Annotated in this window: 105 protein-coding genes, 1 tRNA gene and 3 riboswitches (1 of these 109 running past the window's edge); of the genes, 85 read left to right on the forward strand and 21 right to left on the reverse strand. The window is 64.2% G+C overall.

Features of this window, described 5'->3' with window-relative positions:
* Positions 1-351: 351 nt before the first annotated feature.
* From ACLB6G_RS09445 to ACLB6G_RS09475, 7 genes are all read left to right on the forward strand, one after another.
* Positions 352-428, forward strand: a tRNA-Met gene (locus ACLB6G_RS09445).
* Positions 429-657: 229 nt separating this feature from the next.
* Positions 658-770: riboswitch (SAM-I-IV-variant riboswitch) on the forward strand.
* A 3-nt stretch (positions 771-773) separates the two neighbouring features.
* Complete coding sequence (locus ACLB6G_RS09450; RefSeq protein WP_410355922.1) at positions 774-1049, forward strand: hypothetical protein; 276 nt, start codon at positions 774-776, stop codon at positions 1047-1049.
* Between the two features lie 11 nt (positions 1050-1060).
* A complete protein-coding gene (locus ACLB6G_RS09455; protein ID WP_410355923.1) occupies positions 1061-2092 on the forward strand; it encodes a bifunctional DNA primase/polymerase in 1032 nt (343 codons plus the stop codon).
* Positions 2082-3539: a primase-helicase family protein gene (locus ACLB6G_RS09460; RefSeq protein ID WP_410355924.1), complete on the forward strand. Its 1458-nt coding sequence runs from the start codon at positions 2082-2084 to the stop codon at positions 3537-3539. The genes ACLB6G_RS09455 and ACLB6G_RS09460 overlap by 11 nt, the downstream gene beginning before the upstream one ends.
* Positions 3540-5132: 1593 nt before the next feature.
* Positions 5133-8930 carry a hypothetical protein gene (locus ACLB6G_RS09465; RefSeq protein ID WP_410355925.1) on the forward strand — a complete coding sequence of 1266 codons (3798 nt, stop codon included), beginning with the start codon at positions 5133-5135 and terminating at the stop codon, positions 8928-8930.
* Positions 8931-9426: 496 nt separating this feature from the next.
* On the forward strand, positions 9427-10422 hold the full coding sequence (locus tag ACLB6G_RS09470) for an HIT domain-containing protein (RefSeq protein WP_410355926.1): 996 nt from the start codon (positions 9427-9429) through the stop codon (positions 10420-10422).
* Positions 10423-10435: 13 nt separating this feature from the next.
* Complete coding sequence (locus tag ACLB6G_RS09475; RefSeq protein WP_410356414.1) at positions 10436-12403, forward strand: DNA/RNA helicase domain-containing protein; 1968 nt, start codon at positions 10436-10438, stop codon at positions 12401-12403.
* An 8-nt stretch (positions 12404-12411) separates the two neighbouring features.
* Here ACLB6G_RS09475 and ACLB6G_RS09480 read toward each other — a convergent pair whose 3' ends face one another.
* On the reverse strand, positions 12412-13077 hold the full coding sequence (locus ACLB6G_RS09480; RefSeq protein WP_410355927.1) for a thermonuclease family protein: 666 nt from the start codon (positions 13075-13077) through the stop codon (positions 12412-12414).
* A 392-nt stretch (positions 13078-13469) separates the two neighbouring features.
* Positions 13470-13571: riboswitch (SAM-I-IV-variant riboswitch) on the forward strand.
* Between the two features lie 262 nt (positions 13572-13833).
* On the opposite strand from ACLB6G_RS09480, the gene metK reads away from it, so the two are divergent.
* Positions 13834-14973, forward strand: a complete 1140-nt coding sequence (gene metK, locus ACLB6G_RS09485) for a methionine adenosyltransferase (RefSeq protein ID WP_410355928.1) — start codon at positions 13834-13836, stop codon at positions 14971-14973.
* A 58-nt stretch (positions 14974-15031) separates the two neighbouring features.
* Positions 15032-16135 (forward strand): hypothetical protein, encoded by a 1104-nt coding sequence (locus tag ACLB6G_RS09490; protein WP_410355929.1) that lies wholly within the window; start codon positions 15032-15034, stop codon positions 16133-16135.
* Positions 16136-16149: 14 nt separating this feature from the next.
* Here the strand turns inward: ACLB6G_RS09490 and ACLB6G_RS09495 are convergent, their stop codons facing one another.
* Positions 16150-16734: a recombinase family protein gene (locus ACLB6G_RS09495; RefSeq protein WP_410355930.1), complete on the reverse strand. Its 585-nt coding sequence runs from the start codon at positions 16732-16734 to the stop codon at positions 16150-16152.
* Between the two features lie 432 nt (positions 16735-17166).
* Positions 17167-17970 (reverse strand): alpha/beta hydrolase, encoded by an 804-nt coding sequence (locus ACLB6G_RS09500; protein WP_410355931.1) that lies wholly within the window; start codon positions 17968-17970, stop codon positions 17167-17169.
* A 232-nt stretch (positions 17971-18202) separates the two neighbouring features.
* On the opposite strand from ACLB6G_RS09500, the gene ACLB6G_RS09505 reads away from it, so the two are divergent.
* The 17 genes from ACLB6G_RS09505 (at position 18203) to ACLB6G_RS09585 (ending at position 36219) form a co-directional block, all read left to right on the forward strand.
* Positions 18203-19966, forward strand: a complete 1764-nt coding sequence (locus ACLB6G_RS09505) for a class I adenylate-forming enzyme family protein (RefSeq protein ID WP_410355932.1) — start codon at positions 18203-18205, stop codon at positions 19964-19966.
* A 10-nt stretch (positions 19967-19976) separates the two neighbouring features.
* On the forward strand, positions 19977-20423 hold the full coding sequence (locus ACLB6G_RS09510; RefSeq protein ID WP_410355933.1) for a MaoC family dehydratase: 447 nt from the start codon (positions 19977-19979) through the stop codon (positions 20421-20423).
* 19 nt (positions 20424-20442) lie between these two features.
* Entirely contained in the window at positions 20443-20982 is a 540-nt protein-coding gene (locus ACLB6G_RS09515) for a MaoC family dehydratase (protein WP_410355934.1), read from the forward strand.
* A gap of 116 nt (positions 20983-21098) precedes the next feature.
* Positions 21099-21725, forward strand: coding sequence for a TetR family transcriptional regulator (locus tag ACLB6G_RS09520; protein ID WP_410355935.1), 627 nt, complete (start codon positions 21099-21101; stop codon positions 21723-21725).
* A 251-nt stretch (positions 21726-21976) separates the two neighbouring features.
* Positions 21977-23623, forward strand: a complete 1647-nt coding sequence (locus ACLB6G_RS09525) for a flavin-containing monooxygenase (protein WP_410355936.1) — start codon at positions 21977-21979, stop codon at positions 23621-23623.
* Entirely contained in the window at positions 23616-24386 is a 771-nt protein-coding gene (locus ACLB6G_RS09530) for an SDR family NAD(P)-dependent oxidoreductase (protein WP_410355937.1), read from the forward strand. Before ACLB6G_RS09525 ends, ACLB6G_RS09530 begins: the two co-directional genes overlap by 8 nt.
* Positions 24376-25275 (forward strand): 3-hydroxyacyl-CoA dehydrogenase family protein, encoded by a 900-nt coding sequence (locus tag ACLB6G_RS09535; RefSeq protein ID WP_410355938.1) that lies wholly within the window; start codon positions 24376-24378, stop codon positions 25273-25275. Before ACLB6G_RS09530 ends, ACLB6G_RS09535 begins: the two co-directional genes overlap by 11 nt.
* Positions 25272-26447 carry an acyl-CoA dehydrogenase family protein gene (locus ACLB6G_RS09540; RefSeq protein ID WP_410355939.1) on the forward strand — a complete coding sequence of 392 codons (1176 nt, stop codon included), beginning with the start codon at positions 25272-25274 and terminating at the stop codon, positions 26445-26447. The genes ACLB6G_RS09535 and ACLB6G_RS09540 overlap by 4 nt, the downstream gene beginning before the upstream one ends.
* A gap of 10 nt (positions 26448-26457) precedes the next feature.
* On the forward strand, positions 26458-28758 hold the full coding sequence (locus tag ACLB6G_RS09545) for a long-chain-fatty-acid--CoA ligase (RefSeq protein ID WP_410355940.1): 2301 nt from the start codon (positions 26458-26460) through the stop codon (positions 28756-28758).
* Complete coding sequence (locus ACLB6G_RS09550) at positions 28755-29540, forward strand: crotonase/enoyl-CoA hydratase family protein (RefSeq protein ID WP_410355941.1); 786 nt, start codon at positions 28755-28757, stop codon at positions 29538-29540. Before ACLB6G_RS09545 ends, ACLB6G_RS09550 begins: the two co-directional genes overlap by 4 nt.
* A 127-nt stretch (positions 29541-29667) precedes the next feature.
* Positions 29668-30867, forward strand: coding sequence for an ABC transporter substrate-binding protein (locus tag ACLB6G_RS09555; RefSeq protein WP_410355942.1), 1200 nt, complete (start codon positions 29668-29670; stop codon positions 30865-30867).
* 31 nt (positions 30868-30898) lie between these two features.
* Positions 30899-31765 carry a branched-chain amino acid ABC transporter permease gene (locus ACLB6G_RS09560; protein ID WP_410355943.1) on the forward strand — a complete coding sequence of 289 codons (867 nt, stop codon included), beginning with the start codon at positions 30899-30901 and terminating at the stop codon, positions 31763-31765.
* Positions 31762-32865 (forward strand): branched-chain amino acid ABC transporter permease, encoded by a 1104-nt coding sequence (locus ACLB6G_RS09565; RefSeq protein WP_410355944.1) that lies wholly within the window; start codon positions 31762-31764, stop codon positions 32863-32865. Before ACLB6G_RS09560 ends, ACLB6G_RS09565 begins: the two co-directional genes overlap by 4 nt.
* Positions 32862-33617 carry an ABC transporter ATP-binding protein gene (locus ACLB6G_RS09570; RefSeq protein WP_410355945.1) on the forward strand — a complete coding sequence of 252 codons (756 nt, stop codon included), beginning with the start codon at positions 32862-32864 and terminating at the stop codon, positions 33615-33617. Before ACLB6G_RS09565 ends, ACLB6G_RS09570 begins: the two co-directional genes overlap by 4 nt.
* Complete coding sequence (locus ACLB6G_RS09575; RefSeq protein WP_410355946.1) at positions 33614-34384, forward strand: ABC transporter ATP-binding protein; 771 nt, start codon at positions 33614-33616, stop codon at positions 34382-34384. Before ACLB6G_RS09570 ends, ACLB6G_RS09575 begins: the two co-directional genes overlap by 4 nt.
* Positions 34385-34471: 87 nt before the next feature.
* Positions 34472-35659 carry an acetyl-CoA C-acyltransferase gene (locus ACLB6G_RS09580; RefSeq protein WP_410355947.1) on the forward strand — a complete coding sequence of 396 codons (1188 nt, stop codon included), beginning with the start codon at positions 34472-34474 and terminating at the stop codon, positions 35657-35659.
* A gap of 236 nt (positions 35660-35895) precedes the next feature.
* The gene (locus ACLB6G_RS09585; RefSeq protein WP_410355948.1) at positions 35896-36219 is read left to right on the forward strand and encodes an enoyl-CoA hydratase/isomerase family protein; all 324 of its coding nucleotides are present in this window, start codon (positions 35896-35898) and stop codon (positions 36217-36219) included.
* Positions 36220-36441: 222 nt separating this feature from the next.
* On the opposite strand, the gene ACLB6G_RS09590 is transcribed toward ACLB6G_RS09585, so the two are convergent.
* Positions 36442-37707, reverse strand: a complete 1266-nt coding sequence (locus ACLB6G_RS09590; RefSeq protein WP_410355949.1) for a tyrosine-type recombinase/integrase — start codon at positions 37705-37707, stop codon at positions 36442-36444.
* 773 nt (positions 37708-38480) lie between these two features.
* Entirely contained in the window at positions 38481-39059 is a 579-nt protein-coding gene (locus ACLB6G_RS09595; RefSeq protein WP_410355950.1) for a tautomerase family protein, read from the reverse strand.
* Positions 39060-39134: 75 nt separating this feature from the next.
* Between ACLB6G_RS09595 and ACLB6G_RS09600 the strand changes: the two genes are divergently transcribed.
* The 13 genes from ACLB6G_RS09600 (at position 39135) to ACLB6G_RS09660 (ending at position 53039) form a co-directional block, all read left to right on the forward strand.
* The gene (locus tag ACLB6G_RS09600) at positions 39135-40025 is read left to right on the forward strand and encodes a GntR family transcriptional regulator (protein ID WP_410355951.1); all 891 of its coding nucleotides are present in this window, start codon (positions 39135-39137) and stop codon (positions 40023-40025) included.
* Between the two features lie 13 nt (positions 40026-40038).
* A complete protein-coding gene (locus ACLB6G_RS09605; RefSeq protein ID WP_410355952.1) occupies positions 40039-41271 on the forward strand; it encodes an ABC transporter substrate-binding protein in 1233 nt (410 codons plus the stop codon).
* 72 nt (positions 41272-41343) lie between these two features.
* A complete protein-coding gene (locus ACLB6G_RS09610) occupies positions 41344-42216 on the forward strand; it encodes a branched-chain amino acid ABC transporter permease (protein ID WP_410355953.1) in 873 nt (290 codons plus the stop codon).
* 3 nt (positions 42217-42219) lie between these two features.
* Positions 42220-43194: a branched-chain amino acid ABC transporter permease gene (locus tag ACLB6G_RS09615; protein WP_410355954.1), complete on the forward strand. Its 975-nt coding sequence runs from the start codon at positions 42220-42222 to the stop codon at positions 43192-43194.
* Positions 43187-43933: an ABC transporter ATP-binding protein gene (locus ACLB6G_RS09620; protein WP_410355955.1), complete on the forward strand. Its 747-nt coding sequence runs from the start codon at positions 43187-43189 to the stop codon at positions 43931-43933. Before ACLB6G_RS09615 ends, ACLB6G_RS09620 begins: the two co-directional genes overlap by 8 nt.
* Positions 43926-44630, forward strand: a complete 705-nt coding sequence (locus tag ACLB6G_RS09625) for an ABC transporter ATP-binding protein (RefSeq protein ID WP_410355956.1) — start codon at positions 43926-43928, stop codon at positions 44628-44630. The genes ACLB6G_RS09620 and ACLB6G_RS09625 overlap by 8 nt, the downstream gene beginning before the upstream one ends.
* 5 nt (positions 44631-44635) lie before the next feature.
* On the forward strand, positions 44636-45904 hold the full coding sequence (locus ACLB6G_RS09630) for a 3-isopropylmalate dehydratase large subunit (protein ID WP_410355957.1): 1269 nt from the start codon (positions 44636-44638) through the stop codon (positions 45902-45904).
* Positions 45901-46404 carry a LeuD/DmdB family oxidoreductase small subunit gene (locus ACLB6G_RS09635; protein ID WP_410355958.1) on the forward strand — a complete coding sequence of 168 codons (504 nt, stop codon included), beginning with the start codon at positions 45901-45903 and terminating at the stop codon, positions 46402-46404. Before ACLB6G_RS09630 ends, ACLB6G_RS09635 begins: the two co-directional genes overlap by 4 nt.
* Positions 46405-46406: 2 nt before the next feature.
* Complete coding sequence (locus tag ACLB6G_RS09640; RefSeq protein WP_410356415.1) at positions 46407-47276, forward strand: isocitrate lyase/PEP mutase family protein; 870 nt, start codon at positions 46407-46409, stop codon at positions 47274-47276.
* Positions 47273-48967: a hydantoinase B/oxoprolinase family protein gene (locus tag ACLB6G_RS09645; protein WP_410355959.1), complete on the forward strand. Its 1695-nt coding sequence runs from the start codon at positions 47273-47275 to the stop codon at positions 48965-48967. The genes ACLB6G_RS09640 and ACLB6G_RS09645 overlap by 4 nt, the downstream gene beginning before the upstream one ends.
* On the forward strand, positions 48964-51024 hold the full coding sequence (locus ACLB6G_RS09650) for a hydantoinase/oxoprolinase family protein (protein WP_410355960.1): 2061 nt from the start codon (positions 48964-48966) through the stop codon (positions 51022-51024). Before ACLB6G_RS09645 ends, ACLB6G_RS09650 begins: the two co-directional genes overlap by 4 nt.
* Positions 51017-51631, forward strand: a complete 615-nt coding sequence (locus ACLB6G_RS09655; protein ID WP_410355961.1) for a cysteine hydrolase family protein — start codon at positions 51017-51019, stop codon at positions 51629-51631. Before ACLB6G_RS09650 ends, ACLB6G_RS09655 begins: the two co-directional genes overlap by 8 nt.
* A gap of 1 nt (position 51632) precedes the next feature.
* Entirely contained in the window at positions 51633-53039 is a 1407-nt protein-coding gene (locus tag ACLB6G_RS09660; protein ID WP_410355962.1) for an FAD-dependent oxidoreductase, read from the forward strand.
* On the opposite strand, the gene ACLB6G_RS09665 is transcribed toward ACLB6G_RS09660, so the two are convergent.
* Positions 53036-54712 (reverse strand): sulfatase-like hydrolase/transferase, encoded by a 1677-nt coding sequence (locus tag ACLB6G_RS09665; protein WP_410355963.1) that lies wholly within the window; start codon positions 54710-54712, stop codon positions 53036-53038. The two genes, ACLB6G_RS09660 and ACLB6G_RS09665, sit on opposite strands and share 4 nt — an antisense overlap.
* A gap of 216 nt (positions 54713-54928) precedes the next feature.
* Between ACLB6G_RS09665 and purU the strand changes: the two genes are divergently transcribed.
* The 5 genes from purU (at position 54929) to ACLB6G_RS09690 (ending at position 60369) form a co-directional block, all read left to right on the forward strand.
* A complete protein-coding gene (gene purU, locus ACLB6G_RS09670) occupies positions 54929-55777 on the forward strand; it encodes a formyltetrahydrofolate deformylase (RefSeq protein WP_410355964.1) in 849 nt (282 codons plus the stop codon).
* Positions 55778-55831: 54 nt separating this feature from the next.
* A riboswitch (FMN riboswitch) is annotated at positions 55832-55962 on the forward strand.
* 81 nt (positions 55963-56043) lie between these two features.
* Positions 56044-56523: a 6,7-dimethyl-8-ribityllumazine synthase gene (locus ACLB6G_RS09675; RefSeq protein WP_410355965.1), complete on the forward strand. Its 480-nt coding sequence runs from the start codon at positions 56044-56046 to the stop codon at positions 56521-56523.
* A gap of 179 nt (positions 56524-56702) precedes the next feature.
* Entirely contained in the window at positions 56703-58220 is a 1518-nt protein-coding gene (locus ACLB6G_RS09680) for a glycerol-3-phosphate dehydrogenase (RefSeq protein WP_410355966.1), read from the forward strand.
* Positions 58221-58235: 15 nt separating this feature from the next.
* A complete protein-coding gene (locus ACLB6G_RS09685) occupies positions 58236-59168 on the forward strand; it encodes a TIM barrel protein (RefSeq protein ID WP_410355967.1) in 933 nt (310 codons plus the stop codon).
* A 43-nt stretch (positions 59169-59211) separates the two neighbouring features.
* Positions 59212-60369 carry an iron-containing alcohol dehydrogenase gene (locus tag ACLB6G_RS09690; protein WP_410355968.1) on the forward strand — a complete coding sequence of 386 codons (1158 nt, stop codon included), beginning with the start codon at positions 59212-59214 and terminating at the stop codon, positions 60367-60369.
* A gap of 23 nt (positions 60370-60392) precedes the next feature.
* Here ACLB6G_RS09690 and fsa read toward each other — a convergent pair whose 3' ends face one another.
* Complete coding sequence (gene fsa, locus ACLB6G_RS09695) at positions 60393-61046, reverse strand: fructose-6-phosphate aldolase (RefSeq protein WP_410355969.1); 654 nt, start codon at positions 61044-61046, stop codon at positions 60393-60395.
* A 194-nt stretch (positions 61047-61240) separates the two neighbouring features.
* Here fsa and ACLB6G_RS09700 point away from each other — a divergent pair, with 194 nt between their 5' ends.
* The 3 genes from ACLB6G_RS09700 to derI are packed head-to-tail and all read left to right on the forward strand — an operon-like array spanning position 61241 to position 63252.
* On the forward strand, positions 61241-62014 hold the full coding sequence (locus tag ACLB6G_RS09700) for a DeoR/GlpR family DNA-binding transcription regulator (protein ID WP_410355970.1): 774 nt from the start codon (positions 61241-61243) through the stop codon (positions 62012-62014).
* A complete protein-coding gene (locus tag ACLB6G_RS09705; protein ID WP_410355971.1) occupies positions 62011-62781 on the forward strand; it encodes a triose-phosphate isomerase in 771 nt (256 codons plus the stop codon). Before ACLB6G_RS09700 ends, ACLB6G_RS09705 begins: the two co-directional genes overlap by 4 nt.
* 15 nt (positions 62782-62796) lie before the next feature.
* On the forward strand, positions 62797-63252 hold the full coding sequence (derI, locus tag ACLB6G_RS09710) for a D-erythrulose-4-phosphate isomerase (RefSeq protein WP_410355972.1): 456 nt from the start codon (positions 62797-62799) through the stop codon (positions 63250-63252).
* Between the two features lie 78 nt (positions 63253-63330).
* Here the strand turns inward: derI and ACLB6G_RS09715 are convergent, their stop codons facing one another.
* The 6 genes from ACLB6G_RS09715 to ACLB6G_RS09740 are packed head-to-tail and all read right to left on the reverse strand — an operon-like array spanning position 63331 to position 67160.
* Positions 63331-64155 (reverse strand): IclR family transcriptional regulator, encoded by an 825-nt coding sequence (locus ACLB6G_RS09715; protein WP_410355973.1) that lies wholly within the window; start codon positions 64153-64155, stop codon positions 63331-63333.
* Between the two features lie 15 nt (positions 64156-64170).
* Positions 64171-65127 (reverse strand): PDR/VanB family oxidoreductase, encoded by a 957-nt coding sequence (locus tag ACLB6G_RS09720; RefSeq protein WP_410355974.1) that lies wholly within the window; start codon positions 65125-65127, stop codon positions 64171-64173.
* A 5-nt stretch (positions 65128-65132) separates the two neighbouring features.
* Complete coding sequence (locus tag ACLB6G_RS09725; RefSeq protein ID WP_410355975.1) at positions 65133-65543, reverse strand: RidA family protein; 411 nt, start codon at positions 65541-65543, stop codon at positions 65133-65135.
* A complete protein-coding gene (locus tag ACLB6G_RS09730; RefSeq protein WP_410355976.1) occupies positions 65543-66595 on the reverse strand; it encodes a Rieske 2Fe-2S domain-containing protein in 1053 nt (350 codons plus the stop codon). The genes ACLB6G_RS09725 and ACLB6G_RS09730 overlap by 1 nt, the downstream gene beginning before the upstream one ends.
* A gap of 17 nt (positions 66596-66612) precedes the next feature.
* A complete protein-coding gene (locus tag ACLB6G_RS09735) occupies positions 66613-66831 on the reverse strand; it encodes a recombinase-like helix-turn-helix domain-containing protein (RefSeq protein WP_410355977.1) in 219 nt (72 codons plus the stop codon).
* Between the two features lie 2 nt (positions 66832-66833).
* Entirely contained in the window at positions 66834-67160 is a 327-nt protein-coding gene (locus ACLB6G_RS09740) for a hypothetical protein (protein ID WP_410355978.1), read from the reverse strand.
* Positions 67161-67481: 321 nt separating this feature from the next.
* Here ACLB6G_RS09740 and ACLB6G_RS09745 point away from each other — a divergent pair, with 321 nt between their 5' ends.
* The 24 genes from ACLB6G_RS09745 (at position 67482) to ACLB6G_RS09860 (ending at position 92096) form a co-directional block, all read left to right on the forward strand.
* Positions 67482-68261 carry an ABC transporter ATP-binding protein gene (locus ACLB6G_RS09745; RefSeq protein ID WP_410355979.1) on the forward strand — a complete coding sequence of 260 codons (780 nt, stop codon included), beginning with the start codon at positions 67482-67484 and terminating at the stop codon, positions 68259-68261.
* A gap of 32 nt (positions 68262-68293) precedes the next feature.
* Complete coding sequence (locus ACLB6G_RS09750) at positions 68294-69268, forward strand: ABC transporter substrate-binding protein (RefSeq protein WP_410355980.1); 975 nt, start codon at positions 68294-68296, stop codon at positions 69266-69268.
* Between the two features lie 99 nt (positions 69269-69367).
* The gene (locus ACLB6G_RS09755; RefSeq protein ID WP_410355981.1) at positions 69368-70129 is read left to right on the forward strand and encodes an ABC transporter permease; all 762 of its coding nucleotides are present in this window, start codon (positions 69368-69370) and stop codon (positions 70127-70129) included.
* Positions 70130-70132: 3 nt separating this feature from the next.
* A complete protein-coding gene (locus tag ACLB6G_RS09760; protein ID WP_410355982.1) occupies positions 70133-71398 on the forward strand; it encodes an FAD-dependent oxidoreductase in 1266 nt (421 codons plus the stop codon).
* Entirely contained in the window at positions 71395-71940 is a 546-nt protein-coding gene (locus ACLB6G_RS09765) for a cupin domain-containing protein (protein ID WP_410355983.1), read from the forward strand. The genes ACLB6G_RS09760 and ACLB6G_RS09765 overlap by 4 nt, the downstream gene beginning before the upstream one ends.
* An 18-nt stretch (positions 71941-71958) precedes the next feature.
* Positions 71959-72708, forward strand: a complete 750-nt coding sequence (locus tag ACLB6G_RS09770) for an SDR family oxidoreductase (protein WP_410355984.1) — start codon at positions 71959-71961, stop codon at positions 72706-72708.
* A 17-nt stretch (positions 72709-72725) separates the two neighbouring features.
* Positions 72726-73550 (forward strand): alpha/beta fold hydrolase, encoded by an 825-nt coding sequence (locus ACLB6G_RS09775; protein ID WP_410355985.1) that lies wholly within the window; start codon positions 72726-72728, stop codon positions 73548-73550.
* Entirely contained in the window at positions 73547-74371 is an 825-nt protein-coding gene (locus ACLB6G_RS09780) for an IclR family transcriptional regulator (protein ID WP_410355986.1), read from the forward strand. The genes ACLB6G_RS09775 and ACLB6G_RS09780 overlap by 4 nt, the downstream gene beginning before the upstream one ends.
* On the forward strand, positions 74364-75281 hold the full coding sequence (locus tag ACLB6G_RS09785; protein ID WP_410355987.1) for a VOC family protein: 918 nt from the start codon (positions 74364-74366) through the stop codon (positions 75279-75281). The genes ACLB6G_RS09780 and ACLB6G_RS09785 overlap by 8 nt, the downstream gene beginning before the upstream one ends.
* Positions 75282-76073, forward strand: coding sequence for an SDR family oxidoreductase (locus tag ACLB6G_RS09790; RefSeq protein ID WP_410355988.1), 792 nt, complete (start codon positions 75282-75284; stop codon positions 76071-76073).
* A 10-nt stretch (positions 76074-76083) separates the two neighbouring features.
* Complete coding sequence (locus ACLB6G_RS09795; protein WP_410355989.1) at positions 76084-77757, forward strand: thiamine pyrophosphate-binding protein; 1674 nt, start codon at positions 76084-76086, stop codon at positions 77755-77757.
* Complete coding sequence (locus ACLB6G_RS09800) at positions 77757-78587, forward strand: aspartate dehydrogenase (protein ID WP_410355990.1); 831 nt, start codon at positions 77757-77759, stop codon at positions 78585-78587. Before ACLB6G_RS09795 ends, ACLB6G_RS09800 begins: the two co-directional genes overlap by 1 nt.
* A 10-nt stretch (positions 78588-78597) precedes the next feature.
* Complete coding sequence (locus ACLB6G_RS09805) at positions 78598-80097, forward strand: aldehyde dehydrogenase (RefSeq protein WP_410355991.1); 1500 nt, start codon at positions 78598-78600, stop codon at positions 80095-80097.
* A gap of 12 nt (positions 80098-80109) precedes the next feature.
* Positions 80110-81240, forward strand: coding sequence for an FAD-dependent monooxygenase (locus tag ACLB6G_RS09810; protein ID WP_410355992.1), 1131 nt, complete (start codon positions 80110-80112; stop codon positions 81238-81240).
* 176 nt (positions 81241-81416) lie between these two features.
* A complete protein-coding gene (gene rirA / locus ACLB6G_RS09815) occupies positions 81417-81860 on the forward strand; it encodes an iron-responsive transcriptional regulator RirA (protein ID WP_410355993.1) in 444 nt (147 codons plus the stop codon).
* Between the two features lie 137 nt (positions 81861-81997).
* Positions 81998-82993: a glucokinase gene (locus ACLB6G_RS09820; RefSeq protein ID WP_410355994.1), complete on the forward strand. Its 996-nt coding sequence runs from the start codon at positions 81998-82000 to the stop codon at positions 82991-82993.
* A 103-nt stretch (positions 82994-83096) separates the two neighbouring features.
* Positions 83097-84134, forward strand: coding sequence for a cupin domain-containing protein (locus ACLB6G_RS09825; protein WP_410355995.1), 1038 nt, complete (start codon positions 83097-83099; stop codon positions 84132-84134).
* Positions 84131-84838, forward strand: a complete 708-nt coding sequence (locus ACLB6G_RS09830; protein WP_410355996.1) for a fumarylacetoacetate hydrolase family protein — start codon at positions 84131-84133, stop codon at positions 84836-84838. The genes ACLB6G_RS09825 and ACLB6G_RS09830 overlap by 4 nt, the downstream gene beginning before the upstream one ends.
* Positions 84839-84988: 150 nt before the next feature.
* A complete protein-coding gene (locus ACLB6G_RS09835; RefSeq protein WP_410355997.1) occupies positions 84989-85957 on the forward strand; it encodes a TAXI family TRAP transporter solute-binding subunit in 969 nt (322 codons plus the stop codon).
* A 197-nt stretch (positions 85958-86154) separates the two neighbouring features.
* Positions 86155-88779, forward strand: coding sequence for a TRAP transporter permease (locus tag ACLB6G_RS09840; protein ID WP_410355998.1), 2625 nt, complete (start codon positions 86155-86157; stop codon positions 88777-88779).
* Positions 88780-88792: 13 nt separating this feature from the next.
* Positions 88793-89227 carry a universal stress protein gene (locus ACLB6G_RS09845; RefSeq protein WP_410355999.1) on the forward strand — a complete coding sequence of 145 codons (435 nt, stop codon included), beginning with the start codon at positions 88793-88795 and terminating at the stop codon, positions 89225-89227.
* 6 nt (positions 89228-89233) lie between these two features.
* Entirely contained in the window at positions 89234-90562 is a 1329-nt protein-coding gene (locus tag ACLB6G_RS09850) for an aspartate aminotransferase family protein (protein WP_410356000.1), read from the forward strand.
* Positions 90559-91347: a beta-keto acid cleavage family enzyme gene (locus ACLB6G_RS09855; protein WP_410356001.1), complete on the forward strand. Its 789-nt coding sequence runs from the start codon at positions 90559-90561 to the stop codon at positions 91345-91347. Before ACLB6G_RS09850 ends, ACLB6G_RS09855 begins: the two co-directional genes overlap by 4 nt.
* Before the next feature lie 68 nt (positions 91348-91415).
* A complete protein-coding gene (locus ACLB6G_RS09860) occupies positions 91416-92096 on the forward strand; it encodes a response regulator (RefSeq protein WP_410356002.1) in 681 nt (226 codons plus the stop codon).
* Positions 92097-92129: 33 nt separating this feature from the next.
* Here the strand turns inward: ACLB6G_RS09860 and ACLB6G_RS09865 are convergent, their stop codons facing one another.
* On the reverse strand, positions 92130-93083 hold the full coding sequence (locus ACLB6G_RS09865; protein WP_410356003.1) for a ChaN family lipoprotein: 954 nt from the start codon (positions 93081-93083) through the stop codon (positions 92130-92132).
* A gap of 144 nt (positions 93084-93227) precedes the next feature.
* Here ACLB6G_RS09865 and ACLB6G_RS09870 point away from each other — a divergent pair, with 144 nt between their 5' ends.
* Complete coding sequence (locus ACLB6G_RS09870) at positions 93228-94421, forward strand: pyridoxal phosphate-dependent aminotransferase (protein WP_410356004.1); 1194 nt, start codon at positions 93228-93230, stop codon at positions 94419-94421.
* A 3-nt stretch (positions 94422-94424) separates the two neighbouring features.
* On the opposite strand, the gene ACLB6G_RS09875 is transcribed toward ACLB6G_RS09870, so the two are convergent.
* Complete coding sequence (locus ACLB6G_RS09875; protein WP_410356005.1) at positions 94425-95243, reverse strand: alpha/beta hydrolase; 819 nt, start codon at positions 95241-95243, stop codon at positions 94425-94427.
* 192 nt (positions 95244-95435) lie between these two features.
* On the opposite strand from ACLB6G_RS09875, the gene ACLB6G_RS09880 reads away from it, so the two are divergent.
* From ACLB6G_RS09880 to ACLB6G_RS09905, 6 genes are read left to right on the forward strand one after another with little or no spacing between them, the layout of a single operon-like run.
* Positions 95436-95672 (forward strand): Lrp/AsnC ligand binding domain-containing protein, encoded by a 237-nt coding sequence (locus ACLB6G_RS09880; protein WP_410356006.1) that lies wholly within the window; start codon positions 95436-95438, stop codon positions 95670-95672.
* Positions 95673-95706: 34 nt separating this feature from the next.
* Positions 95707-96846 carry an ABC transporter substrate-binding protein gene (locus tag ACLB6G_RS09885; RefSeq protein WP_410356007.1) on the forward strand — a complete coding sequence of 380 codons (1140 nt, stop codon included), beginning with the start codon at positions 95707-95709 and terminating at the stop codon, positions 96844-96846.
* A gap of 58 nt (positions 96847-96904) precedes the next feature.
* Positions 96905-97825, forward strand: coding sequence for a branched-chain amino acid ABC transporter permease (locus tag ACLB6G_RS09890; RefSeq protein ID WP_410356416.1), 921 nt, complete (start codon positions 96905-96907; stop codon positions 97823-97825).
* On the forward strand, positions 97825-98805 hold the full coding sequence (locus ACLB6G_RS09895) for a branched-chain amino acid ABC transporter permease (RefSeq protein WP_410356008.1): 981 nt from the start codon (positions 97825-97827) through the stop codon (positions 98803-98805). Before ACLB6G_RS09890 ends, ACLB6G_RS09895 begins: the two co-directional genes overlap by 1 nt.
* The gene (locus ACLB6G_RS09900; RefSeq protein ID WP_410356009.1) at positions 98798-99547 is read left to right on the forward strand and encodes an ABC transporter ATP-binding protein; all 750 of its coding nucleotides are present in this window, start codon (positions 98798-98800) and stop codon (positions 99545-99547) included. Before ACLB6G_RS09895 ends, ACLB6G_RS09900 begins: the two co-directional genes overlap by 8 nt.
* Positions 99544-100233 (forward strand): ABC transporter ATP-binding protein, encoded by a 690-nt coding sequence (locus ACLB6G_RS09905; protein WP_410356010.1) that lies wholly within the window; start codon positions 99544-99546, stop codon positions 100231-100233. The genes ACLB6G_RS09900 and ACLB6G_RS09905 overlap by 4 nt, the downstream gene beginning before the upstream one ends.
* 9 nt (positions 100234-100242) lie before the next feature.
* Here ACLB6G_RS09905 and ACLB6G_RS09910 read toward each other — a convergent pair whose 3' ends face one another.
* Genes ACLB6G_RS09910 through puuE form a run of 4 tightly spaced genes read right to left on the reverse strand, consistent with a single transcriptional unit; the run spans position 100243 to position 103597 of the window.
* Positions 100243-100809 carry a nucleoside deaminase gene (locus ACLB6G_RS09910; RefSeq protein ID WP_410356417.1) on the reverse strand — a complete coding sequence of 189 codons (567 nt, stop codon included), beginning with the start codon at positions 100807-100809 and terminating at the stop codon, positions 100243-100245.
* Between the two features lie 30 nt (positions 100810-100839).
* Positions 100840-101343 (reverse strand): ureidoglycolate lyase, encoded by a 504-nt coding sequence (locus ACLB6G_RS09915; protein ID WP_410356011.1) that lies wholly within the window; start codon positions 101341-101343, stop codon positions 100840-100842.
* Positions 101340-102170, reverse strand: a complete 831-nt coding sequence (locus ACLB6G_RS09920; protein WP_410356012.1) for a bifunctional allantoicase/(S)-ureidoglycine aminohydrolase — start codon at positions 102168-102170, stop codon at positions 101340-101342. Before ACLB6G_RS09920 ends, ACLB6G_RS09915 begins: the two co-directional genes overlap by 4 nt.
* A gap of 5 nt (positions 102171-102175) precedes the next feature.
* Positions 102176-103597, reverse strand: a complete 1422-nt coding sequence (gene puuE, locus ACLB6G_RS09925; protein ID WP_410356013.1) for an allantoinase PuuE — start codon at positions 103595-103597, stop codon at positions 102176-102178.
* A 227-nt stretch (positions 103598-103824) separates the two neighbouring features.
* Here puuE and uraH point away from each other — a divergent pair, with 227 nt between their 5' ends.
* The 5 genes from uraH to ACLB6G_RS09950 all read left to right on the forward strand — a co-directional run bounded on the left by uraH (position 103825) and on the right by ACLB6G_RS09950 (position 109182).
* Positions 103825-104199: a hydroxyisourate hydrolase gene (uraH, locus tag ACLB6G_RS09930; protein WP_410356014.1), complete on the forward strand. Its 375-nt coding sequence runs from the start codon at positions 103825-103827 to the stop codon at positions 104197-104199.
* The gene (gene xdhA, locus ACLB6G_RS09935; RefSeq protein WP_410356015.1) at positions 104199-105668 is read left to right on the forward strand and encodes a xanthine dehydrogenase small subunit; all 1470 of its coding nucleotides are present in this window, start codon (positions 104199-104201) and stop codon (positions 105666-105668) included. Before uraH ends, xdhA begins: the two co-directional genes overlap by 1 nt.
* 7 nt (positions 105669-105675) lie before the next feature.
* Positions 105676-108027, forward strand: coding sequence for a xanthine dehydrogenase molybdopterin binding subunit (gene xdhB / locus ACLB6G_RS09940; protein ID WP_410356016.1), 2352 nt, complete (start codon positions 105676-105678; stop codon positions 108025-108027).
* Positions 108028-108036: 9 nt separating this feature from the next.
* Entirely contained in the window at positions 108037-108849 is an 813-nt protein-coding gene (gene xdhC, locus ACLB6G_RS09945; RefSeq protein ID WP_410356017.1) for a xanthine dehydrogenase accessory protein XdhC, read from the forward strand.
* A 117-nt stretch (positions 108850-108966) separates the two neighbouring features.
* Positions 108967-109182 (forward strand): dodecin, encoded by a 216-nt coding sequence (locus tag ACLB6G_RS09950; RefSeq protein ID WP_410356018.1) that lies wholly within the window; start codon positions 108967-108969, stop codon positions 109180-109182.
* A gap of 47 nt (positions 109183-109229) precedes the next feature.
* On the opposite strand, the gene ACLB6G_RS09955 is transcribed toward ACLB6G_RS09950, so the two are convergent.
* Positions 109230-109670, reverse strand: coding sequence for a glyoxalase superfamily protein (locus ACLB6G_RS09955; RefSeq protein ID WP_410356019.1), 441 nt, complete (start codon positions 109668-109670; stop codon positions 109230-109232).
* Positions 109671-109860: 190 nt separating this feature from the next.
* Positions 109861-110781, reverse strand: coding sequence for a LysR family transcriptional regulator (locus tag ACLB6G_RS09960; protein WP_410356020.1), 921 nt, complete (start codon positions 110779-110781; stop codon positions 109861-109863).
* A 154-nt stretch (positions 110782-110935) separates the two neighbouring features.
* Between ACLB6G_RS09960 and ACLB6G_RS09965 the strand changes: the two genes are divergently transcribed.
* Both ACLB6G_RS09965 and guaD read left to right on the forward strand, forming a co-directional pair.
* Complete coding sequence (locus ACLB6G_RS09965; RefSeq protein ID WP_410356021.1) at positions 110936-112159, forward strand: urate hydroxylase PuuD; 1224 nt, start codon at positions 110936-110938, stop codon at positions 112157-112159.
* A gap of 16 nt (positions 112160-112175) precedes the next feature.
* A protein-coding gene (gene guaD, locus ACLB6G_RS09970; RefSeq protein WP_410356022.1) for a guanine deaminase crosses the window boundary here: on the forward strand, positions 112176-113024 show its 5' portion. 465 nt of this gene lie beyond the right edge of the window; only the first 849 of its 1314 coding nucleotides appear in the window; the start codon lies at positions 112176-112178; its stop codon lies off the right edge, out of view.

Raw genomic sequence — 113024 nt, forward strand, 5'->3', positions numbered from 1 at the left:
GGTACTTCGTCTCAAGACGCGGGAGAGTAGGTCGCCGCCAGGTCTGCAAAACGCATGAAACATAATCTTCTCGACACTGCCAGCCCGGACAGCACGGCGCGCAGCCGTCCCCGGCCGCACGTTCAGCCGACCGAAAACCTTGACGCGGGCTGGAGCAGCCCCGCCCGCCCGCAAGGGGCCGAAGGCCCAAGAGGACGGGCAAACAGGAAAATCCGGGCTGATCGAACATTCGTCCGGTAAATGGTGACGCGGGCTGGAGCAGCCCCGCCCGCCCGCAAGGGGCCGAAGGCCCAAGAGGACGGGCAAACAGGAAAATCCGGGCTGATCGAACAATCGTCCGGTAAATGGTGACGCGGGGTGGAGCAGCCCGGTAGCTCGTCAGGCTCATAACCTGAAGGTCGCAGGTTCAAATCCTGCCCCCGCAACCAAACAACCATCTGAAATACAACCATAAAACATGCCCGCCTCATCGGCGGGCTTTTTGCGTTTCAAGCTCCGCGTCGTCACCGAGTCGTCACCAATAGGGGCAAAATCGGTACTCAACAAAGCTGGGGAAAACCTGGCTACATGCAGCGCGGCGTCTGTGCGAATTTGGGTATCCGTTTCGTTAAACGTCCCGATATCGCTTGAAATCGATCGTCGGATACTTCATCTTCTCCCATGCATCCAGAGGACGCACGGCTTCGCAAGAGGTCGGGCGGACACCAACCGGCTCACTCCAGCACGGTGGTCAAATGATGCGACCCGAAGCGGTAAACATAGGAGATCTTCCGATGTCTGGATTCATGCCTGCTCTTCCCGTTCGTCCTGATATGGTCGGGCGTCTCTCGTCGTCCCCCTTCATGCGCCGCAAGGCTGCGGCCAACTACATTGAAGATCAGTGGGGCATCCCGTGCTCGCCGGCCTGGTTGGCCAAACTGGCCGTTGTTGGTGGTGGGCCGCGCTTCCGCAAAGCCGGGCGCTTTCCGCTCTATGCCATCGAAGACCTCGACCATTGGGCGAGCACACGGCTCGGCCAACTGGTGTCGTCGACGTCTGAGCTGCAGTGAGGGGCGCGACGATGAAAAAGGAACTGCTTGAAATCGCGGATCTGCGCCGTCGGCTGCTGGTCAATGGCTATGAGCCGCTGCCCAACATCGACAAAAGGTGCATGACCAAGAGGTGGTCCAAGATCAACATCGACGAGGCTGCCATTGCCAGGTGGTCGCGCAAGCGTCGCTATCTTGCGACCGGCGTCCGTCTGGGCAAAGGTCTGGCCGCCATTGATCTCGATATCTCGGACGAGACTGCCATGGCGGCCGTGTCGAGGGCCATGGAGGAGAAGCTGCGCGAATTTGGCGTGGATACGGCCAACATGCCAATCCGCGGGACCGACGTAAGCTGCAAGCAGGCCTGGTTTGTTCAGACCACATCGCCATTTCGGCAGATTACGACCGGTTCCTGGGTGCGTCCCGACCAGGATGAAGACGCCCCTAAGATGGTCGTAGAGATCTTCGGTGGGCTTTCCGCACGGCAAATGGGTGCCTTTGGGCCCCATAGCGTTGATGGCTCAAACCAAGTTCAGTCCCGCTATACCTGGCCCACCGGAACGTCCTTGCTCACGGTGGCAAAGGCGGACCTTCCGGTTTTGACGGTGCAACAGTTCCGAGACCTCATCAACGTGGCGAACACGCAGATGGAGGCCCTGGGGTTTGTGCGTGCGTCTCGCCGAGCGCCAAAGCAAACGACCAACTCGCCTGGAGGGACGCAGCGTCGCGTCTATGACTTGACCGAAGACATGCGGTTCGATTGCAACGATGGGGGCACCTACACCCTGGCTGAGCTCAGGGGCATATGTTCATGGCCCCGCTTGCGTTGTTCTGCCACTTGGCTGGACGGGATCAAGCATCAAAACAGAGAACGTTGCCTGATTAGGCCGGATCATCGGGGCGGCGTCTCCATCTACGAAACCGCCGCGGGCGTGACGCATCACGAGGCATCTCTCAAGCCCGGATTATGGGGTCCCGGCAACATTGACCGGCTGAACGACATGCTGCGCCAGACTCAGAAGAAAGCGGCTCAGCACCGGAAGGAAAGTCGCCATGACCAGTAGAGACGAGGATCCATTTACCGAAGCCCTCCACGAGCTTCTCTGGAACCACGCATATGTCCCATCGGAGGATCGCATCTATCCCGTCTCGACGCGGGACGGCTCCGGAGCGATGTCGGTAAAAGCGGCCCGTCAGCTCTACATGCCAAGTTGCAAGGTCGTTGTGGGATCGAGGGGTGGCGAAAAAAAGTTCAATCCGGTTGACGCCTGGTTGTCCAGTCCGGACCGGATTGCTGTAAGTGGCGTCCGGTGCGCGCCTGGAAAGCCGTCACCGCTCTTCGAGGACGGGGAGGGCAACCGGTGGATCAACACGTTCCGTGCGCCTGATTGGCAAGGAGCAGGCACAACGAGGCCGTTCGAGCGGTTAATGGAGAGCCTGCTTCCTGTTCCTGTAGAACGCAAATGGTTCCTGCAGGCCATGGCGCATAAGCTGCGCCATCCGGAGGTTCCGGGACCTGCGATCATCTTCGTTGCTCAGAACCATGGCACGGGCCGCGGAACCCTGTTCGATATCCTGCGACGGTTCTGGGGTAACGCCGCCACACGCGAACTGCCATTCTCCACATTCACCGGTAAGACCTACCAGAGCCAGTACAATGAATGGATGGTCGGGACCGTGATGATCTTCATCAATGAGAGCTCGGAAGCCTCTGACGGGTCGACCTACCGCACACGGAGCAACACCTACGAGCACCTCAAGGAGACCGTTGACCCGAGGGTCAGGAGTATTCAAGTGCGCGTGAAGGGTCGAGACAACTTCTGGGCTGAGACGAACACCTCGTTCCTGATTGCCACAAACCATCTCGATGCGCTTCCGATCCCGGACAATGACCGGCGCTTTGCGATCCTGACCAATGGCGAAAAGCTGTCGGCGGCATTGGCAGCGGAAATCCGGGAGTGGATGGTTCATGATGGCAACATGGCTGCTCTAAACGACTATCTGGGGTCCATCGACCTGGCGGGGTTTGATCCCTATGCGCCGCCCCCGAGCTTTGCCGGCCGGCAGACGATGGTGGCGGCTGCGAAGTCTGCTCTTGATGAAGCCGTTGAGGCGGCGATCGCAGAGTTCCCGGCTGATGTGTTCACGCTGGAGCAAGTCGTGGACTGGATCAGAGCCAATTGGCCTTCGAGCGACCTGCCGCACGCTTGGCAGCAGACGGTTCGCCGCATGATCCAGTCGCACTATGTCCGCGTGGGCAAGAAGCACCAGACAGGCTACTATGTCATGATCGATGGCAAACGTCGCGCTGCCTATGCCAAGACGCGTGAAGCCGCGGCGAGGTGGAGGGGTGATGCCCGTCTGCGTGCGGCGATCGAGAAAAACGACGCTGTCATCGACACAGCCACCGCTCAGTTCTCCAACAGCTTGGCTCGCCTGGCGCGCAAGAACAGCGCCGTGATCGGGCCCCCCGCCGCCGGGCGCTCTGGAAAAACCGAGCGGCCGAACTGAGCGGAGAGCGGTTGTTGGTTGTCGCTTGGGTTGGAAGGGCTAAGGCTTTGTGTTTCTTGGCTATTCTGCTTCAGGTGACAACCTGACAACCTGACAACTGAGCTTCTATAGGTTATGAAAAGGAACTTGTTTAATGTGTAGAGCTCTTTGGAAAACAGGTTGTCAGGTTGTCAGGTTGCAAGGCGCCTCGCAAAAGCGCCCGATAAAACGGCGGCGCTCGTGAATTGAAAGGGCGGTTTTAAGCTGGTTTATCAAGGGGTTTCGACAAATGGGCGGCTATGGATCGGGAGGCTGGAACGCATCGGGGCGGCCGACAACCGCTGACGTGCCATGCCTGAATGTGACCCGCTTGAACCGGCTTGGCCTACTGACCGGGAACCACGAAGGTACCCTCAGGTGGCACACGCCTTGGCTCGATGAGGCCGCGAACTTCGTGGTGCATGGCGACCGCATCAGGATCGTTCATGGAACGGTACCATCGAGGTACTGCGACGACATCTCCATCGAATGGGAAGACTGCCGATTTGGCGGGCGGCGGCCGTTCTTCGTCTGCCCCTGCTGCGGCCGGCGAACGCTTCACCTCTACCGCATGCCAGGCTTCAAATGTCGGACATGCCATGGGTTGACCTACCCATCGCAGCGCGAGCGCGAGAGCGATCGGGCTCAACGCCGCGCCAACAGGATCCGTGTGCGGCTGGGGGGCGATCCGGGCTGGACCAATATCCCGCCGCGGCCGAAGGGCATGCACTGGCGCACCTATGAACGACAAATCGCCAGGATCGTGGAGGCCGACGCCATAACGGACCGGTATGCGACCGAACGATTTGGACTAACACCATAAGTCCGCGCACTGTGATATCCGGTCGAGGTTGGCGGCGACCGCCGCCTTGGGCTTGCAGTGGTTCTCAAAAACGGTCGTTTTTTGAGCTTCGTTGCGGACTAACAGAATCGCCGTGCCAATCCACCCAAAGCCTTCCGAAAACTGTTTATCGAAACAGCAGTTCCGATTTCGCCCTTCGTATTCGAGTTTACGGAAACCAAACGCTACGAGATCAGAAGGGCATTATCGACCCAAAAGGAATAGGTTCTCAGTCCACGTCCGATTTGCGCCCCCTTCTCGGTCGCTTGCGCTCTCAGAGCCAGTTCCTGAAACCGGTCATTCGACCTGCTGCGGATGAAGGTCTTGATTGGGCGGGAAACTGTCGTTGGGGGTGCATCTCCTTTGCTGCCATTTGATCCCCATAGCAGACATCGGCAGCGGCAGGCCTAAATGCACATCCTGAGAGGAGCGCAGCCATTTGCTGCGAGCCTAACGGCCGAGACGGCGTTTGCGGCGGCTCGGTGGAGCCTGCCGAGGTACGAGGCTAGCGCAATAGAGCCCCCCGGATGCTTACCAATGGCCTCAGGCTACTGCATCCTTGTTGTGATTTGGGCGACCTAAACCCACATGCTGACCCAAATCTTGTACAATACAATCATGGTGAGTGTTTACCCGATTCGCGGAATCTCCAGAGCGCATTGGGTGATCTACGGCAAATATTTGAATGCTACAAAAGAAAGGCGAGAAGCTCATCTCTAAACCGCGGTAGCGCTATGGAAGAAGATGAAACAACTGATCTGCCTAGTTTTGATGAAATTTTCAGTCACATACCATTTTTTGGGGTGGGCGGGCTCGATCTAAGATCAATCTACAATGAGCACAAAGATGCCCTATCCGAACTGTCCTCGTTTGATCCTTTGCGGCTTGCAGCCAGTTTTGGCGGGCTGCTGACACAACCCGACCTGCAAAGCAATTGCGTCCGCATCGAAGCGCTGGTTCATCTTGCATTTGCATTGGGCGACGGAAACAGAAGCCCAAACAGAAAAATTATCGGCAGGCTTTTTCATGTGCTTGGTGAAGGTTGGACTGGGCGGTCGGAGGACCCGGCGGAGGATGTCTTTGTTTCGCTCGTTGCAAGCCCTAGGGGAAACTTTCGAATATTGGAGGGCGTGTGGGAGGCAGCGGGTTTCTACACGCAGCGGCTCATCAATGCTCTTGAATCAATACCCGAGGAGGGACCCTATCTCACTTTGCGAAATCACGCCCACGCCCTCTTGGCTCTTTCAGATGCGGTATGCGAGCGGGCCGGTCTGACGAGAAACATGACGGGTAACGCAGTGCCGGCTGATCGTGTGGCACCTGGTACGCTGTCTCGTTTGTCGTCGATAAGGAGGCTTGTTCGGTTCTCCGAGCAGGAAATCGCCGATCTAGGGATCGACCCAGACGATCTTCTTGCTTTCGGGTTTGATCCCGCTGACCGTCAAAGGCTTATGTCAAACCGTATCGGCCACTCGATCCTTGAGCGTTATCCTGTTGCGTTTCGAAATGGTCAGTATTTCTTGCTGCTGCCGACAGCGGTCAGCGCTGCGCTGCGCCGACTTATTGTTGAGTTCATGGAGTCACATGATCTTCGAGAATCATTCGCCGCGACCTTGGCGCAGGAATATGCGCGGACGTTTTCCTCGACGCCCTTCCTTGGTGGCCGCACCGGAGCGCCTGTTGAGTTCAAGAGGACCGATCACGGCGCACTCGCGGGCGTCATGCATCAACCGGATGCGGGTTTGTTTGTGAATGTCGTTCTTTACAGCGATACGCTCCAGAACTTCAGTGAAGCAGGTCTTGTAGGACTTTTCCCGGATGAAAGCGAAAAGGGGCTTGGTGAAGACATCAATCGTTGGATCGATCACGCTTACGAAGCAGCCAGAAAATTTGAAGGGTTTCGCGAGGGCATCACATTGGTCGTCCCGTGCGGAATTGGGCGCGGATCGATCGATGTCGTCGAGCACAAAGAACGGGCAAACTGGCGGGTAGAGTTCATCAGCATTGAACAGCTTTGCACGCTAAGTTGGATTCCCGACTTTAACGAGCTTTCGCTTTGGCGGCTGTTCGAAGGGCAGCAGCGGTTGGCTGCACTCGGCGTTGATCTGCAAAACACCAACGGCTTGCTTAACACCGTCGCATGGGCACGTTCGCTCGGAGGTCATCTGGTGCCCCATGCGGATCTACCTGAGGGCTTTGGCGGAAACGATGCCCACGACTTCTTGTTGATTGACCAGAACAGCTTGCTGAAGACGCGGCAACAAGTGGCGGAAACATGGGATGTTCACGTCTGCAAGGACATGCGGGGGCAATGGGTTCGTGTTCGAAAGGACGGTCAGTCGTTGTTCGAGGAGGACAATGTAAGACCCTTTTACATTGCAGAAGACGATACGGACACTCGTTGGCCTATGGGCGTATATGAAACGCCCCAGCGCAGCTGGTGGATTCGCCTTGAAACTGGACAGGAGACGACCGGCTATTTCGCCTCGGAGCGTTTCAAGATGCTCCGAACATGGGCCTGCCTGCTAGTTCCAGCCGTGGAAGCGGCGTTCGCCGATCTGCCAACGGGGGCGCTGCTCTTGAGTTTTGAGTTTCAAGGAAACGTCGGTGATCGTACGGCTGGCGGTCAGTCGGATTTCATGTCGCTGGACGAGACGCTGAAGGTCGTTGACGTTCAAACAGAAGGAGCAACGGTCACGGTGACCTTGCAGGAGGGCTTCGAGCAATCAATTCGAAATCCAACCAATGTTGCTGAGCACGCTCTTGTGCAGCGTACTGTTGAGGGAATAGCAGACCTAGCAGGCGTGAATTTGAGTGAGGCGGAGTTAAAAATACTCCTGAGCGAAATCATCCCGAGCCCCGATGCGCGCCAAAGCCACGCCTTCATGGCGCGGGACTTTAGGGACTTTGTGCGCGGTTATCTCAGACATCCCGTAACAAAAATCGACAATGATGATGCCGCGACGATTAAGCTCGGGTTGGGATGGCGTGTCCAAGATCGCGAAAAAGGCGGAGACATCACCGGGCGCAGGCAATGTACCAAGTTCCTGAATGCAATTGTTCAGATACTTGAGGATGAAGTCTGCTCGGAACTGAGGCGCTTTGATCGGACTTCAATGATCAAGATAGCGATGCTCAACCATGAGCGCGCTGCCTCGGATCGCGAGGCCTGGCGACGAACGGCCCGTGCGGTGCTGGCTCTGCATCGAGACAAAGGCGAAGCAAAGCGCGTAATCTTCGAAAACGAGGCATCACTTAACGCGGTTTTTCAGGCCTCACGGCTCTTAATTGAGTTCGCGGTTTGCGAGTGCCCAGTGTCGGGTGGGCTTAAGCCGGGAGAAAGAGACCTCTCTCGGGTTATGGCAAGGATCATGATGATATGCGGCATGGGTGGATGGTCCGATGCGATCCACTGGGAGGCTATGGAACCCGTAATTCGGATTACGCCTTTGGGCGACATTCATGCCAACGTGACATTCCAAGAAAACGTTCTTGATCCCTATGGGCGCGCCTCCACTGAAAGGATGGTTCAGCACACCATGGATGGTTACGAGAAATACCTAGTCGAAGATGAGCCAACGGAAACTGTTGAGCGCGAGATGGATGCCGAGTTTTGGGATGCGTTTGGTGATGAATATGGCTGCTCATTTGATACGGCAAGAAAGTTCGTCGATTTTGTTGAAAATACCGGGCTCGAGAGGAAAAAAGCAGTGTTCGTTTGTAAGCGAAGCGAACTCATGAACGCAAAATCAGAGGACGGAGACCTTAACGCCGCGGAACTGGAGGCACTCATCTCGTCGCTTACGCTCATGGGACGCAGTGCTTGGCGCGACGTGCCAGAAGGTTTTGAGGCGAAAGATATCTTTCCTTGGCGTTTTCGCCGACGGCTTTCGACTCTGCGGCGTCCCTTAGTTGAGATTGACAATGCAGATGACGATCCGTCGATGCTCGTGGCTCCGGGTTTAGTGCGCGATGCATTCGCTTATACGATCACAAATCTGTACCAGGGTGACTTTCCGGCTTCGCAGTTGTCGCCGAAGATGGCTCGTTGGGCCGGAAAAGCGATGCACCAAATGCGATCGAAATTCTCGCAGGAAGTTGCTCGAAGAATGACTGAATTCGGCTGGGAAACTGAATACGAGGTCGCGCTCACAAAACTGCTAGGTAAGGGGCTGGATGCTGACTACGGGGACATTGATGTCCTGGCTTGGGAGGTTTCTTCTGGCCGAGTACTTCTCATGGAATGCAAGGACCTCCAGTTCCGCAAGACAGACGGCGAAATTGCTGAGCAACTGTCGGATTTCCGTGGAGAGCTAAATCGAGACGGAAAACCTGACCTACTTTTGAAGCATCTGCGACGTGTTGAGGTAGTGAGCAAGGAATTGGATCGGGTTTCAAAGTACACGGGTATCTCGACACCTCGAATCGAAGGCCATTTGGTGTTCAAGAATCCCGTTCCAATGAAGTTTGCCTGGGATCATATGGCCGAAAGGATATCGCTTTCATTGGCAAGCGAGCTTGATCAAATCTGAATGACATTGTGATGGACGAAAACGTCAAGACCGCCTGATCATTGGTCAACCCAACCCGTTGACCCGCCCCCCCGAAGGTGATTTGCTTGTGTCTGGGTTGCCTGTCGGGCACGATTGAAACGGTCAATTTGTCAGAATTACCGTCACCTGTTTATGTCTGGAATGCTGCTGCGAGCAGTCGTCGTTGACATCGCCAGCCGATGTCCGCTTCGGGCCGGAAACGCCAGTGTGGCCACTGCGGACGAATGTCGGCTTGGCCCAATCGCCACCAATAACCAGACCGTCTCCTCACGGCCCCCATTCGGCCGCTCGTTAGCGTCGGCTTAGATTTGTGCCGTTGGTGCTTGCGGATTACAGCACGCGCGAAGTGGCCACCAGAACCGGTAACTTTTCGTTCCCGAAAGAACCGGACACTGGAAACCAGCTCGCGAAGGTGCCAACCTGTCGATGGATTTTGATGACCAATCAACGGATTTCCGCCTTCGGTAGGGGCAACATGAAACCTGAAGACCTGCATCGATACGTCTCCGAGCACATGCGTATGTCGCACGTGTATCAGCCGGTGATGCTGCGGGAATTGCTTGTCTCGGGTGGCGAGGCAACCGTCGAACAGATCGCCAAGGCGTTACTTTCGCATGACCGCTCACAGGTCGAGTATTACGAAATCCGAACCAAGAGCATGGTGGGTAAGGTCCTCACGAACAACGGTGTCGTCGTCCCGGTCAAAGAGGGGAACCGAATCGTAGGGTATCGATTGAAACACCTGGTCGAAATGGACATCGAGGATCGAGACCGGCTGATTGCAGAGTGCGAAGCCAAGATCGCTGACTACATCGAACGACGCGGCAGTAACATCTGGCAGCACCGCTTCAATGCGACGGGGTATGTGCCCGGTTCGATCCGATACGAAGTCCTCAAGCGCGCCAAGTACCGCTGTGAACTATGCGGCGCAACAGCCGAAGACATGGCCCTTCATGTCGATCACATCGTCCCGCGCAACAGGGGTGGTCAGGACGACCTGAGTAACTTTCAGGCGCTCTGCATCACGTGCAACACAAACAAGCGCGACCAGGACGACGCGGACTTTCGTGGAGTGGCAGAAAGCTACGGGCACCGCGAAGAGGGATGCATTTTCTGCGAGGTTCCCGCGGATCGCGTGATTGCTGAGAACGAGCTGTGCTACGCGATTAGGGATGGATTTCCAGTCACACCACTGCACACGCTGGTCATCCCGAAGCGGCACGTGCCCGACTACTTCGACCTCTTCCAACCCGAACTGAATGCGATCCGCCAAATACTGGATGATCTGCGTTCAAGTATTCAAGACGATGACCCAACCGTCTCCGGGTTCAACGTTGGTGTGAACGCCGGGGCGTCTGCTGGACAGACAATCTTTCACTGTCATGTGCATTTGATCCCGCGCCGAGACGGCGACGTTCCCAGCCCTCGTGGGGGCGTGCGGGGCGTCATTCCCGGGAAGCAATCCTATTGAAGAAATATCGGTGATGGTGACCAAGTCATATTTTGCAGCAAGCGTTCCAGATTTTCTGGCTCGATCGACGGAAGATATCCTCGGTCGTATGGCGACGCGGGTAGGCTCTGAATACAGCGGGAGCGAGACCCAGCAAATCCGTGCTTGGCGCATTCAAATCGACTTGTTGAAAAACGCCCTGAGAAACGTAGCCAGCGATCGATGGTGCATTCTTCTTGAGTTACCGCTTCTGCGGTTAGGGCGACGCATCGATACCATCATTTTGATCGGCGACGCGGTCGCCTGCGTAGAGTTCAAGATTGGGGCAACGAGTTTCACCGGCGCAGATGTTGACCAGGCAGTCGATTACGCCCTCTGCCTACGAGACTTTCATGCAGCCAGTCACGGCAAGCGCATCGTCCCAGTGCTCTGCAGCGAACAGGCGCGCAGGGCCCAACTGCCCGAGAATATCGCCTTCATCGATGATGTGAGCCAGTGCATTCGGACAAATGGCGAAGGTCTTTCGCGCGTTCTCAATGCGATCGAGGACAAATCTGGGGGGGGTCAGATCGACTGGCAGTCATATGACGCCGCAAGCTACAGTCCAACGCCTGATATCGTAGCGGCGGCTCGCAACCTGTATGCCGGACACTCAGTTAAAGAGATCGGCCGCGCGGACGCGACGGCTGAGGCGTTGGAGCGAACAGCCAACAGATTGAAGGAAATAGCTGAAGAAGCGCGCAATGAGCGAAAGAAGGTGGTCTGTTTCGTTACAGGTGAACCTGGCTCGGGAAAGACGCTCTTGGGATTGGATTTGGTGTTCTCAGGAACTGCCGGCCGTGTCGCTGGTGAACCCGCGGCCCTTCTGAGCGGTAACCGCCCTTTGGTTTATGTCCTTCAGGCGGCGATCGCAGAGGATGCGCGTCAACGTGACGGTATCAAGGCGGACGAAGCTAAGCGTAGAGCGCAACAAGCACTTCAGACTCTTCTGGGGTATCTGAAAGATCATGCCGACGCAGACACCCACCCACCAGAAAACGTTATCGTATTCGACGAGGCGCAGCGCGCGTGGGATGCAGAAACCGGTCTGAAGTTGCTCGGGCGAGCAAAATCAGAGCCTGAGTTGTTCATGGAGATCATGGGGCGTCTCCCCTGGGCGTGCCTAGTTTGCCTCGTGGGTGCGGGACAGGAAATCAACCGAGGCGAAGGAGGTCTCGCCCTATGGGGTGAGGCACTCGCAAGACATGGGGACTGGACTGCACATATTTCAGAGAGGGCATTGGCTGCAAGAGAGGGCTTGCTTGGGTTCTTTGATATCGCGTCTGACGCAGACGTATCGCTTGTAAACGACCCGGATCTGCATCTGAACTCGAACCTCAGAGCGTATCGTAACAATCTCCACGGTGCTTGGGTTGCTGCCTTGTTGGACGGCGACATTCAAACCGCGCGCGATATAGCATCCGAGATGGAACACGCTCCCGCCTTTGTGACGCGCGATCTTTCAGAAATGAAAGCTTGGCTGAAAGTGCGGCGTCGAGGCGACCAGCGCGTTGGGCTGCTCGCCAGCAGCGGTGCAACGCGTCTCGTCGCTGAAGGCGTGCTGCCTTCGCCTCGTTCCGACGATCTCGGCACTGTCGTGCACTGGTTCCTCAAACCTGAAGGGGACTTCAGATCCTCGAACGCGTTAGAAACGCCACTTTCTGAGTTCGTGTGCCAGGGTCTTGAAATCGACTACGCAGGTTTGTGCTGGGGCAATGACTTGATCTGGTCCGGTGAAGCGTGGGTTCCGAGAAAGATGCGCGCGCCCAACTGGCAACTTCTTCGAAAATATGTAGAGCAACAGTATCGCATCAACACTTACCGGGTTCTGTTAACCCGCGGGCGTGCTGGGACAGTGATTTATGTCCCTGAGGGCGATGAGACGGACAGTACTCGAAGACCGAAAGATTTCGATGGCATTTTCAATGTGCTCATTGCCGCGGGCTGTCAGCGCCTATCATGACGACCAGATCACCAGAAACGACCACAGTAACCGCCGCGGATCATTATTGCGCCAAGGTCCCGCCCGTCCTGCAGCCGGCAACTCCCTATCTTGCGATCGTAGCTCGTGCGACCGTTTAGGTAGCAAGTCAGTATCTGCCCAGCTACAAGCGTCCGCATTCGAGCCGTCGCGCGTTCACCCGCGCTGGTTCCCGACTCGGCACAATCAAGAGAGCCGAAACGGATAGGGATCCCAGATACCTCGATCGTGTCGCCGTCCCGCACATGGGTTACGCGTCCGACGATTTCCTGGCCGCTGGAGATAGCCACGACGGGACCAAAGTATTCCGGAAAACGTTCTGCGCCAATGTACATGAAAACAAGACCCAGCGTGATGGCGATGATTGCCAGTCCGATAGCCGGTTGCCATCCACGTCTTCGGCGTTGTCCAAACCCATGGCCGTTCGGTCTACGTGACCCGTGAGCGTTCTGTTGCTTCGGTTCACCATATTTGCCCGTCAGCTTCATGAGGTGCCGGAACTCCTTGTCACTCAAAAAGGTCCGGGATCCGTACTGATCGAGCTTCGCCTGCATATCGCGGAGAAATTTTCGTTCCGCATCTTTCAGCGCGGTTGATACCAGCGCAAGTCTGATCGCGCGTTGAATGTCATCGAACTTTTCTCGTGAGAAATGCATAGTATAGCAGTAGAAATATGGCGAACGAGGCAGTCAAGTCACTGAGGCTCTTCATTAACACGTGACATGCCACTGGATGACAATTCAATGGCATGTCACCGGTTCTCCAGGGAACCCGCCCAAAAGCAGACACGCAACAATCGACCCCTAAAGCCGCCTGCGCGGTCGCTGTTCTGCAACCATCTATCCGGGCCGCATCTAGCAGACGATCTTGTCCATCGAAGCCATGGCCATGGTTGAGGAACTCGCCAAACCGATCCGACTGAATGGGTACGCATTGTGTTGGTGAGGGAGGTGCTATGCGCTGAACGTGTACGCACCAGCTTTGCTTGATAATCGACTTCGGCCTGGGCAGCCGCTTGTTCATCAGCGAGATTCATTGTACGAAAGCCATCAAGCATCAGGATGAGGGTGTAGCCCTCGCCAACCTGCCCGCCCGGGCAAGGTGGTACCCGAACAGGGGATGCGGCCAACTGGCAACCAAGCGGGCCCATCAATCAATTTCTCCTGCTGCGATCTTTGGCTGACCTCGCTTGGTTTGGCGCGGTCGGAAACATGTGCGGCTGCATCATGATCATCAGCCGCGCGAGGATGAAGCCACACGTGCGGTCGCAGCAGAACTGTACAGGAGGAACTCGACCAACAAGGAAGACAGCAGAAACCACCGGGTGACCGACCCATTCGGTCCGGCATTTGATTTTCAGCTTGTGCGCCGTGGGATGACCCCAGAAGCACTAAAGAGAGAAAGATATTGATATGCTCGTTCAGTCCGGCCTGTTCACATCGGAAAGCGTCTCCGACGGCCACCCCGACAAGATCTGCGACCAGGTCTCAGACACCATCCTGGACGCATGCCTCAGCCAAGATCCGGGATCGCGCGTCGCCATCGAAACGGCCCTGAAGGGCCGCACGCTCTGTCTTCTCGGGGAAATCACCACGGGTGCCCAGTTGGACCTTGGCGCCATCGCAAGAGGCGTTCTTTGCGACATCGGTCATGCAGGCGGGCACTGGGGTCTTGATCCCGACAACCTCATCGTCATCGAGGATGTCACCCTGCAGTCGCCGGAGATCAAGGCTGGCGTGGATGGGCTGGAACTCGGGGCAGGGGACCAGGGCATCATGTTCGGCTTTGCGTGCGACGAAACCGATGCCTTGATGCCGCTGCCGATTGAACTTGCCCATGCCTTGATGCGCCGGCAGCGCGAACTCCGCCTCTTGCCCGAGGGCGCGCTGCTGGGTCCGGACGCGAAGTCCCAGGTGACCGTGGCGTACGAGAATGGCCGACCTGTCGGCATCGATACCGTCGTCGTCTCGACGCAACACGATGCGCAACTGGCTCTCGCTGACCTGCGCGACCTGGTCAGAACCTCGCTCATCGAACCGGTCCTCGGCGACTGGCTGAGGCCGGATGTGAAGATCTTCATCAATCCGGCCGGCAGCTTCGTTCATGGCGGGCCCGCGGCGGATGCGGGGCTCACGGGCCGGAAGATCATTGTCGATACCTATGGTGGCTATGCCCGCCATGGCGGCGGCGCGTTCTCCGGAAAGGATGCGACCAAGGTGGACCGGTCCGCCGCCTATGCGGCTCGCCAGCTTGCACGCGATGTCGTCGCGCGGGGGTGGGCGCGTGCCTGCGAAGTCCGTGTGGCCTACGCAATCGGAATGTCCAGGCCGATCGATGTTCGCTTTGACACGTTCGGCACGTCCGATGGTCAGGATCCTGCTGTCCGCTACCGCGGCGAGGGGATCGATCTCTTCGACCTGATGCGCCCGGCTTCGATCCTTCGACGGCTGAACCTTGATCAGCCAGCCTTCCGCACGACCTCGACCTTTGGTCATTTCGGCCGTCCGGAATTTTCCTGGGAGAAGGCCGTCGTGGGTGACGTGGAGCGATGACGCAGATGACTTCATCGCATCGCACATCACCGGCCAGGACGAACAGGGAAAACCGGACATGAAGACGAAGGAAGCCAGAGAACTCGATGCGAAACTGAAGGCGCTCGGGATTCACACGCCATCCAGGGAACTCTTGAAGAGATTGTCGATGGAGGACCTGCGCTATCTGATTGAACCGCCGAGCAGACTGAAAACGACATATGTTTACGACCGCAACATCTCCGTTGAAGGAGAGGAGCTTCGCAAATGGATCGACATGGGCTTGATCTCGATCGATGCGACGAAGGCCAAGGCTGCAGGCTACACACCTGAAGCGCTGGAAGAGCTGATCCACGTTTACGGTCAGATCGATCCACAGCGCAAACGCGAGTCGGTGATATGGGCCCTGATCCAGAAACCCGTTTCCGCCGACTTCCTGCGCGCGTGCCAAGCACGCCGCTATGACGTCGATTGGGTGCGCGAGGCGATCGACGACGGGGCATCCATTGAAGCCATGGATGGTCTGAAGCAGTCCGGCATCCCGCTCCATTTCATGCCGGTTGCCGGCGCCCTTGATCGAGGGGAAAGTCGTTGTGACGCTGCCGCGCTGAAGCTCTGGTATGACACGGCGATCGAACCGTCGGTGGCTGCGCGGCTCATTGATGCCGAGGTGGGGCCTGAAGAGGCGCAACTCTGGTACAAACACGGGTTCCTGTCGAAGGAGATCATTGAAAGCAAGCGCAGGGGCCTGCGTCTGGAGGATCAGCTTGCCGACAGACCCGACGTTTCCTTCAGCCAGGCTTTTCGCCATCGAGGCGAGGGGGCCTATGCGCCTAGGGGAGATTTCGGTTGGCGTCTGCGCCGGGCCATGAATGAGATCGATGTTCCGGCGTTTGGCTCCAGCATGATGTTTGCAACATCGAGAGCTGCCTATCCGTTCCTCGATGGCGGTTACACCCGCGTCGACGGCTATGGGTTTGGATCGCCCAGTTACAGCTATGTTCGCGGGCCGCTCGCAGTCCGCTTTGCGTGTGCGCGCATCGGGGTCAAGTTTCCACGTCGCATCAAGGACAGCGCCGAGGATGTCCCCTACGAGCACATGATAGGGTTACTGAACGTGCAGAGACAGAACGACGTCATTGATCTCTTCATGGACGACTTCGTGTTGAAGCCTGGAAGGTGACCTTGGAACGATCGCTACTCGGCTGGCTCTCCCCTGGTCACCACCGCACGGGCCGCCGGAATGTGCTTGTAGAGGGTGGAAACCGAAACGCCCAGCCGTTTGGCCACATCTTTCGTGGAGAGCTTTGAATCGGCAAGCAGGGCCCGCGCGACGATCTTGTCCTCTTCGGACAACGCGCGGGGCCTTCCGCCAACACGGCCTTTCGCGCGTGCTGCATCCAATCCGGCCTTGGTGCGTTCGCGTATGATCGAGCGCTCGAATTCGGCAAGCGCGCAGAAGATGTGAAAGACCAGGCGGCCGCCCGAGGTCGTCGTGTCGATGTTTTCCGTGACAGAGCGAAACCCGACGCCGCGGTCCTCCAGCAGTTCGACGGTCTCGATGAGCTGCTTCAATGAACGCGCCAGGCGATCTAGCTTCCACACGACCAAGGTGTCGCCCTTTCGCATGTAGTCGATGGCCGCGACCAATTGCGGTCGATCACGTTGAGCACCGGACGCGGTTTCCTGGAAGATCTTCTCGCAGCCGATCGCCTCCAGGGCGTCCAACTGAAGCTGCGGATTCTGATCCTGGGTGCTGACCCGCGCGTAACCGACGTCCATGTGCCATCCTCCGAAAACTCGATGCGAGGATATGTTTTCGGAGGAGGTATTACAAGAAACAGTTTTAGGAACATGACGTACAGGCCCTGACGAGGTCGAGCGAGGCCATTGGCCGCTTCCGAAAAGGGTTCGTATTTTTTTCAGATTAGAGCTGTTTACGAGCGACCTGAATCAATGGGGATTCTCAAATCGGTGCGGTTTTGATTATGGGATGGTTCGCCCCTCTCTGGAGCGATCGGTTAGGATTTCTCCGCTTTGAGAAAGAGAGGAACGAACCGATGTCGATATTCCTGGTTGAGATTGATTGTGTTTAACCAATCATCAATTGTACCCGCGGTTGGCTCGCTCAGCACGGGTTACAGACGCTCAGGAGGAGCGGAAATGTCTAAGGTCAGAAACTTCAGGCCATCAGCGGAATATTGCGGTTGACGATCAGTCTGTGACTTCATTGCCTGGGCCAAGCCGCTCCCGGATATCGGAAGCCACCGTCTCAAGCGCCGGGGTGACAATTTCCGCGGTAATGGGTAGCGACAGGAAGCCGTGGAGCATGCCTTCAAACGTGTGCAGCCGCACGTCGTTTCCCTGGCGTTTGAGCGTTTCAGACAGGGCGACGCCCTCGTCATGCAGGATGTCATACTCGGCGACGCCGATCGAGACGGGAGGCAGGCCGGACAGCGCTTGCGGCGCGATGGGTGAAGCGGCCGAGGTCTGTGCAACCTCGTCACCGAGGAAACAGGACCAGAACCACTGCATGGCCTCGCGCGTGAGCATGTGGTTTTCGGCGAACCTGTGCTGGGAGGCCGTGTTGCAGGCCGGGTCCAGGGCCGGGTAGATCAGGCTGACATGGCGCAGCACAATCCCCTGTTGCGTTGCCGCACATGCGGCGGAGAGGGCGAGGTTGGCGCCGGCGCTGTCACCGCAAAGCCCAAGGCGCGTGGCGTCGATTCCGAGGCCGCTAGCGTTTTCCCTGGCCCAGGCGAGCGCGTCGGTCACATCCTGTACGGGGCCGGGATACCGGTATTCCGGCGAGAGCCGGTAATCGACGGCAAGGATCGCGCATCCGCTCAGGGCCGCCAAGGTCCGGCAGAGGGCATCATGGGTTTCGAGATTGCCCCAGACCCATCCACCACCATGGCTGAAGATGATTAGTGGCAAGCCGGCGCCGGGATGCGGACGGTAAAGGCGCAGGGGAATGGTGCGATCCCCGGCGATGGCGGCCAGATCGGCAGTTTCCATCCGCGGGCCCGCCGGAGCCTCCATCATCGCCGCATTGGCGGCCTTTCTCACCTTTTCGATCGGTACATGCGGTGGCGGCCTGCGCACCGTGTTGCGTGGGTCGGCAAGAAGGCTGGAAAAACAGGGGTTCAGTGGCATGTGATAAAAAGCTACTTGCGAGTTTCGATTTATTACGCTTAGTATCAATGCCTGATTTGGGAATGAATTTCAATGTGCCTGGGAGGAAGCAGGCTTGTCGAAACACGCTGCGACGCCGCAATCACGATGGAAGAGCCCACAGGATCGGCGTGCCGCCCTGGTCGAGCGTTTTCCGGTCTGGAAGCCGACCACGCTGCACGGGATGCTGGACCATATCGCGGCGGAATTTCCCGACCGCATCTATGTCGCGACCGACGAAGGCCAATGGACATATGCGCAAGTGGTTGCCTGGTCGCAGCGGCTGGCCGCGGGCCTTGTCGGGACCGGCGTCCGGCCTGGCGACCGTGTCGCCGTCGTCATGGCAAATTATCCCGAGTTCATCGCGCTCAAGTTTGCGATTTCGCGAGCCGGTGCGACCTGTGTTCCGGTCAATATCCTGAACCGGCGCGACGAACTGGCCTATGTACTGCGCCAGGCGGAGGTGAGGGTGCTTGTCACCATGGACCGCTTCCGGGACAACGACTATCTCGCCGCGCTTGACCAGATCGCGCCCGGCTGGGAGACCGGGGGCGGGGCGGACCTTCCGCATCTGGCTTCGGTCGTCGTCTTCCCGGTCGGCGATGCGCCGCTCCGCGAGAAAGCCGGATCCCTGGCCTCGCTCGAGGCGTCGGGCCGCGCCTTCAGCGGCTATCCCGATGCCGACCCTCACGCCGTGTCCGACATTCTCTACACCTCCGGCACGACCGGTTCGCCCAAGGGTGCCATGCTGACCCATGACCAGTATCTGCGCGCGGCTTTCGCAAGTGCCTATTGGCGGGCCTTCGATGATGGCTGGAGGATCCTCTACGCGCTGCCCATGTACCACGTCTTCGGATATGCCGAAGGCATGCTCGCTGCCATGATCGCGGGAGGCGTTGCCGTGCCGCGGGTCCGCTTCGATCCCGACGACATGCTTGACGCTGCGGAACGTCATCGGGCCGATGACATCCTGATGGTGCCGACCATGACCCGGCTGGTACTCGACGCGCAAAGGGCACGGCCGCGTGCGCTTCCCGATCTGAAGGCGGTGCTGTCGTCGGGGCAACGGTCCCCAGAGGGAATGTTCGACGAGATTTTCGAACTGCTTCACCCGCATGAAGTGACGACCGGCTACGGCATGACGGAAACCACGGCCACGACGACGCTGACCCGGCCGGAAGACCCGCGCGACTGGCTGCTGACCCAGGGGCCAATGCGCGAGGCCGGTCCGGCCGGCGATCCGGCGCTAGGCGGCAGGCTGGTGGACTACCGTGTCGTGGATACGGCGACGGAAGAAGTCGCGGGACCCGGCCAGATCGGCGAGTTGCGCGCCAGGGGGCCAGGCATCACGCAGGGATACTACAAGAAGCCGGAGGAAACGGCCGCGGCCTTCGACGCCGATGGCTGGTTCCGGTCCGGCGATCTCGGCTATTTCGACGAAAAGGGACGGCTGATCCTGGCGGGCCGGCTGAAGGAGACCTATCGCTGTGGCGGCGAACAGGTAATGCCGACAGAGGTCGAGGACGTGCTGACCAGCCATCCTGATGTCGTGCAGGCGCATGTCGTTCCTGTTCCGGACGAACGGATGGGGGAGACCGGCGCGGCATGGGTGGTGCTTCGCGACGGCGCCGGCGTGACGCTTGAGGAGCTTCGCGCGCGCTGCGAGACATCGCTCGCCCGGTTCAAGGTTCCCAAATACGTCCTGGAAATCGATGCCGCCGATCTGCCGACCACCGCGTCAGGGCGCGCGCGCAAGTTTCTCCTGTCCGAGCGCGCCATCGCGCAACTCGGCCTGTCGTCCGGCCGATCGGCCGCCCCGTCCGCAAATGTGGACAATTGAGAGGATCGCCATGAACGTCCAGCCCATGCCCATCGCCGAGGCTTGCAAGATCACGCCCGAGACACCGGTCGGTTTCGACCTGATCGGGGTGAAGAAGAAGGCGCTGATCCAGCTGATGGGTTCACGTCTTTGGGGCCGCTTCAACCCGAACCACTGGGATCCGGTCTATGCGCGTGAAACCGGCCTCGCCAAGCCCATCCAGACGGGCGAGATGTGCTCTGCCTATATCGCGGAGATGTGCGTCAACTGGTTCGGCCCGGCGATGTTCAGGAACGCGCGTATTTCCTGCAAGTACGTCGCCTCGATTTATGCGGACGAGACCATCACGACCTATGGCAAGGTCGTCGAGAAGACGCCGAAGGGCAATGGCTACCGGTTCAAGGTCGATGTCTGGGCCGAGAACGAGGACGGCGAAACGAAGACCATCGGTTTCGTCGAAGCCGATGTTGGCGTCTGAAATGAAAGGAAGAACAGCCATGTCCGCTGACAACGAAGTCGCCATCGACAGCCTCCGCCCGATGACGGAGATCCAGATCGCCCAGACCCGCGAATTCATCGAGAGCCTGAAAGAGGAATGCCAGACGTACTGGGACATGGTGGAGATCGGCGACGTGCTGTCGCGGGATCTCTGCGTGACGCCGGAGCTTGTCATTCTCTATGCCGATGCCGTGGAGGATTACTCGCCCTGGTACGAGGGCTGGAAGATGAACACGTGGCGGATCGAGGGCGAGAGCCCGTTCGGCGGAGCCATTGTCCCACCGATGATGATGTCGCATTTCGTTCTTTCGGTTCAGTTCGATCATACCAAGCCGTTCGCCATCGGTTCGGTGCATACCTTTCACGATACCGAGATCCTGGAACCCATCCCGGTCGGCGCGACGGTTCGCATCCGCACCGAGGCCATCGACAAGTTCGAAAAGCGCGGCCGCCGCTATGTGCGCCATGCCGTTTCGGTGAGCGACGTAGACAAGGGAACGCTCTATATGCGTGAAACGCGTGACATCATGTCATTGTGATTGCGATGGCTACTGCCGGCAACGCGTGTCCGGGCGCCGGACGAAAGGGCTTGGTGACAGGCACGGGCCCTGAGTGATAATCCGCATGGAATGCCGGTGAAGCGAGGAGCGGTCAATTGCCGAAACTGTCGAACGAGCGGATGAAGATTCGCGATGAAGTCGCGGCACTCAAACGCGAGCGCACACTTGGCGCAGCAGCCGATCTCTTCTACGAGCGCGGCTATGAAAACACGACGCTTGACGACGTGGCCAAGCACCTTGGTGTGACCAAGCCATTCATTTACGCCAATATCGGCTCCAAGAGCGATCTCCTCGCCAAGATATGCGAGGTCGGCGTCGGCCGCTCGCTTGAAGTCATTCGCGACGTTTTGAAAAAAGGCATGGGACCTGTCGAGAGCCTTGAGGAATTCGCGCCGCGCTATGTCGCAACGATCCTCAGCAGCCAGAAGAGTATCGCGATCTATATCCGCGAGGAAAAGAACCTCGAACCGAAGGATGCCGCGCGGCTTGCCGAACTGCGGCGCCAGTTCGTCGGCGAGATCGAGCGGCTGTTGCGTGCGGGCATCGACAGCGGTGCATTCCGGATCAGTGATTCCCGCCTCAGCGCCCTGGCCCTGATTGGTGCCGTGAGCTGGTCCACATTCTGGTACCGGCCGGATGGAAAGAAGTCACTGGAAGAAATCGCCAGCGGCCTCTCCGATTTCATCGTCGGTCTGGTGCGAAGCGAACCGGCTTCCGCCTAGGCTGCCTTCCGGATTCCTGCCAACGCGGTCGATGCCGCCCGCCTGGAACGGTGGTGCCGTCAGCCATTCCCGTAGCGTGATCTGATCGCCGCGAAAGGCGCCCGTCTGGCGTTTTCTGCTGCCTCTGTCGGGTGCTTCAACCAAAAAAAATTGCGCACCGATTAACAATGGTCTTGAAAAGATACTGGTGAGTAGTTTAACGTCCGTGTCAGTCAGATTGACCTGTTTGGTGGTTTGGGAGGAGCAGGACGGTGGAACAGTTCGATGCGGTCATCATCGGGGCCGGCCTGTCGGGTCTTCGTGCGCTTTACCGGTTCCGCGAGGCAGGGCTGAAGGTGGTCGTCCTGGAAGCCTCCGATGAAGTCGGTGGCGTGTGGAACCACAACCGCTATCCCGGTGCGCGCTGCGACGTGGAGAGCTACGACTATTCCTACAGCTTCTCGCCTGAACTGGAGCAGGAATGGCGCTGGAGCGAGCGCTACCCGACGCAGCCGGAAATCCTGCGCTACATCAATCACGTCGCCGACCGTTTCGATCTGCGCAAGGATATCGAGACGGGAACGAAGATGACGAGTGCCGTCTACGACGAGACCGATGCCCTGTGGACCATCCGGGCGGAGGATGGCCGTACCTGGGTGGCGCGCAATCTCGTCCTGTGCCTGGGACAGCTGTCGGCGACCAAGCTTCCCGATTATCCGGGACTGGCCGCCTTCCGTGGCGAGGTCATTCACAGCGGCAATTGGCCGAGGCGCAAGGTCGACTTCGCCGGCAAGCGCGTCGGCATCATCGGGACCGGTTCTTCCGGGATGCAGATGACGCCGGTCATCGCCGAGACCGCCGCCCATGTCACCGTCTTCCAGCGCACGCCGAACTATTCCGTGCCTGCGGCCAATGCGCCGCTGACAGACGAGGAAGACCGCCGGGTCAAGGAGCGTTACCGGGAACGGCGCGAGCAGTGCCGGAATTCGCCGACCGGCCTCGGTTTCATGCCGCCAAGGACGAAGACGCTGGAAGCGCCGGAAGACGAGCGCAACGCCGCCTTCGAGGAGGCCTACCACCGGCTCGGCTTCGGCTTCGCGCTCGTCTATCCGGATATCCTGCTTGAAAAGCCGGCCAACGATATCGCGTCGGACTTCCTGCGCCGCAAGATGGCCGAGCGCGTCAAGGATCCGGTGGTTCGCGAGAAGATCGTGCCGCACGATCACCCGTTCGGCGCGCGGCGCCCCAGTGTTGACAGCGGCTATTTCGAGGCCCTGAACCGTGACAACGTGGAACTGGCCGACGTGCGCGAGTACCCGATCGTCGAATTCACTGCCGAGGGTATCCGTACCGAGGAAAAGCTGCACAAGCTGGACATGGTGATTTTCGCCACGGGCTTCGACGCGCTGACGGGCGCCCTGCTCAGGCCGGAGATCGTTGGCCGCAACGGCGTGACGCTGCGCGAAAAGTGGGCTTCCGGACCCTTGACCCAGCTCGGGATCGGCGTTTCCGGTTTCCCCAACATGCTGGTCGTGGTTGGCCCCGGCAGCCCGTCCATCCTGACCAATGTTATGGTCTCGATCGAGGAGCAGGTCGACTGGCTGGCCGAGCTCCTGCGCGGCATGAAGACGCGCGGCGAGATCGAGATCGAGGCGACTGAGGCCGCCGAACAGGAGTGGACGAACCACGTCCAGGAGCGGGCGCACCAGACGCTCTACATGACCACGAATTCCTTTTACAACGGCGGCGAGATCAAGGGGAAACCCCGCGTATTCATGCCCTATTCCGGCGGGGTCCGGAATTACCGCCGCCACCTGAAGGAATGCGCCGAGGCTGGCTATTCCGGCTTTGAACTGCGTGCCACCCCCCTGGCGGCCAAGGATGCCGTGTCCGGCGAGAAGGCCGTCCGCCGTGGCTGATTTCTCTGACAGGACCGCCATCGTGACAGGTGCCGGAGGCGAAATCGGGCGCTCCGCCTGCCTCGGGCTTGCGCGTCTCGGCGCGCGGGTGCTGGCCGTCGACCTGAACGAAGAGGCCGCGCGGCAGACCGCGGACGCCATAGAACGCACGGGCGGCGAAGCTGTGGCGATGGCCGCCGATGTCAGTTCTGAAGCCGATGTGGCCGCGTTCGTGGAACGCTCCGTCGATCTGTGGGGACGTCTCGACGTGCTGATCAACAATGCCGGATGGCAGGGGCCGGTCGCACCGTTGACAGCGTGTACGGTGGATGACTTCGACCGCGTCATGGCGATCAACGTACGTGGCGTTTTCCTCGGCATGAAACATGCGCTGCCAGTTATCGCACGACAGGGGGGCGCGGTGGTCAACACCGCTTCCCTCGGGTCGTATGTCGCGACCCGCAACCTCTCACCTTATACGGCCAGCAAGCACGCCGTCATGGGCCTCACAAAGACTGCTGCGCTCGAAGTCGCGCGACAGGGCGTACGGGTCAATGCCGTTTGCCCCGGTCCGGTGGATACGCCCTTGCTGCGCGAGATCGAAACGCGACAGGCCAATGGCGATTTCGAGGGCCTGCGCCGGAAGCGCACCGGATCGATACCGACCGGCCGCTATGCGTTGCCGGCCGAAGTCGCCGATCTCATGATCTTTCTCGTTTCCGACCATGCGGCCCACATCACGGGGCAGGGCATCCATATCAACGGAGGCGCCTATGCTGCCTGATGCCGGGAACGCGAAGAAGGGCGTCGGTGTCGTTGGCGCCGGAACGATGGGTGTCGGCATTGCCTATGTCTTCGCCATGGCCGGTCATCCGGTCGTTGTGGTGGAGCCGGACGGAAGGCGCAGCGTCGAAGCCCGTGCGACAATGGAGCAGGCCGCGGGCGACGCGGTGCGGCGCGGGAAGATCTCCGCCGACGATGCGCGCCGCCGCCTTGCCTCGATCCGGTTTGCCGGCGCGGTTTCCGAGCTTCCGGTCGGGATGGCTCTTGTCATCGAAACCGTGCCCGAACGGCTGGACATCAAGCATCGGGTGCTTGCCGGGATCGACGGCCGTTCGCCCGCCATCATCGCAACAAACACCAGCGCGCTTTCCATAGATGATCTGGCGGCGGCGGTTTCCCGGCCGGACGCCTTCATCGGGATGCATTTCTTCAATCCGGTCTGGTCGCTGCACCTTGTCGAACTGGTCCGCGGTACGGCGACTAGTGATGAGACGCTGGCAACGGCGACGGCCTTTGCAACTGGCATTGGCAAGAAGACCGCCGTGGTCAGCGACCGGCCAGGCTTCATCACCAGCCGCCTCGACCTGATCCTGGCGCTGGAGGCCATCCGCATGGTCGAGGAAGGCGTAGCGAGCCCGAACGATATCGATGTGGCGATCACGACCGCCTACCGGCATCCCGTCGGTCCGCTGCGCCTGACCGACCTTGTCGGACTTGATGTGCGGCTCGATATCGCCCGACACCTCGGCGAGGCAATCGGGCCGCGTTATGCGCCGCCGCGCCTTCTGGAAGAGAAGGTCGCCCGTGGCGAACTCGGCCGGAAATCCGGCCATGGTTTCTACGATTGGTCCGCCGAGGCGGACGCTGGAAGGGCTGGACAAAAGGCATGACACAGTTGTTTCACACCAGCTTGGTTGATACGGCAGAGCACCACAAGATGCTGCGCGAAAGCGTGGGCAAGCTCGTCGGAGGATTTGGCCGGCGTTATTTCCAGGAAATCTACCGGACAGGCGCAAAGCCGGTGGAGTTGTGGAACGCACTGGGCGCGGCCGGCTTTCTCGGGGTTCATGTCTCGGAGGCCTATGGCGGTGCCGGTGGCGGGCTCGCTGACTACAATGTGATTGTCGAGGAAACGGCCGCGCAGGGCTGCCCGATCCTCTCGCTGGTCATCGGCTCGATCTGTGCCCCGATCATCGAGCGCCATGCATCCGACGAGATGAAGCAGACCTGGCTACCGGGCCTGGCCTCCGGCGCCATGCGGCTCGCCTTTGCCATCACCGAGCCGGACGCAGGCTCAAACACGCACAAGGTTTCGACCATCGCGCGGCGCGACGGAAACGGCTGGTCGCTGAAGGGAACGAAATACTGGACGTCGGCCGTGGATGAAGTCGATGCCATCATGGTTGTCGCGCGAGGAGAAACGCTGGACGAACGCGGCCGCGGGGCGCTTTCGCTGTTCCTGGTACCCGCCGATGCAGCGGGTCTGAGCAAGACGCCGATCGAGACCGCGCTGCATGTGCCCGAAACGCAGTTCATGGTCTATTTCGACGATGTGAAGCTGCCCGCCGACGCTCTGGTCGGGCGCGAGGGCAACGGCCTCAAGCAGCTTTTCGACGGCCTCAATCCCGAGCGCATCTGCGCTGCCGCCATCAACAACGGGATCGCCCGCCACGCCATTGAGAAGGCGTCAGTCTACGCGCAGGATCGCAGCGTCTGGGGCGTTCCGATCGGCGCGCACCAGGGCGTCTCGCATCCCCTCGCCAAGGCTTATGTCGGGGTGCAGCAGGCGCGCCTGATGACGGCACGTGCGGCACAGCTCTATGACGAGGGATCGCCGGAAGCCGGCGAGGCCTCCAACATGGCGAAGTTCGCTGCCGCCGACAGTTCGCTGGAAGCGCTCGACCAAGCCATCCAGGTGCATGGCGGCAACGGCCTGTCGATCGAATATGGCTTGGCGGACCTCTGGTTCATTGCCCGCCTGCACAAGACCGCACCCGTTAGCCGCGAAATGGTCCTCAACTTCTTTGCCCAGCATAGCCTGGGTCTTCCGAAGAGCTATTGAGACGTTCATCATGAGCGAACCGGCCCGCCACATTGCCACCTTCGCCGACCGGATCCGCGCCCACGCGCTGAACCGCCCTGACGCTGCGGCTCTGACGTTCGGCGGGCAGACGCAGAGCTTCGCCGATCTCGATCGGGCAAGTTCCCGGGCGGCCAACGCATTGACCGCGACGGGTATCCGGCGCGGCGACCGCGTGGCACTCCTGACCAGGAACCGGCCGGAATACTTCGAACTGATCACCGCCTGCAGCAAGATCGGTGCGATCCTGGTCGGCCTCAACTGGCGCCTGTCCGCCCGCGAAATCGCGGAGATCATTGCCGATGCCCAGCCTTCGATCATCCTGGCCGACGAGACCGGCCTCGGCCTGCTCGCCGGGGCGGCGGCGCCATGCCGCGTCATTGCGTTCGGCCCGGAATACGATGCCTTCCGCGATGCGGCCGACGCAACGGACACAGGCTATTCGGGACCAGCCGACGAAGTCCTTCTGCTGCTCTACACCTCGGGCACGACCGGTCTGCCCAAGGGCGTTATGCTGACCAACGAGAACATGGCCTATACCCATCGCCTTGCCAGCGAAGCGTGGTCCATGAGCGAGCGGAGCGTCAATCTTGTCGCCATGCCCATGTTCCATATCGGCGGCTGCGGCTATGGCAGCAGCACGATGCTTGTCGGTGGCCACACGATCCTGATGGCCGACGTCAACCTGCCGCAGATGATCCAGCTCATCGCGGACTACCGGGTGACGAACACCTTCCTTGTTCCCGCGGTCATCCAGGCCCTGCTCAACCTGCCAGATATAGAAACCTCGGATGTGACCAGTCTCGAACTGCTGATGTATGGCGCCGCGCCGATCGGTGACGTGCTGCTGCGGCGCGCCATGGCGGCCTTCAAGTGCAATTTCATGCATGCTTACGGCATGACGGAAGCCGCCGGGACGGTCGTCATGCTCGACCCGTCCGAGCACGATCCGGATGGCCCGCGCCGCGGCCTGCTCAAGTCCTGCGGCAAGGCCCTGCCATGGGTCGGTCTGCGCGTCGTCAAGGACGGCGCCGACTGCGCGCCGGGCGATGTGGGGGAAATCTGGCTGAAGTCGGCCATGCTGATGAAGGGTTACTGGAACAACCCGGAAGCCACCCGCGAAGCCGTGGTGGAGGATGGCTGGTACCGGACAGGCGACGCCGCCTACCTGGACGAGGAAGGCCATGTCTTTCTCGTCGACCGCTTCAAGGACATGATCATCTCGGGCGGCGAGAATATCTATCCGGCCGAGATCGAGAATGTTCTCAACGCCCATCCGGCCATCCAGGAGGTCGGTGTCATCGGCGTGCCGCACGCGAAATGGGGCGAGACGCCACTCGCAGTGGTCGTTCCCCGTCCTGGGCAAAGCGTGGACGAGGCCGAGGTGATCGCGTTCACACGCGACCGGCTGGCCCATTACAAGTGCCCCACGCGCGTGGCCATTGCCGAGACGCTGCCGCGCAATGCATCCGGCAAGCTGCTCAAGCACGAGATGCGGCGGATCTTCGGCGCGCCGCCGGTTCCCGTGCTGTCCCTGGCGCGGCGTTGGGTCAACGACTACTTCAACCGCCACGATCCGGTCGCTTGCGCGACCTTCATCGCTCCGGACTATGCGCTGGAAATCGGCGATGTCGTCTTCTCCGGACGCGACGAGCAATGGCTCCCCGCAGTCGACAAGCAGATGAAAGCCTTTCCGGGCCTGTCGATGACGGTTCACCGGGCCGTCTGTGGGCCGGACTGGGCGGCGCTCTGGTTCAGCGAACATGGCCGGAGCGAAGGCAAGGCCACAGTCTGGTCGGGTGTCGCGATCTACCGGTCCAACGGAAAGGTGCTGACCGGTTGTGTGGCGCAAGAGGACTATTTCACGCGGCGGCGCCAGTTGAAGTCGGGCATTGCAGATACGCCGGACTGCCCGGCCGTCGCGCCTTGGGACACCGACTGCCTTCCCGCCAATCCGGATGCGGAAGAGGCGGTGCGGACCTGGCTGGCGGCGTCCTGGCCTCTCGCGACGGACGGCGTGCGTGTCGATGACGAACACATCACCGGTGAACCCTTGCGCTTTGGCGTTGACGAGGTCGAGGACCGTACGGTGCTGTCGTCCGGTGACTGGGTGGTCTTCAACGTCCGCCAGCACGGCCGCTACCTCGGCGGATTGCCGGGAGCGTCCGAAGAACCGGCGCCCGCCTTCCTCGATTGCAACGGCATGATCCGTGTCCGGGACGGCAAGGTCGTCGAAGGGCGCGTGATCCGTGACCGGATGGGGCTGTTCGCGCGGCTGAGGAGGGCGTCATGACGTCATCTTCCGCAAACGATGCGGCACCGGTGCTGGTGGAGGCCGCAGAAGGCGTCCTGATCATTACCATCAACCGGCCCGAAGCCCGCAATGCCATCGACCGTGCAACCTCCGAGGCCATCGCCGCCGCCATTCGCCGGCTGGATGGCAGCGAGGGGCTTTCCGTCGGAATCCTGACCGGCGTCGGCGGGCACTTCTCGGCCGGAATGGACCTCAAGGCCTTTGCGGCAGGCGAACGGGTGGAACTGGAGGAGGGCGGCCTTGCCGGTCTCGTCAAGTCACCGCCCCGCAAGCCGCTGATCGCCGCCGTCGAGGGCTACGCACTGGCCGGGGGCTTCGAGATCGCTCTGGCCTGCGACCTGATCGTCGCCTCCGCATCCGCCCGTTTCGGCCTGCCGGAAGTGCGGCGCGGGCTGATCGCCGGTTCCGGCGGCCTGCTGCGCCTGCCGGACCGCATGCCGCCGCAGATCGCCAAGGAACTCGTGCTCACCGGCCGCATGTTCGATGCGAAGGAAGCCGAACGCTGGGGCCTCGTGAACCGCCTGACGGAAGAGGGCGGGGCGTTGGCTGCGGCTTTGGAACTGGCATCGATCATCCGGGCCAACGGCCCCTTGGCGGTCGTGATCTCGAAACACATCCTCGACGAGCAGCACAATTGGCCGGCCGACACCGTCTGGCAGCGCCAGGATGCCTTGCTTGAAGAGGTTCTGAATTCCGCCGATGCCCGGGAGGGAGCCCGGGCTTTCGGCGAAAAGCGCCCGCCCGTCTGGTCCGGGCGATGACGACCGAATTCGATGGCGTGACCGACAGGGAACCATCGGACCACCGCGTGCAGGGATTGCCTGCGCTCAACACATGGGAGGAATGGAAATGAAGGCATATACTTTGAAAGGCCGGTCTCGCGCACCCATGCACAAGGCCATTGTGACTGCGCTGCTGTTCGGCATCGCGTCGACAGCCGCAGTTGCGGCGGATGCCCCGAAGGATGGCGTTCACGCCGACCGCATCGACTGGGGCGTGATCATGGACCTGTCCGGTCCGACCTCAGGCTCGCAGGGCGTCTGGACCAAGGGTCTTCAGGACTACATGGCCATGGTGAACGAGAACGGCGGCATCGGCGGGCGCAACGTCAACGTCCTGGCCGAGGACGGCCGCTTCAACGCGGCCAATGACAAGATCGCTTTCGACAAGCTTGTCGGCCAGACCCCGGTCATCGCGCTGTCCGGCTTCGGCACATCCGCCTCCCAGGTCGCTCTTGCCGAGGAGATCCGCAATGGCTCGGTTCCCGTGATCGGCACCTATACGCCCACGAAGGCCTTGTCGGAGCCGACCAGCAAGATGGTCTACAACGGCTTTTGCGGATACCAGCAGATGGCCGTCGCCGGCGTCGGATACATGGTCGAGAAGCTTGGCCTGAAGAATCCTAAAGTCATGACGGTGGCGATCGAGACCGCAGGCGGCAAGGAATATGCCGACTATGTCGCAGCCGCGGTCGCGAAATACGGCGGCACGGCTTCGTCCACCACCATGAAGATCGCGGCGGTCGATGTCACGCCGCAGGTGCAGCAGATCCTTGCGGAGAAGCCCGACTTCATCACGATCTACGGGATCGAGAATACCGCGATCCTGACGATGAAGACGATGCACCAGTATGGTCTCGACATCCCGGGGTTCGGCATCACCTATCTTGGCACAAAGTCGGTCTACAACGCGCTCGGCGCCGAGGCCGGCGACAACTACAACTTCATCAGCTGCTTCACACCGGGCGGTGCGGATGATTCCGAAGGCAACAAGGAGATGGTTGCCTATGCCGAGAAGGCCGGCCGCGGCGATCTCGCTTCCAACATCAACTATGTCGCCGGGTGGGTCGCCGGCATGACGGCGGAAACCGCCCTGAGGAAGGTTGAGGGAGATCTCAACCGTGCCAGCCTCGTGAGTGCGATCGAGGGCGGCTTCACGGTCGATCCGAAGGGCCTGGCGGCCCCGATCGTCTACACGCCCGAAGACCATACCGGTCCGCAGGTACTGAAGATGTTCGGCTATGACTACGAGAAAGACGCCTTCGTCTCCTATGGCGATTATGCCGACTACGAGAAGTACACCAAGTAATCGGACCTGATCAGGGAAAGGGGACCGGGCGATGTTTGCGCAAGTCCTGTTCAGCGGATTCGCTCTCGGCAGCATTTACGGGCTTGTGGCGCTCGGATTTGCCGTCGTGTTCAAGGCGACCCATGTGTTCAACTTCGCCCAGGGAGCCCTGGCGGTCTGCGGAGCCTATTTCGCCGTGACCGCCATCTCCGTCCTCGGGCTTCCCTTTCCCCTGGCAATTCTCGCGATGCTTGCCGCCTCGGCATTGCTCGGCGTCATCATCCACATGACGCTGATCCAGCCGTTGTCCGGCCGCTCCATGCTCGCCATCATCATGGTGACGATCGCCTTGTCGATCGTCATCCGGGCGGTCATCGAGATCATCTACGGGCCGCAGGGGCGTGTGCTCAGCACGCCCCTGCCAACCGGCGTCTTCATCATCGGCGATCTGCGCATGCCGAAACTTCATCTTACCGCGGCGGCGACAAGCTGGTTCTGCATGGCCGCGTTCGGCGCGTTCTTCCGCTTCACGCGTGCGGGGCTGCTGATGCGCGCCACCGCCGACCGCCATGAGGCGGCCATGGCCGCGGGCGTCAACGTCAACCTGATGAACCGGCTGGCCTGGGCCATCGGTTCGGTTCTCGCAGGAATCGGCGGGCTTTTCCTCGGTCAGCTGCAGATCGTCTCGACCGAACTCGAGCATATCGGCCTTCTTGCGCTGCCAGCGGTGGTCATCGGCGGCATGCAAAGCATCACCGGCGCCATCGTCGGCGGCCTGCTCGTTGGCATGATCGAGCAATTCTCGTCATCCTACATATCGCCGAAATCGACCGACATCGCCATCTACGGCTTCCTGCTGCTCGTTCTCCTGTTGCGCCCCTGGGGTCTTCTGGGTGACCGGGAAACCGGGAGGGTATGACCGTGACCGATGTCCGGATCGACTCCGCGAAACCCATGGCGACCGGCAAGGCATGGGACGCCCGCCGCGCCATACTCGTCACGCTCGCCGTTTTGGGGCTCATCTACCTGCCGTTTCTGCTGACAGAGCGGGCGGTGTTCGGCATTCCGCTGTCCAACGGCATGCTCCTCAACCTCGGCATCACGCAGATCAACCTCATGCTCATCTTCATGCTGGGTGCGCTGTCTCTCAACTTCCTGACGGGTTGCGCCGGCCTGATCTCCATCGGACATGGGGCGTTCTACGCCGTTGGCGCCATGACCGGCGCGATCGTGGGGACACAATGGGGCATGCCTCTCCCGGTCGTGCTGGTGGCCGCCGCGCTTGTCGGTGCATTCGCCGGCATCGTCGCCGGACTGCCTTCACTGCGGGTACGCGGGCTCTACTTCGTGCTGTCCACGATGGCCGCCCATTACATCGTCATCTTCATTTTCCAGGAATACCAGTTCGCGTTCTTCGATGTCGTCGGCGTGCCGTATACCGATCCCGCGCTCGGTCCGCTGGCGCTCGATACGCCGATCCGCTGGTACTTTTTCCTCCTGGTGCTCGTGATTGCTGTCTATTGGGGCCTTTCCAACATCCTGACGAGCCGCGAAGGCCGGGCCATGCGCGCCATGCATGACCATGAATTGGCCGCGACGGCAATGGGCGCCGACGTCCGTGTCCTCCGCCTGAAGGCATTCGCGCTCAGTTCCGCAATCGCGGCCGTCGGCGGTGCGCTCTATGCCTATTACCTGACCAACGCCACGTCGGAATCCTTCGGAATCTCCTTTGCCATCCAATTCATCGCCATGATCATCATTGGCGGGCTGGGATCTTTGGCGGGTTCGCTGTTCGGCGCCGCGATCTGGCTGCTGCTGCCGAGCCTGATTTCCGGCCTCGCCGCCAATGTCGGCGATGCGCCGGCCATTGTTCGCGTGCTGCTGGTCGATCACCGGGCACAGTTCGTCCAGGCGCTCTTCGGTTCGCTGGTCATCTTGCTGCTGATCTTCGCACCGGGCGGACTGCCTGACCTGAGCCGCAAGTTCGGCCGCTTGTTTTCCATGGGGCGCGGACAATGAACGACCAGATCCTCGATATCCGTGACCTGTCGGTCGGCTATGGCCGCAAGGGGCTTGCGCTCGATTCCGTCAGTTTCTCCGTTCCCCGTCACGCCATTGTCGGATTGCTGGGCGCCAATGGCGCCGGAAAGACGACGCTTATCCGGTCAATCACCGGCTTGCTGAAGATCAATGGCGGCCAGGTCGTCAACGGCTCCGTGACCTTCGAAGGCCAGCCGATCCTCGGCCTGCCGGCCCACAAGCGCGTCGCCCTCGGCCTTGCGCAGTCACCGGAAGGCCGCATGGTTTTCTCCCGAATGACGGTGGAGGAGAATCTCATGGTCGGCGCAGCCATGCTTCCGCGCAGCCGTCAGGATGAAGGCCTGTCGTCCATCTACCAGTTCTTTCCGCGCCTGAAGGAACGGCACAAGCAGATCGCCGGGCTTCTTTCCGGTGGCGAGCAGCAGATGCTGGCCCTGGGCCGCGCACTGATCTCGCGGCCGAAACTGCTGCTGGTCGACGAGCTTTCGCTCGGTCTGGCGCCGATCCTCGTCAACGAGATCTACGGCGAACTGGGCAGGATCGCCCGCTCACTGGGCACGACCATGCTGGTGGTGGAGCAAAACGCCCACGTCGCGCTGAAATACGTCGACACCATCCATGTGCTGGATCGAGGCTCGATCGGCTATTCCGGCACGGCGGAAGAGGCCGCCGGCAGCGAGGAAATGAAGCGCGCCTATCTCGGTGAAGGTCAGAAGGAGGGCGCGGCGTGACGGAACCGCTCCTGTCGATCGATCGGCTCGACATGCGCTTTGGCGGCATCGTGGCCCTCGACCACGTCAGCCTGACCGCGCAAGAAGGCGCGATCACCGCCCTTATCGGGCCGAACGGCGCCGGCAAGACGACGATGTTCAACTGCATCACGGGCATGTACCGGCCGACATCGGGAAGCATCCGCTTTTCCGGCAGGGAAGTGGCCGGCCGGCCAGCCTTCGAAATCGCGCGCGCCGGTGTGGCGCGCACCTTCCAGAACCTGGCCCTGTTTCCGAGCCTGACGATTATCGAGAACATCCTGTGCGGTGCCTATCTGAAGGGCAGTTCGGGCCTTCTTCAAGGCGCATTGCGCTCGCGCGCCAGCCGGCGCGAGGAGCGCGAGGCAGAGGCCGAGGCCTGGAACATTCTCGGCTTCCTCGGCATGGAGGATCTTGCCGCCGTCAGGCCGGCCGAATTGCCCTACGGACAGCAGAAGCAGGTCGAATTCGGCCGTGCGCTGATGCAGAAATCGCAACTCGTCCTGCTCGATGAGCCGATGGCCGGAATGAGCGCGGGCGAAAAGAAGGCGATGTCGGACCTGATCCTGCGGGTGAGGGCAGACATGGGCAAGAGCTTCCTGATCGTCGAGCACGACATTCCCGTCGTCATGGAACTGTCCGACAAGATCGTCGTGCTCAATTTCGGCCGCAAGATCGCCGACGGGGAACCAGAGGCAGTCCGCAACGATCCCAAGGTCATAGCCGCCTATATCGGTGGTGAGGACTAGATCTGGATGCTGCACTCGATGCGAGACAGACCCACCTGATGGACCGGGCGCAGCGCGCCCCATGAGACAAAGACCGGAGAAAGAACCATGAGACAAGCCGTTATCGTCAGCACCGCACGTACCGGGATCGGCAAGGCTTACCGGGGCAGCCTGAATGCCACCAAGTCGCCCACCCTTGCCGGCCACGTCCTGCGTCACGCGGTCGACCGGGCAGGTGTCGAAGGCGGAGAAATCGAGGATGTGGTGCTGGGGACGGTCCTGGCCGCCGGCACAGCGGGCATGAACCTCGCCCGAAACGCTGTCTTCGCCGCCGGTCTGCCGGCCGAAGTTGCCGCCCAGACGATCGACCGCCAGTGCGCCTCCGGCCTCATGGCGATCGCGACAGCGGCCAAGCAGATCATGGTCGATGGCATGGATATTGTCGCAGCCGGCGGTCAGGACAACATCTCCGCCGTCCAGGACCGCTACTTCAAGTGGGCGGTCGAGGAAATGGACCCCGCAGTGACGGCCCATGCCGCGCATGCCTACATGCCGATGCTGAAGACAGCCGAGAACGTTGCCCGGAAATATGGTGTCAGCCGCGAGGCTCAGGACGAATATTCGCTGTCCTCGCAGCAGCGAACGGCCGCGGCACAGGCGGCAGGGCGTTTCGATGACGAGATCGTGCCCTTTTCCACCCGCATGGCCGTCAAGGACCGCGAAACGGGTGAGATCGCCATGCATGATGTCACGCTGGATCGCGACGAGGGCAACCGTCCGCAGACAACGCTGGACTCCCTCTCGTCGCTCAATCCGGTGATCGACGGCGGGGTCATCACGGCCGGCAATGCCAGCCAGTTGTCGGACGGCGCATCGGCCTGCGTGCTGATGGAAGCAAGCGTTGCTGAGAAGCGCGGCCTGGCGCCGCTTGGTGTCTATCGCGGCATGGCGGTGGCCGGGTGCGCTCCTGAAGAAATGGGTATCGGGCCGATCTATGCCATCCCGAAACTGCTAAAGCAGCATGGCCTGGGCGTATCCGACATCGACCTTTGGGAACTCAACGAGGCCTTCGCGGTCCAGGCGCTCTATTGCCGTGATCACCTCGGCATCGATCCGGAGATCTACAACGTCAATGGCGGCGGCATTTCGATCGGCCATCCCTACGGTATGACCGGCGCGCGCCTCGTCGGCCACGCGCTGATCGAGGGTCGCAGGCGCAAGGCGAAAAACGTGGTCGTGACCATGTGTGTGGGCGGCGGAATGGGCGCGGCGGCTCTGTTCGAGGTCTTTGCCTGACTGAGACACGCATCGTCCGGTTTAACAGAAGGAAAATCAATGATGAATTTCGCCGCGTACGAAACGCTCGCCTTCGAGCGCCGGGATCGTATCCTAACGGCCATGCGATGGGTCTCGGTGCGACGGTCGGGCTTTTCTGCGGTGTTATCTTCATGTCGGACCCGGCTCGGATTGCCTATCCGCATGTCTTGATGGGACTGGTGGCCGGCGACGGCGGGGCGGTCATCTGGCCGTAATTGATCGGCTTCGCACGTGCCAAGGAATATGTAGTTGCGGGCGATCCCATCGGTGCAAAAGACATCGCACGCATAGGACTGCATACCGTACCGAATGAAGATTTCGACCATCGCGTGGCTGAATTCGTTGACCGAATTGCGGCCAGAGTGACCAGGACTGTTTCCTGGTCAAAGGTCTCGGTGAACATTGCCCTGCGCCAAATCGCCCATTCCGTCCTTGATGCTTCGCTGTCCTACGAGGCGCTGTCCAGCGCCCTGCCGCAGCATGGAGAAGCAATAGCTGCCTTCCGAGAAAAGCGCGGCCCGGATTTTGTTGGGCGCTAGGAACAGGCGCGGGTAAGACGCTGATGCTGTCGCTGAGCATGTGACGCCGATCAGCGCGCACGACGTTCTGGATAGTGCGCGAACGATGGTGTGACGCGAATAATATGGAGTCTATTGCAGGTCTAGTCGTTTGATCCGTATTCTATCTAAATAATTGAAATATATATTTTAATATTTGACTCCCCGGTCCGGATTCGAACCAGCGACCCAATCGGTCAAAAGCTAGCAATCTTTCCACATCGCCTCAGCCAATCCTTTCGCCGTTTCTTCTGCAGCTTTTCGGACAGGGTCGTCGCGGAGGTGGCCATAGCGTGCGGTGGACGTGGCCTGTGAATGGCCGAGGAGCTTGCCGACAATCGGCAGCGAAAGCCCGGCCGAAGCACCTGTCGCTCCAAACGTATGGCGTAAATCGTGGATCCGAACTCCGGAGAGCCCAGCATACCGAGAAATCGATCGCCATGGGCGATTGAGATCGTGACGCGGGCGGGCCGGATCACTGCCCGGAAAAATATATGGCCCGACCTTGTCCAGGGAGAAGATGACCTCCAAGGCAGGTGAGGGGAGTATGACGTGCCGAACGCCGGTTTTGCCAAATACGCGAAGCAGACCGTGCTCCATGTCGAGATCCTCCCATTTGGCATGGAGAATTTCCCGCAGCCGAGCACCGGTGAACAGCAGGCATCGCAAAGCAGCAACGGCGATCGGATCGATGATTTCCTTTTGATTTGCCAGGTCTTTGGGGAGGTGCTTGTGGCCAGGTTTGCTTTCGCCGACATCCCAGGGAATGCCTTCTGTCTCAGCTACCAGGAAGGTATGGCCGAGGCGCGCCAGTTCGGCCTGCGAAAGATACCTTTCCCGTTTGATTTCCTTGAATGCCCGTATCGACCGTGTCGGATTATTCTCTTCTGCAACCAACCCGGCATCGGACGCTGCCCGCCAAAGCGTGCCGATAAACTCGACGACGCGATTGGCAGTCACAGGTTTGGTAAGGCCGATCTTCGCGTGAAGCGCTGAGACATCAGCTTTGGAAAGATCAGACAGCTTCCTGCGACCGATCGCCGGCGACACATGGTTCCGAAGGTACCCTTCGTAATTTTTCAACGTGCTTGTCCTCAGGCGTGCCTGTTGCGGTTGGGACATGGCGATGTCCAGGGCGCGCTTTAGGAAGTCAGTTGCAAAGTCCTGCACAATTGGCATCTTCCGGATGGCGGTGCGTCTAGCCGCTGGATCATCGCCCAACTGGACATTGGCAAGGACGGTCGCGGCTCGCCTTCGGGCTTCCTCTGCAGTGAGGGCGCCGCTTTTTCCGAGAATGAACCGACGGACGGGCGCGCCGCGTCCGCTTCCCGCGCGGTACTCAACACGAAACGTGATGGTTCCATCCGTGTTGCTGCGGGCCTGGAAGCCCTTCAACTCGCTGTCACGCAGGACGGATCCTGCCGGCCTTGTTCTGAGATCATCGATCGCTTTCTTGGTGATTTTCGCCATGTCGCTATCGCTCTTGTTTTCCGCCGTGTCGTCACCGTGTCGTCACCGATGCGAAAACGTGTTCAACAATAGGAAAGCGCCATCATCAGAAAATGCAATAGAAACAGAATGATAAAGAAACCTGAGAAAAGCCGGGTAATTCCCAGAAAGTTTGAAAACCAAGGCTCATAACCTGAAGGTCGCAGGTTCAAATCCTGCCCCCGCAACCAAATTCCCCCAAACCCAGGCCATGTCGCCGGCGCGAAAGCTTCGCTTGCCAATGGCGAGGCAGCTCGTCGTCCTTCGGACCATAACCTGAAGGGTCCGAAGGACGGTTCAAATCCTGCCCCCGCAACCAGCACAAACGCCGCCCGCAAGGGCGGCTTTTTTGTTGGTCACGGGTCCAGGACGCGCGCCTTCCCACGGGCCCGCAAGCCGGCAACGTCCGGCGCGGCGGGACAGAAAACCACAAATCCTGCCTCCGCAACCAAGATTTACCCGTGTTGCCGAACGCTTGCGCGCCGCCCTCCGGGGCGACTTTTGCGTTTCCGGTCATCGGGTGAGCCAATATGTTGGCCGAACTAGCAGCCAGTTTTCACAATTCGCTGGTCGTTCGAATTTGACGATACGGTCGCTGGCAGTTGCCCGCCATGCAGGGCAGGGCGGTGTGCAGCCATGGCCGTGGCCTTGCGGCAGCGATCCATGCAGGGCGCAGTCGATCCGACGCAAAGTCTTCTCCGAGACGGCAGGGCCCTGGCCTGCTTCAATGCGCCCCTCCGTAAACGATTGCGGCTTCAGCGGGAAATGCCCTGGGGTGCCGGACGGGCTTCGGCCAGGTCGTTCCAGACCTTCTGGTCCGTCAGCCTGCCCTCAACCACGGTGAAGCGGTCGATGAAACGGATACCGTCGAAGGGCGTTCCGTCGGGCCATTCGCCGGCCAGGGTTCCGAAACAGTAGACGATCACGCCGCCGGCTCCGACAGCCTCGTCGAAGGCCTCGTAGGTCTTGCGCACGAAGCGGTAGCGCGCGCGGCCCCATTCCACCAGTTCGGCGAGGCTCGAAAAGCGGGCCGGGCCGGGAAATGTCATGGTGAAGCCCTCTGCCAGGAAACCCTGCGCCCGGTCGAGGTCGCGGGCTTCCATGGCCGCCAGGAAATCGCGAACAATGTCGGCGCCGGCCGGTTTCGGCGCGCCGGGCACGCGCGACTGGCGCCCCCGCATGTAGCCGGATGGCGTCACCTCTTCCAGGATCACCGTGATGCCGTCGAGCGGCGCATCGATCGTGGCGCGCACGGCGTCGGTCAGGCGTTCGCAAAGACGGCGCTTCGTCCGGTCGTCATAACCCTCGATCAGCGTGGTGCGAATGACGGGCATGCGATCTCCTCCGGTTTGTCGATTGACATAATGGTATAATGACATACCATTAACCGCAATCCTTCTGGAGGCAGCATGGACTATCCGGGCATCGAGGACAGCGGGGAACGGGTTCGGCCGCGCAACACGGCTGCCAAGCTGGATGTCCATGGCCGCGTTCCGCTCTACCACCAGATATTCCTCATCCTTCGCAACAGGATCTACAGCGGCGCGCTCGGACCGGGCAATCTCGTTCCCGGCGAGCAGGAGCTTTGCGGCGAGTTCGGCGTCTCGCGCATCACCGCCAAGCGGGCCCTGAACGAACTGGCCGATGCCGGCCTGGTGGTGCGCGAACGGGGACGTGGCACCCGGGTGGTCATGCGCCCGCCGGCGCCCGCCGTCACCTCCTCCATCGAGGGCTGGCTTGAAAACATCTCGCTGATGGGCGCGGCGACCGAAGCCCGGGTGCTTGATTTCGCCTATGTTCCGGCCAACGACGAGATCGCCGCGGCGCTGGACCTCAATGCCGGATCGGACGTGCAGCGGGCAGAGCGGGTGCGCCTGCTCGACGGTGAGCCGATGTCCTTTCTGGTCACCTATGTGCCCGCCGCGATCGGCCGGCAATACGAGCGCGCCGACCTGGAAACGACGCCGCTGCTGCAATTGCTGGAGCGCGCCGGCGTGAACGTGGCCTCCGCGCGCCAGACGATCTCGGCAGCCTTGGCCGACGACTATGTCGCCAGTTCGCTGAACATCCACCCCGGAGCGCCGCTGATCGAGGTGCGCCGGGTGGTGCGCGACGCCCGCGAGCGCGCGGTGGAATACATCCGGGTGCTCTACCGGCCCGATCTCTACCGATACGAAATGTCCATGCGCCGCATCCGCGAGAAGGACGGCGCGCGCTGGACCACGGCATCATCGTCTCCGGCCCCCCACGGAGCGAAAGAACCAAGGGAACATTCGGGGAAACGGCAGAACAACGGTTAGACAGGAGGTTTTCATGACCGGGCATACTTTCAGGCGTGGCGTCGATCGCCGCCAGTTTCTTGCAACGGGTGCCGCCGCGCTAGGCGTCGGCATCACGGGCTTTCCGGCCGTGCTCAGGGCGCAGGCACAGACGGTGAAGATCGGGCTGATCCACCCGGTCACCGGCTTCATCGCGTTCTCGGGCACCCAGTGCCGCGAGGGCGCCATGATGGCGATTGCCGACATCAACGCGGCCGGCGGCATCAAGTCGCTTGGCGGGGCCAAGCTGGAAGCGGTTCTCGGCGACAGCCAGGGCAAGCCGGAGCTTGGCGCGGCCGAAGTCACCAAGATGGTGGAAGGCGGCGTGAACGGCATCGTGGCGGGCTACTCCTCGGCCATCTCGCTGGCGACCTCGCAGGAAGCGGCCAAGACAAACACGCCGCACGTGGTCGATGTGGGCGTATCCGACCAGATCGTCAGCCGCGGCCTGGCCAACACGTTCCGCTTCGCGCCGGGCTACGGAAAGATCGCGCAGTTCGCCGTCGACAATCTCGACAAGATCAACCAGGCATCCTCCTCGCCGGCCAAGTCGGCGATGATCATCCACGAGGAATCGCTGTTCGGCACGGGAACGGCGGACCTCTTGTCCAAGGCGCTGCCGGAAAAGGGCATCGAGGTGATCGATGTCATCAAGCACGCCAATCCGACGCGCGACTTCACCAACATCGTGCTGCAGATCAAGTCGAAGAAGCCCGACCTGATCATCCCGGCCAACTACTACAATGAATACGTTCTGCTCGCCCGCACGATGCGCCAGCAGAAGGTCGAGGCCAAGGGCATCTACTCGGTGCTGGGCGGCGCGGCGTCCAGCCCGAAATTCGTGGCCGAGTTCCCGGAAGCCGCCGAGCAGATCATGGACTGCAATCACTGGTACGATCCGACCTCCGACCTGGCGCTGGCCCGCAAGAAGGCAGCCGAGGACAAGGGGCTCATCTACACCTACGAGGTGTTCCTGGCCTACAACGCGGTGGCCTTCCTGGCCGATGCGATCGAGCGGGCGGGTTCCACCGACAAGGACGCGGTGAACGCGGCCATGGCGTCGTCCACCTTTGCCGACCATGGCATGCCCTACGGCCCGACCAAGATGGTCAACGGCCAGAACGAGGGCGCACAGCCCGTCAACACGCAGGTGCAGAACGGCGCCATCGAGGTGATCTATCCGGAGGACTTTGCCTCCGCCAAGCCGATCTTCCCGATGACGCTCTGAGCAGGGCCACAGTCCGGCCGGGTCCCGCCAGGGGCGCCCGGCCGGTTTCGTTTCCCCCAACCGGACGGACCCATGCCGGATCTCGCCATCATCATACCGTCGGTTCTCAACGGGCTGACAACCGGTGCGCTTTACGCCCTGATCGCGCTGGGGCTGACGCTGATCTACGGCGTCCTGCACATCATCAACTTCGCCCATGGGGCCCTTCTCATGGTCGGGCTCTATGCCGTCTGGTTCCTCAATACCCGGCTCGGCATCGACCCGTATGTCGCGCTGCTGATCGTGCCGCCGGCCATGTTCGCGCTCGGCTACGGCCTGCAGCGCGGCATCATCGGCCGGTCGAGCCACGGGCGCGACGAGAACATCCTTCTGGTCACGCTCGGCCTGTCCATCGTCATCGAGAACCTTGCGCTGTTCGTCTTCCGCTCCGACACGCGCATCATCGACACGCCCTATTCCTTCGAGACGGTCGAGTTCCTGGGCGCCTTCCTGCCGCTGCCCAAGGTGATCGCCTTTTTCGGCGCGGTGGTCACGGCGGCCGCATTGTGGCTCCTCATGGCACGCACCGATCTCGGCCGCGCCATCCGGGCGCTGGCGAAGGAACGCAAGGGCGCACAACTCGTCGGCATCGACGCCGATCATGTCTTCGCCATGAGCTTCGGGCTGGGCATCGCCTGCCTCGGCGTCGCCGCCTGCCTGCTGCTGCCGAGCTACTACGTGACGCCGCAGGTGGGGCACGGCTTCGTGCTGATCGCTTTCACCATCGTGGTGCTGGGCGGCATGGGCTCCTTCGTGGGCGCCTTCCTCGGCGGTCTCATCATCGGCGTGGTGGAGGCGCTGGGTGGCCTGTTTCTCGGCGAGAGCCTCGGCCAGATCGGGATCTTCGTCATCTTCATCCTGGTCCTGATGTTCCGGCCGCAGGGCCTGCTGGGCCACAAGGTGTAAGCCATGCGCCAGCTTGTCCTCCTTCTCGCCGTCTTCGCCGTGATCGCCCTGGCGCCCTTCGTCATCGCATCGGAATTCAGCCTGAACCTGGTGATCATGGTGCTCTATGCCGCGCTGCTCGGCCAGGCATGGAACATCCTTGGCGGCTATGGCGGCCAGTTCTCCTTCGGCCATGCGGCCTATTTCGGCACGGGCGCCTACACGGTGGCGGTGCTCCAGGTGCAGCTTGGCGTCAATCCGTGGATCGGCCTGGTGGCGGGCGGCGTGCTGGCCATCGGCGTCGCCGCGTTCATCGGCCTGGCGACATTCCGGTACGGCCTGCGCGGCTCCTATTTCGCGCTGGTGACGCTTGCCTTTGCCGAAGTCCTGCGCATCCTGTCCAACTCGGTGGATTTCACCGGCGCCGGTGTCGGCATCCTCATTCCGCTGGCACCCGGGGCGGCCAACCTGCAATTCGAGACGAAGGCGGGCTATTTCTTCCTTGTCTGGACCTTCACCCTGGCGGCTTTCCTGGCGGTCTGGTGGATCGGTCATTCCCGCTTCGGCGCATCGCTGGCGGCCGTGCGCGACAACGAGGAGGCGGCGCGCGCGCTCGGCGTCAATGCCTTCCGCGTCAAGATGGGCGCGATCATGCTGTCGGGCCTGTTCAGCGGGCTGGCGGGCGTGTTCTACGCGCAGTATTTCCTCTATCTCGATCCCTATATCGCCTATGGCCCGGCCATTTCCGTGGAAAGCCTGCTGGTGCCCATCATCGGCGGCATGGGCACGCTGTTCGGTCCGCTGCTCGGCGCGGCCGCGCTGCATGCGGTCTCGGAACTGACGCGCGAGATCATCGGCGAGGTGCCCGGCATCAGCCTCGTGCTCTATGGCGCGCTGCTGGTGGTCATGGTCATGTTCCTGCCGCGCGGACTGGCGGGTCTTGGCGAACGCCTGTTCGCGCGGCGCAGGCCGAAGGCAGGGGAGACGGGCCATGCTTGAGGTCAAGGGCATCTGCAAGGCCTTCGGCGGCGTCCAGGCATCGCGCAATGTCTCGCTGACCGTGCCGGAGGGAAGGATCACCTCGCTCATCGGACCGAACGGCTCCGGCAAGACGACGCTGTTTGCGCAGATAACCGGGTTTCAGACGCCGGATTCCGGCCAGGTTTCCTTTATAGGAAGGGACATCACGGGGGAGGCGCCGGAGACGATCGCGCGGCTTGGCATGGTGCGCACCTTCCAGATCGTGCAACCCTTTGCCGGCCAGACCGTGCGCGAGAACATCGCGGTCGGCGCGCATCTGCACCGGGCCTCGCGGCGCGACGCGCTGGCCCATGCCGAAGCCGTTGCAAGCCGGGTGGGGCTTGGCGACCGGCTTGATCTGGATGCCGCATCGCTGACGGTGGCCGGACGCAAGCGGCTGGAGGTGGCCCGCGCGCTGGCGACCGACCCGAAGCTCATCCTGTTCGACGAGGTGCTCGCCGGGCTCAACCCTTCGGAAATCCGCGACGTCATCCCGGTCATTCGCGACATCTGCGATTCCGGCATCACGATCTTCATGATCGAGCATGTGATGCAGGCGGTGATGAGCCTGTCCGAATACACATGGGTTCTCAACCAGGGCGAGGTGATCGCCGAGGGCGAGCCGGCCAGCGTGGTGAAGGACGAGCGGGTGATCGAGGCCTATCTCGGAAAGGGCATGGCGCAGCGCATCGCCAAAAGGCAGGTGGTCCATGCTTGAGGTCCGGGCGCTCAGGGCTGGCTATGGCGCGGTGGAAGTGCTGCGCGGCGTCGATCTCGACATTGCACGCGGCGAGATCGTGGCACTGCTCGGCTCAAACGGCGTCGGCAAGACGACCTTCGCCGGCGTGCTGTCCGGTCTGGTGCCGGCCTGGTCGGGGACGGTGATGTTCAACGGAACGGCGATCGCCGGGCTGGGCGCGGGGCGCATCGTCGATCTCGGCCTGATCCACGTGCCGGAAGGCCGCCATGTCTTTCCCAACCTGACGGTGCGCGAGAACCTGGAACTGGGCGCCTATCGCCGCGCCAAGGCAAACCGAGCGCGCAATATCGACCATGTCGTTTCCGTGTTTCCGCGCCTGAAGGAGCGCTTCGGCCAGAAGGCGGGCACGCTTTCGGGCGGCGAACAGCAGATGCTGGCCATCGGGCGCGGCATGATGGCGGAACCGGAACTTCTCATTCTCGACGAACCCTCCATCGGGCTGTCGCCGCTGCTGGTGGAGGAAATGTTCGACCTCATCGGCAATCTGAAGCGCGAGGGTCTAACCATCCTGCTGGTGGAGCAGAACGTGCTGCAATCCATGGAGATCGCCGACCGCGCCTTCGTGATGGAAAACGGCCAGATCAGGCTCTCGGGAAAACCGGCCGACCTGATGGATGACCCGGACCTGCAACGCGCCTATCTGGGGCTGGCATGATGGGAATGACGCTTGCACAGAAGATCATCGCGCGTGCCGCCGGACGCGACAGCGTGACCCCGGGCGAGGTGGTGACCGCGCGGGTCGACCTTGCCATGATCCACGATTCCGGCGGGCCGCGCCGCGTCGAACCGATCCTGAAGGAGCTTGGCGCGGGGCTGTTCGACAAGGACAAGGTCGTGCTGATCTCGGATCATTTCGTGCCGGGCGAGACCGACGAGGGCGCGCGCATCCTGGCGCTGACACGGCAATGGGCGCAGGAGCGCGGCGTCGCCTTTCATGACGGCGAGGGCATCTGCCATGTCGTGCTGCCGGAAAAGGGCCATCTTAAGCCCGGCATGTTCGTGGTCGGCGGCGACAGCCATTCGCCGACCGGCGGGGCCTTCGGCGCCTACATGTTCGGCATCGGCGCCACCGAAATGGCGGGCGTGCTGGCCACCGGCGAAATCTGGATCAAGGTGCCGGAAACGATCCTGATCGAGTGGCAGGGCCGGCTGGGTCCGGGGGTGACGGCAAAGGACATGATGCTGGCCTCCTGCGCGCGTCTCGGCATGGATGGCGGGCAGTACCAGGCGATCGAATATGCGGGCGAGGCGGTGCGGGCGCTCTCCATGCAGGAGCGCATGACGCTGTCCAACATGGCGGCTGAACTCGGCGCGCAGGCGGGACTCATCGCGCCGGACGGGACGACGGCGGCATGGCTGGCGGACATGGGCGGCGATGCCGGCGACTGGCACTGGCTCTTCACCGACGCGGATGCGCCGCTGTTGGCGGATCACGTGTTCGATGCTTCGGCGCTGCAGCCGCAGGCCGCAGCGCCGCATTCGCCGGCCAATTCCGCGCCGGTGGACGAGGCCGGCAAGGTGGCGGTGGATGTCGCCTATATCGGCGCCTGCACGGGCGCGAAATATGAGGACCTGAAGGCCGCGGCGGCGATTTTCAAAGGCCGCAAGGCGGCTGCTGGCGTGGAACTGCTCGTCGCGCCCGCCTCGAAGGCTGACCAGGACAGGGCGCAGGCCGAGGGCATCATGGCCATCCTGGAAGAAGCGGGCGCGCATATCCTGCCCAATGCCTGCGGCATCTGTGCGGGCTATGGCACCCACCGTCTCGGCGAGAACGTGACCTGCATTTCCTCCACCGCGCGCAATTTCAAGGGGCGCATGGGTGCGGCCTCGTCGAAGGTGTGGCTCGCCTCTCCCTATACGGTGGCGGCGTCCGCGGTGGCCGGCCGCATCACCGATCCGCGCGCCATGCTGGGGGAGACAGGCGCATGACGGGGCGCATCTTTCTCTTCGGCGACGATATCGACACCGACCAGCTTGCGCCGGGGCAATACATGCGCGGCGGGATCGCGGACCTGGCCGCGCATTGCCTGGAAGGGGTGCGGCCGGATTTCGCCGCGGCGGTCAGGCCGGGCGACGTGGTGGTGGCGGGCCGCAACTTCGGCATGGGTTCCTCGCGCGAGCAGGCGGCGGAAGCCTTGCGCCACCTTGGTGTCGCCGGGGTGGTGGCGCGCTCGTTTGCCGGCATCTTCTACCGCAACGCCATCAACCTGGGGCTCCCCGTTCTGACAGCGCCGGACCTGGCCGGCGTCACCGATGGCGAAACCGCTGTCCTGGACGTGGATGCAGGCGTCCTGCACCTGCCCGGTCAGGAGCGGGCGGTGGCCCTCGACCCGTTGCCGGACAACCTGAAGGCCCTGCTCGCCGATGGCGGGCTCGTGCCGCACCTGAAGAAGCGTTTCGCGGCCGAAAAGGAGGACCGCCGGTCATGACCATGAGCCTCAGGCAACGGCTTGCCGAGCCCCGCATCCTGGTTGCGCCGGGCGTCTATGACGCGCTGTCCGGTCTGATCGCCGAACAGGCCGGCGCGGAAGCGGTCTACCTGTCGGGTGCTTCCATCGCCTATACGCGGTTCGGCCGGCCCGATATCGGTCTCGTTTCCATGAGCGAGGTGGCCGACACGATCGCCGTGCTGCGCGACCGCATCGCATTGCCCATCGTGGTGGATGGCGATAACGGCTTCGGCAATGCGCTCAACGTGCAACGCACGGTGCGGGTCTTCGAGCGCATGGGCGCAAACGCGATCCAGCTCGAGGACCAGACGCTGCCCAAGCGTTGCGGCCATCTGGACGGCAAGACGCTGGTGCCGCTCGCGGAAATGGCGGGCAAGATCCGCGCGGCCTGCGATGCGCGGGCCGATGACGGGACGCTGATCATCGGGCGAACCGACGCCATTGCCGTGGAGGGCTTCGAGGCGGCGCTGGACCGGGCGGAGGCCTATCTGGAAGCCGGCGCCGACATGCTGTTCGTCGAAGCGCCGCAGTCGCTGGACCAGATCGGCCGCATCGTCCAGCGCTTCTCGGGCCGCGCACCGCTGATGGCCAACATGGTGGAAGGCGGCAAGACCCCGGCGCTCGATGCCGGGCAATTGCAGGAGGCGGGCTTCTCCTTCGTCATCTTTCCCGGCGGCGTCGTGCGGGCCATCGCGGCGACGGCGCGCGACTATTACGCCAACCTGCTGGCTTCGGGCTCGAATGCGGGTTTCCGCAACCGCATGTTCGACTTTGCCGGACTGAACGACCTGATCGGGACGCCTTCCATGCTGGAAGAAGGCAAGCGCTATGACGGAGACAAGGGGCAATGAATATCGACGCCGTGACGCTGGCGATCCTGAAGGGCAGGCTTGAGCAGATCGCCGACGAGATGGACGCCACCCTGTTCCGCTCCGCCTTCAACCCGATCATCGCGGAAGCCCATGACGCCTCGCACGGCATCTATGACGCGGCGACCGGCGAGACGCTGGTGCAGGGCAAGTCCGGCCTGCCGATCTTCGTCGGCGTCATGGCCTTCGCGGTCAAGGCGGTGATCGACAAGGCGGCGAAGACCGGCGGCATCCGCGAGGGCGACGTCTGGATCTTCAACGACCCGTATGACGGCGGCACGCATCTGTCCGACTTCCGGCTGGTCAAGCCCGTCTTCCGCAATGGCGAGGTGTTCTGCTTCCTTGCCTCGGTCGGCCACTGGCACGATGTCGGCGGCAATGTGCCGGGCAACTACAACCCGGTGGCGACAGAGAGCTTTCAGGAGGGCATGCTGATCCCGCCCGTCAAGCTCTATGACCGGGGCGAATGGCGCCAGGACATCGTCGACATCCTGTCGGCCAATTCGCGCCTGCCCCTGTCGCTCTATGGCGATCTCAACGGCCAGATCAACGCGCTCGACCTGGGAGAGAAGCGTCTCCATGCGCTGATCGACGACTATGGCGATGCCACCGTCGCCACCTGCCTTGGCGAGTTGAAGGCGCGCGCGGCCCAGATGATGCGCGCGCAGATCGCGGCGCTGCCCGACGGCACGGTCTCGGCGGAGGATTTCCTCGACAATGACGGGATCGTGGACGAACCGCTGAAGATCGCACTCGACATGCGCATCGAGGGCGAGCGCATGGTGCTGGATTTCTCGCGTTCCTCGCCGGCCTGCGCCGGACCGGTCAACATCTCGCGTTCGACGACGATTGCCGCCTGCTACGTGGCGCTCAAGCATGTGTTCGGCGACGTGCCGGCCAATGCCGGGGTGCTGGAACCGGTCGACTTCCTGATCCCGGAGGATTCGCTGCTCTCGGTGAAGGCGCCCAAGCCGGTCGGCGGTTATACCGAAACGATCCTGCGGCTGATCGACGTGGTGTTCGAGGCCGTGGCGCAGATCGCGCCGGCGGACGCCATGGCCTGCGCCTACGGCACCATCAACGCGCTGTCGCTGGCCGGCCACCGGGCCAACGGCCAGCGCTGGGTGATGTTCTCCTTCTTCGGCGGCGGGCACGGCGCGCACGGGCGCGGCGACGGTCTCAATCACGGCAATGCGCCGATCTCCACGGCGACCATCCCGCCGCTGGAAATCCTGGAGGCCGCCTATCCGGTCTGTTTCAGGCAATGGGCGCTCAGGCCCGATTCGGGCGGGGCGGGCGAGCATCGCGGCGGCCTTGGCGCGATCTACGAGATCGAACTGCTGGAAAAGGGGGCCGACGTCTTCCTGTTCGGCGAACGCGGCAAGTTCGCCCCGCGCGGCGTGGCTGGCGGCGGCGACGCGGCGGCCAACCGCTTCACCTACGCGCAGGATGACGGGATGCATGTGCCGCCCATGGTGTCCAAGATGATCGGCATCAAGCTGAAACAGGGCCAGACGGTGCGCCTTGAGACTCCGGGCGGCGGCGGGCATGGCGATCCGGGCAAGCGGCCGGCGGCGGCCATCGCCCGCGACATCAGGCTCGGCTATGTGAGTGCGGACGCGGCCGCGCGCGATTACGGCTATTCAGCCGGCAAAGGGGAGGCCGGCGAATGAGCGGGCGTATCGTGATCGGTGTGGATGTGGGCGGCACCTTCACCGACATTTTCGTTCTCAACGAGGCGTCCGGTACGGTGAAGACGGGCAAGGTGCCCTCGACACGCGGCGACCAGTCGAAAGGCTTCGTCGAGGGCATTGGCGGGCTGGTGCCGGACTTCGGAAGCATCGGCACCGTGGTTCATGGAACGACCGTGGGAACGAATGCGCTGCTTGAACGCAAGGGCGCGCGCACCGGCATCATCACCACCACGGGCTTTCGCGATGTGCTCGAAATGCGCCGCCGCGACCGGCCGACCACCTGGGGCCTGAAGGGATCGTTCGAACCGGTGGTGGAACGGCCCGACCGCGTGGAGGTGGATGAACGGGTGCTGGCCGATGGCACGGTGCGGCTCGCCGTCGATCCGGAGGCGGTGAAGGCAAGGGCGAGGGCGCTCAGCGATGCCGGTTGCGAGGCGGCCTGCGTCTTCTTCATCAACGGCTATGCCAACGATGCGAATGAACGAATCGCGGTGGAAGCTGTGCGCTCGGTCTGGCCGAACGCGCATGTGACGGCAGCAACCGAGATCCTTCCGGAAATCCGCGAGTTCGAGCGGCTCTCCACGGCCACGCTGAATGCCTATCTGCAACCGGTCGTGTCGTCCTATCTCGACCGGCTGGAAACCGGGCTCAAGGACCGGGGTTTCAGCGGCGACGTGCTGATCGTGCAGTCCAATGGCGGCGTCATGTCGGTGGAGACGGCCAAGCGCTATCCCGTCCGCACCGCGCTTTCCGGTCCGGCGGCCGGGGTGATCGCGGCGACGGCGATTGCCAAGGCCGCGGGCTTCGACAACATCATCACCTGCGACATGGGCGGCACGTCCTTCGACGTGTCGCTGGTGGCCGGCGGGGAAGCGGCGCTGGCCGCGCAAACGGCCATCGACTTCGGCATGGTGGTGCGCACGCCGATGATCGAGATCACCACCATCGGCGCCGGCGGCGGTTCCATTGCCTCGGTGGACAAGAGCGGGCTCCTGCAGGTGGGGCCGGAATCGGCGGGTTCCGATCCGGGGCCGGTCTGCTACGGGCTCGGCAATGACCGGCCGACGGTGACGGACGCCAACCTGGTGCTGGGCCGCATCAATGCCGCGCGGCCGATCGGCGGCAAGCTGGACCGCCTCGACGTGGAGGCCGCGCGCGCAGCGATTGCCCGCGTCGTGGCGGAGCCGCTCGGCCTCTCGGTGGAGGATGCGGCGGAAGCAATCCTGAAACTCGCCAACGCGAAGATGGCGGGCGCCATCCGCCTCGTCTCCATCGAGAAGGGTCACGATCCGGCCCGTTTCGCGGCCATGCCGTTCGGCGGCGGCGGCGCACTGCATACCGGCGCGCTGATCAAGGAAGTGGGCCTCGGCTCGGCGCTGGTGCCGCGTTTCCCGGGCGTCACCTCGGCGCTGGGCTGCGTGGTGGCCGACATGCGTCACGACCGGGTGCAGACGGTCAACCGCCTGCTCGACCAGATCGACACGGGGTCGCTGGGCCGCGAGATGGAGACGGAAGCCGCAGCGATCCGCGGACTGCTGGAGGCGTCGGGCATCGCCTTTGCCGGCATCGACACCGTGCATGAACTCGACATGCTCTATCTCGGCCAGACGCACACTGTTTCAGTGACGCTGGAGGGGGCAGGCGCGGACCTGACGGCCGATGCCATCCGGGCGGCCTTCGAGCGGGCCTACCGGGCGGCCTATGGCCGCCTGCTCGACGGCATCCCGATGCGGGTGATGAACTACCGTGTCGCGGTGATCGGGCGCAGGCCGGATCTCGACATGGCCGTTTTCGCGCCGTCCGAAGGCAGACCCGCAGCGGCCTGCCGCACCGGTACCCGCACGGTCTGGTGCGACGGCGCGGCGCATGAGGCGGGCGTCTACGAGCGGCTCGACCTGGCGGTGGGCGAGCGCATCGCCGGTCCGGCGCTTCTGGAACAGGCGGACACGACCATTTTCGTCGATCCGGGACTGGAGGCGCAGGTGGACCGTTTCGGCAACCTGGTGATCCGCCGCATGGAGGGGCGCGATGGCTGACATGGCAATCGATCCGGCCCGCACAGGGCTTCTGATCGTCGACCTGCAGAACGATTTCCTGCATCCTGACGGGGCCTATGCGCGCGGCGGCCAGACAAGCGAAGCCATTGCGGCCCTGCCTGCCCGCGTGAAGCCCGTTGCGGATGCGCTGCGCGCGGCCGGCGGCTGGGTGATCTCGACGCAGTTCACGCTGGTGCCGGGCAAGGGCGGCGAGCCGTTCATCTCCCCGCACCTGAAGGCCTTGCGGCCATTCCTGCGCAAGGGCGATTTCCAACCCGGCGCCTGGGGGCACCAACTGGTCGACACGTTGCAGCCGGCCGACCTGACGGTGGAAAAGGTGGCCTATTCGGCCTTCTACATGACGCGCATGGAATTCGTGCTGCGCAAGGCGGGCATCGAGACGCTGATGATCTGCGGGATCGTCACCAATGGCGGCGTGGCCTCGACCCTGCGCGATGCGCATGTGCGCGATTTCCGCACCATCCTGCTGACCGACGGCTGCGCGGCCTTCCGGCAGGCGGTGCACGACACGGCGGTCGCCGACCTCTCGACCATCGCCACGGCGATGACCTGCGCCGGCGCGGAAGCCATGCTGCGGGGTGGCTGAGATGGCGGGCCGCGTGGTTTCCGGCAGGCCGGACCGGGTGGACGCCGACGCCCGGGTGGTCGTCATTGGCGGCGGCGCCTGCGGGCTGACGGCGGCGCTGCGGGCACACGCCGAGGGCGCCGATGTGCTGGTGCTGGAACGCGACGGCTCGCCCAGCGGCTCGACCTCCATGTCGTCGGGTTTCGTGCCGGCGCCGGCGACACGGTTCCAGCGTGCCGCCGGGATCACGGACGACACGGCAGAGTTGTTCCTGGCCGACATCATGGCCAAGTCGAAGGGCAGGTCACGCGCGGACCTCGCACGGCTGGCAGCAGACAGTATCGGCCCGGCCGTGGAATGGCTGGGCGACCATGCCGGGATCGAATGGATCGTGCTCGACGATTTCCTTTATCCGGGCCATGCGCGCCACCGCATGCATGCCGTGCCCGAAAGGACCGGTGCCGCGCTGGAAGCGCGCCTGCTGGCAGCGGCGGAAGCGGCCGGAATCCCGGTCGTGACGGATGCGCGAGCCGACCGTCTGTTCATGGAGGGGGACAAGATCGCGGCGGTGGAGATCGAACGTCCCGGCGGCGCGCGCGAGACGATCGGCTGCGGTGCGCTCGTTCTGGCCTGCAACGGCTATGGCGGCAATCGCGACCTTGTCGCCCGACATATCCCGGAGATCGCTTCCGGCCTCTACTACGGCCATGCGGGCAATACCGGCGATGCGGTGTTGTGGGGCGAAGACCTCGGCGCCGCGCTGGATCATCTGTCCGGCTACCAGGGGCACGGGTCGCTGGCCCATCCGCATGGCATTCTCATCACCTGGGCGCTGATGATGGAGGGCGGCATACAGGTGAACCATGAGGGGCGACGCTTTTCCAACGAGCATGGCGGTTATTCCGAACAGGCCGTTCACGTGCTCGCGCAGCCGGGCGGGATTGCCTGGAACATCTACGACCGGCGCATCCATGACTTCGCGTTGTCCTTCCCTGACTATCGCGACGCGGTGGAGGCGGGCGCGATCCGCCAAGGCGAGAGCGCCGGAGACCTGGCAAGCCCAACGGGGTTGCCGGAAGAGGCTTTGGCCGAAACACTGAAGGCCGTGGCGGCGCTTCAGGCGTGCGAGGAAAACGACAGTTTCGGGCGCGATTTCAAGGGCAAGCCGGCGCTCAAGCCTCCCTACTTCGCGGTGAAGGTGACTGGTGCGCTGTTCCATACACAGGGGGGGCTGGTGATCAACGGCAGGGCGCAGGTGCTGCGGCCGGAGGGGACGCCATTTCCGAACCTGTTCGCCGGCGGGGGCGCGGCCTGCGGCGTTTCCGGGCCGGATGTCTCCGGCTATCTCTCAGGCAACGGACTGCTCACCGCCATCGGCTTCGGCTGGCTGGCGGGGGCATCGGCGGCAGCGGCCGCCTTGCCGGCCTAGTCGTCGATCCGGCGCTTGTCGGGCGCCTTGCGGCCGACATAGTGGACGATCTGGGCCGGGTCCGCGTCTGCCTCTTCCACGACGCCGATCATCACGCCCTTTCCGCCCGGTTTCTTGCGGGTGGCCAGCACTTGCGCATTGGGAACCGTGGTGCGCTGGGAGGGCCGGCGCGCCCAGGCGGCGAGTGCCGCGTAGAGCCGGTCGATGGTGGCGCGATGGGCCTCGCTGGCGCCAAGGTCGACAAGTTCGTCCGGATCGTCCCGCAGATCGAACAGCATGGGCCGGAAACCACCCTCGAAATGGATCATCTTCCACCGGGTGTCGGCGATCATGAACATGCGGGCCTCCGCCGGACCGAGGTTCAGCCGGTCCGCCAGCGGCGTCGTCGAATAGTCGAACTCGCAGATCACGTGGTCGCGTAACGGTCCTTCCTGCCGGCCATGGAGGAGCGGGACCAGCGAGCGGCCTTCAAGGATGTGGTCGACCGTGGCGGGATCGCCGCCGGCCACTTCCAGGAAGGTCGGCACAAGGTCTATGCACTCGACGAGTTCATCGCTGACGGTTCCGCGCGTGGCGTCCGCCTCCGGCGAGGGATCGTAGACGATGAGCGGCACCCGGACCGAGGCATCGTGGAAGAAGGTCTTTTCGCCCAGCCAGTGGTCGCCGAGGAAGTCGCCATGATCGGAGGTCACGACGATCATCGTGTCATCCATGCGCCCGGTCTTTTCCAGCCAGCCGAACAGCACGCCCATCTGGTCGTCGCACTGTTTGATCAGCCCCATATAGGCGCGCAGCACCTTCTCGCGCACGTCGTCGCGGGAGAAGGCGCGGCCCACAGGGGCATTCATGAATCCCTTGAAGACGGGATGGGCCTTGTCGAACTCGTCCTGGCTGCGCACGGGCGGCAGGAAATGCTCCGGGCCATACATGGCGTGATAGGGCGCGGGCACGATATAGGGCCAGTGCGGCTTGATATAGGAGAGGTGGCAGCACCAGGGCTTGTCGCCTTGCGCCTCGATGAATTCGATGCCGCGCCGCGTGAGATAGGGCGTCTCGCTGTCCTCTTCGGCGATGTTGGCTGCTTCGGCGGAATTCCCCAGGAACCAGCCGGACAGCACATTGCCCTCGTCGTCGACGCCGGAATTGGCGAAGTCATGCCAGGGATTGTCACTGTCATAGCCGCGCGCGCGCAGGTATTCGTTGTATTTCAGCGCGCCGCCCTCGTCGTAGAAACCGTCGGGTCCTTGCGGGCGCATGCCGTCATCGCGCTCGAAGACGTCGAAACCGCATTCGGCCATGCGCGCGCCGATCACGCTGTCAGGCGCCAGGCCGAGGCGGCGCATGCCTTCGGCATCGGCGGCCATGTGGGTCTTGCCGACCAGCCAGCAGTCCATGCCGGCATCGCGCAGATAATCGCCCATGGTGCGCTCGCCCACCTTCAGCGGCGCATTGTTCCAGGCCGCGCCATGACTGTGGACATAGCGGCCGGTATAGGTGGACATGCGCGAAGGCCCGCACAGCGGCGACTGGATCATGGCGCGGTTGAAGCGCACGCCGCGCGCGGCGAGCCGGTCGATGTTCGGCGTGTGCAGGTGGGGATGGCCATAGCAGGAGAGGTAGTCCCAGCGCAGCTGGTCGAACATGATGAAAAGGATGTTCTTCGCCTTGCCCATGCGCTTAGCCTTTGCCCCGTGCCGGTCCAGAACGTTGTGTGCACATCCGTGGCCATGGAAATCAAGGCCAAAGACGCCATCGGACCGGGCTTTGATGGCGCGGCGTTTGCCTGTGGCGGCATGCGCGGCGGTATGCTAGCTGGACGCCGGGCGCTGCCGTTCCTGTCACGGCGGACCGCCAATTCCCGACACGCCTGGATTAAGCGAGACACGCCGATGCAGACCCATATCCTCACGCTGAGCTGCGATGACAAGCCGGGCATCGTTGCCGCGGTGACGACGGAACTGGCCGCGATCGGCGCGAACATCGCGGAGAGCAACCAGTTCTGGGACCGCGATTCCAACCGGTTCTTCCTGCGCATCGCCATGGATGCGCCCGAGAGCCACGACCGCGAAGCCATCGAGCGGGTGCTGCGCCCGGTCTCGGACCGGTTCGACATGCGGCTGTCGGTTACCGATGCCAGGCGCAAGCCCCGCATCATCATCATGGTATCGAAGTTCGACCATGCCATGCTGCATCTTCTCTACCAGATCCGCGTCGGCTGGCTGGACGCCGAGGTCGTGGCCATCGTCTCAAACCATGAGGCGAGCCGGGCCACGGCGGAAGCGGCGGGCATTGCCTACCACTGCTGGCCGGTAACGAAGGACAACAAGGCGGAGCAGGAGGGCAAGCTGCTCAAGCTGGTGCACGAGACGGGCGCCGACCTCGTCGTGCTGGCGCGCTACATGCAGGTGCTCTCCGACACGCTGGCAAAGCGCTTGTACGGGCGGGTCATCAACATCCACCATTCCTTCCTGCCGTCCTTCAAGGGCGCGCGGCCATACCACCAGGCACATCTGCGGGGCGTGAAGCTGATCGGCGCGACCGCGCATTTCGTGACGCCGGATCTCGACGAGGGGCCGATCATCGAGCAGGAGACGGAACGGGTGAACCATGCCATGAGCGCGGAAGATTTCGTGGCGGTGGGCCGCGACATCGAAAGCCGGGTGCTGGCGCGCGCGGTCAAGCTGCACCTTGAACACCGCGTCATGCTCAACGGACACCGCACGGTGGTCTTCGGCTGAAACGGGCCACACGCCGCGGTGATTGACCGGGCGCGCGCGCTCGGATACCACTCCTTCCGTTCTCAGGGCGGGGTGCAATTCCCCACCGGCGGTGACAGCCCGCGAGCGCTTCCGGAAACGGAAGGTCAGCAGATCCGGTGAAACTCCGGAGCCGACGGTAACAGTCCGGATGGAAGAGAACCGCGGACAGGCAGGCCCTTCCCCGGCCGGCCTCTCCCTGGTCATGCTCTGGGACCTGATGCAACGACAAATGCAAGGGTTCCGCAATGTCACATTCCACCGCTTCCCACCGTATCGCCTTCATCAAGGCCCGCTGGCACGCCGACATCGTCGATCGTGCCCATGAGGGCTTCACCCAGGCCGCTTCCCGGCTGCTGCCGGGCGCTGCCATCGACACGTTTGACGTGCCCGGCGCCTTCGAGATGCCGCTGCTGGCGCGCAAGCTTGCCGGGACCGGCCGCTACGACGCGGTCGTTGCCGCCGCCTTCGTGGTGGATGGCGGCATCTACCGGCACGACTTCGTCGCCGGGGCGGTGATAGACGGCCTGATGCGCGCGCAGATGGACACGGATGTGCCGGTCTTCTCCGTCTCGCTGACGCCGCACAATTACCAGCCGGTCGAAGCCATGACCGACTTCTTCCGCGAGCATTTCGTCACCAAGGGCGAGGAGGCCGCCGAAGCCGTGCGCCAGGTGCTCGACCTCGATGCACGCATGGCCGGTGAAGCCCTGCAGAAGAGCGCCTGAAAGCTTATCGGGTCACCTCTTCCTGCTTGTCCTGCAGCCCCGCCCGACGGGGCTGCAGACGGGTTGCTTGACGGCAGGATTGAAAAAATTTTCAATATGCGCAAAAAAAATCATCTGCACGAAAGCGCGCTGGTGTATAAAGGGAATTGTCCACACTGGACGGTCAGGAGGAGGCAGCCATGACGACGCAGGCTGAGACGGTGGATCTGTTCGTGATTGGCGGCGGGATCAACGGCGCCGGGATCGCGCGCGACGCCGCCGGACGCGGTCTTTCCGTCGTGCTGTGTGAAAAGGACGACCTGGCGCAGGGCACGTCGTCACGCTCCGGCAAGCTGGTGCATGGCGGTTTGCGCTATCTGGAATATTACGAATTCCGCCTGGTGCGCGAGGCCCTGATCGAGCGCGAGGTGCTGCTCAACGCCGCGCCGCACATCATCTGGCCGATGCGCTTCGTGCTGCCGCACAGCCCGGAAGACCGCCCCGCCTGGCTGGTCCGTCTCGGCCTGTTCCTCTACGATCATCTCGGCGGGCGAAAGAAACTGCCCGGCACGCGCACGCTTGACCTTCGCCGCGATCCGGAAGGTGCGCCGCTGCTCGACCAGTACACCAAGGGTTTCGAATATTCCGACTGCTGGGTGGATGACGCCCGGCTCGTCGTGCTCAATGCAGTGGACGCGGCGGAGCGTGGCGCGACCGTGCTGACCCGGACCGCCGCCGTGACCGTTCGCCGCGAAGATGGCGCCTGGAGCGTGACGACGCGCAGCGAGGCGACCGGCGAGAGCCGGCAGTTTCGCGCGCGCTGCATCGTGAACGCCGCCGGGCCGTGGGTCATGGACGTGATCGGACGGGTGGCCGGGGCCAATTCCAGCCGCAATGTTCGGCTCGTCAAGGGCAGCCACATCATCGTGCCGAAATTCTGGAAGGGCGCGAATGCCTATCTCGTCCAGAACACCGACAAGCGGGTGATCTTCATCAACCCCTACGAGGGCGACAAGGCGCTGATCGGCACCACGGACATCGCCTATGAGGGGCGCCCGGAGGACGTCACTGCCGATGAAAGCGAGATCGACTACCTGATCGCGGCGGTGAATCGCTATTTCAAGGAAAAGCTGACCCGCGCCGACGTGATCCATTCTTTTTCCGGCGTACGTCCGCTGTTCGACGACGGGCAGGGCAATCCGTCCGCTGTCACGCGTGACTATGTCTTCGATCTCGACGAGACCGGCGGGGCGCCGCTGCTCAACATCTTCGGCGGCAAGATCACCACGTTCCGCGAACTGGCCGAGCGCGGCATGGGCAAGCTGAAACACGTGTTTCCGCAGATGCGCGGCGACTGGACCGAGCACGCGCCGCTGCCCGGCGGAGACATGGCCGGCGCGGATTTCGAAAATTTTCTCAACGGCCTGCGCGAAAGTCATCCATGGCTGCCGCGCACCCTTCGCGAGCATTATGCGCGGGTCTACGGCACGCGGACGAAGGCCATCGTCAAGGACGCGCGCGCTCTTTCCGGTCTCGGCCGGCATTTCGGCGGCCTGCTCTACGAGGCGGAGGTGCGCTACCTGGTGGCGAAGGAATGGGCGCAGACCCCGGACGACATCCTGGAACGGCGCACCAAGCATTACCTTCACCTGAGCGAGGCGGAAAAGGCGGCCTTCGCCACATGGTTCGAGAGCCAGCGCTTTTCCGACGCCGCCTGAGGGGACCGCCGCATCATGGGCCTGACGCTGTCGCTGAACACCAATCCGCTGGTCAACCGCTTCGCCGAGCCTGATGACCTGATCGAAACCGTGGCGCGCGACATCCGCCTGCGCGACCTGCAACTGACGCATGAATTCATCAACCCGTCCTGGCCGGCGCCGGTCATCCGCCGGCTGACACGGCAGATGGACATGGCCTGCCAGCGCACGGGCGTGCGGATCACCAGCGGCATGACCGGCCCCTATGGGCGGCTCAACCATTTCGGTCATCCCGATGCCGAGGTGCGGCGCTACTACGTCGACTGGTTCAAGACTTTCGCCGATATCATCGGCGATCTGGGCGGCGTGACGGTGGGCACGCAGTTCGCCATCTTCACCTATCGCGACTATGACGACCCGCAGCGGCGCGAAGACCTCATCCGCATTGCCATCGACTGCTGGGCGGAAGTCGCCGAGCACGCCAAGGCGGCCGGTCTGTCCTACGTGTTCTGGGAGCCGATGAGCGTGGGCCGCGAGTTCGGCGAGACGATTGAAGCCTGTCTCGCGCTGCAGGACCGGCTGACGGCCGCCAACATGGCGGTGCCCATGTGGATGATGGCCGATATCGACCATGGCGACGTGACCTCGGCCAATCCGGACGATTACGACCCCTATGCCTGGGCGCGCGCCGTACCGAAGGTGTCGCCGATCATCCACATCAAGCAGAGCCTGATGGACAAGGGCGGCCACCGTCCGTTCACCGCCGAGTTCAATGCGCGCGGGCGCATCCACCCTCAACCGCTGCTCGCCGCTCTGGCCGCAGGCGGGGCCGTCGACAACGAGATCTGCCTTGAACTCAGCTTCAAGGAGCGCGAACCGAATGACCGCGAGGTCATTCCGCAGATTGCCGAGAGCGTCGCTTTCTGGGCGCCGCATATCGACACGGGCGCGGAAAGCCTGAAACTCTGACGGGCGATTCGCCAACAAGGGAGGGGTGCCCGCCGGGCCGGCCATGACTCAGAGCTTTTCCTTTCGCACCGCCACGGAAATCCTGTTCGGGCGCGGGCAGGCAGAGGCCGCGCCGCAGCGCATCGCCGCCTTCGGCACGTCTGTCCTGCTGGTGCATGGATCGAACCCGCGGCGCAGCGCTGCCTTGGCGAACGGGCTTGTGGCCGAGGGCTGCCGGGTCACCGGCTTTTCCGTGGCGGGGGAACCGGATACGGACCTGATCGAGGCGGGCGTGGCGCTGGCGCGCGAGAGCGGCGCGCAAGTCGTCGTATCCTTCGGTGGCGGCGCGGTGGTCGATGCGGGCAAAGCGATCGCGGCGCTGGCGCCGGCGTCGCGGCCGATGATGGATCACCTGGAAGTGGTCGGCAAGGGCATGGCGCTGGAGACGCCGCCATTGCCCTTCATCGCCATGCCCACCACGGCCGGAACCGGGGCGGAAGTGACGCGCAACGCGGTGATCGGCGTGCCGGAACACCGGCGCAAGGTCTCGCTGCGGGACCCGCGCATGCTGCCCGACATTGCCATTGTCGATCCGGCGCTGACCGACGATTGCCCGCGCGACGTCACGCTGGCGTCGGGCCTCGATGCAATCACGCAGGTGATCGAGCCCTATCTGTGCACGCGCGCCAACGCGATGACGGATGCCCTGTGCCGCGATGCGATCCCCCGCGGCCTTCACGCGCTCAAGCGCCTGATGGAGGGCGAGCACGCCAGCGCGCGCGACGAGATGGCCTGGGTGAGCCTGTGCGGCGGAATGGCGCTGGCCAATGCGGGCCTTGGCGCCGTGCATGGCCTGGCGGGTCCGCTGGGCGGGCTTGCGGGTGCGCCGCATGGAGCGATCTGCGGCGTGCTGCTGCCGCCGGTGCTGGTCGCCAACCGGCGAGCGGTGGAGGACCCGGCGGTCATCGCGCGGTTCGACCAGGTGGCCGGATGGATCGGAAAGGCCTTCGGCCTGCCGGAGGGCATGTCGCTTGAAACGGCGGCGTCCGTGCTGGCGCAATGGTCGCGTGACAATGGACTGCCGGTACTGTCAGCCATGGGCGTGGATGCCGGCATCCGGACAAGTGCGGCGGAAGCGGCGGCGACGTCGTCGTCGATGAAAGCCAATCCGGCGGCCCTGTCAGCCGCCGATCTGGACGCGGTAATGCTGGCCGCCGGCTGACCGGCGCGAAGGCTTCTTTTTCGTCAGAGGATCGACTGGCCGCTGGCAGCCCAGTCCCTGGCGAACTGGTCCAGCCCCTTGTCGGTGAGGACATGGCGGGCAAGGCCCTTGATGACGCCGGCGGGGATGGTCGCCACGTCGGCTCCGGCGAGCGCGGCTTCCCTGACGTGGTTGGCCGAGCGGATGGATGCCGCGAGGATTTCCGTCTGGAATCCGTAATTGTCGTAGATGACGCGGATGTCGCGGATCAGGTCCATGCCGTCAATGTGGATGTCATCGAGGCGCCCGACAAAGGGCGAGATGAAGGTCGCGCCTGCCTTGGCGGCGAGCAGCGCCTGGTTGGCCGAGAAGCACAGCGTGACATTGGTACGGATGCCCTTCCGCGAGAAATGGCGGCACGCCTTCAGTCCGTCCAGCGTCAGCGGCAGCTTGATGACAACATTGCCGGCAATGGCGGCAAGATGTTCACCCTCGGCCACCATGCCGTCGAAATCCATGGCGGCGACTTCCGCCGAGACCGGCCCTTGCACCAGCGCCGCGATCTCGGCGATCACGTCCTTGAAGTCGCGGCCGGACTTGGCGATCAGCGACGGATTGGTCGTCACGCCGTCCAGCAGGCCGTAATCGTTCAGTTCGCGGATTTCGTCCACGATGGCGGTGTCGGCGAAGAACTTCATGGTTTTCTTCCTTGCAGGTGCTGGCCGCGATAGGGGGCGGCGGCATTGGTCTGGTCCGGTGTTCCGGCGCGGCAAGGCGATAGGGCAAAATGTGATGTTTCGCAACCAAAAATCACAAAATAACATTATTTGGTTTGATTGTGTGGGAAAACCGGTTATGAAACCGTCATTGAAACCGGTTTCGGAGACACGGCGTGAAGCGGGAGGAGCGCAGGCAGGCGATCATGGATCTGCTGGTCGAGGACCGGGCGGTCGAGCTTGACGCGCTGGCCGAGCGCTTCGCCGTCTCGCGCATGACGATCCACCGCGATCTGGACGATCTTGAGCAAGCGGGCCTCTTGCGCAAGGTGCGCGGCGGCGCAACCATCGAGGCCGGCACGCAATTCGAGAGCGATTTCCGCGTGCGCGAGCGCCAGGATGCCGGGGCGAAGGCCCGCATGGCCCGCGCGGCACTGGAACTGGTCGAGCCGGGCATGACGGTCATGGTCAATGACGGGTCGATGGCCGGGCTGCTCGGCAGCCTTCTGCCGGAAAAGCGGCCGCTAACCGTCATCTCCAACAATGGCGCGGTGATCGACCGGTTGCGCGGCGAGGCGGGAATCACGCTGATCGCCACGGGCGGGGTCTATTCGTCCAAGTTCAACGCCTTTCTCGGGATCGTGACGGAAGAGGCGCTGGCGCGGATGCGCGCCGACATTGCCTTCATTTCCTCCCCGGCTGTTTCCGGTCTCCAGGCCTTTCATATGGACGAGGCGGTGGTGCGGGCCAAGCGCGCCATGATGGATGCGGCCCATCGGCGCTGCCTGCTCGTCAACCATGCCCGTTTCGGGCGCACGGCGCTGCACGTGCTGGCCGACCTTGCGGCCTTCGACGCGATCATTACCGACGACATGCCCGACGCGGGCTCGCGCGAAGCGCTGGAGCGCGCCGGGCTTTCCCTCACAATCGCCAAGGACGATGACGCATGAACGGACCATCGCCGCTGTGGATCGGCACAAGCTGGAAGATGAACAAGACGCTGGCCGAGGCCATGGCCTTCGCCGAAGCGCTGGCGGCGGCAGACGGCGGGCGCGATCCGCGCATCCAGCGTTTTGTCATTCCCCCGTTCACGGCGGTGCGCGAGGTCAAGCGGGCCCTGGCCCAAACCTCGGTCAAGGTCGGTGCGCAGAACATGCACTGGGCCGATGAAGGCGCATGGACGGGCGAGATTTCCCCGGTCATGCTGACCGATTGCGGGCTCGACATGGTCGAGCTTGGCCATTCGGAACGGCGTGAGCATTTCGGCGAGACCGACGAGACGGTGGGACTGAAAGTGGAGGCGGCGGTGCGCCACGGGCTGATCCCGCTCGTCTGCATCGGCGAGACGCTGGCCGAGCGGGAGGCGGGCCGCGCGAAGGAAGTGCTGGAGGCGCAGGTGCGCGGCGCGCTGAGCCGGCTTTCGGATGAGCAGAAACAGGCGCTGGTGTTGCTGGCCTACGAGCCGGTCTGGGCGATCGGGGTAAACGGCATTCCCGCAACAAGCGACTATGCCGACGCCCGCCAAGGCGAGATCATCGCCGTTGCGCAGGATGTACTCGGGCGGCGGGTGCCCTGCCTCTATGGCGGCTCGGTCAATCCGGACAATTGCGCCGAACTCATCTCATGCCCGCATGTGGACGGGCTTTTCATCGGGCGCGCTGCCTGGAATGTCGAGGGCTATCTCGACATCCTGGCGTGTTGCGCCACATCGAACTGACAAGGAGACAGGACCATGAAGATTGCCGTTGCCGGAGACAGCGCGGGCGAAGGCCTGGCCAGGGTGCTGGCCGATTACCTCAAGGACAGGCACGAGGTGGACGAGATCTCGCGCACCGAAGCCGGGCCGGATGCCTTTTATGCCAACCTGTCGGACCGGGTCGCCAACGCCGTGCTCGACGGCACTTATGAGCGCGCCATACTGATCTGCGGCACGGGCATCGGCGTGGCGATGTCGGCCAACAAGGTGCCGGGCATTCGCGCCGCCCAATGCCACGACACCTATTCGGCCGAACGCGCCGCGCTGTCCAACAATGCGCAGATCATCACCATGGGCGCGCGCGTGATCGGACCGGAACTGGCCAAGGCGATTGCCGATGCTTTCCTGAAGGAAACCTTCGATCCCGAGGGCCGTTCGGCGGGCAATGTCCAGGCGATCAACGAGGTCGACGCGAAATACAACGCGCGCTGAGGCGTTCCTTCATCCCCTCCCGGGACCTGACCGGGCCGCCGGTGTCCATGTTATGCCGGCGGCCGGAGATGACCGGCCTCAGTCGACCTGCACGCCCGGCCCGCCGGGGCTGAGCCAGAGGCCGATCATGCGGGCAGCCTCCAGCACCGCGTCCTTCAGTTCGCCATGCAGGCGGGCCTCCTCGACATAGGAATCGACAGCCGTGACATTGATCGAGGCGACCGTCTGGCCGAAACCGTCGCGCACGGGTGCTGCCACCGTGCAGACACCCTTCTCGAAGAAGGACTGGCTGACGGCATAGCCGCGTTCGCGGTCGCCGCGCAGCATGAAGGCCAGTTCGCCAACCGTCTTCGGGGTCTGCGGCGAAAAGGGCGGCAGGCGGTCCTCGGGAAACATGGCGCGCAGGTCCGCCTGTGTCAGATCGCAGATCAGCATCCGTCCCATCACCGTGGCGTGGACGGGAAAGCGGGTGCCCACCTGGACACTGCTGGCAATGGTGGAGCGGGCGGCGTGGCGGATGACATAGACCACTTCCTTGCCGTCCAGCACCGCCATGTGGCTGGACAGGCCGGTCTGGTCACGCAGGCGGCGCAGGATCGGCTGGGCGATGTCCACCAGGTCATCGGAGACGAGGTAGCCGAAGCCGAGCCCCAGAACGGCCGGCCCGAGCCGGAACTTGCGGTCACCATCGGCGACGAGGAAGTTCATCTGCTCCAGCGTGTGCAGCAGGCGGAAGGCGGAGGCGCGCGGCAGGGCCAGTTGCCGCACGATGTCCGGCGCGCCGAGTACCGGCTGCTCACGCGAGAACAGCATCAGGATGCGCAGCCCGTGCTGGAGTGCGGGGACCAGATAGGGGTCCTTTTCCTCCCGGGCCGTGGCTTCGATTTCCGCCGTGTCGCTCATGCCTTGCCGTTCTCGTCAGATGTCCAGGACCAGCCGTTCGCCCTTGCAGCGCGAGACGCAGATCATCATCGTCTTGCCCGCTTCCTGTTCCGATTTGGTCAGAACCGAATCACGGTGATCGGGAACGCCGTCCAGTACGCGCGTTTCGCAGGTGCCGCAAATCCCATCCTCGCAGGAGGTGTCGACGGAAACGCCGGCGCGCTGGATGGCCGAGGCGATGCTCTCGCCGGCGGCCACCTCGATGGTCTTGCCGGCCCTGTTGAGCACAACCGTGATGGCCCGGTCCTCGCCTTCGACCTCGATCGCCTTGGGCGAGAAATACTCGACGTGAACATGGGTCTCCGGCAGGTGCGCCGTCGCAGCCTCGAAAGCGGCAAGCATGCCGGCGGGACCACAGCAGTAGAAATGCGTTCCTTCCGGCTGGCCGGCAATCGCTGCGCCAACATCCATGGGGCCGCCGGCGGTCTCGTCGACATGGAGGACAGGGGCAATGTCCAGTGCCTGCAATTCGCCCAGGAAGGCGGCCCGGTCGGCCGAGCGCACCGCGTAGTGGAAATCGAAATCACGTCCAAGGGCGGCGAGCCGCCGCGCCATGCAGACCATGGGCGTCACACCGATGCCGCCGGCAATCAGAACGACCTTCGGCGCGTCCTCGACCAGCGGGAAATGGTTGCGCGGACCGGCAACGGGAATGACGTCGCCGACGCGCAGCGTGCGATGGATGAAGGACGATCCGCCGCGGCTGGCCGCATCCAGGCCGACGCCCACCGTGATGCGGTCGCGCAAGCCCGGATCGCCCTTGATCGAATAGGACCGGGTGATGCCGTTGGGCAGTGCCAGGTCGACGTGGGCGCCGGGCTCATAAGCGGGGACATCGCCGCCATCGGGCAGGCGCAACTCGATTTCGAGAACGTCGCGGGCGGCCCATTCCATCCGGTGGACGCGCATGTTGCGCGCGGTGTGGTCGGTCATGGCGTTCAGTCCTGTTGCAGCGAGACGTCGAGATTGGCGAAGGCATCCACCTCGACGAGCAGGTCGGGAAAGACGAGCCCGGAGACCTCGACCAGTGTCGAGACCGGGTAGGTGGCGGCAAAGGCGGCCTTGCGCGCCGTGTTCACCTCGTCCTTGCGGGCGATGTCGGTGACGTAGATGACGAGGCGGTAGACGTTGCCGGGATGGCCGCCAGCCGCCTTCACCTGGGCGAAGACCTTGTCGAGACAGGCACGTGTCTGGGCCTCCATGCTGGCGCCGCCGATGGCCTTGCCGTCGCGGCCGCGGGCTGTCACGCCGGACAGGACGATCTCGCGGCCGATCACGAGGCCGTTCGACCAGGAGGCGCCGGGCGGTTCCGGCACCTCCGGGCAGTCGATCTTCCTGAAGCCTGCCATCAGGCGCGGGCCTGCCGTTCGGCTTCGAGCTGTTCGCGGGCGAGCGACGCCATGCGCCGGCGCACGCGCACGAGGCCCAGGTCATGCTGGTAGAGGATCTCGCGGCCGCGCGGGTCGGTCAGGATGTCCTCCAGCATCACGCGGTCCTGTTCGAGCACGTGGTGGTGGCGTTCCTCCAGACGGTTCTTGTAGAGGAAGCGCCAGGCATCGCGCTGCCAGCCGTCCACCTTGCGGCAACGCCAGTGGAAGATCGCCGCCATGCGCTCGTTGATCGGCGTATACATGCCGACGATGTGGAAATTGCCGCCGGGCCCGCCGGTCTTGGGATATGGGATTTCAAGGCGCAGCCAATGGATGCCAGTCTCGCCCCATTCGGAGAAGTCGAAGTTGACGCTGCGCTGGCCTTCCTTCTCGAAGATGAAGCCGTTGTCAGTGTCCGTGATGACGAATTTCGCGGTGGTGTCGCCGAAATTCATGGAATGGGACTGCTTGTGCAGGAAGGTTCCGTGCATCGGGTCCATGACATTGTCGATGACGAAACGGTAGTCGCCCTTCCATTCCGCATAGTTCAGGAAATGGCTGTATTCAGGGTCGGAGAGCTGCTCGGGCGCGACGAAGGGCGCCGGGTCCGGGTTCGGGTTGGCGTCGTCGGACACATAGGCGAAGATGACGCCGAACCGCTCGATGATCGGGAAGGTGCGCACGCAGCGCATGCCTTCCAGCTTGCAACCGGGGCTTCCCGGCACGGAAACCGCGACGCCGTTCTCGTCCACCTGCACGCCATGATAGCCGCAGGCGATACGGTCATCCACGGCAATGCCGCGTGACAGGGGCGCGCCGCGATGCGGGCAGAAATCCTCAAGGCAGGCGACGGAACCGTCATACTTGCGCCAAAGCACCATCCGGTAGCCGAGACGGAACAGCGAAACCGGGCGGTCCTTGACGAAATGCGACGGGCAGATGGCCCACCACTGGTTGCGCAGCCCCACCTTGAGGCGCTGTTCGATCATCTCGTCGGTGACGGGAGCATCATTCCTGGGGGTGTCGAGCATGGTCAGGCTCCTCGGGGTCACGCGCCAAGGCGATTGAGTTCGGAAAGGACCAGTTCGCTGGTCCAGGGGCGGCCGCCGGGCGAGGGCACGGCATCGGCGATCAGGCTGGAGACGATGCCGTCGACATCGGTGACGCCGGCGGCGAAGGCCTTTTCCAGCGCGTCGGCCAGCAGGTCCTCATACTCCGTGGGGTCCCGGTCCCTCGACTGGTGGACCACGATATATTGTTCGGCCATCGTCACTTTCCTCCGTTGCGCACGCGTTCGCGGATCATCTCCCGGACCGGCACGAAATCGTAGGCCGGGAAGCACTGTGTTTCGAAGACGCCCCAGGCGGAGCGCTCCAGTTCGACATTGACGACATTGAGCTTGGAGGGCGGCAGGCGCAGCGTCACGATCTGGCCGAAGCCCATGGCCACCACCCAGGAGACGATCTCCACGCCTTCGGGCGGAAACCGTTCCCACCAGTCGGCCTGCTTGAGTCTCGTCTGGATGGCATCGAGATTGTTCGACTGGTCGTGTTTCAGGAACACGGTCATCAACATCGTCTCGCCGGATGCGTTCACCTGCCCCTCCTGATGCGGTGTTGTTCCAAATATGAAACAATTTATCATTATTGAAACAATGCTACGAGGAAAGCGGCGGCCTGTAAAGAGGCAATTGGAAGGACAGATTCTAGACAAAGCTGGTAAACGGGCTCTTGTTCTGACGAGAACGGATTTTTCATTTATGTCTTGCCAGATCGGAAATCTCGTCATAGCATTTCAATCAAGAACAGATTGTTCAAAAATGAACAGATAACGCGAGGGAAGCGGACGTGTCTGATCCGAAGGCAACGAAGACGGCAGCACGGGCAGGGGCGTTGGCCGCCGCCGGAGGCAGCGGCCATGGCGCTTGAATACCGCAACGTGACCAAGGCCTTCGGGTCGAAGGAAGACGGTACGCTGCTGACCGCGTTGAAGGATGTCTCATTCACCGCCGACGAGGGCGAGTTCGTCGCCATTGTCGGTCCGTCGGGCTGCGGCAAGAGCACGATGCTCAACATGACGGCGGGTCTCTACCAGCCGACCAGCGGCGAGGTTCATGTCTCGGGCGAACTGGTCACGCGGCCCAATTCCCATGTCGGCTTCATGTTGCAGAAGGATCTGCTGCTGCCATGGCGGACCATCGAGCAGAATGTCTGCTTCGGGCTGGAGGCGCGCGGCGTGGGCCGGGCGGAGTGCCGCGAGCGGGCCGCGGCCATGCTGGACCGCTGCCACCTGCACGGGTTCGGCGACTATTATCCGCACCAGCTTTCCGGCGGCATGCGCCAGCGCGCGGCGCTGGCCCGCACGCTGGTCATCGACCCGGCCGTGATCCTGCTGGACGAGCCGTTCTCCGCCCTGGATGCGCAGACGAAGATCATCATCCAGCGGAATTTCGCGGCCACCATCGAGCAGGAGAACATCACCACGCTGCTCATCACCCACGACCTGGCCGAGGCCGCCTTCATGGCCGACCGCATCCTGGTGCTGTCGCAGCGGCCGGGCACCATCGTGGAGGAAATCAGGGTCGACCTGCCGGACCGGGGCAATCCCACGGCGCGGCGGCAGAATCCCAAGGCACAGGTCTACATCAACCGGATGTTCGAGATCCTGAAGCTGAAGGACCAGGAAGAACTCGCGTGAACCGAACCATCGGAAAAACAAAGAGGGTGAACATGAAGAAGCTTTTCAGAACCATCGTGACGGCCGTCTCGCTCGCGGCCATGGCCGGGGCCGCGACGGCCGCGGAGAAAATGACCTATCTCTTCCCGGCGCCGGACTTCCTGCCGGCCTTTGCGCCTTTCAAGATCGCCATGGCGAAGGGCTATTACACCGATGCCGGACTGGACGTGACCTTCCAGGTCGGCAAGGGCGGCGCCGACGTGGCCAAGCAGGTTGGTGTCGGCAATGCGGAACTTGGCGGCGGCATCGGTGACACCGCCATCATCGTGCGGGCCAATGGCCTGCCGATCCGCGGGGTGGCCGTTCTCGGGGCCAAGGCGCTGACGCAGATCTACTGGCGCAAGGATGCCGGCGTGAATTCGCTGGCGGACCTGAAGGGCAAGTCCGTCGGCGTGCTGTCCTTCCAGGACACGACCTATTACAACCTGCTCGCCGCGCTGGCGAGCGTCGGGCTGACGAAAAACGATGTCGACATCCAGGCCGTCGGCCCGGCCGGCATCATCCAGCTGATGATTTCCGGCGACACGCAGGCCATGTCCGGCACGGTCGAGTGGGCGGGCGCGGTGCGCGCGGCCGGTATCGACGTCGGCATGGTGCCGATCAACGACATCTTCCCGGCCATGGCGCAGGCGATCATCGCATCTGACAAGATGATAGCGGAGAAGCCCGAACTGGTGAAGGCCTTCGTGCAGGCCACCATCAAGGGCTATGTCGATGTCATCAACGATCCCGAGCAGGCTGCCAAGGACTATGTCGCCGCCGTGCCGCAGCATGCCGGCAAGGAAAAGGTGATGGAAGGCATCATGCGCGGCTATATCGACCTCGTCTACGGCACCGATACCGAGACCTTCGGCATGTTCGACGAGGCGCGCATGAAGGCGGTGCAGGACTTCTACCTGAAGAACGACATCGTCCGCGAGGCGGTGCCGATCGCCGACACCTACACCAACCAGTTCGTCGCCAAGTGACGGGCTGACCGGCAAGGGGCGCGGCCAGCATGCCGCGTCCCATGCCCGCCCTGCGGCCTGGCTGCCGCGAAACCTTTTCCGCCTGCTGGACCGGGACCGATGAAAAACACCGTTCTCATGACGACACTCGTGGTTGCCCTCATCTTCCTGCTGGTGTGGGAGTTCGTCCCGCCGGCGCTGGGCGTGCCGCGCTACATCATTCCCACGCCCAGCCAGTGCCTGGAGGAACTGATCCGCAACATCCGGCTGGACAACCTTGCGGGCCATACGCTCTCGACCTTCGTCATGACGCTGATCGGCTTTGCCGTCGGCAGTTTTCTCGGCGCGGTGATCGGCTACCTGCTCGGCATGTCGACCTTCTGGGAGCGCGTGCTCTCGCCCTATATCCTGGCGCTGCAGATCGCGCCGAAAGTGGCCTTCGCGCCGCTGTTCATCATGTGGTTCGGCTTCACGTTCTGGCCGAAGCTGCTTGTGACGATCCTGATCGTCTTCTTCCCCATCCTCGTCAACGTGCTGCAGGCGATGAAGACTGTGGATCGCGACATCATCAACCTGGCGCGCGCCTACAACCTCACGCGCTGGCAGATCTTCCGCAAGATCGAGTTCCCGTCCACGCTGCCCTCGCTGCTGGCGGGCCTGCGCATCGGCTCCACGCTGGCGGTGATCGGCGTGACCGTCGGCGAACTGGTGGGCGGCAATACGGGCCTCGGCTTCCTCATCTCCTATGGCGAAGGACAGGCGAACGCGGCCATGGTGTTCAACGCCATCCTGCTGCTCACCCTGATCGGCATCGTGCTCTATTCCGCCGTGACCTGGGCGGAGAGGCGCCTGCTGCACTACATCCCCAAGGCGGAGCACTGAGCGATGGCGCGCGCCGCCCTCTCCGGAACCCGTCTTGACGTACTGGTCGCCGGCGCCGGCATTGCCGGCTGCGCCGCGGCCATCGCGCTTGCGCGGGACGGACACCGCGTGCGCGTGGTGGAGAAGCAGAGCGAATGGCGATTCCTCAGCTCCGGCATCTTCGTCTATTCCAACGGGCTTGAAAGCCTGGCCGATCTCGGCGTGCTCGATGCCATCCTGGAGGCCGGCTTCGCCATACCGGGCGGGCGCAACGCCTATTTCGACCATCGCGGAAACCCGATCGTCGATGTCACCTATCCGCCGGGCGAGCGGCCGGGCGTCCCGGCCATCCTCGGCATCAAGCGGGCGGAACTGCACCGGATCCTGGCCGCCCGGATGCAGGCGCTCGGTGTCCCGGTGGAACTGGGCGTCACGGTCAGCGCCATCGACAACCGCGCCGACGGCGTGACCGCGCGGCTGAGCGACAGGCGGGCGCCAACCGCCGACCTGCTGATCGGTGCCGACGGCATCCGCAGCGCGATGCGCGCGATGGCAGGTATCGAAGTGGAGCCGCGCCATACCGGTTTCGGGGTGTGGCGGGCGGTGCATGAGCGACCGGCCGGACTGACCGACAAGATCATGCTGATGGGACCGGGCAAGCGGTTCGGCATCATGCCGATCAGCGACGACCGGCTCTACACATTCGGCACCGTGGCCGAGCCGAAGGAAAACCGCTTCGATCCGGCGGCCTGGCCTGAAACGATGCGTGCCCGCTTCGCCGAGTTCGATGGCCTGGCGCGGTCCTTCCTCGACGACACGGGGCCGCACAGCGAAGTCTTCTATACCGCTGTCGAGGAAGTGGTGCTGCCGCTGCCGTGGCACCGCGGCCGGGTCCTGCTGATCGGCGACGCGGCGCATGCCTCCACGCCCTTCATGGGGCAAGGCGGTGCCATGGCGATGGAGGACGGGGTGGTACTCGCCCGCCTGCTGGCCGCCACGGACGACGTCGATGCCGCGCTCGACCGGTTCGGTTGCCTCAGGGCGCCCGTCTGCCGCTTCGTGCAGGACGTCTCCCGGGCCGTCGGCGAGGCCGGCGCGCGCGAGGACGCGGCAGCGCTTGCCGGACGCGACGCGCGGATGCGGCGCGAGGCGCAAGCCGCCGTGGACGATTTCTATGCCCGGCTCGCAGCCTTCCGGCGCGAGACGGACACTGCCATTCGCGCCCTTCAGGGCAAGGGCGCGCCGACCGGACAAAACCCCGTTTATGAAACCCCAGGAGGTGTATCATGACTGCTGCCCCGACCATGCCGACCATCAACCCCGACGATGTGCAGATCCCGGAAGGCATGAGCCTTGCCGACTGGATCGAGAGCCGCGTCGCACGCTACGAGACCCGCAAGCTCGACTGGAACGCGCTGAAGTTCCAGGCCGACTACGATCCGAAATACCGCCGCGCGCAGATGCGCTACATCGGCACCGGCGCCACGGGCGTGAAGAGCGACAGCAATGTCATTCCGGCCGAGCACTTCACCTTTTCCACCATGGTGCTGCCGGCCGGCTGTGAAGGTCCGCTGCATATCCACACCGATGCCGAGGAGGTGTTCTTCATCCTGCGCGGTCACAAGATCCGCCTGATGATCGAACACAAGGGCGAGATGGTGGAAACCGTTCTCACCGAGCGCGACATCATCTCGGTGCCGCCCGGCGTCTATCGCGGCCTCGTCAACGAGGGCATCGAGGAGGCGCTGATGTGCGTCATCATCGGCAATCCCAAGCCGGTGACGCCGACCTATCCGCCGGAGCATCCGCTGGCCAAGATCAAGCGCAATTGAGAAAGGCCGGATGTGACCATGCTTGAGAACCGGACGATCCTGATCACGGGTGCTGCACGCGGGCTGGGGCGCGAGATCGCGCTGGCCTGCGGGCGTGCCGGGGCGCGTCTGGTTCTGGCCGACATCGACGAGGCGGGGGCGGCAGAATCCGCGCGCCTCGTCGCCGGGTACGGGGGCACGGCACGCGCCGCGCATGTCGATCTCGCCTCGCCCGACAGCATCGCGGAACTTGCCGCAGGTGTGGCGGAGCAGGAGGGCCGGCTCGACGGGCTGGTCAACAATGGCGCCATCGCCACCGGGATCGGCGGCAAGGCGCTCGACGAGATCGACATCGAAACCTGGGACCGGGTGATGGCGGTCAATGTGCGCGGGCTGTGGCTGATGACGCGCGCCGCCGTGCCGCTGATGGAGGCGGCCGGCGGCGGGCGGATCGTCAACATCGCCTCCGATACGGCGATCTGGGGCGCGCCACGCCTGCTTTCCTATGTCGCCAGCAAGGGCGCGGTCATGTCCATGACCCATTCGCTGGCGCGCGAACTCGGTCCGAAAGGAATCGGCGTGACCGCCGTCGCGCCCGGCATCCTGACGACGGAATCGACCGAATACGTCCCGGCGGAACGCCACAAGCTCTACCAGGACGGGCGGGCGGTGCCCGGCCCGCAGGGACCGCAGGACGTGACCGGCACCATCGTCTTCCTGCTCGGACCCGATGCGCTGACGCTGACCGGACAGATCCTGCCGGTCAACAGGGGGTTCGTGTTCCTATGAGCCGCGCCCGGAAAGACATGGTGATCGAGGGAACGGACATTCGCCTGTCCGAGGGGAAGGGCGGGCCGGTGCTGGTCATGCTGCACGGCATCGGTTCCGACATGTCCTCCTTCGACGGCCTGTCGGCCGCCTTGCCGGAGGACTGGACCCTCATTGCATGGAACGCGCCCGGCTATCGTGCGTCGCGCGCCCTGGAGCAGGCCTGGCCAACCGCCGGCGATTATGCCGAACGGCTGGCGGCGGTCGCCGATGCGCTCGACCTGCCGCCTTTTCTGCTGGCCGGCCATTCGCTTGGCACGCTGATGGCGGTCGCGTTCGCGCGTCTCCACCCGGACCGCGTGGCGGGCCTGGTGCTGCTGGCCTGCGCGCAGGGCCATGGCGCCGCGCCCGGCAGGCTTGGCGAGAAGGCGCAGGCGCGTCTCGATGATCTCAAAGCGCTCGGGGCGGAAGAATTTGCCCGCAGCCGCGCGCCGCGGCTCATGGCCGACGCCAACGCCATGCCGGCGGTGCGCGACCGGGCCATCGCGGCGATGGCGGCGATCAACCCCCAGGGCTACGCGCAGGCGGTGCGGATGCTGGCGACGGGCGACCTGGCGGGCGAGGCAAGCCATGCGCGGGTGCCCTCGCTGGTCATGGTGGGTGAAAAGGATGCAGTGACGCCGCCGGCCCAGAGCCGCGCCGTGCACGCAGTGCTCGCGGCGGCATCGCCGGACCTGCCGCACGTGTTCCGGAGCGTTCCGGATGCGGGGCACATCCTGCACCAGGAATTTCCTGAAGCTGTGGGCGCGGAAACCGTCCGTTTCGAAGCCTCGCTTGCCGGAATCGGGGAGATGGCGCGATGAGCGACGAACACAACGGCTACAGCGTGCCCCCGGTCGAGCGGGCCTTCCGCGTCTTGCGCTACATCGCCGACGGTAATCCCTGCGCCAACCTGTCCCGGGCGGCCAAGGAGACCGGTGTCAACCGCACCACGCTGTTGCGCCTGCTGCATACGCTGGAGCAGGAGGCGATCATCGAGAAGGCGGAGACCGGGCAGGGTTACGTGCTCGGGACCGGTCTCATCAATCTCGCCGCCAGCGCGCTCTATTCACGCGACATCGTGCAGGTGGCGCATCCGGAATTGCGCCGTCTCGTGCGCGAACTGGGGCTTTCGGCGCATCTGGGCATCATGGACGGGCGCGAGATCACCTATCTGCTGCGCGAGACGCCGAACCTGCACCTGGTCTCCAATGTCCGCGTCGGCAGCCGCCTGCCGGCCCATGCGACCACGATCGGCCGCATCATCTTGGCGCATCGCGATTTCGCCGAGGTCGAAGCGCTCTTCGCGACCTCCGCAATGGCGCCGGCAACAGCCAAGACAGCCACGACGCTCGCTGCGCTCGCCGAGCAGCTTGCCACGGACCGAAGGATCGGGATCGCGTGGAGCGTTTCCAATTTCGAGGCCGGGATCGGATCGGCGGCGGCGGCGGTGTTCGATTCGCAGGGCAAGGCCGCCGGGGCCATCAACGTCACCGGACCGGACCATGAATTCGCCGAGAGCGCGGGCCGGCGCGACGAGATCGCAAGGGCGCTCACCGCCGCTGCGCAACGCATCTCCCATCAACTCGGGCATATCCCGTCTTCCGCCCGGATCCGCCATCTGTCAGGAGGCCACCATGACTGACCCCATGCGCGTCGATTTCCTGCGCGGCATCGCCATGCGCGCGCCCGCCATGACCGAAACCGCCGACTTCTACGAGGGCACATGGGGGCTGAAGCGCGTGCCCTCCAATGACGGCACGGTCTACCTGCGGGGAACCGGGCCTGAGCCCTACATCTATTCGCTGACCGATGGCGCCGATTTCGGCATCGAATACATCAATTTCGGCATGACGAGCCGGGCGCGGCTGGAGGCGCTGCACGATCACCTGTCGAAGGCGGGCGCGCCGGTGCTGGGTGACCCCGCGGAACTGACCACACCGGGCGGCGGCATCGGCTTTTGCGTGCGCGATCCCGACAACCGCATCCTGCGCATCGTGGCGGACACGTCCGACAACGGCGATGCGCAAAGCGAATTCGCCATGCCCGTGAAGGTTTCCCATGTGGTCGTCAACACGCCCGACCTCAAGACGACAGAAGCCTTCTACACCGAGATGCTCGGCTTCCGGCTGTCCGACTTCTACGTCGACCGGATGTCCTTCCTGCGCTGCAGCAGCGACCACCACTCCATCGGCCTGTTCCAGAACGCGCATGCCAGCGCCAACCATGTCGCCTTCGAAATGCGCGACATGGATTCCTTCATGCGCGGCATCGGGCGGATGAAGCAGAAGGGTCATGTGCCAAGCTGGGGACCGGGACGCCACGGGCCGGGCAACAACCCGTTTGCCTATTTCGTTTCGCCGTCCGGTTTCGTGATCGAGTTCACCACCGAATTGCAGCAGATCGACGAGGCGACCCACGTGGCGCAGGAATGGCCCTGGGGCGACCCGGAGCTTTCGGACCGCTGGATGACGGCCGGGCCGCCCACGCCGGCGATGCGCGCGGTCATGCTGGGCCGTCCCGACCGGGGCTTCCCGCAGGCGGGAGCGCGCTGAATGGACCTCGGGCTGAAAGGCAAGGTCGCGGTCGTTACCGGCGGTTCCTCGGGCATCGGGCTGGCTGCCGTGCGCCAGTTTCTTGCCGAAGGGGCAAGGGTGGCTTTCTGTGCCCGTGACGCGGAGCGGCTGGAGACGGTCGCGGACGGGCTGAAGGGCGAGTTCGGCGCGGACAACGTGCTGGGCATTGCCGCTTCGGTACTCGACGCGGAAGCCATGCGCGATTTCGCTGCCCGCGTGCGTGACCATTTCGGCGGCGCGGACATGCTGGTCAACAATGCCGGACAGGGCCGCGTCTCCACCTTCGCGGGCACCGATGACGATGCCTGGCGCGAGGAACTGGAGCTGAAATTCTTCAGCCAGATCCACCCGGTGCGTGCCTTCCAGGCCATGCTCAAGGCCAGCGGTTGCGGCGCCATCGTCGGCGTCAATTCGCTGCTTGCCTACCAGCCGGAGCCGCACATGGTGTGCACCTCGGCGGCACGGGCGGGCGTGCAGAACCTCCTGAAATCGCTCGCCACTGAACTGGCGCCGGATGTGCGGGTCAATTCCATCCTGCTCGGCATCGTCGTTTCCGGCCAGTGGCACCGCCGCTTCGAGGCGCGCGAGGACACGTCCGTTTCGCTGGAGGACTGGCTCAAAGCGGAAGCGGCAAAGCGCCACATTCCGCTCGGCCGTTTCGGCGAACCGCACGAGCCGGCCAATGCCATCGTCTTCCTGGCCTCGCCCGCGGCCAGCTACATCACCGGTGCCCGGCTGGAAGTTTCCGGCGGGACCTCAAGATTCGTGTGACACAATGCTCATGAAAACCGACGCGCCGACCAGAACCGAAACCGTGGGCGAGGCCATCGCCCGCCATCTTGCCGAGATCGGCGTGACGCGCGTCTTCGGCGTGATCTCGATCCACAACATGCCGATCCTCGACGCCATCGCCCGGCAGGGGCGCATCCGCTTCGTGCCGGCGCGCGGCGAGGCCGGCGCCATGAACATGGCCGACGCCTATGCCCGCGTGTCGCGTTCGCTGGGCGTCGTCATCACGTCGACCGGAACGGGCGCCGGCAACACGGCGGGCGCGCAGGTGGAGGCGCTGACGGCGGGCTCGCCGGTGCTGCACATCACCACGCAGGTGGACCGCCAGTTCATGGACCGGGACCGGGCCGCAATCCATGATGTTCCGCGCCAGACCGAGATGCTGAAGGGCATTTCCAAGACCTGCCTGCGCCTGTGGGAGGCGCGTTCGGTCCACACGGTGCTGTCGGCGGCGGCGTCGGCGGCGCTCAGCCCGCCATCGGGGCCGGTCAGCCTCGAAATCCCGGTCGACGTGCAGCGCGAAGCCGTGCCGGTACAGGACGCCATCGCCCGGCCGGTCATCGTTCGCCCGCTGGCCGGCGAAGAGACCATCGCGGCGCTGGCCGAAATGGTGAAGAAGGCCCGCCGCCCGATGCTGTGGCTTGGCGGCGGCGCGCGCCATGCCGCGGATGAAGCGAATGCGCTGGTCGCGCGTGGTTTCTGCGCGGTGACGAGCACCAATGGCCGGGCCGTGGTCGACGAGGCGAGCCCCCATACCCTCGGCGCCTTCAACATGACGCCCGAGGCGGAGGCGATCTATCGCGACTGCGACCTGATGATCGTCGCCGGGTCGCGCCTGCGTGGCAACGAGACGCGCAACAACACGCTTGGTCTGCCCGCGCCGCTCGTCCAGATCGACGCCGAAGCAACGCAGGGCGCGCGCAACTACCCGGTGGATCTGTTCATCCACGGGGATGCGAGGGACACGCTCGCCCGATTGCTCGAACTGCTGCCCGAAACGCTGGAAACGGATGCCGAATTCCGCCATTCCATCGCCATTGCGCGGGTCAAGGCGGAGGGCCGCCTGCGCGACCAGCTTGGCGTTTACCGGGTCATCGCAGACGCCTTGCAGGAGCGGGTCGCCGAAGGCGGCCATCCCTTCGTGCGCGACGTCACGATTTCCAATTCCACCTTCGGCAACCGCTATGTGCAGTTTGCCAGGCCCCATCACGGCGTTCATGCGCTGGGCGGCGGCATCGGGCAGGGCCTTGCCATGGGCATCGGTGCGGGCCTCGTCGAGGGCGAGGCGAAATCGGTCGTGCTCGTCGGCGACGGCGGCGCGCAGCTTGGCATTGCCGAACTGATCACGGCGGTGGAGGAGAAGGCCAACCTCGTCTACGTGCTGATGAACGACCAGGCCTATGGCGTCATCAAGAACATCCAGGATGCCCAATATGGCAGCCGGCACCACTATTCTGCCTTGCGCACGCCGGACTTCGCGCTGCTGTGCCAGGCGGTGGGGATGCCGCATGCGAAGGTCACGCACGAGTCGGCCTTTGGCGACGCGCTGGACAGCGCGCTTGCCGCCGACGGCCCCATGCTGGTCGAGGTGGACATGTGCGCCATCGGTCCTTTCGCGCAAGCCTTCGCGGGTCCGCCTGCCGGGGCCGCGGGGAAGGAACGGTGATGATCAGGCGGCTGGCCATCATCGGGGCGGGCGCGATCACCGGCGAAATGCTGACCGTGCTCGGGCGCAGCCTGCCGCAAAGGCTGGAAAGCCTGACCGTGCTGGCTCGACCGGGCAAGAGTTCGGCGGTTGAAAAGGCGCTCGTGCTCCCGGCACAACAGGTGGCGGACGATTTCCGCGTGGTGGAATGCGTGACGGCCCTGATTGCCGCGCGCCCCGACCTTGCCATCGAGGCGGCGGGCCATGGCGCCGTCGCCGAGCATGTTCCGGGACTGCTGGAAGCCGGGATCGAAACGGTGATCGTCTCGACCGGCGCGCTGAGCGATCCCGAACTGGCGGCGCGGCTGGAGTCTGCGGCAAGGGCTGGCGGCACGCGTCTGGAACTGTCGTCCGGCGCGGTGGGCGGCATGGACATTCTCGCCGCGCTCGCCCGCTCGGATATCCGGTCCGTCACCTACACGTCGCGCAAGCCGCCCAACGCCTGGAAAGGTACAAGGGCGGAGGATGCACTCAACCTTGGCGTGCTGACGCGCGAAGCCGTGTTCTTCGAGGGCACGGCGCGGCAGGCGGCGGCCGACTATCCGAAAAATGCCAATGTGGCGGCGACCATCGCGCTGGCCGGAGCGGGCTTCGAGCGCACAACGGTGCGGATGATCGCCGATCCCGCCGTCAGCGCGAACGTGCATGTGTTCGATGTGGTTTCGGATGCGGCGGAGGTGTCCGTGCGCATTGTCGGCAAACCATCGCCGGCCAATCCGAAGACGTCGCTGCCGACGGTCTACAGCCTCGTGCGCGCGGTGATGTACCGCATCAGCCCCATCGTTTCCTGAAGGCCTTTCCATGAGCATCCAGCCCTGCGCCCTGCCTGAAAACCTGCTCTTCATCGCCGGCGAGTGGCGCAAGGGGCGCGGTGCGCCGATCGAATCGCGCTTTTCCGCCGATGGCAGCCTGAACCGGGTGATCGACGGGGCGTCGCGCGAGGATGGCATCGCGGCCATCGAGGCAGCGGTCAGGGCGCAGGCCGATCCGGCCTGGCGGGCGCTGAAGCCACATGAGCGGGCGCGCATCTTCCATCGCATCGCCGACGGCATCGAGGCCAGTGCCGGGCGCATTGCCTGGATCCAGAGCCGCGACACAGGCAAGACGCTGCGCGAGACGGCGGCGCTGGCGGCTTCGGCCGCCGGCACGTTCCGCTATTTCGGCGCTGTCTGCGAGACCATGGACAGCGAGATGACTGCGCCGCGCGGCGATGCGCTGACGCTGTCGCTGCACGAGCCGCTCGGCGTCGTGGCCGCCATCACGCCATGGAATTCGCCCATTGCCTCGGACGCGCAGAAGGTGGCGCCGGCACTAGCGGCAGGCAATGCGGTGATCCTGAAGCCCGCATCGTGGAGCCCGCTGGTGGCGCTGGAACTGGCGCGCATCGTGGAGCAAAGCGGCCTGCCCAAGGGCCTTTTCTCTGTCCTGCCCGGTTCGGGCGCGGAGATCGGCAACCTGCTTGTCGAACATCCGTCCATCGCCAAGGTGTCGTTTACCGGTGGCACGGCGACGGGCCGGCGCATTGCCATGAAGGCGGCGGAAAAACTGATGCCTGTCTCGCTGGAACTGGGTGGCAAGTCGCCGACCATCGTGTTCGGGGACTGCGACACGGATCTCGCCATTGCCGGCATCCTCTTCGGCATCTTCTCCTCCTCCGGCCAGTCCTGCATCGCCGGGTCGCGGCTGTTCGTGCAGCGGTCGATCTACGAATCCTTCGTCGCCCGCCTCGTCGAGGCGACGGAGTCACTCGTCACCGGTCATCCCCATGACGAGGCAACGCAGGTTGCGCCGCTCGTCCATCCCGATCACCGGGCGAGCGTCGAGGACTTCGTCAAGCGCGCGATTGCCGATGGCGGGACTGTCCTGACCGGCGGCAGGCGGCCCGACGATCCTGCGCTGGCCGATGGCGCCTATTACCTGCCGACGATCATTTCAGGGCTTGCCAATGAGGCAGAACTTTGCCGCGAGGAAGTGTTCGGCCCGGTGCTGGCCGTGCTGCCCTTCGACGACGAGGCTGACGTGATCGCCCAGGGCAACGACAACCAGTACGGGCTGGCCTGTGGCATCTGGACCCGCGATTTCCCGAAGGGCTGGCGGGTGGCGCGCGCCATCCAGGCCGGCACGGTCTGGATCAATACCTACAAGCAGTTCTCGATCTCGACGCCGTTCGGCGGCGACAAGGAAAGCGGCATGGGGCGCGAGAAGGGACGAGCCGGCATGCTCGCCTACATGCGGCAGAAATCGCTCTACCAGGATTTGACAGGACAACCGCATCCCTGGGCCCGCTGGCCCAGGATGTGAGGAGGAGAAGGCATGGACAAGAAGCTATCCATCGGCATTGTCGGTGCGGGCATGGGCGGGCTCACCGCCGCCATCGCACTCATCGGCATGGGCCATGACGTAACGATTTTCGAGCAGGCGCGCGAATTCGGCCGTGTCGGCGCGGACATCAACCTGACACCCAATGCGGTGCATGTGCTCGACCGCATCGGCATCGGCGAGCGGTTGCGCGCCACGGCGGCGCGGCCCACGCACCGCATCAGCCGCATGTGGGACACGGGCGAGGAGACATCCCGCCTGGAAATGAGCGACACGGCTGAAGAGAAATACGGCGCGCCGCAACTGACCATCCACCGCGCCGACCTGCTCAGCGCGCTGGAAGAGAAGATCGATCCGGCACGTTTCCGCATGGGCTGGAAGGCCACGGCGGTGGAGGAGACCGCTGACGCGGTATCCGTGACCTTCGCCAATGGCGAGACGGTTTCCTTCGATGTGGTCATCGGGGCCGACGGCATCCATTCGGCCGTGCGCGGCGCGGTGTTCGGGCCGGAAAATCCGCAATTCACCGGGCTTGTCTCGTGGCGGGCGACCTTCCCGCGCGAAAAAGCCGCCGACCTGCCCAATCTCGACGCCTTCACCAAGTGGTGGGGACCGGAGCCCAGCCGGCAGATCGTCACCTTTCCGCTGACGGCGGGGCGGGAAATCTTCGTCTTTGCCACCACGCCGCAGGATGACTGGCGCGAGGAAAGCTGGACGACACCGGGCGACATTGCCGAATTGCGCGCCGCCTATGCCGACTTCAACCCGGAGGCCCGGCGGCTGCTCGATGCCTGCGACAGCGTCACGAAATCCGCCCTGCACGTCCGCGATCCGCTGCCGCGATGGTCAACGGGCCGTGTGACATTGCTGGGCGATGCCGCCCATCCCATGACGCCCTTCATGGCGCAGGGCGCCTGCCAGGCCATCGAGGACGCCATCGTACTTGCACGGGCGCTGGAGCGGGCGGATGGCGCTGGCGTTCCGAATGCGCTCAAACGCTACGAGGCGGCGCGCAAGGAGCGCACGGCAAAGATTCAGATCGCTTCGCGCGGCAATGAATGGCTCAAGAAAGGCGGCAATGCCGACTGGGTCTATGGCTATGACGCCTGGCAGGTGGCCGTCTGAGACCCGGCACAGGGGGCGGCGCCTGCCGTCCCCCCCTCGCTCCATCTCCATCTCCCGGTCGCGATGGGGAGCAAGGCCGGAAAGGCCCGCTTGAAAGGCTTGAAACCCGAGTCAAATCATCTAGTTTGGGAGCGTTCCAATCGGAGCGCCACGAATGGCGTTCGCCGGAGATGCCCATGCGCCTGACCCGCCAGACCAATTACGCGATCCGCATGATGATGTATTGCGCGGCCAATCCGGCGGAACTGAGCCGGGTCCCCGAGATCGCCAGGGCCTACGGCGTTTCGGAGCTTTTCCTGTTCAAGATCCTGCATCCGCTGGTGGATGCCGGCCTGATGGCGACGGTGCGCGGGCGCAATGGCGGCGTGAAGCTGGCCAAGGCGGCAGAAGAGATCACGCTGTTCGACGTGGTGCGTGTCACGGAGGAGAATTTCGTGATGGCCGAATGCTTCGAGAACGAGGCCGCCGACTGCCCGCTGATCGATGCCTGTGCGCTGAATGCGGCGCTGCGCAAGGCGCTGAATGCCTTCTTCGAGGTGCTGGCGGCGCACACGGTCGCCGATCTCGTGCGCAACAAGCCGCATGTCAAAGCGTTGCTGGGGCTGGAACCGGCTGCCTGAGGGCGCGGCGGCATCGCCGAAAGGCTGGACAAGCACACGCATTCCCCTGATACGATGACGGTCGAGGAACAGCGGGCAACGATGCGCTGCTCCTGCGTTGCATGGCCCAACCAGAGGCTGGGGGACCGGACGTGACAATGCCCTTTCCCGTGATCGCGGGCGATATCGGCGGCACGAATTCGCGCTTCCGCGTGATCGGGCCGGACGGCCAGGCCGTCGGCGAGACGGTGGAAATGAAGAACGCCGAATATCCTTCCGTCATCGAGGCGTTGAAGGCAGGCTATCCGGCCGACATCATCCGGGCAGCGCAGACACTCGTGATCGCGGTGGCCTGCCCGGTGGACGATCCGCCCTTTCACCTGACGAATTCGCCCTGGGTCATCGATCCGGCCGCCATCCGCGCGGCCCTGGGCCTTGTGCAGGTGCGCGTGATGAACGATTTCCTGGCCCAGGGGCTGGCCTGTGCCAGCCTGCCGCTCGGCTTGATGCAACAGATCGGCGGGCATGCGCGCGAGGAGGAAGCGCCGCGCGTGGTCATCGGTCCGGGGACCGGCCTCGGCGTGGCGCAGGTGGTCCGTGCTTGCGGCAAGTGGGTGGTGATACCGGGCGAGGGCGGGCACCTGGACCTCGGGCCGCGCACGGCGCGGGAATTCGCGCTCTGGCCGCATCTGGACATGCGCGGCTGCCGGCTGGAAGTGGAAATGGCGGTCTCGGGCCAGGGGCTGGAAAACCTGCATCGCGGATTGAGGCGGCTGGAAGGCCGGGCCGACAGCGAAGAACCCGTTTCCGCCGCCGCGATCACGGCGCTCGCCCATGACGGCGACGCGCTGGCCGTGGAGGCGGTGACACTGTTCACGACCATTCTTGCCCGCTTTTCCGGCGACCTGGCGCTGCTGACGCTGGCGCGCGGCGGCGTCTACCTGGCCGGCGGCATGACCGCACACCTGATCGACCTGGTGCGCGGGCCGGCCTTCCGCGCGGCCTTCGAGGACAAGCCCCCCTTCTCCTCGATCATGGCGGAGATCCCGATGTACCTCATGCCCGGCGGTACGCCGGCGCTGGACGGGATTTCCGCCTATGCGGCCAACCCGCATGCCTTCGAGGTGGAAAGCGCCATCCACGTGACCCGATGAGCGCGGTGGCGGGCGCGGACTTGACGCATTGCGCAAAACAGTAAGTATGCGACCTATTTCCAGGGGCGGCCTTGCGGCACCCTGACCCAAGGGAGGACGCGTCATGAGCCAGCAACTCGGCACGCTGGAGGAACTGCCCCAGGACTACCGCGACGACATGGCGGCTGCCGGCGTGGCCCCGCTCTGGCCGATGATGCGCAACGTGCTTCCGCACGGCCAGCCCAACGCGGTGACGCGGCCGGGCTACTGGAACTATGACAGGCTGCGTCCGCTGCTGCTGCGCGCCGGGGAGCTGACGCCTGTGGAAAAGGCGGAGCGGCGGGTGCTGGTCCTCTCCGATCCCGGCCGCGGCGTTGGCGCGATGCAGGCCACGGCCTCGATCTATCTCGGCATGCAACTGCTGCTGCCGGGCGAGACCGCGCCGGCGCACGTGCACACGCCGAGCGCCGTGCGCGTGGTGGTGGAAGGCAGGGGCGGCTACACGGTCGTCGACGGCGAGAAGCTGCCGATGGAGGAGGGCGACCTGGTCCTGACGCCCGGTGGCGAGTGGCACGATCACGGCCACGAGGGCAGCGAGCCGGTGGTCTGGCTGGATGCGCTGGACCTGCCGCTGTTCCATTACCTCGAAGGCTCATACGCCACGGAAGGGCCGTTGCAGGCGCAGCGCAACCGGCCGGACGCAAGCCAGGTGGAGTATCTCGCGTCGGGCCTTGCGCCATCGCGCAGGCCGGGCGCCGGCACGCGGCGCTATCCCATGATGCGCTATCCGTGGACGCGCACCGAGGCGGCGCTGCGGCAGATGGCCGTCCATGGCGGCGACGCGATTGCCGAACTGGATTTCGTGAACCCCGAGACCGGCGCGGACGTGCTGCCGACCATGGGCTTCACCGCCATGATGATCCCGGCGGGCGGGCGCGACGCGCCGCCGCTGCGCTCGTCCTCCTGTGCCTTTCACGTCGTCAAGGGTCGCGGCCGGACCGTCATCAATGGCGAAACGCTGGACTGGGGCCCGAAGGACACCTTCACGGCGCCGGTCTTTGCCGGGATCACCCATGAAGCGGCGGAGGAGTCCTTCCTCATCCGGGTCCACGACCGTCCGCTGCAGGAAAAGCTGGGCTATTACGAGGAACGTGCACGGTGAGCGCAGACGCATCCCTTCTCTTCGAGGTTCCTTCCAGTCCGGTGGTGCCGGTCAAGGGCGAGACGGCCGGTTATCCGGTCCACCGCATCTTCTGCGTGGGGCGCAACTATGCCGCCCATGCCGCGGAAATGGGGGTGGAAGTGGACCGCGAGGCGCCGTTCTATTTCACCAAGTCGCCCAGTGCGCTCGTGCTCAGCGGGGCCACGATCCCCTATCCTCCGGGAACGGAGAATTTCCACTACGAGATGGAGTTCGTGGTGGCGCTGGGCGCGCCCGTGTTCAGGGTCTCTCGCGAGGCGGCGGCGAAGGCCGTTTACGGCTATGCCTGCGGCCTGGACATGACACGCCGCGACCTGCAACTGGCCGCGCGGGCCAAGCAGCGGCCGTGGGACCTGGGCAAGGACGTCGAGCAATCCGCCGTCATTGCCGAGATCACCAGGGCGGATGATTTCGGCACTGTCGGCGCCCAGGCCATCCGGCTGTCGGTCGATGGCGCCGTCAGGCAGGATGCAACGCTCGATGACCTGATCTGGAGCGTCGACGAACTGGTCTCGCACCTCTCGCACTATTACCACCTGCGTCCGGGCGACCTGATCTACACGGGCACGCCGGCGGGCGTCGGGCCGGTGGAACCCGGACAGACCATCCTCGGGACGATTGACGGGCTGGCGCCGGTGGAACTGGCGATCGGCCAGCCGGAGTAGTCTGACCGACAAGCAGAACGGCTTGAATTCGCGCGGGAGTTGCCGTTGCGTCCGGTCCGGAAATTTGACCAGAGGGTTGACGTTTGCGCCTCCCCCATGCCCAATTGAACACCGGTATTACATCCAACGTTCAAGAATGGGAGAAGCAGCATGATGAAAACCGTAGCTGGCGCCGTGATCGTGGCAAGCGGCATGACCCTGTCGGCATCGGCATTCGCCGCCGACCAGCAATTCATTTCCATCGGCACGGGTGGCGTCACGGGCGTCTATTATCCCACCGGCGGCGCGATCTGCCGTCTGGTCAACAAGAACCGCAAGGAACACGGCATCCGCTGCTCGGTCGAATCGACCGGCGGTTCGGTCTACAACATCAATACCGTGCGCGCGGGCGAACTGGAATTCGGCGTGGCCCAGTCCGACTGGCAGTATCATGCCTACAACGGCACCTCGAAGTTCGAGGACCAGGGCGCATGGGAAGGTGAGCGGGCGGTGTTCTCGGTTCACCCGGAGCCGTTCACGCTGATCGTCCGCGAAGGCTCGGGCATCGCCAAGTTCGAGGACCTCAAGGGCAAGAAGGTCAATGTCGGCAACCCGGGTTCGGGCCAGCGCGCGACGATGGAAGTCGTCATGGACGCCTTTGGCATCACGATGGACGACTTCGCGCTTGCGGCCGAACTGAAGGGCTCGGAAATGGCCCAGGCGCTTTGCGACGGCAAGATCGACGCCATGATCTACACCATCGGCCATCCGGCGGCCGCCATCACCGAGGCTGCCACGACCTGCGACGTCAACCTCGTGTCGGTGGAAGGCGATCCGATCACCAAGCTGGTCGAGGAGAACCCCTACTACCGGACCGCGACCATTCCGGGCGGCACCTACAAGGGCACGGATGAGGACGTGACGACGTTCGGCGTCGGCGCGACCTTCATCACCTCGGCGGACGTGTCCGAAGAGGTCGTCTACACTGTGGTCAAGGCGGTGTTCGACAATTTCGACGACTTCAAGAAACTGCACCCGGCCTTCTCCAACCTGAAGGAGGAGGAGATGATCAAGGACGGCCTCTCCGCGCCGCTGCATGACGGCGCCGTCAAGTACTACAAGGAGCGCGGCTGGATGTGATCCATCCGGCGCGACCGGGTTGAACGCCCGCGTCCGGCATGACGGGCGGGGCAAGACCTTCTCGGGCCGGGTGGCGCTGCCGCCCGGCCCGAACTGTTTTCGCGGCCGCCTTGCGGGGCGTGGCCCGAAGGCCCGCGGGACAGGCGGGCGCCGCCTGACAGGGCGGCAGGACGAGGGGACAGGAGAGGGATGAGGCCATGAGCGAGGCTGCGGACAGGAAACGGCCGGATGTCGATGTCGACATGATGGTCGCGGAGGTGGAAAGCGGGGCGCGCAACGCGTCCGGCATGGCGGGCCGGTTCATCCTGGCGCTGTGTTTCGTCTGGTCGCTGTTCCAGCTTTACATCGCTTCCGACATCCCCTTCATCCTGACCACGCTGACCGGGGCCAATGTTGTCTTCAACAACCAGGAAGCCCGCCAGGTGCATCTGGCCTTCGCGTTAGCGCTCTCCATGCTGGCCTACCCGCTGTTCAAGTCGAGCCCGCGCGACCGGGTGCCGCTCTATGACTGGGCGCTGGCCATCCTCGGTGCCGGGGCCTGCCTCTATCTCCTGTGGTTCAAGCAGGACATCGCCGACCGGGCCGGCCTGCCGACCACGGCGGACCTCGTGATGTCGGCCATCGGCATGGTCACCCTTGCCATCGCCGTCTTCCGGGCCCTGGGCCTGCCGCTGGTGATCGTCGCGTCGGTCTTCGTCTTCTACGTCTTCTTCGGTCATCTCGATTCCATGCCGGACGCGATCCAGTGGAAGGGCGCGTCCTTCGGCAAGGCAATGTGGCATTACTGGATGCAGACGGAGGGCGTGTTCGGCGTCGCGCTCGGCGTGTCGGCCTCCATGATCTTCCTGTTCGTGCTGTTCGGGTCGCTGCTGGAGAAGGCAGGGGCCGGAAACTACTTCATCAAGCTCGCCTTCGCGCTGCTGGGACACCTGCGCGGCGGGCCGGCCAAGGCGGCGGTCATGGCCTCGGCGCTGTCGGGTCTCTATTCCGGTTCTTCCATCGCCAATGTGGTGACGACCGGCACCTTCACGATTCCGTTGATGAAGCGCACCGGCTTCAAGCCGGAAAAGGCGGGCGCGGTGGAAGTGGCTTCCTCCACGAACGGCCAGCTGACGCCGCCGGTCATGGGCGCCGCGGCCTTCCTTATCTCCGAGTTCACCGGCGTGGCCTATCCCGAACTCATCAAACATGCCTTCCTGCCGGCGATCATCTCCTATATCGCGCTGGTCTACATCGTTCACCTGGAAGCGCTGAAGATCGGCCTGAAGGGGCTGGAGCGGCCGACCGTCGTCGGCACGCTGGCGCAGCGCCTTTCCGGCGTGCTGTTCGGCTTCATCGCCATGGCGGTGCTGGCGGCAGCGGTCTATTACGGGCTCGGCTGGATCAAGGTGGCCTTTCCGGGAATGACCTTCTATACGGCGCTCCTGCTTTTCCTGGCCGCCTATGTCGGCCTGGTCTACAAGGCGGCGCAGCATCCGGACCTGGAGATGGACGATCCGAATGCGCCGATGGAAGTGCTGCCGCGGCCCTGGGACGTCGCGATCACCGGCTTCCACTATATCCTGCCCATCGTCATCCTGATCTGGTGCATTCTCGTCGAGCGCCTGTCGCCGACGCTGTCGGCCTATTGGGCGACGGTCTCGATGATCTTCATCGTGCTCACGCAGAAGCCGCTCAAGCGCGCCATGCGCGGCGAGGGCGGTTTCGGCCTGGGCTTCTCGGACGGCTGGCGCGACTTCGTCGACGGCATGATTGCCGGCGCGCGCAACATGATCGGCATCGGCGTCGCCACGGGCGCGGCCGGGGTGATCGTCGGCACGGTCTCGCTGACCGGCGCCCACCAGGTGGTGGGCGAATTCGTGGAGTTCCTGTCGGGCGGATCGCTGATCGCCATGCTGCTGCTGGTGGCGGTGATGAGCCTCATTCTCGGCATGGGCCTGCCGACGACGGCGAACTACATCGTCGTGTCCTCCCTGATGGCGCCGGTGATCGTGTCCGTCGGCGCGGCGCAAGGGCTCATCGTGCCGCTGGTCGCCGTGCACCTCTTCGTGTTCTATTTCGGCATCCTGGCCGACGACACGCCGCCGGTCGGCCTCGCAGCCTTCGCGGCGGCCGCGATATCGGGCGGCGACCCGATCCGCACCGGCATCCAGGGCTTCGCCTACGACATCCGTACCGCGCTACTGCCGTTCCTGTTCATTTTCAACACGGAACTGCTGCTGATCGATGTCTCGGCGGTCAAGGCGGTCTTCATCTTCATTGTCGCGGTGATCGCCATGATGCTGTTCGCGGCGGCGACGCAGGGCTATTTCCTGACCCGGTCGCGCGTCTGGGAAACGCTCGCGCTGCTGCTCGTGGCCTTTACCCTGTTCCGGCCGGGCTTCTGGCTGGACTACGTGCAGCCGCCCTATGACAACCGTCCGGGCGCCGAGGTGATCGAACTCGCCGCCGCCCAGCCCGAAAACGGCACGTTGCGCATGGTCGTTCGCGGGCCGGACTTCGACAAGCCGGACGTGATTTCCGAGCGCACGATCATTGCCGAGCTTGGCGAGGCCGGCGACGGGGCCGACCGGCTGGACCAGGCGGGCCTCATGGTGAGCGTGGACGACGGCAAGGCCGTGCTGGAGGAGCCGCTGGCCGGAACGCAGTTCTTCACCGAGTTCCAGGGCTTCGACTTCTACGGCGACGAACCGGTGGAGATCGCGCTGGTGCAGACCGAGGCCGAGCGGATGCCCAAGGAAATCTTCTACATTCCGGCGCTTGTGCTGCTCGGCGTGGTGGTGCTGTTCCAGCGCCGCCGCCAGACCGTGCCGGCGTTCTGAGGGGAGACATGCGATGTACAGGACCATTCTCGTTCCCGTCGACCTGGGCGACAAGGCGGTGGCCGGGCGCAGCATCGACGTGGCCGCCGACATGGCCAGACGCTACGGCGCGCAGATGCATGTGCTGACCGTCGTGCCGGCCTATGGCTTCGCCATCGTGGGGGCGGGCTTTCCCGCCGACTACGAGCAGAGGATGCTGAACAATGCCCGCAGCGCGCTCAAGGACTTCCTCGAGGAATGCCCGCTCGACGGAATTTCGGTGCAGGGGCATGTCGCGCATGGCACGATCTATGACGAGATCATGAAAGCGGCCAATGCGCTCAAATGCGATCTCATCGTCATGGCCTCGCACCGTCCGGAACTGAAGGACTACCTGCTGGGGCCCAATGCCGCGCGGGTGGTGCGTCACGCCCGGCAGTCGGTTTTCGTGGTACGTGACGCCGGGTGACATGCCATGGGCCAGGCCCATCTATTCGGACGTTCGACGGGAGCCGACATCCCGGTCGCCGTTGGCGGTGACGGCTGCTACATCATCGACGCTTCAGGCAAGCGTTATTTCGACGGATCGGGCGGGGCGGCGGTGTCCTGCCTGGGCCATTCCGACAAGACGGTGGCCGACGCCATCCGCGGACAACTCGACCGGATCGCCTTTGCCCATACCGGGTTCTTTTCCTCCGAACCGGCGGGCGAACTGGCCGACCTGCTGATCGCCCATGCGCCGGAAGGCATCGACCGGGTCTACCTGGTGTCCGGCGGCTCGGAAGCAGTCGAAGCGGCGATCAAGCTGGCGCGGCAATATTTCCTGGAGAAGGGCGAGAGCAAGCGCAGCCGCATCATCGCCCGGCGGCAGAGCTATCACGGCAACACGCTGGGCGCACTGGCCGCCGGCGGGAACGAATGGCGTCGCGCGCAATTCGCACCGCTGCTGGCCGAGACATCCCATGTCAGCCCGGTCTATGAGTACCGGGGGCGCCATGCCGGCGAGAGCGCCTTCGACTACGGCCAGCGCGTGGCCAATGAACTGGAAACGGAAATCCGGCGTCTCGGCCCGGAAAACGTAATGGCCTTCATCGCCGAACCGGTGGTGGGCGCAACAGCGGGCGCGGTGCCGCCCGTGGAGGGCTATTTCAAGCGTATCCGCGAGATCTGCGATGCCCATGGCGTGCTGCTGATCCTCGACGAGGTGATGTGCGGCATGGGCCGCACCGGCACGCTGTTCGCCTGCGAACAGGAAGGGGTGCGCCCGGACATCGTGACCATCGCCAAGGGGCTCGGCGCGGGCTATCAGCCGATCGGCGCCATGCTTTGCTCGGCCGCCATCTATGACGCCATCGCGGCCGGTTCCGGTTTCTTCCAGCACGGCCATACCTACATGGGCCATCCGCTGGCCGCGGCAGCGTCCTGCGCCGTGCTCCGGCGCATCACGCAGGACGGGCTCCTGGACAATGTGCGCGCCAAGGGCGACAAGCTGCGCGCCCGTCTGCATGAGGCCTTCGGCCAGCATGCCCATGTGGGCGACATTCGCGGCCGCGGCCTGTTCATCGGGCTGGAATTCGTCGAGGACCGGGAGACGAAGGCGCCTTTCGACCCGAAGCGCGGGATTGCCAAGGCACTCAAGAAGGAAGCCTTCGGTGAAGGCCTGATCTGCTATCCGATGAGTGGCACCATCGATGGCGTGAACGGCGACCACGTTCTGCTGGCCCCGCCCTTCATCATCGATGACGCCCAGATTGACGAGGTTGTCGGCAAGCTTTCTGCGGCGGTGGCAAGGGTGTTGGGATGAACGTCACGCCGCTGCCTGTCCTGATGGTCGCGCCCAATGGGGCGCGGCGGACGAAGGCCGACCATCCCGCCCTGCCGATGACGGTCGCCGAAACGGTCGAGACGGCGATTGCCTGCCGGGCGGCGGGCGCCGGCGGGTTGCACGCGCATGTGCGAGACGGGCGCGGCGCGCATGTGCTCGACGCGGGACTGTATCGCGAACTGATCGGGGAAATGGATATCCGCGCCCCCGGCATGGCGGTGCAGATCACCACGGAAGCCGTTGGCCGGTATACGCCCGCCCAACAGCGCGCGGTGGTGCGCGCCAGCATGCCGGACATGGTGTCGGTGGGGCTCGGCGAGATGATCCGGGACCCGGCGGACGTGGTGGAGGCGCGGCGCTTCTATCACTGGGCGCAGGAGGCCGGCATTGCCGTGCAGCATATCCTCTATGCGCCCGAGCAGGTGGCGGCCCTGGGCCGCCACGTCGCGGCCGGCGTCATTCCGGACGAGGAATTGCAGGTGCTGTTCGTGCTGGGCCGCTATGCCGAGGGACAACAGAGCAACCCGGCCGATCTCAAGGGCTTCCTCGCCGCGCTTTCTGCCACCGGGCTTTCCGCCGACTGGGCGCTGTGCGCCTTCGGCCAGGCGGAAACGGACTGCCTGCTGGCCGCGCTGAAGGCGGGCGGCAAGGCGCGCTGCGGTTTCGAGAACAGCCTGTGGAACCGCGACGGTTCGCTGGCGCGCGACAATGCCGCGCGGATCGCGGAGGTGGCGCGGCTTGCGGGCCTCGGCACAGAAGGGTGAGGACCGCTACGCCCTGCGTGATCGAAAGTACAAATGACAGGGACCCGGCAATTGTGGTCTCTTGGGACATGGCACGGTTTCTGATCATCGACGACCATCCGCTTTTCCGTGAGGCGCTGCACAGCGCCCTGAAGAGCGTCTATCCGGAGGCGGAAGCCCTGGAAGCGCGCACCATAGCGGAGGCGCAGGAGATCCTGTCGGGGTCTTCCCCGTCCTTCGATCTCGCCCTGCTCGACCTGAACATTCCCGGTGTGCAGGGCTTCGAGGGACTGTTGCAATTGCGCACGGCCTGGCCGCGCCTCCCCGTGGTCGTGGTGTCCGGCCATGAAGACAACCGGATCATCCGCGAGGCGCTGTCCTATGGCGTGGCCGGTTTCATTCCCAAGTCGGTGCGCAAGGCCGATCTCGCCGCCGCCATCAGCGAGGTGATGGATGGCGCTGTCTATGTCCCGGCTTCCTACGAGGCGGGTCCGGCCAACGAGGAAAGCCAGGATCGCGCCGAACTGGTCAAGCGCCTTGCAACGCTGACGCCGCAGCAGTTGCGGGTGTTGCAGATGCTGCGGCAGGGACTGCTCAACAAGCAAATTGCCTATGAACTCCAGGTGGGCGAGACCACCGTCAAGGCGCATGTCTCGGAAATCCTGCGCAAATTGTCGGTCTACAGCCGGACGCAGGCGGTCATCGAGGTGTCGAAGCTCGACGGGACCGAGCTTTTCCGCGAAAGCCAGGAGTTCACGCTTCCGCACTGATGGAGCCGTCGCGGCACCGTCCGGCGTCCGCGCTCAGTCGCCCTTGCCCTCCTTGGGCGCAAACCGTTCGCGCAGGCCTGCGCAATGGTCCTCCACATTGGCGCGCGGCGTCAGGATGACGAAATCGAAGGTCTCGTTCGCCGTATAGTCGCCCACGGTCCGGGATTCCCCGGTTTCGCGCAGGCCAATGGTCAGCACATCCGTGCCGGGCAGCAATTGCGCCAGCACAGCGGGTGCGCCGCGATCCTCGCGCACGTGGCCGGCGCCGGCGACGAGGAAGGCACCGCGACCGGCATGGGCGGCCATGGCAGCCGCGAGCGCCCCGTCGCGGGCGCGCTGGACGGTGATCATCGGCGCGATCATGGCCTCCGGCATCATGCCGCAATGGCTGTCGACGAGTTCCTGCTTCAGGCTCTCCGACGCGGTGGCGGCGAAGGGAAGATCGAGACCGATGCGCGCGGCCTCGCCGGGTTGCAAGGCTTGGCTGCCCTGCCTGCCGATGGCGCGGATCACGTCGCGGTCGAGGTCGCCGGCGACAAGCGGCAGGCCGGCGGCCAGCGCCACTTCGGCAACCGGCCTGTACATGGACCAGGCGGGCCAGCCGCGCTTTTCCCATTCAAGGGCATCGCCGAGCTTTTCGGCACCTGTCTCGCCTGCCTTGTCGAGAACGGACTGAAGCGCGGCGGGAACCATCTCGAAGACCACGGCGGGCCGTTTCCCGGCGTCGACCATGGCCTGGAGGATTTCCGCCTGGATGCGGTGATGATCCGGGTTGTCATGGATTTCCCCGACCGCGACGAAATCCGAGCCACCCACGGCATCCAGCAGCGCCTGGACGGTAGCCGCCTTGCCGTCGCGCGCGGCAATCGTGCCGTTGAGGGGGTTGTCGCGGAAATGCGCCGATTGCCAGGCTGACAGGTCGAGCGCGCCTGCCGGGGATGCCAGGGCAAGGCCGGCGGTGAAGGCGAGGATGGCGGATCGGATCATGCAAGGCTTCCCGTTGTCGTCAGCCTCTCAAGATGGAGCATCGCGGCTTTCGATCAATAAGCGCAAATGACGCATGGTTCACGTCTTTTGATCGGTGCCGGCCAAATGGCATGGTAGAGATGACGGCAGAAGAGAGGTGGAATCATGCCGCAGCTATCCGACCGCATCGCCTCCATCCTGCAGGGCGGGAAAACGGGCTGGGAAATCCATTTCCATGCGCTGGCGCGCCGGCAGGCGGGCGAGGACGTGCTGATGGTGACGGCAGGCGACCACGACTTCGACACACCGGCGCAAACCGTGGCGGCCTGTGAGAGGGCGCTGCATGAAGGTCACCATCACTACACGCAACTGGAGGGCATTCCGGCCTTGCGCGCTGCCATGGCGCGGGTGTCGGAACAGGTCACGGGCGTGACGACCGTTCCTGGCGAGGTGCTTGCCACGGGCGGCGGGCAGGGCGCGCTCTACGCGGCGGTGCAGGCCGTGTGCGATCCGGGAAGCCATGCCATCGTCTGCGCCCCCTATTACGCGACCTATCCCGGCACGTTCCGCGCCGCTGGCGCGGACTTCACGCTGGTCCATGCCCGTCCGGAGGACGGTTTCCAGCCACGCGCGGACGAGATCGAGGCGGCGGTCACGGAACGCACCCGGGCGATCCTGATCAACACGCCGAACAACCCCGCCGGGGCCGTCTATACCCGCGCGACGCTGGAGGGCATTGCCGGTGTCTGCCGCCGGCACGACCTCTGGCTGCTGTCCGACGAGGTCTACTGGAGCCATACCGGCGGCAAGCCCCATCTCTCGCCGCGCGCGCTCGACGGCATGGCGGAGCGCACGCTCGTGATCAATTCCATGTCCAAGAGCCATGGCATGACAGGCTGGCGCGTCGGCTGGCTGACCGGACCGGAAAGCGTGATCGGGCCGCTGGTCGCGCTCAACCTCGTTTCCACCTACGGGCTCAACGATTTCGTCTCCCATGCCGCGGTGGAAGCGCTGGACAGGGCCTATGGCGTCGACGAGATCACCTCGATCTACGCGCGCCGCCGGTCCGCCTTCCGCGCCGCGATGGAGGGATGCGCAGGGTTCACGATCCGCGGCTCCGAGGGCGGCATCTACCTGATGGCCGATATCCGCGAGATCAGCGCGGACGGCGAGGCCTTCGCCTGGGGTCTGCTGGAGGCGGAGAAACTGGCGCTGATGCCGGGCGAAACCTTCGGCCCGTCGACGGCCGGACACGTGCGCATCTCGCTGTGCCAGCCGGACGCCGTGCTGGCGGAAGCGGCGAAGCGCATCCGGCGCCACATCGCCGCGCTGACCGGGCAGGCGCGCGGCGCGGCCTGAGGCTCAGGGCGCCAGCCGTCCGGTCAGGCCGCTTTCGGGATCCGTCAATGCGTCGATCACATTGAAATGATGTTCGCCCTCGATGGCGATGCATTCCGTATCGGCGCCAAGCCCGGCCCAGACATTGGCCAGAAGCGCGTTCTGGCGCACGAATTCCGGCCTTTCGGCGGCGCCCGCCCAGCAGGTGAGCGACACGCCGTCGAGCGGTTCCAGAAGGGCCGGGCTCTCGGCGCGCGATTCGGCGAGGTCGAGCCGGAGCAGGTCGTTCAGTTTCGTGCGCATCAGCGGACGCAGGTCGTGGACGCCCGAAATGGAAACGACATGCTCGATCCGCGCGCGGACATCCGCGCCAAGCGGACTGTCGGCGCAAACCATGCGCGCGGCGAGATGGCCGCCGGCGGAATGGCCGGACAGGCGGACAGGCCCGGCGATTTCGGCGGCAGCCCGTGTCACCGCCGCGCCGGCCTGGCGGGTGATCCGGCTGATGCGCGCCTGCGGAGCCAGGGTGTAGCTCGGCATGGCCACGGCCCAGCCACGGGCAAGCGCGCCGGCGGCCAGATGTGACCACATCGACTTGTCGAAGGCGCGCCAGTAGCCGCCATGAATGAAGACGGACAGGCCCTTCGGCCTGGCCCCGGGGAGGAACAGGTCGAGCCGTTCGCGCTCGTCCCCGCCATAGGCGATATCGAGGCGCGCGCGGTTCTCCGCCAGAAGCGTTTCGCGGAAGGCGGAAGCCCGCTCGCCCCATTGCGGCGGATAGGCGGCTGCATCCGTAATATGGCCGAAATTGTCGTAGGCGTCGTCCCAATCGGTGACGTGCATGGCGTTCCTCCCCTTGCCGGCGCACAGACTATGCGGGATGGGGCGGAACGGGAAGCGGGAACCGCTGACCAAAACCTTCCCTTGCGCGACCGGCCCGGCGGACTTGCCAAACCGGCGCCGATGCTCTTACGTGGCGGACAAACAGATGGCGGAAATGCCGGATGTCCATGCCGAGCGGAGGTCACAGACGACATGAAATGCGTGTTCGTGCAGCTCAGATGCGTGCCGGGCAAGACCTACGAGGTCGCCGAAGAGCTCTACAGGCGCGAAATCGCCTCGGAACTGTTCTCCACCTCGGGCGACTTCGACCTGCTGATGAAGCTCTATGTCGATGACGGTGTCGACATCGGCAAGTTCGTCAACGACAACATCCTGGATATCGCGGGCATTTCGCGCTCGCTGACGACGCTGACATTCAAGGCGTTCTGACAGATTCAAGAACCGGAAAACGGGAGGAAACGGAATGACAAAGACCAAAAAGGTGCTGGCCGCGCTGGCCGGGGTCCTCATGGCGACGGCGGTGCATGCCGAACCGCTCAAGGTGGGCATGATCACGACGCTTTCGGGCGGCGGCGCCGGGCTCGGCATCGATGTGCGCGACGGCTTCATGCTGGCGATCAAGCAGGCCGGCGACACGGAGGTCGAGGTCGTCATCGAGGATGACCAACGCAAGCCGGACGTGGCCGTCCAACTGGCCGACAAGCTGATCCAGTCCGACAAGGTGGATGTGCTGACCGGCATCATCTGGTCCAATCTGGCCATGGCCGTTGTCCCTTCGGTGACCGCGCAGGGCAAGTTCTACCTGTCGCCGAATGCCGGCCCGTCGCAGCTTGCCGGCAAGGGCTGCCACAAGAACTATTTCAACGTGGCCTGGCAGAATGACGCCTTCTACGAGGCCGCCGGCGCCTGGGCCAGCGAGAACGGCGTCAATTCCGTCTTCCTGATGGCGCCGAACTACCCGGCGGGCCAGGATGCCGTGAACGGCTTCAAGCGCACCTTCAAGGGCAAGGTCAGCGCCGAGGTCTTCACCAAGCTCGGGCAAACGGATTATGCCGCCGAGATCGCGCAGATGAAGGCGACGGAGGCCGATGTGGTCTTCATCTTCCTGCCGGGCGGCATGGGCATTTCCTTCATCAAGCAATATGCCGGTTCGGGCGCCGACAAGCCGCTGATGGGACCGGCCTTCAGCTTCGACCAGGGCATCCTGGGCGCGGTCGGCGACGCGGCGCTGGGCGTCAAGAACACCTCGCACTGGTCCAAGGACCTCGACAACGCGGCCAACAAGGCCTTCGTGGAGGCCTTCCAGAAGGAATACGGCCGCCTGCCCTCGCTCTATGCCAGCCAGGGCTACGACACCGCGCAGCTTCTGCTGTCGGCCAAGGGCAAGGCGGCGGTCAGCGACCAGGACGCTTTCCGCGCGGCCTTGAAGGCGGCGGATTTCGCCTCGACGCGGGGTGACTTCAAGTTCGCCGACAACCACCACCCGATCCAGACCATCTACATGCGCGAGGTGGTGAAGGAAGGCGACGTGGTGACCAACCGCATCGTCGGTCCCGCGATCGAGAACCACCAGGACCCGCACGGGGCCGAGTGCCAGATGTGACCTGCCTGTGGCGGGCGGCCGAGCGGCCGCCCGCCAAGGCTCTCCGGGAGCCGGACCGCTGACCCTTCCGCTGTTTCTCGAACAGGTTCTCAACGGCCTGCAACTCGGCGTGATGCTGTTCCTGATGGCCGCCGGGCTGACGCTGGTATTCGGCGTCATGGGGCTGATCAACCTGGCGCATGGCTCGCTCTACATGGTGGGCGCGTTCGCCTGCGCAGGCGTCGCGGCGGCCACGGGCTCGTTCTGGCTCGGGCTCGCCGCCAGCCTGGCGGCCGCGGCGGCCGCCGGCGCGCTGATGGAAATCACCGTGCTGCGCCGCCTCTATGACCGCGATCACCTCGACCAGGTGCTGGCGACCTTCGCCCTGATCCTCGTCTTTTCGGAAGGCACGCGCTGGCTGTTCGGCTCGTTTCCGCTCTATCTCGACATTCCGCAGGTCCTGTCAGGCTCGGTCGCGCTGCCGGGCGGCATCACCTATCCGGTCTACCGGCTGGCCATCATCGTGGCGGGGCTGGCCATCGCCGCCGGTCTGTTCCTGCTGGTGGCGAAGACGCGCCTTGGCATGCGTATCCGTGCCGGTGACGCCGACCGCGAGATGATCGCGGCGCTTGGCGTCGACATCGACCGGCTCTACACCATCGTCTTCATGCTGGGCGCGGCGCTTGCCGGGCTGGCAGGGGCGCTGGTCGGCGCCATACAGTCGGTGCAGGTGGGCATGGGCGAACCCGTGCTGATCCTCGCCTTTGTGGTCATCGTGATCGGCGGCATCGGTTCGATCAAGGGCGCACTGGTGGGCGCGCTGCTGGTCGGCGTGACCGATACGCTCGGCCGCTTCCTGATGCCGCAGGCGCTCGGCCTGTTCATGGACGCCTCAAGCGCGGGAACGGTGGGCTCGGCCATCGCGTCCATCCTCATCTACATGCTCATGGCGGTGGTGCTGGCGCTCAAGCCCGGCGGCCTGTTCGGGAGTGCTGCCTGATGCGCGCGGAAGGACTGTTCACCATCGCGCTGGCCGGCGGTCTCTTGGCAGTGGCGCTGATCGCCTTCGCGGCGGGCGAAACCTTCACCATCACGCTGGCGACCAAGGTGGCCGTCTTCGCCATGGCCGGCATCGGGCTGAACCTGGCGCTCGGGCAGGGCGGGCTCGTCTCCTTCGGCCATGCCGCCTTCTTCGGTCTCGGCGGCTATGCGGTCGGCATCCTTTCGAGCCATGCGCAGAATTACGACCCGCTGACGGAATGGCCCTTCCTGATCGAGGGCACCACCTTCATGCCGGTGCTGTGGCTGGTGGCGGTGATCGTGGCGGGCCTTGCCGCGCTGGCCATCGGGGCCATCAGCCTGCGCACGACCGGCGTCTATTTCATCATGATCACGCTCGCCTTCGCGCAGATGATCTACTACTTCGCCATCTCCTGGCCGGCCTATGGCGGCGAGGACGGGTTGTCGATCTATGTGCGCAACGGGTTTCCGGGCGTCAACACGCTCGATCCGCTGTCGTTCTTCCTTCTGGTCTTCGCGGTTCTCGCCGCCGTGATCCTGTTGGCCTGGCGCCTGAAAGCCTCGCGATTCGGACTGGTCCTGGAAGCGGCGCGGCAGAACGCGCTGCGCGTCACCTCGGCGGGCATCACGCCTTACCGGGTGCGGCTCGTCGCCTTCGTCATTTCCGCCATGATCACCGGTCTCGCGGGCGCGCTCTACGCCGATCTCAACCGCTTCGTGAGCCCCGCCATGCTGTCCTGGCACACGTCGGGCGAAATCATGATCTTCGTCATCCTTGGCGGCGTGGGGCGGCTCGGCGGGCCCATTGCGGGCGCGGCGCTGTTCGTGCTGCTGGAGCATTTCCTGGGCGGGCTGACCGAGCATTGGCTCCTGTTCCTCGGCCTGGCGCTGCTGGCGGTGGTGCTGTTCGCGCGCGGCGGACTGGCCGGCTTCGTGCTCAAGGGGCGCGGCCATGGCTGATCCGGTGCTGCAATTGTCCGGGGTAACGCGCAGTTTCGGCGCGCTGGTGGCGAGCGACAAGGTCGACCTCGATCTCGTGTCCGGCGAGATCCATGCCCTGATCGGGCCGAACGGTGCCGGCAAGACCACGCTGATCAAGCAGGTCGTCGGCGAAATCCTGCCCGATGCCGGAACCATCCGGTTCCACGGCGAGGACATCACGCAGGCGCCACCGGCGCGCCGCGCGCTGGCCGGGCTTGCCCGCACCTTCCAGATTTCGGCCCTGGCGCCGGAATTTTCCGCGCTCGAGAATGTCATGGTCGCGGTCGCGCCGCGCGCGGGCGGCGTGTTCCACTTCTTCCGGTCCGCGCAGCGCGACGGAGCGCTTGTCGAACCGGCCATGGCCGCGCTTCGCCGCGCCGGCCTGGAGAACCGCGCGCATGTGCCGGTTACCGGCCTTTCCCATGGCGAGCGGCGGCAGCTTGAAATCGCCATCGCGCTGGCCATGCAGCCGAAGGTGTTTCTCATGGACGAGCCGATGGCGGGCATGGGGCCGGACGGCTCGCAGCGCCTGACCCGCCTGCTTTCGGAACTGAAGGCGGAAGCGCCGATCCTGCTCGTCGAGCACGACATGGACGCCGTGTTCGCGCTGGCCGACCGCATCTCCGTCATGGTCTATGGCAGGATCGTCGCGACGGGAACGGCGGACGAGATCCGTGCCAATGCGCTGGTGCGCGAGGCCTATCTGGGGGATGCGGCATGAGCGCGCTGCTGGAGGTCGATGCGGTCGAGGCCAGCTACGGCGCGGCGCAGGCGCTGTTCGGGGTGAGCCTGGCCGTCGGCGAGGGCGAGGCCGTGGCGCTGATGGGGCGCAACGGCATGGGCAAGACGACGACCATCCGCACCATCTGCCGGCTGATGCGCCATCATGGTGGCAGGCTGCGTTTCAGCGGGCAGGATATCGGCCCGATGCCGCCGTTCCGCGTGGCTCGGCTCGGCGTCGGGCTGGTGCCGGAAGGGCGGCGTTGCTTCGGCCCGCTGACGGTGCGGGAAAACCTCGTTGCTGCGGCCCGGCCCGGCGAATGGACGCTCGACAAGGTGCATGGCCTGTTCCCGCGGTTGCAGGAACGGCAGGCGCAGCCCGCAGCCACGCTGTCGGGCGGCGAGCAGCAGATGCTGGCCATCGGGCGGGCGCTGATGACCAATCCGCGCCTTCTCGTCCTCGACGAGGCCACGGAGGGACTTGCGCCCGTGGTGCGCCAGGAAATCTGGTCGGCCATTTCGGCGCTGCGCAGGACGGGCCTGTCCATCCTCGTCGTGGACAAGTCGCTGAAGGAACTGAAAGGCTTCGCCGACCGCTGCGTGATCCTGGAAAAGGGCGCGAGCGTGTGGCAGGGGACGCCGGCCGACCTGACCGACGCGGTTGCCACGCGCTATCTCGGCGTCTGAGATCCCGCCTCAGTTCAGCGGGATGGCGTTGCCTTCCTTGGTTTCCTGATAGGCGGCCGACAGTTCGTCATACTTGGCCTTGATGCGGGCGATGCGCTCCAGCGTCTGGCTGCGCTCCGGTTCCGGCAAGGCGTTGGCGCGTGCCGGGATCGACCAGCTTTTCCAGAAGGCGTTCTCGGCATTGTAACCGCCGGGGTCCAGGGTGAAGACCTCTTTCAGGATTTTCAGGTCGTGCGGGATGGCAAAGGAATCGCGGCTGTCCTCATGGCTGAACAGGTAGGCGAAATTGTCGAAGCCGGTCCATGTGATGGCCGAAAGGCACAGCGAGCAGGGTTCGTGGGTGGAGATGAACAGGCAGTCCTTCGTGTCGGGACGCTGATCGGCGGGCATTTCGTAGAAGCGCTTCAGCGTGTGGGTCTCGCCATGCCAGAGCGGGTTTTCCAGCTCGTTGTTGGTCTCGGCGAGGACCAGCGACAGGTCGTCCTTGCGCAGGATGGCGGCGCCGAAGAGCTTGTTGCCCTTCGCGACGCCGGCTTCGGTCAGCGGGATGATGTCGTGCTCGATCACATCGAGCATGCGGTTGATCAGGCGGGCATCTGTCACGTTTCACTCTCCTTGCGGCAAACGGATTTCCCAGGGCTCGGCGAAGGTGAACTCCTCCAGGTTGGAGCCGTCGCCGCCACGGTCGACGACAAGGAAATCCTGCGGTTCGCCGATTGGCGTCAGAACCGCGTGCCATGTGTTGCGGGCATAGTTCACGCCCTGTCCGGGCGCGGTGAGGAAGGCGTGGGGGCGGCCTGGACCATCTGCCGTATCCGGGCAGACGATGACGAGAAAGGGGCGCGGCGAGAGCGGCATGAAGGCCTGGCTGCCGAAGGGATGGCGCTCCACCAGCGCCAGCTTCAGCGGCATCGCATAGGGTGTGCCGCGAAAGATGTTGACGAGCACGCGCGCGCCGGGACCGGCCGCCTCGACCCTTGCCAGGTCGTGATAGCGCTCGCACTTGCCATTGTTGATGGCGAAGTGTTCCGCGCCGTCCGTTTCGATGACGTCGCCGAAGCCCGCGAAAACCTCGCGGGTGAGCGGGCGGGCCGTGATGACGCGGGTCACGGGAAGCGCGTCAGCGGCATGTGCCGGTTGACGTCCTTGTAGAGCAGGTAGCGGAAGGGGCCGGGGCCGCCGGCATAGCAGGCCTGCGGACAGAAGGCGCGCAGCCACATGAAATCGCCGGCTTCGACCTCGACCCAGTCGCGGTTGAGCTTGTAGACGCCCTTGCCCTCCAGCACGTAGAGGCCATGCTCCATGACATGGGTTTCCTCGAAGGGAATGGTGCCACCGGGCTGCAATGTGACGATGGTCACATGCATGTCATGGCGCAGGTCGGCCGGATCGACGAAACGCGTCGTCGCCCAGCGCCCCTGCGTGTCGGGCATGGGCGTGGGCGCAATGTCGCGCTCGTTGAGGAAGAGCGGATCGGGTGCATCGAGCCCCTCGACCGGCTGCCAGGCCTTGCGAATCCAGTGGAAACGGGCATGGCTGGCGCCGTCATTGGCAAGCGCCCAACCGCTGGCGGGCGGAAGGTAGGCATAGCCGCCCGGTGTCAGGCGGTGAGCGGCGCCATCGAGCGTGACGGTGATCTCCCCTTCCATGACGAAGAGCACGGCTTCGGCCCGCTCATCCTCTTCCGGCCTTGCGCTGCCGCCACCGGGTGCGACCTCCATGATGTATTGCGAGAAGGTTTCGGCGAAGCCTGACAGGGGGCGTGCGATGACCCAGAGGCGGGTCTTTTCCCAATGCGGCAGGCAACTGGTGACGATGTCGCGCAGCACCCCCGCCGGCAGGACGGCATAGGCCTCGGTAAAGACCGCGCGGCCGGTCATCAGTTGCGACTGGCCGGGCAGGCCGCCATGCGGGGCGTGGTAGAGGGGTTCGTTCATCGCTCTCACTCCGGCAGCATGTCTTTCAGGCGCAGCAGCGCGATCCGCTCAACCTGTCTGCACGCGGTGGCGAATTCAGTCTCGCGGTCATTGCCGATGCGCGTTTCGAAGGCGGCGAGGATATCGGCCTTCGTCAGTCCCTTGACCGCGATGATGAAGGGAAAACCGAACTTCGCGGTGTAGGCTTCGTTGAGTTCGGTGAAGCGGGCCCGTTCGGCGTCGGTGAGCGCGTCGAGGCCGGCGGAAGCCTGCTCGGCGGTCGATTCGGCGGTCAGCCGCCTTGCCTGGGCCAGCTTTCCGGCGAGGTCGGGATGGGCGCGAAGCACGCCGAGGCGTTCCTCCTCGGAGGCGGAGCGGAAGATGCGGGCCAGCGCATTGTGCAGGCCGCCCGCGCTGTCATGGGCAGGCCCCAGTTCCAGGTCGAAGGCGCGCTCGGCGATCCAGGGCGAATGCTCGAAGACCGAACCGAAGGCGGCGACGAAACCGGCCTCGTCCATGGCCGAGGGTTTCAGGCGCGGGGCCACGTAGGGGTGCACCCGCTTCCAGTGTTCGGCAATGTCGATGCGGCGGGCCACCCAGACCTTGTCGTGGTTGAGCACGTGGTCGATGAAGCGCTTGAGCGCCAGGGCGCGGCCGGGCCGGCCGACAAGGCGGCAATGCAGGCCAATGTTGAGCATTTTCGGCGCACCGTCCATGCCCTCGGCATAGAGCGTGTCGAAGGCGTCACGCAGATAGGTGAAGAACTGGTCGCCGGAATTGAAACCCTGGACGGCGGCGAAGCGCATGTCGTTGGTGTCCAGCGTGTAGGGGATGACAAGCTGTTCACGCCCGTCGACCACGATCCAGTGCGGCAGGTCGTCGTCATAGGCGTCGGAAATGTAGTCGAAGCCGCCTTCGCGCGCCGCCAGCGGCACGGTGTGCATGGAGGCGCGGCCCAGATAGAAGCCGCGCGGCCGCTCGCCTGTGACTTCCGTGTGCAGACGGATCGCCTCCAGCATGTGGGCGCGCTCGTCCTCCTGCGTGAAGTCCTTGTACTCGATCCATTTCAGCCCGTGCGAGGCGATTTCCCAGCCGGCTTCCTGCATGGCGGCGACCTGGTCGGGCGAGCGGGCCAGCGCGGTGGCGACGCCATAGACGGTGGCTGGAATGCCGGCGGCGGTGAACATGCGGTGCAGGCGCCAGAAGCCGGCGCGGGCGCCATATTCATAGATCGATTCCATGTTCCAGTGGCGCTGGTCCGGCCAGTTCGTGGCGCCGGTGATCTCCGAGAGGAAGGCCTCCGACTGGCCGTCGCCGTGCAGCAGGCAGTTCTCGCCGCCTTCCTCGTAGTTGATGACGAACTGGACGGCGATGCGCGCGTCGCCCGGCCACTGCGGATGGGGCGGGCGGGCACCATGGCCCCGCATGTCGCGCTCGTAACGTTTCATGGTTTCCTTCATGCTCCCGGACACGGATGGCGCGGGCGGCCACCGGACAAAGAAATTGCTGGCCGACAGCCTATTTCAACCGGGGCCGCGGCCAACATGCGGAAAAATTTGAAACTGTTTAGAGTGCGGACGCCATGCGAGGGCCTTAAGGCAGCGGCTTGAATGAGGCACACTGTGAACCGTATGGTCAAAAACGAAGCGCGCTGTGCGCAGCGACAGGTGAGGCAATGGGCAAGGCTGGCGGATATCTGACGACACATGTGCTGGACACGGCGCGCGGGGTTCCGGCGAAAGGCATCCGGATCGAGCTTTTCCGCCTTTCCGGCGACGGGCGCGAGAAAATCGCCGAAACCGTCACGAACAACGACGGGCGGACCGACAGCCCGATCCTTCCCGCCGACAGCTTCGGGACCGGGATATTCGAACTGGTGTTTCACGCCGGCGACTATATCCGCATGCACGGATTGGCCATGCCGGTAGCGGGCGGGCCGCTGTTCCTGGAGGAAATCCCGATCCGCTTCGGCATCGACGACGCGGCGGCGCATTACCACGTGCCGCTGCTGCTTTCGCCGTTCGGCTATTCCACCTACAGGGGAAGCTGATGACAAAGCCCGCGATCCGAAAGGAAATCCGCTTCCTGCTCAATGGGGAGAGCGTGGCGCTCGACGATGTGCGTCCCGGCGACATGCTGCTCGACTTCCTGCGCATCCGGCGTTCCCTGACGGGAACCAAGGAAGGCTGCGCGGAGGGCGACTGCGGCGCCTGCACGGTGCTGGTCGGCCGGCTGGGTCCCGATGACACGCTCACCTATGAGAGCGTGAATGCCTGCATTCGTTTCCTCGGTTCGCTGGACGGCTGTCACGTGGTGACGGTGGAGCACCTGAAGCGGGCGGACGGAAGCCTTCATCCGGTGCAGCAGGCGCTGGTCGATCACCATGGCTCGCAATGCGGCTTCTGTACGCCGGGTTTCGTGATGAGCCTCTATGCCTTGTGGATGAACGATCCGGATGCCGATGACCGTGCCATCGAAACAGCTTTGCAGGGCAATCTGTGCCGCTGCACCGGCTACGAGTCGATCATGCGCGCGGCGCGGGCGATCTCGAGCTACGGATCGCCGGACGACGATCCGCTGGCCGGCGAAAGGACCACGGTGGCGCATGCGCTGCGCACGATGGCCGACGGGGCCCGGGTCGAGATCGACAGCGCGGAGGGGCGGATCGTTGTGCCCGCCGATACCGACGACCTGGCGCGCGTCCTCGAAGCCGAGCCGGAAGCGACCATCGTGTCGGGGGCGACCGATGCCGGCCTGTGGGTGACGAAATTCATGCGCGATGTCTCGCCAGTGGTGTTCACCGGACACATGGACGGTCTGAAGACGGTCCACACCCACGGCAACATGCTGTCGATCGGCGCCGGGGTCAGCTACACGCGGGCGCGCGGCGTGTTCGCCGCGCACATTCCGCAGCTTGGCGAGCTGATCGAGCGGATCGGCGGCGAGCAGATCCGCAACATGGGGACGATCGGCGGCAACATCGCCAACGGCTCGCCGATTGGCGACATGCCGCCGCCGCTGATCGCGCTGGGCGCAACCGTGACCCTGCGCAAGCATCACAACCGGCGCTCCATTCCGCTGGAGGATTTCTTCATCGACTACGGCCGGCAGGATCGCGCGCCGGGCGAATTCGTCGAAAGCGTCTCGGTGCCCTTGCCGCCGCGCGATGCACAATTCGCGGTCTACAAGATTTCCAAGCGGCGCGACGAGGACATCACGGCGGTGCTCGGCGCTTTTTTCCTGCGGCTGGATGGCGACAACCGGGTGCAGCAGATTCACATCGCCTATGGCGGCATGGCCGCGACGCCAAAGCGCGCGCGGGCGGTGGAGGCTGCCCTCGCCGGACAGCCCTGGACGCTGCACACGGTGGAGGAAGCGCTCGACGCCTATGCGTCCGACTTCCAGCCGATCACCGACATGCGGGCCAGCGCGGACTACCGGATGCTGGTGGCGAGGAACCTGCTGAAACGGTTCTTCATGGAAACGACGTCCGGCCTGGCCGGCGGCAAGGCGGCGTGAGGGCAGCATGGGCAAGCACGAACAACCGGACCGGACTGCCGCCGCGATCAAGGGCGGGGTTGCCACGCAACAACGCCACGATTCGGCCCACAAGCACGTGACCGGCGAGGCCGTCTATATCGACGACATCACCGAGCCGCGCGGCTGTCTGCATGCCTATCTCGGCCTGTCCACCGTGACGCACGGCCGTGTGCGCGGCATCGACACGGAACTGGCCCTGAAGATGCCCGGCGTGGTGGCGGTCCTGACCGGCGCGGATGTGCCGGGCGTCAACGACATCTCGCCGACCGGGCGCAACGACGAGCCGATCTTCGCTGACAGCATCGTCCAGTTCCACGGCCAGCCGGTCTTCGCGGTGGTGGCCGAGAGCCGGGATATCGCGCGCCGCGCCTGCGCCAGGGTGAAGGTCCATTACGAGGAACTGCCGGCCATCGTGGACTATGCGGACACGGGCGAGACGCCGAAGCTGGTCTGCGATCCGCTGACGCTGCAGCGCGGCGACGTGGCAAAGGCGCTGGAGATCGCGCCGCGGCGCCTGTCCGGCGAGATGCGCATCGGCGGGCAGGACCATTTCTACCTGGAGGGCCATATCGCACTCGCCATTCCCGGCGAGGACGGCGACATGCTGGTGCATTCCTCCACGCAGCACCCGTCCGAAGTGCAGCACATGGTGGCCCATGCGCTCGGCGTGCCGAACCATGCGGTGACGGTCGACGTGCGCCGGATGGGCGGCGGTTTCGGCGGCAAGGAAACGCAGTCGAACCTGTTCGCGGCCGTCGCGGCGATTGCCGCGCGGCGAACGGGGCGGGCGGTCAAGATCCGGCCCGACCGCGACGACGACATGACGGCGACCGGCAAGCGGCACGACTTCCTCGTCGGCTACGACGTGGGCTTCGACGAGGACGGCAACATCCTCGGCGTCGATTTCACCTATGCGGCGCGCTGCGGCTTTTCCGCCGACCTGTCCGGCCCGGTGACGGACCGCGCGCTGTTCCATTGCGACAACGCCTATTACTGGCCGGCGGTGAAGGCCGTCTCGGCGCCGCTCTACACCAATACGGTGTCGGCCACGGCATTTCGCGGCTTTGGCGGTCCGCAGGGCATGGTGGGCGCGGAGCGCGTGATCGAGGAGGTGGCGTTCGCCACCGGGCTCGATCCGCTGGAGGTGCGGCGCCGGAATTTCTACGGCGAACCGGGCCGCGACGTGACGCCCTATCACCAGACGGTGGAGGACAATGTCATCGCGCGCATCGTGGACGAACTGGAAGCCTCGTCGGACTACCAGGCGCGGCGCGAGGCGATCAGGGCGGAAAATGCGAAGGGCGGCATGATCCGGCGTGGCATCGCATTGACGCCGGTGAAGTTCGGCATCTCCTTCACCGCCACGCATTTCAACCAGGCCGGCGCGTTGGTGCATGTCTACACGGATGGCTCTGTGCATCTGAACCATGGCGGCACGGAGATGGGGCAGGGGCTCTACGTCAAGGTCGCGCAGATCGTGGCGGAAGAATTCCAGATCGACATCGACCAGGTGAAGATCACCGCGACGACCACCGGCAAGGTGCCGAACACGTCGGCGACGGCGGCCTCGTCCGGCTCCGATCTAAACGGCATGGCGGCGCAGGCGGCGGCACGCACGATCCGTGAGCGGCTTGCCGATTTCGCCGCGGATTTCTACGAATTGCCGCGCGACCAGATCGCGTTCCTGCCCAACCGGGTGCGTATCGGCAACCAGGAGATCCCCTTCGCCGAACTGGTGAAACAGGCCTATGTGGCGCGGGTGCAGCTTTCCGCGACCGGTTTCTACAAGACGCCGAACATCCACTGGGACCGTGACAGCGGCAAGGGGCGGCCCTTCTACTACTTCGCCTATGGCGCCTCGGTGTCGGAAGTGTCCGTCGACACGCTGACTGGCGAATACCGGGTGGAGCGCAGCGACATCCTGCACGAGACGGGGCGTTCGCTGAACCCGGCCATCGATCTTGGCCAGGTCGAGGGCGGGTTCATCCAGGGCATGGGCTGGCTGACGACGGAGGAATTGTGGTGGGACCGCAAGGGGCGGCTGCGCACCCATGCGCCGTCCACCTACAAGATCCCGCTGGCCTCCGACCGGCCCCGCATCTTCAATGTCGCCCTGGCCGACTGGTCCGAAAACCGCGAGGAGACCATCCACAGGTCCAAGGCGGTCGGCGAGCCGCCCTTCATGCTCGGCATGTCCGTGTTCCATGCGCTGTCGGACGCGGTCGCCTCGGTCGCCGGCTACGAGGTCTGCCCGCGCCTCGACGCGCCGGCGACGCCGGAACGCGTGCTGATGGCCATCGAACGGCTGAGCGGGCGGGCGCGCCGTCACGGGGCCTGAGACTTGGCGGTGGCCGACCTTCGCGCCTTTCTGGAACGGGAGAACCGGGCCGTGCTGGTGCGTGTCGCGGCGGCCAGGGGATCGACGCCGCGCGACATGGATGCATGGATGGCGGTGGCGCCGGACGCCCTGTTCGGCACGATCGGAGGCGGACAACTGGAATTCCTGGCGATCGGGCGGGCGCGCGCCATCCTTGAGGGAGGCGAGGCGGAGGGCGCCTGGTCGCAGCCGCTCGGGCCTGAGATCGGGCAGTGCTGCGGCGGCCATGTGACGCTGGATTTCACCCTGCTGGACGAGACAGGGCGCGGGCGCCTGCTGGCGCAATGGGAAACGGCGCGGGCGGGGATGCCGCATGTCTACCTGTTCGGGGCGGGCCATGTGGGCACCGCGCTGGCGGGCGCGCTGGCGCTTCTGCCTGTCAGGACGGTGGTGGTGGAAACGCGCGCCGATGCGCTGGAGGCGCTTTCGGGGGTCATCGGCGGCACGGTCGAAACCCGCCTTGCCGCGATGCCCGAAGCCGTGGTGCGCGAGGCGCCGGCCGGCTCCGCCTTCATCGTGCTGACCCACGACCATGCACTTGATTTCCTGATCGTCTCGGAGGCGCTGAAGCGTGACGATGCCGCCTATGCCGGTCTCATCGGCTCCGCCACGAAACGGGCGGTGTTCCGCCGGCAATGGCTGGAAGCGGGCGGCGGCGAGGATGCCTTTGCCGGTCTGGTCTGTCCCATCGGGGGGGCGCATCTGCGCGACAAGCGGCCGGCCGTGATCGCCGCGCTGACGGCGGCGGAGGTGATGACTGCGCTGGCCGCGCGGGGCAACTGACCGCACCTGGCACTTGCCGTGCTATCGTGACGGATCATTCGCGAGGCGAATGCGTTGGCTTGCAGGCGGCAGTTCCGCCGCATCCTGCCATCAAGCCGTTCCCCAAGGAGGTGCGCCATGAGCAATCACGTTTACAAGATGGTCGACCTGGTCGGATCGTCGCCGACGAGCATCGAGGACGCCATCAAGGCCGCCATTGCCAAGGCGGCACGGTCGGTGCGTCACCTGCGCTGGTTCGAGGTAGCCGAAACGCGCGGCCATATCGAAGACGGCAAGGTGGCGCATTACCAGGTCAAGCTCCACGCCGCCTTCACGCTCGAAGACGACGACTGACGGCAAAGGCCGGGCCATTGTCGATGGCCCGGCCGCGCCGTTGCGGGCTACAGGTCGATCCGCATGTGCGGCTTGCCGTTCGACGTCTTTTCCGCGGTGACGCCCTCGCCGTTCACCGTCACGGTGACGCGGTGGCGGTAGGCGGAGAAGCTGTCGAAGGTGACGACGTCGACCGGCTCGTCGAAACGGAAGGTCAGACGCCAGCGATCGCCCTCGCCGAGCCTTTGCACGGCGATGACCTCGCCCAGGAATTTCTGGTCGAGATAGGTGCCGGTCAGCACCTGTCCGACGTGGAAGCTGGCCGGCGGACGGTTGCCTGCCGCCGCATGGGCGGTGTTCCAGTCCCGGTGCCCGTGCTGGCGGGCGACCAGTTCCAGCGCCTGGGCGTGGCTGAGCGGCGTGCCGCGTGTTTCCAGATCGGCGCGCAAGCGTTTCGCCTGGGCCTTCATGTCATCGATGGTGGGGAGAATCCCACGATTACCATTCATCACAGACCTCTCTTTCCGGAGGGATGCGATTGTTCGAGCGGGCGCCCGCATTGCCACCGGACCGCATCCGAAAAGGGATCAGGACAGATGGAGTTCGTTCAGGGAGGCTTCACCGTGGCCTTGCGGCCTGCGGGCGGCAGGGGCCTCTGCCCTCATGACGGGCGTCATGTAGGCATGGACCCGGCATTTGTCAAAGGCCGGGCTCGCCCAGCAGGCCGCGCACCATGCGCTGGCAGCGCTCGGCCATGAAATCGAGGAAGAGCCTGATCTTCGGGTCCTGCAGCTTGCGGTGCGGATAGAGCGCGGCAAGCTGCACCGGCTCGGGCGCGAATGACGGCAGGACGGGCACGAGCCGGCCGTCGCGGATGAACGGCTCCACCTCGAAGCGCGGCTTGTTGACGATGCCGCGCCCGTCGATCGCCCAGGAGGTCAGCACGTCGCCATCGTCGGAATCGAAGGGGCCGCGAACCTCGTATTTCTGCGGTCCGTCGGGGCATCTGAGCAGCCAGTGGAAATCGCGCGAGCCGGGAAAGCGCAGCAGCAGGCAATCGTGACCGGCCAGGTCTTCCGGCGTCTCCGGAACGCCGCGCCGTTCCAGATACGCGGGAGCAGCCACCAGGATCCGGTCGCAATGGGCAATGTTGCGGCGCTTGAAGCTGGAATCCTCCAGAACGCCCAGCTTGAAGGCAACGTCGATGCCTTCCTTCATAATGTCGATGTTGTGGTCGGACAGGCGCAGGCGCACCTCGATGTCCGGATAGAGATCGCGAAAGGCGGGAATGCCCGAGGCAATGAAGCGCCGGCCGATGCCGAGCGGCGCGGTGACGCGGATGGAGCCGCGCGGCTGGCCGGAGAGCTCCGACACGGCGGCCTCGGCATCGGCAACGGCCTCCAGCACCTTGCGCGCGCCATCGTAGAAGACGCGGCCCTGCTCGGTGGGCATGAGCTGACGGGTGGTGCGGTTGAAGAGGCGCACGCCAAGATGCTTTTCCAGCTCCTTGATGCGGTTCGAGGCGACGGCAGGCGAGATTCGCATGTCGCGGCCGGCCGCCGACAGGTTGCCCAGTTCCACCACGCGCACGAAGACCGCGATATTGTCCAGATAGGCCATGCCCCCTCCGAGCCAGGGAGCGCGCCGCGCCGTTCCCTTCAAGAAATCACGTTATTACCGTTCTGATTTTTTTGAAAGTCATCGTGAAAGGACATGCTTTTCAAAGCGGCGCCGGGCGGCAATGATCGCGGGGAAAACCGGCACGAGGATCGACATGGACCTTTGGGCAATCACCTGGGACTGGCTGGCGCTCGCCATCCGCTGGCTGCACATCATCACGGCCATCGCCTGGATCGGCTCGTCCTTCTATTTCATCGCGCTGGATCTCGGCCTGCGTCAGCGGCCGGGCCTGCCGGAAGGTGCCCATGGCGAGGAGTGGCAGGTGCATGGCGGCGGCTTCTACCATATCCGGAAATATCTCGTGGCGCCGGCGGCGATGCCGGAGCACCTGACCTGGTTCAAGTGGGAAAGCTACTGGACCTGGATGTCCGGCTTCCTGATGCTGGCCATCGTCTATTACGCGGGCGCCGATCTTTACCTGGTCGACCGCTCCGTGCTCGACATTTCGTCAAACACGGCGATCATCATCTCGCTGGCCTCGCTCGGGGTGGGCTGGCTGATCTATGACGCGCTGTGCAAGTCGCCGCTGGGCAAGAGCGATGTCGGGCTGATGGTTTTCCTCTACGTGGCTCTCGTCGCCATGGGCTGGGCCTATACGCAGGTCTTCACCGGCCGCGCCGCCTTCCTGCACCTGGGCGCGTTCACCGCGACGATCATGTCGGCCAATGTCTTTTTCATCATCATTCCCAACCAGAAGAAGGTGGTCGCCGCGCTGAAGGCGGGCGAGAAGCCGGACCCGGCGCTGGGCAAGCAGGCCAAGCAGCGCTCGCTGCACAACAACTACCTGACGCTGCCCGTGCTGTTCTTCATGCTGTCGAACCACTATCCGCTGGCCTTCGCCACCCAGTACAACTGGGTGATCGCGGCGCTGGTGTTCCTGATCGGCGTGCTGATCCGCCATTTCTTCAATTCCATGCATGCGCGCAAGGGAAAGCCTTACTGGACCTTCGTGGCGGCGGCCGTGATCTTCGCGCTGATCGCCTGGCTTTCGGGCTTCGGCGCGAGCGTGCCGGAAGACCGGGAGGAGGCAGCAATTCCGGCGGCGCAGATGGCCTATGTGAACTCGCCGCACTTCGAGACCGTTCGTGACACGGTGCTGGGGCGCTGTTCCATGTGCCACGCCGCCGAACCGGTCTGGGAGGGCATTCCCGTGGCGCCGAAGAACGTGATGCTCGACACGGACGCGACCATCGTCCAGCATGCGCGGGACATCTACCTGCAGTCGGGCGCCAGCCATGCCATGCCGCCGGGCAATGTCACCGAGATCACGCCGGAAGAACGCGCGCTGATCGTGGCCTGGTTCCGGGACGCACAGTGACGATGAGGGGCCCTGCATGACGACGACGCTCATTCGCGGGCGCCTGCTGACCTTCCTGCGCCGTCCGGAACGCCTGGACGACACGAATGCCTTTTCCTACGAGGCCGATGGCGGTCTCATGATCCGCGAAGGGCGGATCGTCCGGCGGGGACCGTTCGCGCAGGTGCATGCGCAAGCCGGCGGGGATGTGGAGGTCGTGGACCACCGCCCGCATCTTGTCCTGCCCGGTTTCATCGATGCCCATGCCCATTTCCCGCAGATGCAGGTGATCGCCAGCTTCGGGGCCGAATTGCTGGAATGGCTGAACCGTTACACCTTTCCCGAGGAGATGAAGTTCTCCGACCCGGCCCATTGCGAGCGCGTCGCGGCGGCCTTTCTCGACGAGATGATCCGCCACGGCACGACGACGGCAGCGGTCTATTGCACGGTGCGCCCCGAATCGGCCGATGCGCTGTTCGCCGAGGCGGAAGCGCGCGGCATGGCCATGGTCGCCGGCAAGGTGATGATGGACCGCAACGCGCCCGAGGCGCTGACGGACACGCCGCAAACCGCCTATGACGAGACGAAGGCGCTGGTCGCGCGCTGGCACGGGCGCGGGCGGCTTTCCTATGCGATCACGCCGCGATTCGCGATCACTTCCTCGCCGGAGCAGCTTGACGTGGTGCGCACGCTCATTGCGGAGCATCCCGATTGCCACGTGCAGACCCACCTTTCCGAGAACCACGCCGAGATCGCGCTGACGCGCCAGCTTTACCCGGACGCGCCGGACTATTTCGGCGTTTACGAAGCCCATGGCATGGCCGGGCCGAAGAGCCTTTTCGGCCATTCGATCCACCTGTCGGAACGTGAGCTCGATGCCATGGCC

This window comes from Zhengella sedimenti (genome assembly GCF_046506625.1).
Taxonomy (GTDB): Bacteria; Pseudomonadota; Alphaproteobacteria; order Rhizobiales; family Rhizobiaceae; genus Zhengella; species Zhengella sedimenti.

What these genes read in the sequence shown, in the direction of transcription:
- ACLB6G_RS09730 (WP_410355976.1), bottom strand. Translation starts at nt 66,595, where the DNA reads ATGCTCGACACCCCCAGGAATGATGCTCCCGTCACCGACGAGATGATC.
- ACLB6G_RS09550 (WP_410355941.1), top strand. Translation starts at nt 28,755, where the DNA reads ATGACGTCATCTTCCGCAAACGATGCGGCACCGGTGCTGGTGGAGGCC.
- ACLB6G_RS09605 (WP_410355952.1), top strand. Translation starts at nt 40,039, where the DNA reads ATGACCGGGCATACTTTCAGGCGTGGCGTCGATCGCCGCCAGTTTCTT.
- ACLB6G_RS09765 (WP_410355983.1), top strand. Translation starts at nt 71,395, where the DNA reads ATGACTGCTGCCCCGACCATGCCGACCATCAACCCCGACGATGTGCAG.
- ACLB6G_RS09645 (WP_410355959.1), top strand. Translation starts at nt 47,273, where the DNA reads ATGAATATCGACGCCGTGACGCTGGCGATCCTGAAGGGCAGGCTTGAG.
- ACLB6G_RS09725 (WP_410355975.1), bottom strand. Translation starts at nt 65,543, where the DNA reads ATGGCAGGCTTCAGGAAGATCGACTGCCCGGAGGTGCCGGAACCGCCC.
- ACLB6G_RS09770 (WP_410355984.1), top strand. Translation starts at nt 71,959, where the DNA reads ATGCTTGAGAACCGGACGATCCTGATCACGGGTGCTGCACGCGGGCTG.
- ACLB6G_RS09610 (WP_410355953.1), top strand. Translation starts at nt 41,344, where the DNA reads ATGCCGGATCTCGCCATCATCATACCGTCGGTTCTCAACGGGCTGACA.
- ACLB6G_RS09800 (WP_410355990.1), top strand. Translation starts at nt 77,757, where the DNA reads ATGATCAGGCGGCTGGCCATCATCGGGGCGGGCGCGATCACCGGCGAA.
- ACLB6G_RS09455 (WP_410355923.1), top strand. Translation starts at nt 1,061, where the DNA reads ATGAAAAAGGAACTGCTTGAAATCGCGGATCTGCGCCGTCGGCTGCTG.
- ACLB6G_RS09750 (WP_410355980.1), top strand. Translation starts at nt 68,294, where the DNA reads ATGAAGAAGCTTTTCAGAACCATCGTGACGGCCGTCTCGCTCGCGGCC.
- metK (WP_410355928.1), top strand. Translation starts at nt 13,834, where the DNA reads ATGCTCGTTCAGTCCGGCCTGTTCACATCGGAAAGCGTCTCCGACGGC.
- ACLB6G_RS09600 (WP_410355951.1), top strand. Translation starts at nt 39,135, where the DNA reads ATGGACTATCCGGGCATCGAGGACAGCGGGGAACGGGTTCGGCCGCGC.
- ACLB6G_RS09680 (WP_410355966.1), top strand. Translation starts at nt 56,703, where the DNA reads ATGACGACGCAGGCTGAGACGGTGGATCTGTTCGTGATTGGCGGCGGG.
- ACLB6G_RS09965 (WP_410356021.1), top strand. Translation starts at nt 110,936, where the DNA reads ATGGACCTTTGGGCAATCACCTGGGACTGGCTGGCGCTCGCCATCCGC.
- ACLB6G_RS09895 (WP_410356008.1), top strand. Translation starts at nt 97,825, where the DNA reads ATGCGCGCGGAAGGACTGTTCACCATCGCGCTGGCCGGCGGTCTCTTG.
- ACLB6G_RS09665 (WP_410355963.1), bottom strand. Translation starts at nt 54,712, where the DNA reads ATGGGCAAGGCGAAGAACATCCTTTTCATCATGTTCGACCAGCTGCGC.
- rirA (WP_410355993.1), top strand. Translation starts at nt 81,417, where the DNA reads ATGCGCCTGACCCGCCAGACCAATTACGCGATCCGCATGATGATGTAT.
- ACLB6G_RS09790 (WP_410355988.1), top strand. Translation starts at nt 75,282, where the DNA reads ATGGACCTCGGGCTGAAAGGCAAGGTCGCGGTCGTTACCGGCGGTTCC.
- ACLB6G_RS09860 (WP_410356002.1), top strand. Translation starts at nt 91,416, where the DNA reads ATGGCACGGTTTCTGATCATCGACGACCATCCGCTTTTCCGTGAGGCG.
- ACLB6G_RS09820 (WP_410355994.1), top strand. Translation starts at nt 81,998, where the DNA reads ATGCCCTTTCCCGTGATCGCGGGCGATATCGGCGGCACGAATTCGCGC.
- ACLB6G_RS09570 (WP_410355945.1), top strand. Translation starts at nt 32,862, where the DNA reads ATGAACGACCAGATCCTCGATATCCGTGACCTGTCGGTCGGCTATGGC.
- ACLB6G_RS09900 (WP_410356009.1), top strand. Translation starts at nt 98,798, where the DNA reads ATGGCTGATCCGGTGCTGCAATTGTCCGGGGTAACGCGCAGTTTCGGC.
- ACLB6G_RS09760 (WP_410355982.1), top strand. Translation starts at nt 70,133, where the DNA reads ATGGCGCGCGCCGCCCTCTCCGGAACCCGTCTTGACGTACTGGTCGCC.
- fsa (WP_410355969.1), bottom strand. Translation starts at nt 61,046, where the DNA reads ATGAAGTTCTTCGCCGACACCGCCATCGTGGACGAAATCCGCGAACTG.
- ACLB6G_RS09735 (WP_410355977.1), bottom strand. Translation starts at nt 66,831, where the DNA reads ATGGCCGAACAATATATCGTGGTCCACCAGTCGAGGGACCGGGACCCC.
- puuE (WP_410356013.1), bottom strand. Translation starts at nt 103,597, where the DNA reads ATGAAACGTTACGAGCGCGACATGCGGGGCCATGGTGCCCGCCCGCCC.
- ACLB6G_RS09705 (WP_410355971.1), top strand. Translation starts at nt 62,011, where the DNA reads ATGAACGGACCATCGCCGCTGTGGATCGGCACAAGCTGGAAGATGAAC.
- ACLB6G_RS09515 (WP_410355934.1), top strand. Translation starts at nt 20,443, where the DNA reads ATGTCCGCTGACAACGAAGTCGCCATCGACAGCCTCCGCCCGATGACG.
- ACLB6G_RS09660 (WP_410355962.1), top strand. Translation starts at nt 51,633, where the DNA reads ATGGCGGGCCGCGTGGTTTCCGGCAGGCCGGACCGGGTGGACGCCGAC.
- ACLB6G_RS09630 (WP_410355957.1), top strand. Translation starts at nt 44,636, where the DNA reads ATGACGCTTGCACAGAAGATCATCGCGCGTGCCGCCGGACGCGACAGC.
- ACLB6G_RS09880 (WP_410356006.1), top strand. Translation starts at nt 95,436, where the DNA reads ATGAAATGCGTGTTCGTGCAGCTCAGATGCGTGCCGGGCAAGACCTAC.
- ACLB6G_RS09835 (WP_410355997.1), top strand. Translation starts at nt 84,989, where the DNA reads ATGATGAAAACCGTAGCTGGCGCCGTGATCGTGGCAAGCGGCATGACC.
- purU (WP_410355964.1), top strand. Translation starts at nt 54,929, where the DNA reads ATGCAGACCCATATCCTCACGCTGAGCTGCGATGACAAGCCGGGCATC.
- ACLB6G_RS09510 (WP_410355933.1), top strand. Translation starts at nt 19,977, where the DNA reads ATGAACGTCCAGCCCATGCCCATCGCCGAGGCTTGCAAGATCACGCCC.
- ACLB6G_RS09640 (WP_410356415.1), top strand. Translation starts at nt 46,407, where the DNA reads ATGAGCCTCAGGCAACGGCTTGCCGAGCCCCGCATCCTGGTTGCGCCG.
- ACLB6G_RS09615 (WP_410355954.1), top strand. Translation starts at nt 42,220, where the DNA reads ATGCGCCAGCTTGTCCTCCTTCTCGCCGTCTTCGCCGTGATCGCCCTG.
- ACLB6G_RS09960 (WP_410356020.1), bottom strand. Translation starts at nt 110,781, where the DNA reads ATGGCCTATCTGGACAATATCGCGGTCTTCGTGCGCGTGGTGGAACTG.
- ACLB6G_RS09785 (WP_410355987.1), top strand. Translation starts at nt 74,364, where the DNA reads ATGACTGACCCCATGCGCGTCGATTTCCTGCGCGGCATCGCCATGCGC.
- ACLB6G_RS09920 (WP_410356012.1), bottom strand. Translation starts at nt 102,170, where the DNA reads ATGAACGAACCCCTCTACCACGCCCCGCATGGCGGCCTGCCCGGCCAG.
- ACLB6G_RS09635 (WP_410355958.1), top strand. Translation starts at nt 45,901, where the DNA reads ATGACGGGGCGCATCTTTCTCTTCGGCGACGATATCGACACCGACCAG.
- ACLB6G_RS09910 (WP_410356417.1), bottom strand. Translation starts at nt 100,809, where the DNA reads ATGCTCGATGTGATCGAGCACGACATCATCCCGCTGACCGAAGCCGGC.
- ACLB6G_RS09840 (WP_410355998.1), top strand. Translation starts at nt 86,155, where the DNA reads ATGAGCGAGGCTGCGGACAGGAAACGGCCGGATGTCGATGTCGACATG.
- ACLB6G_RS09500 (WP_410355931.1), bottom strand. Translation starts at nt 17,970, where the DNA reads ATGGAAACTGCCGATCTGGCCGCCATCGCCGGGGATCGCACCATTCCC.
- ACLB6G_RS09825 (WP_410355995.1), top strand. Translation starts at nt 83,097, where the DNA reads ATGAGCCAGCAACTCGGCACGCTGGAGGAACTGCCCCAGGACTACCGC.
- ACLB6G_RS09870 (WP_410356004.1), top strand. Translation starts at nt 93,228, where the DNA reads ATGCCGCAGCTATCCGACCGCATCGCCTCCATCCTGCAGGGCGGGAAA.
- uraH (WP_410356014.1), top strand. Translation starts at nt 103,825, where the DNA reads ATGGGCAAGGCTGGCGGATATCTGACGACACATGTGCTGGACACGGCG.
- ACLB6G_RS09855 (WP_410356001.1), top strand. Translation starts at nt 90,559, where the DNA reads ATGAACGTCACGCCGCTGCCTGTCCTGATGGTCGCGCCCAATGGGGCG.
- ACLB6G_RS09590 (WP_410355949.1), bottom strand. Translation starts at nt 37,707, where the DNA reads ATGGCGAAAATCACCAAGAAAGCGATCGATGATCTCAGAACAAGGCCG.
- ACLB6G_RS09490 (WP_410355929.1), top strand. Translation starts at nt 15,032, where the DNA reads ATGAAGACGAAGGAAGCCAGAGAACTCGATGCGAAACTGAAGGCGCTC.
- xdhB (WP_410356016.1), top strand. Translation starts at nt 105,676, where the DNA reads ATGGGCAAGCACGAACAACCGGACCGGACTGCCGCCGCGATCAAGGGC.
- ACLB6G_RS09955 (WP_410356019.1), bottom strand. Translation starts at nt 109,670, where the DNA reads ATGAATGGTAATCGTGGGATTCTCCCCACCATCGATGACATGAAGGCC.
- ACLB6G_RS09720 (WP_410355974.1), bottom strand. Translation starts at nt 65,127, where the DNA reads ATGACCGACCACACCGCGCGCAACATGCGCGTCCACCGGATGGAATGG.
- xdhA (WP_410356015.1), top strand. Translation starts at nt 104,199, where the DNA reads ATGACAAAGCCCGCGATCCGAAAGGAAATCCGCTTCCTGCTCAATGGG.
- ACLB6G_RS09555 (WP_410355942.1), top strand. Translation starts at nt 29,668, where the DNA reads ATGCACAAGGCCATTGTGACTGCGCTGCTGTTCGGCATCGCGTCGACA.
- ACLB6G_RS09775 (WP_410355985.1), top strand. Translation starts at nt 72,726, where the DNA reads ATGGTGATCGAGGGAACGGACATTCGCCTGTCCGAGGGGAAGGGCGGG.
- ACLB6G_RS09655 (WP_410355961.1), top strand. Translation starts at nt 51,017, where the DNA reads ATGGCTGACATGGCAATCGATCCGGCCCGCACAGGGCTTCTGATCGTC.
- ACLB6G_RS09560 (WP_410355943.1), top strand. Translation starts at nt 30,899, where the DNA reads ATGTTTGCGCAAGTCCTGTTCAGCGGATTCGCTCTCGGCAGCATTTAC.
- ACLB6G_RS09535 (WP_410355938.1), top strand. Translation starts at nt 24,376, where the DNA reads ATGCTGCCTGATGCCGGGAACGCGAAGAAGGGCGTCGGTGTCGTTGGC.
- ACLB6G_RS09745 (WP_410355979.1), top strand. Translation starts at nt 67,482, where the DNA reads ATGGCGCTTGAATACCGCAACGTGACCAAGGCCTTCGGGTCGAAGGAA.
- ACLB6G_RS09675 (WP_410355965.1), top strand. Translation starts at nt 56,044, where the DNA reads ATGTCACATTCCACCGCTTCCCACCGTATCGCCTTCATCAAGGCCCGC.
- ACLB6G_RS09810 (WP_410355992.1), top strand. Translation starts at nt 80,110, where the DNA reads ATGGACAAGAAGCTATCCATCGGCATTGTCGGTGCGGGCATGGGCGGG.
- ACLB6G_RS09685 (WP_410355967.1), top strand. Translation starts at nt 58,236, where the DNA reads ATGGGCCTGACGCTGTCGCTGAACACCAATCCGCTGGTCAACCGCTTC.
- ACLB6G_RS09780 (WP_410355986.1), top strand. Translation starts at nt 73,547, where the DNA reads ATGAGCGACGAACACAACGGCTACAGCGTGCCCCCGGTCGAGCGGGCC.
- ACLB6G_RS09625 (WP_410355956.1), top strand. Translation starts at nt 43,926, where the DNA reads ATGCTTGAGGTCCGGGCGCTCAGGGCTGGCTATGGCGCGGTGGAAGTG.
- ACLB6G_RS09845 (WP_410355999.1), top strand. Translation starts at nt 88,793, where the DNA reads ATGTACAGGACCATTCTCGTTCCCGTCGACCTGGGCGACAAGGCGGTG.
- ACLB6G_RS09650 (WP_410355960.1), top strand. Translation starts at nt 48,964, where the DNA reads ATGAGCGGGCGTATCGTGATCGGTGTGGATGTGGGCGGCACCTTCACC.
- ACLB6G_RS09475 (WP_410356414.1), top strand. Translation starts at nt 10,436, where the DNA reads ATGGTGACCAAGTCATATTTTGCAGCAAGCGTTCCAGATTTTCTGGCT.
- derI (WP_410355972.1), top strand. Translation starts at nt 62,797, where the DNA reads ATGAAGATTGCCGTTGCCGGAGACAGCGCGGGCGAAGGCCTGGCCAGG.
- ACLB6G_RS09715 (WP_410355973.1), bottom strand. Translation starts at nt 64,155, where the DNA reads ATGAGCGACACGGCGGAAATCGAAGCCACGGCCCGGGAGGAAAAGGAC.
- ACLB6G_RS09950 (WP_410356018.1), top strand. Translation starts at nt 108,967, where the DNA reads ATGAGCAATCACGTTTACAAGATGGTCGACCTGGTCGGATCGTCGCCG.
- ACLB6G_RS09865 (WP_410356003.1), bottom strand. Translation starts at nt 93,083, where the DNA reads ATGATCCGATCCGCCATCCTCGCCTTCACCGCCGGCCTTGCCCTGGCA.
- ACLB6G_RS09480 (WP_410355927.1), bottom strand. Translation starts at nt 13,077, where the DNA reads ATGCATTTCTCACGAGAAAAGTTCGATGACATTCAACGCGCGATCAGA.
- ACLB6G_RS09450 (WP_410355922.1), top strand. Translation starts at nt 774, where the DNA reads ATGTCTGGATTCATGCCTGCTCTTCCCGTTCGTCCTGATATGGTCGGG.
- ACLB6G_RS09620 (WP_410355955.1), top strand. Translation starts at nt 43,187, where the DNA reads ATGCTTGAGGTCAAGGGCATCTGCAAGGCCTTCGGCGGCGTCCAGGCA.
- ACLB6G_RS09905 (WP_410356010.1), top strand. Translation starts at nt 99,544, where the DNA reads ATGAGCGCGCTGCTGGAGGTCGATGCGGTCGAGGCCAGCTACGGCGCG.
- ACLB6G_RS09465 (WP_410355925.1), top strand. Translation starts at nt 5,133, where the DNA reads ATGGAAGAAGATGAAACAACTGATCTGCCTAGTTTTGATGAAATTTTC.
- ACLB6G_RS09470 (WP_410355926.1), top strand. Translation starts at nt 9,427, where the DNA reads ATGAAACCTGAAGACCTGCATCGATACGTCTCCGAGCACATGCGTATG.
- ACLB6G_RS09595 (WP_410355950.1), bottom strand. Translation starts at nt 39,059, where the DNA reads ATGCCCGTCATTCGCACCACGCTGATCGAGGGTTATGACGACCGGACG.
- ACLB6G_RS09690 (WP_410355968.1), top strand. Translation starts at nt 59,212, where the DNA reads ATGACTCAGAGCTTTTCCTTTCGCACCGCCACGGAAATCCTGTTCGGG.
- ACLB6G_RS09460 (WP_410355924.1), top strand. Translation starts at nt 2,082, where the DNA reads ATGACCAGTAGAGACGAGGATCCATTTACCGAAGCCCTCCACGAGCTT.
- ACLB6G_RS09545 (WP_410355940.1), top strand. Translation starts at nt 26,458, where the DNA reads ATGAGCGAACCGGCCCGCCACATTGCCACCTTCGCCGACCGGATCCGC.
- ACLB6G_RS09795 (WP_410355989.1), top strand. Translation starts at nt 76,084, where the DNA reads ATGAAAACCGACGCGCCGACCAGAACCGAAACCGTGGGCGAGGCCATC.
- ACLB6G_RS09850 (WP_410356000.1), top strand. Translation starts at nt 89,234, where the DNA reads ATGGGCCAGGCCCATCTATTCGGACGTTCGACGGGAGCCGACATCCCG.
- ACLB6G_RS09580 (WP_410355947.1), top strand. Translation starts at nt 34,472, where the DNA reads ATGAGACAAGCCGTTATCGTCAGCACCGCACGTACCGGGATCGGCAAG.
- ACLB6G_RS09565 (WP_410355944.1), top strand. Translation starts at nt 31,762, where the DNA reads ATGACCGTGACCGATGTCCGGATCGACTCCGCGAAACCCATGGCGACC.
- ACLB6G_RS09495 (WP_410355930.1), bottom strand. Translation starts at nt 16,734, where the DNA reads ATGGACGTCGGTTACGCGCGGGTCAGCACCCAGGATCAGAATCCGCAG.
- ACLB6G_RS09540 (WP_410355939.1), top strand. Translation starts at nt 25,272, where the DNA reads ATGACACAGTTGTTTCACACCAGCTTGGTTGATACGGCAGAGCACCAC.
- ACLB6G_RS09885 (WP_410356007.1), top strand. Translation starts at nt 95,707, where the DNA reads ATGACAAAGACCAAAAAGGTGCTGGCCGCGCTGGCCGGGGTCCTCATG.
- ACLB6G_RS09755 (WP_410355981.1), top strand. Translation starts at nt 69,368, where the DNA reads ATGAAAAACACCGTTCTCATGACGACACTCGTGGTTGCCCTCATCTTC.
- ACLB6G_RS09875 (WP_410356005.1), bottom strand. Translation starts at nt 95,243, where the DNA reads ATGCACGTCACCGATTGGGACGACGCCTACGACAATTTCGGCCATATT.
- ACLB6G_RS09805 (WP_410355991.1), top strand. Translation starts at nt 78,598, where the DNA reads ATGAGCATCCAGCCCTGCGCCCTGCCTGAAAACCTGCTCTTCATCGCC.